Consider the following 114,221-nt stretch of genomic DNA (forward strand, 5'->3'; position numbering starts at 1 on the left):
AGAGATCGTTGTTGTGCCAGAAACACCACAACCCGCTTCACCCTGGTGAGCATCACCAGAAACTACTTCTTCCCGATTGGCTGTGCCGCCCCCAAACGCGACACGGCAACCCGTCAAAGCCTGATGACCATAGCGAGTCGGTCCCACCCCTTCCCATCCCGAACAGGACCGTGAAACGACTCCACGCCGATGATAGTGCGGATTACCCGTGTGAAAGTAGGTAATCGTCAGGCTCCCCAGCAGTGTCCGCAACCNCACCCCACAAAGGTGGGGTTGCGGCGTTTACGCGGTCGAAAAACAGCTTCACGAAAATTGCGCCGCGAATGAGCGCATGGCGGCACGCGGTCGGCAATCGATCTGCCGAGTTCGGTTAGCTAACGATCTCCGTCGAGTGCCGGCGATGCGACAGCAATGTGGAGAGGTCGCTGGCCTTATGAATCGGCAACAAAAAAGCGATGCCGCATTCGCCATTGCTGCCGGAGAACGGCCAGTGAGCTGGTCTGCGAAATTCTCGTCGTATCACGCGCGAACGTATCGGCACGCCGGTAGAGTCCGTCCGCCTGGCCAGACGGGAAATTCGGGGAAACCCATGATGCACCGTCGGCGAAGAAATTCGCGGGGTCGTTGGCGATTGGCGAGCGATGGCTATCGTCGAGTTCGGTGTAGGTTGTGGGCGGAACGCAGAGCGCTCGAGTGGTGCCGTTCAATGCGAAACGCGGCTACGGAGTCGTAAGCATGCACGGGCTGTCGATTGTCGATAAAACGATGTCTTGTTCAGCCTCGCCCTCAACGACGGACGGCATGACGGCGAAGAGGCGATGTCATCAAGCAACCAACGCCGGGGCTGGGATGGTTTCGAGTTCCGGTGCGACCACGATGAGCCGGTGCCCGCAAGGTTTGCGTTCGACTGCTGCAACCGCGAAGCGATAAGCTCACCCGCTACGACTGCTGGTCACAGCAGCCACATCGTTCGCCAAGTGACGTTCGCGGCGGTGGAAAATCGCTTCGGCAATGCGCCGCGCGTAGGCCATCAAAAATTGAATGGCTAAGCCATAACGGCTCGCATACACGGCCGACGATACACACCGAATTGCGGCGAAAACTGGCCTGCAGCCATTGCCGGCCGGTGCGCAGCTCGCAAACTAACGGCATGGCCGCGAGTTTCGCAAAAGCGAAGAAGCGCGATTACGCCGCGCGTGCCGAAGCCTGATGCAGCGACTGCTGCACGCAACATAGCCACCGCGTTTGAGCATTACACCAGGAAGCATCCCATAGCGCATAGAAATACCGCTCGCTAGGGTGCGCTCCAACGCGCCACGGAATCAGCAACCTTCGCGAGGCTGTGTCAGGAATTACAGAAGCGAATCAGATGACATGTCTCTATCGGTAGAGCCATGAGCTTCCCTCGATTCCACATTGTGCTCCGGATCCAACCATCCTCACGTCGATTGAGTCGCGACGAGCAAGGCCGAGCTAGTCAATGGACCTAGCGCAGCGCTCGCAATTGGCACTCGCCGGCATTCGGGATATCGCACGACGCGTCGGTGCTGCAAACCGAATGCGTTGCAAGGGGTAAAGCAAAATGCCTGCATGAGGCGGTGAGGTTCTCGTTCAGGAATACGCCGTTGCGCCGCACCGTCTCCAGTATGCGTCTCAAGGAACGGACGCGTTGAGTACCAGCAAGTTGACTCGTGCATAAGCGGGTCGAGACAAGCCCGCTAGGCCTAAGGCGATCAAACGTAGAATGTCTAAAGCTAAAACCCGGCGTCAGCGACACTGCCGCTGACACCGAACATACTCATGCCTGTTTCACGCGCCTCGTCGAACGAGCCGGATAATAAACAGGAGGATGACTGCACCGATCACCGCGGTGATGATCGATCCAATCCAACCGCTACCCAGAGAAATGTGCAGCACGCGGGCGAGCCAACCGCCGACGAACGCGCCGACAATCCCGACGATGATGTCGACGATAAGGCCGAAGCCACCGCCCTTGACGAGTACGCCAGCCAGCCAGCCAGCGATCGCGCCGATGACAAGCCACGCAATGATGCCGTGCTCCATAATTGAAACTCCTTGGTTGTGTTTGAACAATGAGCGGTGACAGAGCTTAGTCGAAGCGTCCGGCGCAGTCCATATTCAGGATACGGAATTAACATTGTCTCAATGTGTTGCAAGCTCAAGCATGCGACATGTGTAAGTCAGCATCGTCGCCAGGAATTTTCGTCAAACTACGCAGACAGATCGACAAGGTAATACGGACTCCGAATGTTGACGTCAGCTATCACTAAGAACAAACTCTTCGAACGTTCCGGATCTGCTGTGCATCGCATTAGCGCTAAGCCCTTCGCACGCAATCCCGGTCCACCGCACGGCGGCCGCTTCAGGCCGTTCACGTCAATGAGGAATGTATGAAAGCCAAAACTCTTGGAATGATTGCCGGCGCGTTTATCGCTCTCGCTCCATTCGCCTCGTTTGCCACGGCGCTTCCCGCGCCGTTTGAAGGGAGCACCACGTTGCAAGCGGAAGGAGTGGTGAGGTCGGTCGACCGTGCAAAGCATTCCGTGACCGTGCGAGACGCGCAAGGGGGCGAGGCGTCGTTCGAGGTTACGGAGAAAGGAAACTTAGAAAGGATCACGCAGGGCGAGAAAGTCCATATCCGTATGATGCGCAATGCGCTGATCAGCGTTACGCGCGACGCGGAGGGACAAGCGGCGCCTGCGGCCGCTACCGCACAGAAGGGTCAGACGAACCCGGAACAGAACGTCAATGCACAAGTGCAGGCAGTCGATCACGTTACGGGCGTCGTGGCTCTCAAAGGACCGAACGGCTCGGTGTTCCATATCCAGGGGCGCGTGCCGGCGCAAATGGCGAACCTAACGCCGGGCATGCAGGTCCTGGTGGCCTTCGCGCCACAAGTCAGTGTCGCAGTCGCGCCCGCCCAATGAGAGGCAGGTTCACCCTCGCGCATTGTTCGGGCGGGTGCGAACGCAAAGAAGGGTGCAGCTGTCGAGTGCTCGCGTTCGCTTTGCACTCGGATCGTTGAATCACTCGGGTTCGCCCGGCACGAGCTTCACTCGCGTGATTTCTGAGGGTGCGCCGAGCCGCTTGGGCGGTCCCCAGTAACCGGTGCCGCGGCTCGTGTACACCCACAGTCCGTTCAGGCGTGCGAGGCCCGCTGTGAATGGTTGCTGAAATCGTACAAAAAAATTCCAAGGGAAAAACTGACCGCCGTGCGTATGACCTGAGAGTTGCAGAGTGAAGCCGGCTTCGGCGGCGGCTTCCGCAGAGCGGGGTTGGTGGGCAAGAAGCACCTTGATCAGCACATCGCCGGGCGCACCAGCGATCGCGGCCATCGGGTCGCTGCGATGTAGAGGATCGTGGTGGCCGGCCGAATAGTCGGTCACGCCTGCAATGACCGCACGGGCGCCGTCGTGCTCGACGACCACATGCTCGTTCAGCAGCACATTGAGTCCAAGGCGTCGAAACTCGTCGATCCACGCGTCGGCGCCCGCGTAGTACTCGTGGTTGCCTGTGACGAGAAACGCGCCGTGACGGGCACTCAACCTCGAGAGAGGCTGCGTGTGATGAGTCAACTGCGGGACGCTGCCGTCTACCACGTCTCCCGTCACCGCTATAAGGTCAGGCTTCAGGCGATTCACCGCATCGACTATCGCGTCGACATAGCGTCGTTTAATGGTTGGGCCCACGTGGATGTCGCTGATCTGAACGATCGTGAAGCCATTGAGCGCAGTAGGCAGGTCGTCGATTGGCACCTCGATTGTCACGACCCGCGCTCGACGGCGAGCGTTGAAAAGACCGATGAGTGTCGACAGTACCGCGAGCAATGGCACAGCCGCCGCAGTGCCGGTCCGCCAATGGGCGAGGGTGATCAGACCTGGCCAGATAGCGTCGACGGTCATCATTGAAGCGAGCGCCAGGTCACGCGCAAACGTCAGCACGAGCAGCGACGAAAAGAAGCCCATCGTAAGCAAGCCGATCCACGCGAGCCGGTCGCCCAGCGGCTGGCGTTTGATGGTGCGCGCAAGCATGCCGAGCGGAATGAGCACGACGGAGAGGACTAGCCAACATCCCAACAACCAGCGGACGGCGATGCTAACTGGCATGTCCGGTATCAAACGGAAGCCAACATAGACGTGCAGCAGGATGCCAATAGCGATCAGGCGTACAAGAAACGATGAGCGGCGCATAGAAGAATGAAGGCGGGTAAAAGCCGGCTTGACTTCAGCGCAGGGCCGGCGGAGCGGTCGCTGCGACGATGCAGCTGGCGAGCCGGGTCATTCTACCGGCATGCACTGCAGCGTGCCGCGCGCGAAAAATTCGCTCCTGCGGCGCGGGGGTTGTCCTCTTGTTGCAATGCAGCAGCCGCCACACGAGAGCGCATCGCTCTCAACCTGGGCAGATCGCTGATCTGGAAATAGCGCCCGGGCCATCCGGATTACCCTAATTAAATGGGCTTTGAATTATGCGCGCGCCTGGCCTATGCTTGAAGTGAGTTGTCTGCACAAGAGTCGCTGATTCTCTTAGAGCGACGGCAGTAGCTCGAGTGTCGTTAGCGCCGGCAAACGGCGAGGCGGGAGGCGATCATGAAACTGCTCGGATCAGGCCATCGTTTACACCACGGGGACTCTGCGCACCGCGCGCATCATGTCGGGTATGAGGGCAGTCACGTGATGCTGCCGCTCGTTGGCGTATCGCTGATGGCGCTGGGCTTGTATCTCGGCGTGCGCAATATCGACTTCTCCGAACTGGGTAAGAGTGCGCTGTTTGGCGTCGTCATGCTTTGCGTCGCGCTTGGCATTGCGGGACTGTTCGGTGTCGTCGGCGCATGGCTGCGCTCAAATGGCGAAGACACTCAGGAAAGCTTCTGCTTTGTTGGCGCGGTGATTGGCGTGGTGGTTTTCTACATCGCGATCTTCAGTTAAATGCGCCCGACAGCATCGCGGCCGCTGCGCCGAAATTAAAGCGAAAGCCGCCCAGAATGAGTTCCGACGTCTCGTGCCGCCACGGACGATCGGGAATTTCGATTTGATCGTCGCGCCGGCGACGCAGACCCGGTGCACTTTCGGGGCCGTTTAAGTCTCACTCGAGCCGTCGCCACGGCTGAGCATGCGGGTTCCGACTATGGGAACGCCGCCGTGCAGCGTCGACTTCGAAAACGCAGTTCGATAATCGCCCTGTGGTTTTCCCAAACAGAATGACGGCCGATTGAAACCGCAAACAGCCTCCTTGCGCTGCGGCGATAATACCTATCGTATCTCCCATACCCGCCAGCGCCCGCATCTTGCAATGCACCCCCGCAATGTTATGACCGATCTCTTCGACGATCTGCCAACACCCGACCTCGATTGGTATCCCGACTGGCTCGCGCCCGACCTGGCCGAGCAGTTCCTCGCGCGCCTGATTGACGAGGTCCAATGGCGACAGGACATCATGGGCACGCCCGGCGGTCGCGTCGCGCTGCCGAGGCTCACCGCCTGGCAGGGCGATAGCGATGCGGTGTACGTCTATTCCGGTATCCGCAATTTGCCGCAACCGTGGACGCCAGCCGTCGCCGAACTCAAGGCCGCCGTCGAGGCGGTCTGCCAGGCGCGGTTCAACAGCGTCCTGCTGAACCGCTATCGCAGCGGCGCAGACAGCATGGGATGGCATGCCGACCGCGAGCCGGAACTCGGGCCCGAACCGGTGATCGCATCCGTGAGTCTGGGCGTTGCGCGCACCTTTGACCTGAGGCACAGCAAGACGGGCACCACGCAGTCCTTCTCGTTGAAAGGCGGCAGCTTGCTGGTCATGAAAGGCAAGACGCAGACGGAATGGCGGCATCGAGTGCCAAAAGAGCCTCGCGTCACCGGCGCGCGCATCAACCTGACTTTCCGGTGGGTCACGCCGCGCAAGCGGAGCGCGTAGCCGTCGAGCCTATAGCGTCCATTTCTGGAAATCGCCGCTGCGCCGTTGAACCGACGCAGGGGGGCGCAGACCATCCACACTCGTAGTAAGTGCATAAAGGCTCGCGCCCAGGCGCGTGGATGACCACCCCCCGTCGCTGGACAAGCCGGACTCGCCCGGCCTCGAACAGAGCAGCGCCTGCTCGTCCTATACCAAAATTGATATTGCCGACGCGAATCATATGATTGGACTGTTAACGCCTTGCACACTACGCTACATCACGATCCACGCATCGCGATGGCCGCAAGGACCGGCGAATTCGATGGGTCGCCTACACAACAACGATCAGGAGACAGTCATGGCGAATACACGACGCGCCGCATGTCGTGCGTTGGGTGCGCTCGCGATGTGCGCGGGTTTCGGTGCGCTGACGCTAACAACGCCCGGCGCGCACGCGCAGGACAAGCAGATCACGCTGGGTTTCGCCCAGGTTGGCGCGGAAAGCGCCTGGCGAACCGCCAATACCGAGTCGGTGAAATCCGCTGCAGCGGATGCCAAGATCAAACTCAAGTTCTCCGACGCGCAGCAAAAGCAGGAAAACCAGATCAAGGCGATTCGCTCGTATATCGCGCAAAAAGTCGATGTAATTGCGTTTTCACCGGTCGTCGAGTCTGGCTGGGAACCGGTGCTGCGCGAGGCCAAGGCCGCGAAGATTCCGGTGATCCTGACCGACCGCAATATCGACGTCAAAGACACCTCGCTTTACGTGACCATGATCGGCTCGGACTTTCTCGAGGAGGGCCGGCGCGGCGGCAAATGGCTCGCCGACCACTACAAGGATTCGAAAGGGCCCGTCAACATCGCCGAATTGCAGGGCACGGTCGGCTCGGCGCCAGCAAATGACCGGCACGCCGGCCTGATCGAAGTTATCAAGAGCGATCCCAAGTTCAAGATTATTGCGTCGCAAAGTGGCGACTTCACATTGGCTGGCGGCAAGCAGGTCATGGAAGCGTTCATCAAGAGCTACGGTAATAAGATCAACGTGGTTTATGCGCATAACGACGACATGGCCCTCGGTGCCATCCAGGCCATGGAAGAAGCGGGCATGCATCCGGGCAAGGACGTCGTTGTCGTTTCATTCGATGCGACCAAGGGCGGGTTCCAGGCCATGGCCGCAGGCAAGATGAACGTGGATGTCGAGTGTAGCCCGCTGCTCGGACCGCAACTGATGTCGGCGGTCAAGGACGTAGTGGCCGGCAAGCCGTTGCCAAAGCGCATTCTGACGGAAGAGACCGTTTTCCCGATGAGCGTTGCTGCGCAGACATTGCCAACGCGCAAGTACTAGGAAGCGATACTTAGGCATCCCTACTAAAACGCCTTTGAGCGGAATGTACGAACGCCGCACAAAACGCACGACGAACCAGTAAGCAACGTTTCTCCAGCGGTGCCTGACCGTCCGGCTGCTTGGGCAGCGGACGGTCTCTTTTCACATCGCGTCCATGCAGGAACCCGCGGCATAACGCTATGCCGGCACTAACGCACTACGACATCAACGCACCGCTGCTCGAGCGAGGTCTATGACGTATTCCGCTTCCGAACCCGATCCGCTGCTCGCGAGTAAGACCACCCCGGCTTCCGTCGACGTTTCGAACGACGGCAACACGAGCGAGCCTATCCTCGCCACAACTGGCGTCAGCAAGACATTTCCCGGCGTGAAGGCGCTGCAGGGCGTCGACTTCCGACTTTTCCCCGGCGAAGTCCATACGCTGATGGGACAGAACGGCGCCGGCAAATCGACCTTGATCAATGTGCTCACTGGCGTACTCGCGCCTGATTCCGGCACAATCCGTCTGGGCGGCGAGGCCGTGGCGTTCGCGTCGCCGCAGGAAGCGGAGGCGGCAGGCGTGCGCACGCTTTACCAGGAAGTGAACCTGTGTCCGAATCTGTCGGTCGCAGAGAACATATTCGCGGGGCGGCAGCCGCGCCGTTTCGGCGCGATCGACTGGCCTGACATCAAGCGTCGCGCGCAAGCCGCGCTCGCGCGCCTCGACATTTCACTCGACGTCACCCGCTCGCTCGACGCCTACCCGATCGCTGTCCAGCAGATGGTGGCGATTGCGAGGGCGCTTTCCGTCGATGCGCGCGTGCTGATCCTCGACGAGCCCACCTCGAGCCTTGACGACAGCGAGGTCGCGCAACTCTTCAAAATACTTCGCCATCTTAAGCAATCTGGAATTGCGATTCTGTTCGTCACGCACTTCATCGAGCAGACGTATGCGATTTCTGACCGTATCACGGTCATGCGCAACGGCGAGCGGGAGGGCGAATACCTCGCGCGTGACCTGTCGGCGGATCTGCTGGTTTCGAAGATGGTCGGTCACGAGCGCATGAGCGAGCGTCTGCGCGAAGCCGCCCACGAAGCATCCGATGCTAGCGAGCAGATCCAACGAGAGCATGCAGCGGCACCGGCGTTTATCGAACTGCGCGGCGTCGGCAAGCGCGGCACGCTGCAGCCCATCGATCTGGACGTGCAGCGTGGTCAAATTCTTGGACTCGCAGGCTTGCTGGGCTCGGGGCGCACTGAAACCGCGCGTTTGCTGTTCGGTGCCGATCGAGCCGACAGCGGCACGATGCTCGTCGACGGCAAGCCGGTGCGGCTGCGCTCGCCGCACGATGCGGTGCGCCACGGCATTGCCTATTGCGCTGAAGATCGCAAGAAAGAGGGCATCGTCGCGGACCTTTCCATCCGCGAGAACATTCTGCTGGCGTTGCAGGCGCGGCGTGGCTGGTGGCGCAAGATCAGCCGCCAGCGTGCGCGTGAACTGGCCGATCTGTGGATCGAGCGGCTCGGCATCAAGGCGTCGGATGCGGAGCAGCCAATCGGTCTGTTGTCCGGCGGCAATCAGCAGAAGGCGCTGCTCGCGCGCTGGCTCGCCACCGATCCACAACTGCTGATTCTGGACGAGCCCACACGGGGCATCGACGTCGCCGCGAAATTCGACATCATGGACCGCCTGCTCGCGCTGTGCGAGAACGGGCTAAGTATTCTGTTCATCTCCTCGGAGATCAGCGAAGTGCTGCGCGTCAGTCATCGCGTCGCCGTGCTGCGCGACCGCCGCAAGATCGCGGAAGTGAAGGGCACGGCGTCGAACGAAGACAACATCTATCGACTCATCGCGGGGAGCGGCGAATGAAACTTTCGAACTGGCTCGCGCGTGACGGCGTCGAGCGCCCGCTGATCTGGCCGTGCGTGACATTGGCCTTGTTGTGCGCGCTGAATCTGTGGGTCAACCCGCACTTCCTGTCGCTGCGCATGCTCGACGGCCATCTGTTCGGCGCGCCGATCGACGTGCTGAACCGCGCGGCGCCGCTCGTACTCGTGGCGACGGGCATGACGCTCGTGATCGCGACGCGCGGCATCGACATTTCGGTGGGCGCCGTGGTCGCGATTGCCGGCGCGGCGGCCGCCACGATCCTGGCAACGCAACCGGCGCCGACCGGCGGCCTGATCGCTCAGGCGTTGCTGGCAGCGTTGATCGTCGGGGTGCTGAGCGGCATGTGGAACGGCTTGCTCGTGTCCTTTATCGGCATGCAGCCTATCATCGCCACTTTGATTCTGATGGTTGCGGGCCGCGGCATCGCGCAACTGCTGACGGCGGGCCAAATCATCCCGATAGGTGCACCTGGCTATCTGTTCGTCGGCGGTGGTTACTGGCTCGGTGTGCCGTGTTCGGTGTGGATTGCCACGCTCGCCGTGCTCGCCACTGCGGCGCTCGTGGAAGGAACGGCGCTGGGCCTCTTTATCCGCGCCATCGGTGTGAATCCCGTTGCGACCCGCCTCGTCGGGTTGCGCTCGAAAGCGCTGGTTTTTGCGGTGTATGCGTTCTCGGGATTGACTGCCGCGATGGCGGGCATCCTGATCAGTTCGAACGTGCGCAGCGCTGACGGCAATAACGCAGGCCTCCTGCTGGAACTCGACGCGATTCTCGCAGTGACGCTTGGCGGAACCTCACTGCTCGGCGGCCGCTTCAGTCTCGCAGGAACGGTACTCGGCGCGCTCATCATCCAGACGCTCACTTACACGACGTATTCGATCGGCGTGCCGCCGGAAGCCACGCTGGTCGTCAAAGCGGCGGTCGTGCTGGCGGTTAGCGTGATCCAGTCGCCCTCTGCGCGAGGGCTCGCCATGTCGTTCGGAATGCAGATGATCAAGCAACGCGGGGTGACGCGATGAGACGTCTTTTTGCAGCGTGGGCGCACATAGTCGATCCGCGCACCTTACCCATCGCGGTCACGATCCTGCTGTTCTGCGCGCTGTTTGGCTTCGGCTCGGTGATGTACACCGGTTTCTTCTCGTGGCAGGTGCTGCTCGATCTGCTCGTCGACAATGCGTTTTTGCTGATCGTGGCGATCGGCATGACGTTCGTGATCGTGTCAGGCGGGATCGATCTGTCGGTGGGTTCCGTTGTCGCGCTGACCACCATCGTCGAAGCGGTATTGTCCGAGCGCCTGCATTTATCGGTGTGGATCATTTTGCCGATCGTCCTGCTGATGGGCACCGTTTTTGGAGCCGTGCAGGGTGCGTTGATTCACTTCTTCCGCCTGCAGGCGTTTATCGTGACGCTGGCCGGCATGTTCTTCGCGCGCGGCTTGTGCTTCCTGATCACGACGCAGTCCATCACGATCAGCGATCCCACCTTTCATGCAATATCCGCATTCCGGCTGGACATCGGCATCGGCTCCGTCACTGCGAATGTGTTGATTGCGTTCGTCGCACTCGTCGGTGCCATTTACGTGGCGCACTTCACGCGCTTTGGCCGCAACGTGTACGCGGTGGGCGGCAATGCCCGCTCCGCATTGCTGATGGGCTTGCCGGTCGCGCATACGCGCATCGGCGTGTATGCCTTGAGCGGGTTCTGCTCGGCGCTCGGGGGCGCGGTGTTCACCTTCTACGTGCTGTCGGGCTATGGCTTGCAAGGTCAGGGCATGGAGCTCGACGCCATTGCAGCCACCGTGATCGGCGGAACGCTGCTGACCGGGGGAGTCGGCTATGTGATCGGCTCGCTTTTCGGCGTTGGGATTCTCGGCACGATTCAGACGTTGATCACGTTCGACGGTACGCTCAGTTCGTGGTGGACCCGCATCGTGATAGGCGCGCTGTTGTGCGCTTTCTGCCTGCTGCAGCGGCTGATAGAACGACATGCGAAGTCGGTGCGGCGTCCTGGCGGCACGGCCGCGGTCGTGACCTCGAGCCGCGAACGTACGCATGGCGGCCCTTCAACGGCGTCGGACTCGCATGTGATCGGGCGCGCGCCGGAACAGGCCTGAGCGACGTTCGGCGCGGCGTCCTAACACCGTTGCCGGTCGCCTTGCTCGCGCTGCCATGCGAGCGCTCGGTGCGCCACGGTGAAGCAGAGTCAGTTGACCGGAAGACGCCAGATCAAAGTCGGCATCAAGCACGGCTCGCTTACCCTTCTTGCAGACGCCGCCGCGCCGTCGCCGTCAGCCGTTCGAACGGCAGCGTGCTCGCGGCGAGCGCTGCCATCTGCGGATAATGTTCCCGCGTGATATCGGTCAGCACCTGGCCGGGCGGTGCTTCGACTGCGACGCGCGCGCCCATTTCCTGCATGACGGTGAGCGCATCGAACCAGCGCACGGTATAGCGCATGTTGGTCGCGAGGTCTTCGCGTATTGCATCAGCCGAGTATAAGGGGCGTCCGCCGCGATTGCCGATATACACGCTCTTCGGCGCGCGAAACGCAAACGGGCGTGCGTAGGCGCACAGTTCGTCGCTCGCATGCGCGAGCATTTCGCAATGCGAGGGAACGCTGACCGCGAGGCGGGTGGCCTTGCGTGCACCGGCTGCGAGCGCACGGTTCATGAAGCTGTCCAGCGCAGCGTTCGCCCCCGCCACCACGATCTGGCGAGGTGCGTTTACGTTGCCTATGTATACCGGCGCCTCACCTTCGCTAGTGTGCCGCGCGGCGAGCGTGGCAAGCTCGTGCTCCGTCAATCCGGAGATCGCGGCGAGTCCGTAGCCGGATGGATACGCAGCTTCCATCAATTCGGCACGGCGGCGAACCATCTTCAGCGCGTCGGCGAAACAGAGCGCGCCGCAGCTGACCGCCGCCGCAAACGCGCCCACCGACAAACCGGCGCACATGTCCGGGCTCAAGCCTTCCTCCGCGAGAGCGCGAGCGAGAGCCACGCCCGCGACGGTCAGGCCGCATTGCACTGCAACGGTCGAGCGCATTGCATCGGCTGTGTCGAGGGTAAGCAGGTCGACACCGAGCACGTCGGACGCTTCGTCGAGCACGGCGCGCACCGCGGGATGCGAGGGTAGCCGATGCAGGAAACCGTCGCTTTGTGCGCCTTGGCCCGGAAAGATCAGAGCAAGCATCACATCACCGTCGCGCGAGCAGAAGACCACGGATCAGTGACGAGCTGGGGACCGCTCGCGTGACGTGCCAGCACGCGGGCCTTGCTTGCGGCCCACTCGGCGAGCGCGACGCCGCCCGCTGGCGTTTCGAGTTGCGCGTCGATGCGAATGCCGGTTTCGAGCCCCACGGTTTGCAGGTGGTTCATCAAGTCCGCGGCGCATTCGCGCGACAATCGTTCCGAGGTCCGAATCAATAGATCGAGGTCGCTCGACGGCGTCACGGCGTCTGTACGTGTGGCCAGCTCGAAACCCGCGCTGCCGCTCGGCCCCCACACCAGTGCGTTCAACGCGCTGAGCGGGTTCCCGCGCAACGCGGCAAGCGCAACGAAAGCGGGCAACGCGGCGCGTTCGCGAGTCGGCTCACTGAACAGCAATGCTTCCGGCGCAACGACGTCGACAATCTCCGTCGCTGCAGTCCAGGTGCCGTAGCGCTGCGAACGCCCAGCGCCACGCACGCCTATTGCAACAACGCCGTGTGCGCTGAGCGCTCGCCGGACCACCGCATACGGCGCGCGTTCGAACGCGCCGCGGACCCATGCCGGCTCGCCGTCGAACGCAACGAGGCTACGCAAACGTACCAGGTCGTGCGCACGCCAGCGCTCGTCGCATGACACGGCGAGTTCGCTTGGGAAGGGCGGCGCGGCGCAGACCTGCATTACACGGCATCCCATTGCTCGGCAAGACGCCGCCGTACTTCGATGGAGGCCGCACGGTGCTTCTGCGCAGCCGCTGATTCGAGCCGGCGCGCGAGCTTGCGGCTGCCCTCGCGCGCGCTTCTGATCTGCTCGCGCAGCACCTGTTGCACGCGTGCGATCTGCGCGGCGTCCGGCGCATCCGCGTCGATACCTTCGATCAGTTGGTCCAGCAGCCCGAGCTTCGCGAACGAGGCCATTGAGTAAGACATCGGGACGATCGTTTCGCCAAGGGCATCGAGCGCCTCGACGCTGCGGCGCGTGACGCGCGCCGCGGCTTCCTTGCCCATGGCGTGAACCATGGTGCCGGGCGCGTCGAGCGCGACGATGCGATTGGCCTGGTAGCCGTGTGCGAGAAAGGCGCCCGACATGGCGGGTCCGACGATCAGCGCAATCACCGGGTGCCCAGCATCGCGAGCCGATGCATACGCGTCCACGGCCGCGGCGCACGCGAGATGAATGCCGAGCATCTCCTCACGATAACCATAGGCCTGGCTCCTGACATCGACAATCGCGACGATCGGGCGACGCATGTTGCCTGCGGCATCGTCGGCAATCGCTTCGCGCACGACTCGCGCGAGCAGCCAGCCCTGTTCGAGGCCGACCACATTGTCGGTCGCGCGCGGGAAGCGGTTGCCCGGATCCGGCACGACGGTGATGAAGCGTGCAGTCTCGTCGCCGAGCGGCGCGTCGGCGCTCAGCACGGGCGCCGCGCTGCGGGATTGACCGGCGAGCGCCTGGAACCAGCGCGCGCCGCGGCTCAGTGAGTTGTCGCTCATGCTTGCTCCTTGCGCGGCTGCGATTGTGCCGGTTGCTCTGAAAAGACCTCACGCATGCTGGCGGGCGTGACGCTCGCAGGGTCGATTTGCGCAAGACGCTGCAAGAATGTGTCGACCTGTTCGCTGCGATGCGCCGCCGGCACGCCTTGCCCGAACGCGGACAGCACGGCAGCGCGCACGGCTTGCGCGTCGTCGTCCACGAGCTGATCCGCGAGCGAGCTCGCGACGCGTTGCTCGCCGCCAATCAGTTGCCACACGCGGCGCCGGTCGCTGGCGTCCAGTTCGTCGATGCCCGCTTCCTGCTCGATCACTTCCGGCCCGTTCATGCCGAGCCGCCCCTGCTTCGTCACGACCAGATACGAGCACAACGCGGCCGCGAGCGACATGCCGCCGAAGCAGCCCACCATGCCCGCGATCACGCCGACCACCGGCACATGGCGGCGCAGTGCGACGATTGCTGCCTGGATCTCGGCGATTACAGCGAGGCCCAGGTTGGCTTCCTGAAGCCGGACGCCGCCCGTTTCGAACAGCACGACCGGTCGCACGATCTTGCCGCGCTCGCAATCGCGCAACGCGAGTTCCAGCGCGGCGGCGATCTTGCTGCCCGATACTTCGCCGATGCTGCCGCCCTGGAAGGCCGACTCGATCGCGGCGACCACGGCAGGCTCGCCGTCGATGGTGCCGCGCGCGATCACACAGCCGTCGTCGGCCTGGCACACGACGCCTTGCAGCGGCAGCCACGGCGACTCGATTCTGTCGAACGGCCCGAGCAGTTCGCGGAAGCTGCCCGCGTCCAGCAGCGAGCGGGCGCGTTCGCGCGCCGGCAGCTCAATGAAGCTCTCGCGCAGCAACGGCGCGGCGTGTTGCGTGGCGAGCGCGCTCATGCGTCGTCTCCCTGTTCGGCGGCCTCGACGGCCTCGGCAAGCCGCAACGCGACGACGCCGGGCGTGGCGCCGAAGTCGTTGATCTCGATTTGCGCGGCGCCGTCGTAGCGCGTAAAGAAGCGGTCAAGCACGCTTTTCCAGATGTGGCTGTAGCCGTCCACGCTCGTGCGTACGACCACATGCGCTTTCATGGCGCTTGGGTTGGCGCCAGGGTTGTCGGCGGGCGAGAGCAGCACTTCGAGATCGCCCGAACCGACCACGCCGACGTGCGCGCGTGTAGTGACGGCGCGTTGCGCCGGATAGTCGAAGGTCAGATGTTCCATGTCGTTGAGCTCCCGCCGGCGCCGAAATGCGCCAGCCTGTCGAGGAAAAGGGTGGCGGCGAGCAGATCGGCTGCGCCTCCGGGCGATGCATTGAGCGACAGCAGTTCGCGCTCCAGCGCGGCAAGCGCGGCCTTGCCCTCGCGTGTCGAACTGCCGCCCGCTTGCAGTACTCGCCGCGCGCCGGATTGACCGGCATGCAAGCCGGCCAGACCTGCGCGGTGCAGCAGGCAGGTGTCGTCGAGCGAGGCCATGATCGCGAGCAGGGCGTCGATGCGAGCGGCGTCTTCGCCAATGCCGCGCTCGCGCGCCGCGAGCAGCGCGGGCAGGCCGGTCGCGATCACATGCGGGAAACCTTCCTGCGCTTCGCGGCGCGCGCCGCCTACCTGATAGCGCTGCCGGGCGCGTTCGCCATGACTGCCGGTGGGCGCGGCGAAACGGTCCGGAAAGCAGGCGATTTGTGCCGCGCGCCGGCAAATTCCCGACGCGTCGAGCCTCAGGCCGCGATCAGCCAGGGACGCCCCCGCGACCAGCAGTCCGACAATCCAGATCGCGCCGCGATGCGCGTTGCTGCCGTTCGTGGCGCGCAGCATGTGCTGCTCGCCGGCGCGCCCGATCTGCGCGAGTTCGGTACGTAATAGCGCCGATGGTTCGCCGCGGCGGCGTGCCGTACGGGCGAGGGCGGCGAAGGTCGGTTCGAGCGCATGCGCCGAACGTCGCATGAGCGCAAGGTCGAGGTCGCGGTGCGCGCCGCTGCCACGCCGGTCGACGAGGGCGGGCTTGGGCGTGAGCTCCGCCTCGTCGATTAACGCGGTCACGGCGAAGTGGGCCAGTTGCGCGTCGGTGGGCAAGCGGTGGGCGAGCTCCCCGCCAGGTGCGCAAGTGAACGCGGCGCGCTCGCGCAATGCAGCAGCGGCGCTCATCACCAGCTCCGGAAGCGCGCGGGCGGCGCATACAGGCCACCGGACCACGTGACCAGATCGTCGATACTGCGCGCCGCGAGCAGCGAACGCTTCGCTTCGCCACGGCGGATGCCGAGATCTTCCGGATACGCGACGATGCCGCGTCGGCGCAGCTCCGCCGTCTTTTCCGGCTTCGCACGCAAGCCGATGGGCGTGACGCCGGCGACGGCGGCAATCGCCGCGCGCCGTTCGTCCACGCCCTCGGCCTTGTGCAGATGCGCGATGCCTTCTTCGGTGACCACGTGGCTCACGTCGTCGCCGTAGATCATGACGGGCGCGATAGGCATGCTGCTTTTCGCGCCGACGGCGACGGCGTCCAGTTCATCGACGAACGTCGGTTCGCCGCCTTTCTTGTATGTCTCGGCCAGTTGCACGACGAGCTTCTGGCCGCGCGACACGGGCCCCTGGTTTTTCAGCAGCTTGAGCCACGCTTCGCTGGAATGGCGGCGTCCGCGCGGATCGTGACCCATGTTCGGCGCACCGCCGAAGCCGGCGAGCCGGCCGCGCGTCACCGTGGACGAGTTGGCGTCCGCATCGATCTGCAATGTCGAGCCGATGAACAGGTCCACGCCATATTGCCCCGCGAGCTGGCAGAGCACGCGGTTCGAGCGCAGCGTGCCGTCGTTGCCGGTAAAGAACACGTCGGGACGCGCCTCGATATACGCCTCCATGCCGACCTCGCTGCCGAAGCAATGGATGCTGTCCACCCAGCCCGATTCAATGGCGGGAATCATCGTGGGATGCGGATTGAGCGTCCAGTTGCGGCAGATCTTGCCCTTCAGGCCGAGCGACTCCCCGTAGGTGGGCAGCAGCAATTCGATGGCCGCAGTGTCGAAGCCGATACCGTGATTCAGCGACGTGACGCCGTACGGCTCGTAGATGCCGCGTATCACCATCATCGCGGTCAGTACCTGAAGGTCGCCGATATGGCGCGGGTCACGCGTGAACAGCGGCTCCACGGCAAACGGCCGGTCGGCCTGCACCACCACGTCGACCCACGAGCCGGGAATGTCCACACGGGGCAGTTCATCGACAATTTCGTTGACCTGCACGATCACGATGCCGTGACGGAACGCGGCCGCCTCGGCGATGGTAGGCGTGTCCTCGGTATTGGGACCGGTGTAGAGATTGCCGTGACGGTCGGCCTTTTCCGCGCACAGCAGTGCGACGTGGGGCGTGAGGTCCACGAACATGCGCGCATACAGTTCGACGTACGTATAAATCGCGCCGATCTCGAGTTGCCCGTCTTCGAGCAGTTGCGCAACGCGCAGGCTCTGCGGTCCGGCAAACGCAAAATCAACCTTATGCGCGATGCCGCGCTCGAAGAGCGTCAGATGTTCAGGACGACTGATGCTCGAAATCAGCAGATGTACATCATGCAGCTTCTGCGGATCGACCTTGGCAAGCGAGCGCGACAGGAAGTCGGCCTGCTTCTGGTTGTCGCCTTCCAGCGCGACACGGTCGCCGGGCTGGATCAGCGTTTGCAGTGCATCGACAATGCGCGCGGCGGGCAGCACGCCGTCCTGAAGCCACGGTGCGATGGCTGCGAGGCGGCGCCTTTTTTCGTCGCGGCGCGTGGTCCACGAACGGGCGGCGGAGGAGGCTTCGGCGGGTGCGTTCATCGGCTCAATCAACTCCCGGTGAGGGTGCGCGGCGGGCGTCCGCGCGGCTTGGGTCGGTTTGCAAGCGCGGCTTCCGCCTGCGCGCGCTCGGTCAGGAAACGATGCAGCAGTTCACCTGTGCCGAGCAGGTGCCCGGCGACGAGCGCCTGGGCGGCCGGCACGTCGCCGCGTCTGACGGCGTCGAGCAATTCGGTGTGTTCGTGATCGGACTCGCCCTTGTACGAGGGCAGGCCGAACTTCAGGCGCAGGTAACGCTCGCCGCGCCGATGCAGCACGCGAATCAGGTCCTCGAGCTGCGGACGCGCGGCGGGTGCGTACAGGCTCATGTGAAACGCAGCGTTGCGCGCGACGTACAGCGAGGGGTCGGGCTCGCGCTCGGCCGCCTTGCACAGCGCGGTGCATTCGCGCAACGTGGCGGGCGTGTGCCGGGGAATGGCGAGGCCGATGGCAAGACTTTCGAGCGCCGAGCGGATCTCGTAGATTTCGCGCGCTTCATCCGCCGATAAAGGCGCGACCGTAGCGCCCTTGTGCACCGCGACCTTGGCCCAGCCTTCGGTTTCGAGCAGGCGCAAAGCCTCGCGCACCGGAATTGCGCTGACCGAAAAGTGCCGCGCGATGGCATCCTGGCGCAGCGGCGCACCGGGCGCCAGCGTGCCGTCGATAATGGCCTCGCGCAACGCCTCGGCGATGACGCGCGACGTGCTTTCGCGCGGCGCCGCTGCGGGCAGCAGCGAGGCGCGGGCGGGCGCGTCGAGGGGAAGGCGGGTCGTCGTGTCGTCCATGGTTTGAATATTATATATGAAACGACGGGATTTATACGCGGGCAAACCCGGACTGTGCGGGCGGCTCAGAGACCACCTTAGTTGAACGACGCGTGCACGAGGACGAACGGACGACCGAGGATCTGCCGCGCGGCAACCGCTCGCGCGTTACAACCGCCCCTCGCGCCTCACTCGGGTTGCCGCCGCGCGCGCCCGCCGCGCGTTATCAGCGAAACCAGCGGCCAGCCGAGATTGACCCCGAGGCTCGCGACAACGATCAGCGCCATGCCGGCCAACTGCGGCACGGACAGCGCGCGGCCGTACACCAGTGCATCGACGGCAATGGCGGTGAGCGGATAGATGAACAGCAGCACCGCGATGACGGGCGTGGTCAGCTTCGGCAGCGCGCCGTAGATCAGCACGTACGAAAGCCCTGTGTGCAGCACGCCCATGCCGACAATCCAGAACCACTGCATCGGCTGGATATGCGCAGCGTCAAAGGGCGCCACGAACGGCGCGATCAACGGCAGGCAGATCACGCCTACCGCACATTGCAGCAGCGTGAGCAGGTGCGGGCGCAGATCGCCGAGTCCCTTGGCGATCAACGTAACGCCGGCATAGAGCACTGAGCCCGCGAGCGCTTCGCCTACTCCGATCAGGTAGCTCGTGTGCCCCTGCAGGTTCGCCGTGCCCGCCACGCCCGAAGCCAGCACCAGCCCCACGAACGCGCTCGCGATCCAACCGAGGCGGTCCGCACCGAGACGTTCGTTGAAGAGCGCCGCGCCGATCAGCACGACCCAGAACGGCTGTACATGGAACACGACGGTCGCGACCGCGATGCTCGTGCGATGGATCGAGTCGAAAAAGCCGACCCACTGCGCGACCATCAGCACGCCGGAGAAGACCGCAAGCGCCAATGTGCGTCGCGTGAAATGCGCGCGCGTGAAAAATCCTTTCCACGCGCAATACGCGGCGAGCGACAGAAAGCCGAACAGGCAGCGGAAAAACACCAGCGTCAACGCGCCGAGCCGCGCTTCCTCGACGAACACGCCGAGCGTGCCCATCAACAGCCCGCCGCCGGCCAGTGCGATCGCGCCCCGTTGACGTTGGTTGAGGAACATGCGGCGTCTCCATAAGATCGAGAGCGAAGTATTGCGCCGCTTGCCGGGTGCGCACAAACGAATTAAATTGAGAAATTCCATAAGCGCAATTGATAAATCATGCACCCGGAATTCGACGTCGATTTGCTGCGCACGTTTGTAGCCGTCGTGGACACGGGCAGCTTCACGAAGGCCTCGGCCACCGTGCACCGCTCGCAAGCGGCAGTCAGCATGCAGATCAAGCGGCTCGAAACCATGCTCGGCACCACGCTGTTTGCGCGCAACACGCGCAATCTCGCGCTGACGCGGCCAGGCACCACGCTGCTCGAATACGCGAGGCGCGTGCTTGCGTTGCATGAGGAAGCGTGGTCGGCGATCGTGCGGCCCGAGGTGACGGGCCGCGTGGTGCTCGGCGCGCCGGACGACTATGTGTCGTCGCTGTTGTCGCCGGTGTTGCGGCGCTTTTCGAATCTGTATCCGCGCGTCGAAATCGAAATTGTTTGTGCGCAGAGCACTTCGCTTGCGCCGATGCTCGCGGACAACAAGATCGACCTCGCGTTCGTCACGCGCGACCGCAGGATGCGCGGCGAATTCGTGCGCAGCGAGCCGATGGTGTGGGTGGGCGCTGCCGTCGATACGCCGGTGCTCGCAGCCTCGCCGTTGCCGGTCGGTCTTTACGAGCCCGGCTGCGTGGCGCGTCAACATACGCTCGCCGCGCTCGACGGCGCGCGGATTCGCTACCGCGCGGCCTTCAGCAGTGCGAGCCTGATGGGACTCGTCGCCACCGTGGATGCCGGCTTGTCGGTGGTTGCGCTCACGCGTTGCAGCGTGCCGTCGCGGCTTGCAATCCTCGGCGAAGCGCAAGGATTGCCGCACATCGAGCCGCTCGAAATCGTGGTGGCACGCAGCGCGAAGTCAGACCGGCCCACTTGCGATTATCTCGCTGCGCAGATGGTGCAGGACCTCTCGTTGCCGGCGCAGTCGCGCGGGCCGACCGCGGCGGCGTCGTGACAGCGCGCCGCGCGGCTCGTGCAAGCGGTGGCGGCAAAAGCGATACCGGCGAAAGCGGTACCGGCGAATGCAGTACCGGCGAATGCAGTGCCGACGAATGCAGTGCCGACGAATGCGGTGACTGCGAATGCGCAATCAGAACGCGATGTTGGTCCGTACGCCAACCACGAAGGTATTGCGCAGCGGCTTGGCCGGATCGTTCGGATTCTGGCCGGCGCCCGCGTTGAACGTGTATTGCGCATCCGCTTGCAGCATCCACCAGGGGGCAATCTGATACTGGTAGGTTGCTTCCAGCGCGGTTTCGCTGCTGCGAACGCCGTACGGGCCGCCGCTCAATGCCAGGTTATCCTGATCGAGTCCTCGCGCGTGGCTGCCGACCTTGATGTAGGTGAGCGCAAGGCCGGCGCTGTCGTTGTCGCGGCCGGCGAACGGCGCCTTCAGCACGACGCCCAGGTTGGCGGCGAAGCTCACCAGATTGCGGTCGCCCGGCGCGCCCATGACGCGCGCGAATACACCGAGACTGCGCGCCTCGCCGGGATTCGGGCGCCAGACGGTCTGGTCGGCGACCGCGTAAAAGCTGTAGTCGCCGCGATGGTTCGCGCCCACGCCGGTGGACGCCGGGCTCGCGAGCGACACGCCGTTGCTGTCGTAGCGCTGGTCCGCAAAGCGGCCATTGTTGTACCAGACGCCGATCTTGTAGGTACCGGGCAGGCCGCCGCGAGCGGGGGATGCCGCAGCGCCCGGCCCCGTCGTCGCAGTGGCCGTGTCCGCGTCGTCAGGTTGATTGATTGCATACTGCAATTCGCCGATGAACAGCGTGCCGTTATGCAGATTGAAGTTGGTGCCGCTGCGGTTGTTCGGATTGTTGCCGAGCGGATCGCCGTCGAACACGCCGGCCAGCGCCGTTAGGGATGGCGTGATCTGTCCGCGCACGCGCACGCCGAGCGCCGAGAGCGGGTAGGCCGGGCCGCCCGACGGCATGTCGTACGAAGGCAGCGCGGGCCAGCCGAACATGGTGTTGATGAAAAGCGCGGAGTACGTGCTGGTGATGAACTCCTGATCGATGCTCTGTTGACCGATCTTCACGTCCACACGTTTGTTCAGCAGCGACTGTTGATACCACAGCTCCCAAAGGCGCGTCGTGTCGTCCCCCTCGATGCCGCTGGCGGTGTTCAACGTGCCCAGTTTGTCGCTGCTCAGATTGCGGCCGTGGATCTGCAAGGCGCTCACGTTGAACTGGCCGCCTGCGAGGCCAAACGCCTTCTCGGTATCCAGTTGCACGGTTGCGGTAGTCAGGCCGTCGTACGCCACGCCGCGTGCGAGGCCGCCGCGCAGGTTGCCGAGCAACTCGCTCGTTTCCGTCAGCGTAAAAGTCACGCCGTATTTGCCGAGCCATGGCCGCAAGCCGCCCATGTCACCGAACAGTTGGTCGCGGCCCCAGAGTCCCGCTTCGTTCGCCGGCGCGGGGGTTGTATCGGCTGGCTGTGGCTGGGTCGCGTCGCCTGGCTTATCTGCGCTCGTCTGCGCGAATGCCGCGCCGCAGGCCCCGACCCACGCGAGCGCTGCGCATAACGCCGTGCGGCGTAGCAACGGCAGGCGCGCTCGTCGGGCCGTGCTGCCGCTCGACGGGTACGAACTGCGACGGGCAGGCGAGGTGGCAACGCTTCGCATGGATCGGGCGAGATTCATAGAGTGCCTTGAATGTTGTTATCGAGTGCCCGGTCTCGCGTCGTCGACTGTTTGACGTGCTTAATGTGCTTGACGTGTACAACGCGCGCGACGTGTGCGCCCGGGCAAAGGTTCGCGGAAATACGGAATGGGCGTGATCGTACCCACCCGACCAGGGAGCGTCAACGAGACCGGCTGACGCGCGTGAATCTCGCAACAGGTTCACAAAACCATGAATTGGCGCGAACGCGCGGCGACGCCGCTTGTCGAAACCGCACGAGTTTTTTCGGCCACTTACAAGGAGTTACATCATGAACAGGCGCGTCCTCTTGATTTCGTTGCTGGCAAGTGCTGGCGTTTTTGCAAGCGGCGCCGCGAACGCACAATTGAACCTCAAACAGTTCGGAATTGGCGGCACGGAAAGTTCGGCGGACGCGAGCGGCGCAACGTCGTCTGGCGGTCTGTCGCAGCTATTGCAAACCTACGTAGGGGCGAATCAGCAGGTGCTGAGCGGACAGTCCACGCTTGCCTCCGCGATGGGCTTGAGCGGCGCGGCCGGCCAGGCGCAGCAAGCGGCCGGTCTGCTGAGCGGCGGCACGCCGTCCGTGAATCAGTTGACGCAGCTAGGCAGCACGCAGCAGTCACTGTCGCAAACGCTTACCCAGTCTTTCGCGAGCCGCGCGGGCAGCGCGAGCGGTGGGGCGCCCATCAACAAGCAGGCGTTCACGGAGGGCCTCGCGTCGCTCGGCAAGGGCGTGAGCCAGTATTCCAGCATGCAGTCGGGGCTCGGCAGCATTGGGCAGATGAATCCGTCGTCGCTGTTGCAGGCCGGCATGAACCCGCAGACCATGCAGAGCGCGTCGTATATCGCGCAGTCGGCGCCGGGGCAATTGCAATCGCTGATCTCCACGCTCAGTTCCGCGGTACAGTTTGCGTCGAGCCACGGTATCAGCGTGCCGCAGATCGCAACGTCGGCACTCGCAGGCGGGCAGTAGTACAAGGAAAGCCATATCAATGGGTCGATGCCGATGTCACACACACTGAATCTGGACAGTTACTTCAAGCGCATTGGCTACACCGGGCCGCGCGCGGCGACGCTCGAGGTACTGCAGGCGATTCACCGCCTGCATCCGCGGGCCATTCCGTTCGAGAACCTGAACCCGCTCGCGCGCCGCGCGGTGAAGCTCGACCTCGAATCCGTCGAAAGAAAACTCGTCGACGATCATCGGGGCGGCTACTGCTTCGAACAGAACACGCTGTTCGCGAATGTGCTGCGCGAACTCGGTTTTCGTGTGACGCCGTTGCTTGGCCGCGTGCTGTGGGGGCGCGAGCCGGGCGCGGTTCCGCCGCGCACGCACATGGTGCTGCAAATCGATCTGGATAACGAAGCATGGATTGCCGACGTGGGCTTCGGCAGCGTCACGCTCACTGCGCCGCTGCGCCTGTCTCCGGGTCTCGCGCAGCGCACTGAACTCGGCACCTTCCGGCTCGCGGACGCCTCGCACAACGCGCTGTACCTCGAAGTGCAGGCACGCGACCAAAGCTGGTCGCGGGTGTATCGCTTCGACCTGCATCCTGTCGAGTGGATCGATTACGAAACCTCGAACTGGTACACGTCGACTTCGCCGGAAGCGATTTTCGCGAGCAATCTGATCGTATGCCGCGTGTTGGAAGAAGCGCGGCTCACGCTGCTCAACGATCAACTGAACGAGCGCGCGGCAGACGGCAGCGTGCTCGCCGAGCAGCGCCTTGCGAACGCGGAGGAACTGGCGGTTTGTCTGCGCGACCGCTTCGGCCTGAACACCGGCGATATCGACATTGCCGGCCTCTTCGAGCGCGTGCGCAGCCAGGCGCAATCGGCCTGAGTGGCAACGGCTATGGTCGTGCGCCTCGTCGTGCAAACGGTGCTGTGGCTCGCGGGCATGGGCGCGCTGCTGTTCGGCGCGGCCGGCACGCTCGCGTGGCCGGCCGCGTGGTGGTATCTGATCGAACTGGGCGCATTGAGCCTGTGGATCGGCCTGTGGCTCGCGCACCATGACCCCGCCTTGCTTGCAGAGCGTCTCGCGCCCTTCGTGCAGAAGTAGCAGAGTCGCTGGGACCGGCTTTTCATGGCGGCCCTTGCGTGTGTGTGGTGCGGCTGGCTGATCGCGATGGGGCTCGACGCAATGCGCTTTCGCTGGTCTGCGCCGCTGCCGGTGGTGTTGGTGTCGCTCGGCTCGCTGTGCGTGCTGGTGTGCATCGTAATGTGCCGTTTCGTGTTCGCGGCAAACAGCTATGCGGCGCCGGTCGTGAAGATCCAGGCCGGCCGCGGCCACAAGGTTGTCGACAGCGGCCCGTACGCGCACGTGCGCCATCCCATGTATTCGGCGGCGCTGTTGTTCTTCGTGGGCACTCCGTTGCTGCTCGGCTCATGGTGGGGCCTGGCGTTCGTTCCTGTCATGGTGATCGGGCTGGCTTGGCGCGCGGTGCGCGAAGAGCAGGTGCTTGCCATGCATCTCAGCGGCTACGCCGCGTACATGGCACGGGTGCGTTTCCGCTTCATTCCTTTCATCTGGTAGACGTGCAGGACGCCGCGCTATCGCGGCCCCGGCGCGAACCTGTCTAGACATAACCACTGCCGCGAAGCGTCGGCCGACTTGCTCCTCATTACTCACAATTGTCGGCACCAACCCTGCGAGCCCATTACCACAGGGACTTGTAAGGGCTTACCCGATGATTCGGGCAATTTTTTGCGAATCCCCTTGCAGCACCTTTTTGACTCATGCAGACTTGTCTATACAAATTATGCGGCGGTTAAACATTCGGCTCGACGGTTTCCTCAATCAAGGAGTTTCGACGTGAAAGTGAAACGCACCACGGCAGCAAAAGCATTGATCGGCGCCGTGCTCGGCGCCGCGGCGATTTTCGCGGCACCGGCACAGGCCAAAGACTGGAAGTCGGTGACGATCGCGCTGGAAGGCGGCTACGCCCCGTGGAACCTGACGTTGCCCGGCGGCAAACTGGGCGGCTTCGAACCTGAACTCGTCGCCAATCTTTGCGAGCGCATCAAGCTGCAATGCAATCTGGTCGCGCAAGACTGGGACGGCATGATTCCCGGCCTGCAGGCGGGCAAGTTCGACGTGCTGATGGACGCCATCTCGATCACGCCGGAGCGCGAGAAGATCATTGCGTTCTCGAAGCCCTATGCAGCCACGCCGGCCACCTTCGCCGTCGCGGACGCCAAAGTGCTGCCGAAGGCCGCGCCGGGCGCCGGCGTCGTCAAACTCTCGGGCGACCCTAAAGCCGATCAGCCAACCGTCGACGCACTGCGCAAGCAGTTGAAAGGCAAGACGATCGGCATTCAGTCCGGCACCGTCTATACGAAGTTCATCAACGACGGCTTCAAGGACATCGCGACTATTCGCGTCTACAAGACCTCGCCCGAGCGCGATCTGGATCTGGCGAACGGCCGCATAGACGCGTCGTTCGACGACGTGACTTACTACGCCGCGAGCATCGACAAGAAGGAAACTTCGTCCATCGTGATGGCCGGCCCGAAGATCGGCGGCCCGATCTGGGGCCCGGGCGAAGGTCTCGCGTTTCGCAAGCAGGACGCCGACCTGAAGGCCAAGTTCGACACCGCGATCAGCGCGGCGCTTGCCGACGGCACGGTCAAGAAGCTGTCCGCCAAGTGGTTCAAGACAGACGTCACCCCCTGATTCACGCGACTTCGCCCTAACGCGGCACGTGCGGGCGCCAAGCGCGCGCGTGCGGCCGTTTCATCGGCCGTCATGAACGGGAGGTAGGCAATGGCTCTGATACAGATGCTCGGCTTCGGGCCGGAAGGCTGGGGTGGCGTACTGCTGCTCGCGGCGTTGATGACCGTCGCGCTCACGCTGGCCGCGCTCGCGGTGGGCGCCGTATTCGGCGCGCTCATCGCGGCAGCCAAGCTGTCGCGCTTGCGCGCGCTGCGCGTGATCGGCGATATCTATACGACGGTGTTTCGCGGCGTGCCCGAACTGCTCGTCATCTATCTGTTCTACTTCGGCGGCTCGACGCTCGTCACCACGGTCGGCCAATGGTTCGGCGCCGAGGGCTTCGTCGGCGTGCCGCCGTTCGTGATCGGCGCGCTCGCTGTCGGCATGATTTCGGGCGCTTACCAGGCCGAAGTGTATCGCTCGGCGGTGCTCGCCGTGTCGCGCGGCGAACTCGAAGCGGCCCGTTCCATCGGCATGCCGACGCTGACCATGGCGCGCCGCATTCTTATTCCGCAAGTGCTGCGCTTCGCGTTGCCGGGCATCGGCAACGTCTGGCAGTTGAGCCTGAAGGATTCCGCGCTGATCTCGGTCACGGGGCTGGCCGAATTGCTGCGCACGAGCCAGGTGGCTGCGGGCTCCACGCATCAATACTTCACGTTCTTCGTGGTCGGCGGCGCGCTGTATCTGCTGATGACGAGCATCTCGAACCGGGTCTTCAACCACGCCGAGGCGCGCGTGGGCCGGTCCTTCAAGCGCAACTTCGCGCGCAACTGACGGCAACGGCATCATGAACTTCGACTTCGACTTCCTGCTCGACACGCTCAGGCAGTTGCTCGCCGCCGTGCCGACCACGCTGGGCCTTTTTTTCTGCTCGCTGATTCTCGGCGGACTGCTCTCGCTCGTCATCGTCACGATGCGCGTGTCGCCGCACTGGCTGCCGAACCGCTTTGCGCGCGCCTATATTCTGGTGTTCCGCGGCTCGCCGCTGCTGATCCAGATGTTCCTCGTCTATTACGGCATGGGCCAGTTCGGCGTGATTCGCCAGAGCTTTCTGTGGCCGGTGCTGCGCGAGCCGTATCTGTGCGCGGTTTTATCGCTTGCGCTGTGCACGGCCGGCTATACCGCGGAAATCATTCGCGGCGGCCTGATGGCCGTTCCCGCTGGCCAGATCGAGGCGGGTTATTCGATCGGCCTCTCGGGGTTCGCGCTGCTGCGCCGCGTGATCGGCCCGATTGCGTTGCGTCAGTGTTTGCCCGCGTATTCGACCGAAGCAGTGCTGCTGGTCAAATCGACCGCGCTCGCGAGTCTCGTCACCGTGTGGGAGGTGACGGGCGTCGCACAGCAGATCATTCAGCAAACGTATCGCACGACGGAAGTGTTCATCTGCGCCGCGCTGATCTATCTGTTCCTGAACTTCGTGATCGTGCGCGCGCTCGGTTTGCTCGAAACGCGTCTGTCGCGGCATCTGCGCGCGGCGCCGCCGCCCGTCGCCCCGAGGCGCCCGGTGTCCGCGACCACCGAAGCTCGCCGCGCCGCGCCCTGAGCGCCGGCCATTCCGGATGAACCTGGAGAATTCCATGAACGCTACGGCACCCGTTGCACTGTCGGTCAAGAACATTCACAAATCGTTCGGCGATCATCACGTGCTCAAAGGCATTTCGCTCGACGCTCATCAAGGCGACGTGATCTCGATTCTTGGAGCGAGCGGCTCGGGCAAGAGCACCTTCCTGCGCTGCCTGAACCTGCTGGAGACGCCTGATGACGGCTGCGTCGCGCTCGCCGGCGAAGAACTGAAAATGAAACGCCGCAGCGACGGCAAGCTGCAACCGAGCGACCGCCGCCAGGTCGACCGGGTTCGCTCGCAACTCGGCATGGTGTTCCAGAACTTCAATCTCTGGTCGCATATGACGGTGCTCGAAAACCTGATCGAAGGGCCGATGCGCGTGCAAAAGCGCAGCCGCGCCGAGTCGGTGGAAGAGGCCGAGGCGTTGCTCGCGAAAGTCGGTCTTGCGGACAAGCGCGGCCACTATCCGGCGCATCTGTCGGGCGGCCAGCAACAGCGCGTGGCGATTGCGCGCGCGCTCGCCATGCATCCGAAGGTCATGCTGTTCGACGAACCGACCTCTGCGCTCGACCCCGAACTGGTGGGCGAAGTGCTGCGCGTGATGCGCTCGCTCGCCGAAGAAGGCCGCACGATGCTGGTCGTCACGCATGAAATGGGTTTCGCGCGCCACGTGTCGAATCGCGTGATGTTTCTGCATCAAGGGCAGGTCGAGGCAGACGGCACGCCCGACGAAGTGTTCGTGGAATGCAAGTCCGAGCGCTTCCGGCAATTCGTGTCGAGCCACCACGACCGCACGACGAACTGAGCGGCGCGTCATCGGCAGATCGCCGCGTGACGCGCGGCATCCAATCCCTCGCTTGACACGTCACTTAACACCTCACTCAACACGTCACTTACCGCGCAGAGCACCATCATGGCCGTGATCCGTTCCGATCGTCCGCTCGACTGGGCACAGGTGGCGGCGGTTGCCGCCGGCGAACCGCTCGAGCTTTCCGCCGACGCCCGCGCGCGCATTGCGGCGGCGCGCGTGCTTGTCGAGCAGATTGTCGAGCGCGGCATTCGCGCGTACGGCGTGAATACCGGCGTGGGCGCGTTGTGCGACGTGATCGTGTCGCCAACCGAGCAGCGCACGCTGTCGCGCAACATTCTGATGAGCCACGCCGTCGGCGTCGGCGCGCCGCTGGGCGTTGCCGAGACGCGCGCGATCATGGCTGCCGCGGTCAACAATTTCGCCCACGGGCATTCGGGTATCCGCCTTGAAGTAGCGGATCAACTCGTGGCCTTGCTCAATGCCGATTGCCTGCCCGAAGTTCCCGCGTTCGGATCGGTCGGTTATCTGAGCCATATGGCGCATATCGCGCTGGTGTGCATCGGCGAAGGGTATGTGCGCTATCGCGGCGAGCGCCTTAAGGGCCGCGACGCGTTGCCTCTGCTCGGCCGCGAGCCGCTCGTGCTGGAAGCGAAGGAAGGCCTGAGCCTCATTAACGGCACGCCGTGCGTGACTGGGCTTGCGGCGCTCGCGCTCGCGCGTGGCATGCGGCTGCTGGACTGGACCGATCTGGTGGCGGCCATGAGCTTCGAGAATCTGCGTGGCCAGCTCGCCGCATTCGCCGAAGACTCGCTTGCCTTGCGGGTTTCGCCGGGGCTGAACCTGGTGGGCGAGCGCATGCGCACCGCGCTCGCCGACAGCGGCATTCTCGCGGCGGTGGTCGGCCAGCGCACGCAAGACCCGCTCAGCATGCGCACCATTCCCCACGTGCACGGCGCCGCGCGCGACGTGCTTGCCGCGACCGCCGAGGTGGTGAACCGAGAACTGGCGTCGATTACCGACAACCCGATCGTCGCCGGCACGCCCGACGACCCCCGCGTGTATTCGCAGGCGCATGCGGTGGGTGCATCCATTGCGCTTGCGATGGACAGCCTCGCCACCGCCATCGCGCAGGTCGCGGCGATGGCCGAGCGGCGGCTCGACCGCCTCGTCAATCCGCTCGTGAGCGGCTTGCCCGCGTTTCTTGCCGAGCCGGGCGGCACGTGCTCCGGCTTCATGATCGCGCAGTACACGGCGGCCTCGCTGGTCGCCCAGAACCGGCGCCTCGCGCTACCCGCGAGTCTGGATGGCGGCATCACGTCGGGCTTGCAGGAAGACCACCTGTGCCACGCCACGCCCGCCGCACTCAAGGCGCTGGAGATCGTCGACAACGCGGGGCGCATTGTCGCCATCGAACTGCTGGCCGCAGCGCAAGCCTACGATCTGCAAGCGGGCGACGCGCCGCGCGCGCCGCACACGCAAGCGTTGTGGCAACGCGTGCGCCAGATCGTGCCCACCTATCGCGACGACCGTCCGCTCGCCGACGACATGAGCGTCGCGTTCCGCATGATTGCCGGCGAGGCGCCGCCGCCACTGCCGGGTCCGGTTAAGATGAAACCGGGCAACGCGACGCCAGCCGGGAGCACGCAGTTCGTTGCGGGCGCATCGATCGTAGGCGTGCCTGCTGCGCACACTTTTCCGGCCGGCGCGAACAGCTCCGGCAACATGCTGGGCGCGGCGCACGTGGCCTGATTCTGACCGGCTGGAGCGCAGGCTACCCGCCGGCGCACTGGCGCTTTCCCCGGCGTACGAGCGGCACCACGGCTACGACCTGACCACCCCACCACCCACGAGGTTGGAGTGAACACCATTACTGATACTCAGGAGCACAGGCACAACCCGGCGCAGCCCGCGGCGCCGGGCGCAGACGTTGCGCAGCGTGCCGCGTGCAGGGAGACACCGGCGAAAGCCATGCCCGCTTATGAGCAGATCAAGCGTTATGTGATCCGTCGCATCAGCGAGGGTGACTGGAAGCCGGGCGGGCTGATTCCTTCCGAGATGGAACTGGTCAAGGAGTTCGGCGTCGCACGCATGACCGTGTCGCGCGCGCTGCGGGAGTTGACAGCCGAACGGGTGCTCACGCGTGTGCAGGGCTCGGGCACCTTCGTCGCGCCGCAGCGCTATGAATCCACGGTGCTGGAAATCCGCAATATCGCCGACGAAATCGCCGCACGCGGTCATCGTCATTCGGCGCGCGTGCTGACGCTCGAACCGAGCGACGATCCGCAGGCGCTCGAAACGCTCGGTCTCGCCAGCGGTCCGGCGTTTCATTCGTGCATCGTCCATAGCGAGGAGGGCGAGCCGATCCAGTACGAGGACCGCTACGTCAATCCCAAGGTCTTTCCCGAGTATCTGCAACAGGACTTCACTGTCGAGACACCGAATCACTACATGGTGCGTCTTGCGCCGATCCAGCGCGCGGAGTTTCGCATCTATGCGCAAAAGCCCGATGCGCATGTGCGGCGATATCTGTCGATGGAAATTGGCGAGCCTTGCCTGCTGCTATGGCGCCGCACGTGGGTAGGCGACGATGTCGCTACCTCTGTGCAGTTGTGGCATCCGGCGTCGCGCTTTCATCTGGCGGGGAATGTGTAGCCGGGCAGCCGGGCGTTGTCTCGCCGCTAGCGCGGCATTGCGTCAGCCTTGCCGTTGCGACAGATCCGGGGAGAAGCGGCAGCCGAGCCGGTAGCGCGAACCCGGATGCACGAAGCGCGCGAACGTCACGGCAATGCCGCTCGTCCACGTTCGCCGTACCAGCGTGAGGCACGGTTCTTCAGCGCGGATCTCGAGCAGTTCCGCCTCTGCGCGCGTGGGCAGTCCCGCGTCGACGACATGCTCGACGTCGTGCGCCGGCACCGTTTCATACAGGTATTCCGACGGCCTGATCGTGGAAAAATCCTGCCGCAGAAAATCCGGCGCGGTGGCCGGGTTCACGTAGCGGTCTTCCAGTTGCACCGGCAGGCCGTTTTCCCGATGCACGCAAATCACATGAAAGACCGAAGCACCAGGCGCAAGCCCTAACGCATTCGACACTACGACAGACGCGGTCTCGCGTTGCAAAAGCGCGGTACGGTAGCTGTATTCGTGGCCGCGCGAACGGATTTCGTCGCCGATATGCGCGATCATCAGCAGCGTGGATTGCGGCCTTGCCTGCGCAACGAAGGTGCCCACGCCCGATACGCGCGTGACGAGCCCTTCGTGCACCAGCTCGCGCAACGCGCGATTGACGGTCATGCGCGAGACGCCCAAGGTCGCGACCAGATCGAGCTCGGAAGGCAGGCGCTCGCCGGCCCGCCGCGCGCCGGATTCGATAATGCCGCGAATATGATGCTTGACCTGCTCGTAGCGGGCAGCCGGCGCATGGGCCGCGACGCCTGCGCTCCTGGCGGCGTCGGCTGGCGGCAAGCCTTCGGCGTGGTGACTCTTGCTGCGAAGCATGGCGGACATCGGCAGCCCCTTTCACGGTTTGCGCATTGCCGCGAGGGCAATGCGCGCGATCATGGCGTGTTAGCGTCGTCGGGGCCGCGCGCCCAGAATGCGTTGCGGTCGAAATAGTTTTGCAGGAATTGCCGCAAGCGCGGCTGTCCGGCATCGTGAAAGACCTCGCGCGGTTTGCCCTGCACGGCAATGCGTCCTTCGTCGATGAACACGACTTTATCCGCGACCTGCGCGGCGAAGCCCATTTCGTGCGTGACGACGGCCATCGTCATGCCGTCGCGAGCGAGCTGCTTCATTACTTGCAGCACTTCGCCGACCAGTTCCGGATCAAGCGCGGACGTGGGCTCGTCGAACAACATGATGTGCGGCTCCATGGCGAGCGCTCGCGCGATCGCCACGCGCTGCTGCTGCCCGCCGGAGAGCTTCGCCGGATAAGCATCGCCCTTGTGCGAGAGGCCCACGGTTTCCAGCATTCTGTTCGCACGGCCGCGCGCTTCGTCGTGCGACAGACGCCGCACGCGCAGCAGCGCTTCCATTACGTTGCCGAGCGCCGTCATATGCGGCCACAGGTTGAATTGCTGAAACACCATGCCGACGTTGCGCCGCACACGGTTGATGTCCGCCTGCGACGCACGCACGCGGCGGCCGCTGCGCTCGGTATAGCCGAGCAGTTCGCCTTCTATGCGCACGTCGCCGTGATCGTACGTTTCGAGCGCAGCAAGGCAGCGCAGCAGCGTGCTTTTTCCCGAGCCCGATGGACCGATGATGCACACCACTTCCGAGCGCGCAATCTGCAAATCGACGCCGCGCAGCACTTCCACGTCACCGAAGCGCTTGCGCAGATCGTGCACTTCGATCAAAGGCGCAAAGCGCTGCGCGTCGGCAACGGTGGACGCGGAAGAGGGCATGTCGGCAATGGCATTCATGATGGGGTTCAGCTCCTTTATGCCATGAAACGGGCGATTCGGGCCTCGGCCCACATGCCCGCGCGCGAAGTCAGTTCGACCAGCGCGAGATAGCACACACAGAGCATGAGCAGCGTCTCGACGAAGGCAAAGGTCGCCGAGCCGATGCCGGTGAGCACGAAAGTCAGCTCCGGCACGGTGACGATGGAAAGCACCGCGGTTTCCTTGCTCAGCACGATGATGAGGTTGGTGAGCGCCGGCACGATCAGCACCAGCATTTGCGGCATCTGGATGCGCAGCACTGCTTGTGTGCGCGTCAAGCCCAGACACGAGGCCGCTTCGAGATGGCCCGGCGGCACCGACTGAAAGCCGGAGCGAAAGGCTTCGGCGAAATACGCGCTGCCATAAAGGCCGAGGCCGAGTACACCCGCTGTCATGGGCTCGAGCGTGAGGCCGAACGACGGGCCGCCGTAGTAAAGCAGAAACAGTTGCACGAGAAACGGCGTGCCGCGAAAAAGCTCGATATGCAGCCGCAACAGCGCGCGTACCCAGCGTCCGCAAAAGAGCTGCTGCACCGCAATGACGAAGCCGATCAGCATGCCGATGGCGACGCCCGCGGCCCAGGTGCCGAGCGTCGTCGCAAGGCCCGCTGCAATCGGCTGAAGATTGTGCGTGATGACGGTGGGATCGAACTGTTGCATCGCGTGGCTCCGGGTCGGTCAGGCGTGCTTCAGGCGATGTTCGGCGGCATGCGCGACGAGTGCGAGCGCGCCGCAGATCACGAAGTAAATGAGCCCGGCGGCGACATATGCTTCAAGCGGTCTATACGTGCTGGCCGCAATGTTCTGCGCGGTGCGGGTCAATTCAGCGACACCCACCACCGAAATCAGAGAAGAAGCCTTGATGAGCAGCACCATTTCGTTGACGAGCGATGGCAACGTCAGACGGAACGCCTGCGGCACGAGAATGCGCCGCAGCGTGTCGAACGGCGACAGGCCGAGCATGCGCGCGGCCTCGATGTGACCGGGCGGAATGCTGAGAAAACCGCCGCGCAGAATTTCGGCGATATAGGAGGCGGAGCACAGCGACACGGCGCTGATCGCGGCGACGAGCGGTGGCACGTTGATGCCCACGAACGGCAACAGGTAGTACACGAGCAGCAGTTGCACCAGCATCGGCACGCCGCGAAAGAAGAACACGTAGGCACCGCCGAACCGGCGTGCCGCGCGATTGCGCGACAGCCTCGCCGCACATACGCCCACGGCCACGAAAAAGCCAATGAAGAGGCCCGTCAGCGAAACGCCGATGGTGGCGAGCGCAGCATGCAGCAGCAGTGGCATGCCCTGAACGAAGACGGTCGTGCTGAACATGAGCGTCGCCCTCGCGAATGTGCTGTCAATATGCGCCTAGCGTGCGTGCCGCGCGCGTCAATAGTTCGGCGTAGGCATGGTGGTGGGCGCATCCATCGCGACGCCGAACCACTTCTTTTGCAACGCGGCGAGGCGTCCGTCGTTGTGCATTTTCACGAGCGCCGCATTGAAGGCGTCGGCAAGCGGCTTGCTGTCCGCGTCCTTGCGCAGGCAGTACGCAAAGTACACTTTCGCGCCGAACGGCGGTTGCACCACGGCGAATGTTTCCGGGCGCTGCTTGGCCACGTACGCAATGTTGGTCATGGAGTTCGCGACAGCCGCAATGCGGCCCGCGGCGAGGTCGGCATAGGCCTGATTGTTGTCGACGTATTCGCGGATTTCAGGCGGCTTCGGCAAGGTGGCCACGTATGCCTTCAACTGATCGAGCTGCGCCGAGCCCTTGCCCGCGCCAACGGTCTTGCCTGCAATGTCCGACGATTGTTTGAGCGCCGTATCGTTCGCGCGTTTGAGCAGCGCGTCCGTGGCATCCGCAACGGGCAGCGTGTATGTATAGCGCTCCATGCGCGCTTTCGTGACCGTGAGCGGGCCGCCCACCATGTCGAACTTGCCCGCTTCGAGGCCGGGCAGTACGCTCGGCCAGGGCAGGTCGATGAAGCGCACTTTCACGCCCAGTTCCTTGCCGACTTCGGCGAACAGCTCCTTGTTGAAACCCGCTTGCTGACCGTTTTCGAGGAAGTCGAAAGGCGCGAACTGCATCTCCGTGCCGACCACCAGTTCGCCGGTCTTCTTCACTTTGGCGAGCTGGTCTTCCGCATGAGCGCCGACACTCGCCGCGCACAACGCCAGCATGAGGAAACGCCACTTCCAGCCTGCAAGGATGCTCATGAGATTCTCCAGTTGGCAAAGCGAGGTCGCACAGGTGATGCGCAAGCGGCACGAAGCATCGGCCCGGCGCGAGTCATGCGAGGCAGTATATACCGCAGTTTTGCTGCGAAATAAATAAACGCGCGAGTAGAGAAAAGCCCTTACATGGAGCGTCGCGAGTTCACTTGCGAGTGCGCTTTTGGCGGTATATACCACTGCAATGATCTCGCGCTTGCGCTCACCGCTCGCCGCATTCACCGGAGCAACACGATGCCTGTGACCCGTATTCCGCTCATCGACTTCGCCGGCGTTCGCGCAGGCGACCCGCGTGCGTTGCATGACGTAGCGCGGCAGATCCGCGAGGCTTGCACGACCATTGGCTTCTTCTACATCGTCAATCACGGGGTGCCGCAAGCTGTCATCGACGCGGCCGCGCAAGCCGCGCGCACCTTCTTTGCGTTCCCGGTCGAGACCAAGCGGCGCGCCGCGGTGAATCACCGGCATCGGGGTTTCAATGCGCTTGGCGATGCGACCATGTACCAGGCAAAGCGCCCCGATTACAAGGAATTTTTCAGCATCGGGCTCGAATTGCCGGAAGACGATCCGGACGTGCTGGCGGGGCATGCGCTGCGTGGACCGAACAACTGGCCGGATTTCATGCCGCAGTTGCGTCCCGCGTTGTACGGCTACTATGAAGCGGTGGGGGCGTGCGGTGCTGACCTGTTGCGCGCGGTGGCTGTGAGCCTCGGCGTTGACGAGCATTTTTTCGCCTCGCGTTATACGAAGCGGATGCAGCGCACGCAAATGGTCTACTATCCGCCGCAACCGCCTCAGTCCGACGAAGACCAGTTCGGCGTCGCGCCGCATACCGATTACGGCTGTATCACGTTGCTGTGGCAGGATCAGGTGGGCGGCCTGCAAGTGCGCGAAATCGCTAACGATACCTGGATCGACGCGCCGCCCGTGGAGGGCAGCTTCGTCGTGAACGTCGGCGATCTGCTCGCGCGCTGGACCAATGACCGTTTCCGCTCGACGCTGCATCGCGTGATCAATGCGTCCGGGCGGGAACGTTATTCGATCGCGACCTTCTACGATCCGACCTACGGCGCGACGGTCGACCCCCGCGATCTCGGCGCCAGTGCCGAAGATCTGAAGTATCAGCCAGTGGCGGCAGGCGACTATATTCTCGGCCGCATCAACGATTCGATGGGCTATCGAAAGAAGCACGCCGCCCCAACCACGTAAGCACAGCAAGGAATATTGCATGACCCAAGACCCCATCGCGCACCACGACGCGAACGCACAGCCGTGCACCGCGCCGCTTTCCGCCACGCTCGACGCGCTGCGCGCGGAGCTCGGCGCCGATGCGGTGCGCGTCGGCGAACAGATTGGCGAACGCGCGATGACCGACTGGACGCGCCACGCTCCCACACGCCCGGCAGCCTTGCTGCTGCCGCGCAGCACGGAGGAAGTCGCGCGCGCACTGGCAATCTGCCACGCGGCCTATCAGCCGGTGGTGCCGCAAGGCGGCATGACCGGGCTCGCAGGCGGCGCGATTGCGCGCGCGAACGACATTGCGTTGTCGCTCGAACGGCTGACCGGCGTCGAGGAACTCGATGCGGCTTCGGCCACGCTTACCGTGCGCGCAGGCACCACTTTGCAAACCGCGCAGGAAGCCGCAGCGCAAGCGGGCTTCGAACTCGCGCTCGATCTGGGCGCGCGCGGCTCATGTCAGATCGGCGGCAATCTCGCGACCAATGCGGGCGGCAATCGCGTGATCCAGTCGGGCACCGCGCGCGACCAGGTGCTGGGGCTCGAAGTCGTGCTCGCCAACGGCGACGTGCTCAGCTCGCTTGGCAAGATGGTGAAGAACAACACCGGCTACGACCTGAAGCACTGGTTCATCGGTTCCGAAGGCACGCTTGGCATCATCACGCGTGCGGTGTTGCGGCTTCATCCGCAACGCGCCGCGCGCCATACGGCACTCGTCGCGCTCAATGGCTACGACGCCGCCGTGAATCTGCTGCGCCGCCTGTCGACGCGCTTTGGCAACGACATCGGCGCATTCGAAATCATGTGGCCGGACTTCTACGATTTCGGCGTCAAGCTGACGGGCACGCGTTCGCCGTTCAGCGGTGCGCAGCCGCTTTACGCGCTGATCGAACATGCGAGCTTCGATGCTGGCGACCACGGCGAACGCTTTGCCGCCGCGCTGACCGAGGCGCTAGACGAAGGCGCGATACGTGACGCGGTGATCGCGCAGTCGATGGCGGACGCACGTGCGTTATGGGCGATTCGCGAATGCACGGCCGAATTTCCGGTGCGGCTCGACGCGATCAACTTCGACGTGAGTCTGCCGATCAGCGTGATCGGCGACTTTGTCGAGCGTTGCCGCGCAGCGTTGAAGGAACGCTGGCCCGGCAATGAGTCGTATTTTTTCGGCCATATCGGCGACTCGAATCTGCATGTCACGGTGGACGGTCACTCGATTCCAGGTGTCGATCATCATGCCGTGTACGCGTTCGTGTATGAAATGCTCGGGCCGCTGCACGGCTCGGTGTCGGCCGAACATGGTATTGGTCTGCTCAAGCGCGAGTTCCTGCCAATCTCACGCTCGCCCACGGAACTGGCCGCGATGGCTGCAATCAAGCATGCGCTCGATCCGCACGGCATTCTGAATCCCGGCAAGCTGTTCTAAACGGCGCATGCATGCTGCTGCGCATTCACGCTAATGCGCGGACAGCTCAGTGCGCGTTCAGATAGCTCGCGATAGTCGGATACACGTCGAGCGCAGCGTTCTTGCCGAAAATGCAGTCGATGTGTCCATAGCCCGGAATCAGGTAGCGCTCGTAAGGTTGCTCGGGAAAGGCGTCGGCAAGCATCTCATAGGTTAGCGCGGTGCTCTTCGGCACATACGTTGCGTTGTACTCGCCGTGGATGAAGCCAATCGGAATACGCATGCCTGTCAGGCCCCTCATGCCGCGCGCTCCACGCAGATAGACATCGTTTCCTTCTGCGTCGACGACCTTGCCCGCGCGCACCATTGCCGCCAGATGCCTGAACACGCCGACGTCGTGCACGCCAAGCAATTCCTGCAAGTTGGAATGAAGCGTCTCGTTGACCTGCGCGTGTTCGTAGAGCAGCCCGTACATGAATGTTGCGCGATGGCAGATGGGATTGCCGCAGCCTTCGTCGTGATCGACGGGGTAAAGGCGCAGCGCTTCGTCGAACAGATTGTGCGGCCAGCGTTCGTCTTTGGTATAGGCGGTGAGATCGGTCACGCCGAGGTGCTGCATGATGTCGGGAATGTGCAGCCCTGCCTTGATGCGGCCAAGGGTGCCCGGCACCGGGTGCGCGGCGACCTGGGAGATCACCGCTGAGCGCACCCCTTGCAGACCCGCCATCAGCGACATGCTCAACGCGAGCCCGCCCATGCAGTGGCCAAGCGCCTGGATGGCGGCCGCGCCGGTCACCTCGCGAATTTTCGCGACGGCTGCGGGAATGTCCTCTAGCGCGACCTTGTCGACGTTGGTCGGCACGAGCACGCTCGGCATTTCGATGCTCACGCGCAGATCGACGAGCCATACGTCGTAACCCGCGGCGCACAGATATTCGACGAGATTGGTGCCGATCAGATCCGTCGAATAGATGCGACTCGATACGCCGGAGCCGTGAATCAGTAACACTGGGCGCGCGTTCTTGCGCGCCGGATCGACAAAGCGTGTGAGCCGCAGCCGCGTGCCGTCAGGCGTGTCGAAGAAGAACACTTGCGGCGCGGGCGCCCGCAATGCGCGCTTCAGACGCGGCGGCGCGTCGGGGTCGTGGTACTGCAAAGGCGCGGCCACGCCGCCGTATTCGCTGAACAGCACGCCCGCGAAGAACTTGCCGAACTTGAGGGTCCATTCGAGGCGGGTTTTCAGGTCCGGCGTGTTGGTCACTTCGAGCGTGCGCTGCTGTTTCAGGAAATTTTCCGGCGTGATGATCAGCGTGGCGTTGCCAAGCGGCGGCGCGTCGGTTTCCGGCGCTTCGAACACCTGCGCATAGAGCGTGTTGGTCTGCTCCCACAACTCGAGCGGAGACGTGCGCGTGATGATCTTCTGCCCGCTCAGATAGTAGGTTTTGCCTTCCACCGTATTGAGCGTCATGCGGTAGTTCATGTTGCGCTCGTCGACATCCTGCGGGTCGGCAACGAACAGGTTGAAGGTGCCCTCGGTGATCGTCATCGGCTGCGCGGACAGTGCGATGCAGGTCAGTGTGCCGGCGGTACGCGCCATATGGTTGGGATCCCGAAGCATTGCGTCGAGGTCATCGGACTCGACGGTCAGCGTGAACGCCATCGGGCTCGCTGCCTCCTCGCTCGCGCCGGCCGGCGTGTAGTGACCGACCATCGTTTCGGTGAAGCGCAGGCCGATTTTTTGCACGGGCGGCGCGGCGGCGGTGCCGCTGGAATCGTAGTCGATGCTCCAGCCTCGCGACGCCGCGAGCAGCGCGCAGTTGCGCTCCGCGAGCGCGGAGATGGTCCACAGCGGATTGACGCCGAGCGACATCGGCATGACCGCGCCGTCCATGACGTAGAGGCCGTCGTGCACATCTGCGCCGGACATGCCGCTGAACACGCGGCCCATATGATCGACCACACCCTGTTCGGCGTGCTCGCCCATTGCGCAGCCGCCGAGCGGATGCACGGTCACGGTGCGGTTGCCGAAGATGTCGTTCGAAATCGGATCGCGCAGGTACTTGCCGCCTAGCGGCGCCGTCGCATTCTTCAGCGTCTCTTCGACGGTTTCGTAAATGGCCTGTTTGCCGGCGTTTTCCCATGCAATGCGCGGCCGGCCCTTGTCATTGACACTGATCTGGCCGCTTTCGTCGTCGTGCGCCATCACGAGGTAGCTCTGCGTGTGATTGAGCGCGCCGCGATACGGACCGTGCAGGACGCCTTCGACAACGCGTGCATCGTAAGCCAGTTGCTGCTCGACCGGGCGCGGGCCCGCAACGTCTACGCCCGAAAGCGGCGCAGCGGCACCGAGCATGCCGACGAGCGCGGCGCCCACCGGCCCCGCGAGCGAGCCTTCTTCGATTACGAAGCCGTCTTTCACGTCCGCCGTATTGCGATGATCGATCAACCCCGTAATGGTCGGCCCTACGGGCGGAATCTCGCCTTCGCGATGCGCGCCCCAGCCGACGCCGTTGATCGTGTCGTCGGTGTTGTAGGCGAAGGCCAGCACGTCGCCATTGCCGGTGAAACGCTGGCCGAGCATGCCCGAGACGCTCAGGCCTTCATTGCGCGAGCGCAGCAGCAACGCAGTCGAGCCAATCGTTCCCGCCGACACGATCACGACGTCCGCGCTCACGAAAAGGTCAGGCGCGTCGTAGCTTTCACGCCCGAGGCGCACGAGTTGATAGCCCACTTGCCATTTCTGCGTATCGGTATTGCGGGTCACCGAATGGACGGCTGTGCCGGTGAATATCTGCGCGCCGTGCGCGACTGCGTCGGGCAGATAGTTCATATGCGTCGAATTTTTCGCGTCGTAGTTGCAACCCGAGTTGCAGTCGCCGCATCCGGTGCAGGCTTTCTGGGCGACGCCGGCCGCGTTCGTGCGGTCTTCGAAAGTCACGGTCACGGGCGGCGTGCTGAAGCGATCGGCCATGCCGAGTGCCTCTGCGGACTTGGCAAGCGCCAGCAGTTTCGGCAGTTCGCGGAAACGACCTGGAACCGGCGATGGCTGCAACATATCCCATGCGCGCTGATAACCCGTGTCGCGCCCAGCCTGATCGCCGCGCAACGCGGCGGGCCAGCGCGTGTCGTCCCACAGGCGTGGATCGATTTTCAACGCGACGTTCGCGTTGATCAGCGAAGTGCCGCCAAGGCCGCAGCCCACCACTGCGTTTACGTCGTCGTTCACATGCACTTCGAGCAGCGCGAGCGGCGAGCCGATTTGCGCGGCAGGCGTGTTGTACTGGATCTGCGCGGCGCCCTGGAACGGTGTACGCGGATATTCGCCCGCCATGAACTCGCGCCCGCGTTCGAGCAGGCACACGCTGCGGCCCGCGCGCGCCATGCGGCTTGCGGCGATGGCGCCGCCATAACCCGAACCGATCACCACCACTTCATAGTGCGATTTCATCGCCGTCACGGCGCTCGATAAGCGGTTCATAGGCGACCACCTCGTCAGGAATCGATGCAGGGAAGGGACCGGGCGTCGGAAGGAAGACGGCGCCCTGCCGCGGCTTTTGTATCGTAGCCGGTGCGTGAGCACAAAAAAAGGCGCTTCGTTGCGATGCGCCTCGCGGCGTGATCGCGTTGTTGGCGTGAATAGCCGAGCCCAAGCCTTGTCATGCGGTGTTACGCGGCCGCTTCATTCATTTCGCTATCGTTCGACTCGGCAGCGAGCAGGTTCAGCGCGAGCAGAATCGCACTGCGATTGTCGATGTCGATCTCGATGCCGAGTACGTCCGTGAGCCAGCGACCGATCTTCGTATTGGAAAAATCGTCGGCAGTGGCCGTCTTTTTCATGGTGACGCCGAGTTTGACGGCGCGATAGTGATAGGAGGGCACCCGATGCTGAGCCGCAACCGCCGACAGTCCGCCTTTGCCTTCCGAGCACCAGCCGAGGCTGCCGGCGAGCACGATCCGTTCGGGCTCGTCGAGACTTTCGATAAAAGCACGCGCCGCAAGCCGCACCCGTTGTTCGTCGAGCCCGTGTTGCAGCAGCACGCTTTGTACGGGGTCTTCCAATGCCTGGGCGTGCAGATCGATTTCCTGCGCCATGCCTTCGGTTTCCATCGACACGTTGCGTTGATGGCCGGCGCTGCGCAGGCAGTCGATCAGATAGCGGCGAAAATACGCGCACAGTGCATAGCCGTTCGAAGGCGCGCTGTCGGCGCACGCATGCGTTGCGGTATGACCCGGCGCAAGACGCAGTACCTTGCAATAAATGAACTGTGCGACCAGCTCTTCCTTGTCCTCGCCGAGCGCCTGCAATTCGAGCGGATGGTACGTGCGCAATGCCCGCTTGACGAGTTCGACCATCGACACCATTTCGTCCGCGGACAACTGTGTGCGGCGGCGCCACAGATCGGGCAGGATCGCGTCGTCGAGATTGCGGACGAACTCGTGGCTCGGAACTGCGCCCATGAAAGCCTCCATTAGGGTAAGGCGACGGTAACGCGACGTAACGCGAAAAGCGCGGCGAGCCCTGAGTGCAGGCGAAAAGCGGATAACGGGAAGATTGCGGCCGCGCCGTGTTGGTGAAAGCAGTATGGTCTTACGCAACGACTTCGCCTATATGGATTAAGTGTTAGCCGATGGGTAAACTGCCGGGTAAACCATCCGGCAGCACACCGGTCATTCGTCTGATGAGAAAAGCGGTTGCAGCGCGCCGCTGCATTGCCGCCATTGCGTTTCAGTAAGACCGAGCAAGCTCCTGCGCACCATGCCTCGCCGCGCTTCGCGCGAGCGCCGGGCTTTCGCGCCCCGTCACCGAATTTGCCCTGCCCGACAAGGAGACCGCGCGATGCGGGCTGTCCCGATCCAGCATGCAATCGACGAAGACCTGGTGCGCGTGCTCTACGCGCAAGATCCGATCGCTTTCTTCACGCACTGGTTTTCGATTGCGGTACTGGTGGCGCTTTATTGGCCGGCAATCCCGTCGCCGCCGCTCTTCATTGCCTGCTTCGGCTTTTATGCGGCGGCCAACTGTGCGGGCCTTGCGCTATGGATCTGCAACCGGCGCTACGCGCATCTGCTCTCGCCGCGCGGCTGGATCAACCTGCATGCGGTGCGCGGTGTGCTGCTCTACAGCGCGCCCGGCCTTGCCATCTGGTTCGCGTTCCAGAGTCCGCAGAGCGACTTGCCGCTGCTGCACACGGTGATGCTCGTCACGCTCGCAGCCGGCGTGTTCATGTCCAACGGCTTCGATCTGCTTAATTTCGCCACTGCGATTCCGTTTCTGCTGTTTCCGTCGATCGTGCTGCATTTCGGCATGCATACGTTCGACCGCACGATTCTTGCAATCGTGCTCGCGTTTTTCTTTTGCGCGATCAACGTCTATGCGCTCAGCTACCGCAAGCTGTTCCAGCAGGTGGTGCAGGCACGAGTGGACCAGCAGTACCTCGCGGAGTCGCTCGCGGTGCAAAAGCATGTCGCGGAAGAGGCGAGTCTCGCGAAAACGCGCTTTTTCGCGGCGGCGAGCCACGATTTGCGCCAGCCATTGCACGCAATCGGACTGCTCGCGGCGTCGCTCAACGACCCGGCGGCGACGCCCCCGCAGCATGCGAAGACCGCCGAGCACATTGTCCATAACGTCGAGGCGCTGAATCAGCTGTTCAACCAGGTGCTCGATCTCGCACGGCTGGAAAGCGGCGTGACGCAGGTGATCCGCCTGCATTTCCGGCTCTCGGAACTGTTCGAGCGGGTGGGTAGCCAGTATCGTCCGCAGGCGGCGGCGAAGGGGCTCGCGCTGCGCATTGCGCCGACCTCGATGGTGGTCTACGACGATCCGGTGCTGCTCGAACGCGTGCTGAGCAATCTGCTCTCGAATGCGGTGCGCTATACCGAAGAGGGCGCTATCTGGCTCGGCTTCCGGCGCGCGGGGCGAGCCGCGGGCGGCTATATCGAAGTGCGCGATTCGGGCATCGGCATTGCGCCGGAAGAGCACGAACGCATATTCGAAGAGTTCTATCAGGTCGCGAACCCGCAGCGCGATGCCCGCCAGGGGCACGGCCTCGGCCTGCCGACGGTGAAGCGCCTTGTCGGCATGCTCGGCGGCGAGTTGCAGTTGCGCTCTGCGCCGGGGCGGGGCTCGGTGTTTCGCTTTCCAGTGCACGCGGGCGATCCGGGCGGCGTCGTCGCGAATCTGAACGAGGCGGCCGCGGCCGGTCAGGCGGCCCAGGGACGGCGCGTGCTGTGCATCGACGACGAACCGTCGATTCTCGAAGGTCTGACAAGCCTGCTCGGCCGCTGGGGCTGCATCGTGCGCGGCGCGCGCGACGAAGCCGCCGCGTTGGCCGCGCTCGAAGACGGCTTTGTGCCCGACGCGGTGCTTTGCGATTACCAGTTGGCCAATCACCGGACCGGAGCGCAGGCGCTAACGGCCGTGCGCAACATGCTCGCGCGCGCCGGGCACGAGAACATCGTGACGCTGCTGATTACCGGCGATATGGCGTCGGCGGAACTGACGGCTCTTGCGTTGCAAGGCATTCCGGTGTTGCACAAGCCGGTCACGGCGGCGCGCTTGCGGCGCACACTCGACATCCTGTGGCAGCAGGCGGAACTGGACAAAGGGCGGGCGGCTTCCACGCCGTGAACGCCTACAACGTTTTCCCCGCTTCGAGCCAGCCGTTGACCACTGCGATGGCTGTCGAGCGGTTGTGCACGCCGAGCGCCCGAAAGATCACCGACAGATGCACCTTGACCGTGCCCTCGGCGACGCCCAGTTCGCGCGCGATCATCTTGTTGGTCCAGCCACGATGCACGAGCCGCATGATGTCCTGTTGACGGGGCGACAGATTTTCCAGCAGATGCTGCTGATGCGGCTGCAACGCCTGGCCTGGCGCCCCGGGTTCGGGGAGCGTCGCTGTGTCTTGTGCGGCCGAGCTCGCCGTGGCCTGCGGGGTGGGCGCCGCGTTCACGCGCTCGGCGCTTGCGTCGGGGGATCGGGCCTCGCGCGAGCCAAGCAGGCTCAGCGCTTCCATCGGCACGTAGGCGCCGCCCGACAGCACGAGTTCGATTGCCTTGAGCATGACGCTCGCGGGCTGCCGCTTCGGCACGAAGCCGAGCGCGCCCGCGGCCAGCACGGCGCGCATTTCTTCGGGCGATTCTTCCGCCGAGAGCACGACCACCGGCAACGCGGGATTGGCCTTCAAAAGCATTTCCAGCGACGACGCGCCGCTCATGCCCGGCATATGCAGATCGACGATCGCGAGATCGTGATCCGCGTCGGGCCGCGCGGCCGCGGCGAGGGTTTCCCACGTGTCGGCTTCGTCGAACAGGGCGTCGGGGTCGAGCCCGCGCAGCATGCCCTTGACGCCTTGCCGGATCAATTCGTGGTCGTCCGCCACAAGAAACTTCATGATGTCTCCACGAGTCGAGCTTGCGTGTTGTGGACTACCGCCGTTGCCAGGTCCCGTTTTACTTCTATTGTCGTGAATCGCATCATTGCCGGCTACCCCGTGATCGTAAGCCGATCGGTTGGCGCGGCGGGCCTTGCGGTTCGCCGCGCCGTCATTCTCTGCTTGTGGCATCGCCGGCGCCACGCTTTTTTGTTTGTACTGTGCTGGCTGGTCTCTCTCGCGCATCGGCCCCGGCTTGCTACGTAGACGAGCCGCGCGCGCCGTTTTTTAAGCGGCGCGGCAGCGGATGCAGAAGGTTATGCGAGGCGGATCGAGCCGCCCGGACGCGCGTGCGCCGGGCCGTTATTTCACCGCAAAAAGCGTCGCATTCATCAGAAGCTTGAAGGCGTAACCGAGCGACATGGCGGAACCCACGCCGAAGCACCACAGCGCAATGAACCAGAGCCAGCCCGGCAGCTTGCGCGCGGACTTAGTGATAGTGATGTTGGTCGCCATGACGCACCTTCCCGCGAAATACCCAGTAACCCATCGTCGTATAGGCGATGATGATCGGCAGAATCACCACCGCGCCAACCAGCGTGAAAGTCTGGCTCGAGCGCGGCGCGGCCGCTTCCCACAGCGTGACGCTCGACGGAATCGCATACGGCCACAGGCTCACCAGCAAGCCCGCATAACCGAGCAGCACGAGCAGCAGCGCGAGCGCGAATGGGGTGTTGTGATGCCGCTCGCGCACCGCGCGGCGCATGAAGAACGCGCACGCGGCAACCAGGAACGGCACCGGCAGCAGCCGGTAGAAGAGGCCGTCGTCGAACCAGCGCTGCGCGATGTTCGGGTCCTGCAGCGGCGTCCACAGGCTCACCGTCGCGATGAAGCCGAGCAGCACGACCGTCAGCGGCCAGACCACACGATGCAGGCGGCGCTGCAGATCGCCTTCGGTCTTTGCGACCAGCCAGCAGCAGCCCAGCAACGCATAGGTGACGACGAGCCCGAGTCCCGTCAGCAGGCTGAACGGCGTGAGCCAGCCGAAGGCGTCGCCTGCGTAGGCACCGTCCACCACCGGAATGCCCTGCAAAAACGCGCCCAGCGCGACGCCCTGGAAAAACGCGGCGCCCGCCGAGCCGCCGATAAAAGCGAGGTCCCACAGGTGTCTCGTGCGGTTCGCCTTCGCGCGAATCTCGAACGACACGCCACGAAAGATCAGGAACACCAGCATGAAGATGAGCGGCAGATAAAGTGCCGAGAGCACCGTCGAATACACCATCGGGAACACGGCGAAGAGCGCGGCGCCGCCGAGCACGAGCCACGTCTCGTTGCCGTCCCAGACGGGCGCGACGGTGTTCATCATCAGATCGCGTTCTTTCTCGTCGGGGAAAAATGGAAAGACGATGCCTATGCCGAGGTCGAAGCCGTCCAGCACGACATACATGAAAAGGCCCAGGGCGATGATCGCGGCCCACACTACGGTGACGTCCATTTGGTTACTCGCAAGCTGCGTGGGTTAGGCGGCGTCGATCATCTGATCGGCGGCGGAGAAAGGGCGGCGCGCGGTCTGATTCGGCGTGTGCTCCGGCACGCCGTGCGGCGTCTGACCAGGCAGGGTCGGACCGGTGCCCATCAGCTTGAGCATGTAGTAGATGCCGGTGCCGAACACGAGGCAGTAGACGACCACGAACGCCATGAGCGAAATGCCGACCTGCTGTGCGGTGAGCGGCGACACAGCCTGCGAGGTGCGCATCACGCCGTACACGACCCACGGCTGGCGGCCGGCTTCGGTGGTGACCCAGCCCGCTAGCAGCGAGAGGAAGCCGCTCGGCGCCATGGCCACGGCAAAGCGGTGGAACCACTTCGATTCGTACAGGCGGCCGCGGCGGCGCAACAGCCATGCGGCGACCGACATCGCGATCATCAGCATGCCGAGGCCCACCATGATGCGAAAGCTCCAGAACACCACCGTCGAATTCGGCCGGTCCTCAGGCGGGAATTCTTTCAGGCCGCGAATTTCGCCGTCCCAACTATGCGTGAGGATCAGGCTGCCGAGGTGGGGAATCGACACCGCGTAGCGCGTGGTTTGCGCCTGCATGTCGGGAATGCCGAACAGGTTCAGCGCAGTGCCGCCTTTCTCCGTTTCCCACAGACCTTCGATGGCCGCGATCTTGGCCGGCTGATATTCGCGCGTGTTCAGGCCATGCTGATCGCCGACGAACGCCTGGATCGGCGTGAGGATGAGCAGCAGCCAGAGTGCCATGGAGAACATCTTCTTGACGGCCGGATCGCGCCGTCCGCGCAGCAGATGCCACGCGCCCACCGCTGCGACGACGAGCCCCGCGACGATGAACGCCGCAAGCGCCATATGCGCAAGCCGGTAGGGGAACGACGGGTTGAAGATGATCTTGAACCAGTCGAGCGGCACGACCTGGCCGTTCACCACTTCGAAGCCTTGCGGCGTTTGCATCCAGCTATTCGACGCGAGAATCCAGAAGGTGGAGATCAGCGTGCCGATGGCCACCATCAGCGTGGCGCCGAAGTGAGCGCGCGGGCTCACGCGCTGCCAGCCGAATAGCATGATGCCCAGAAAGCCCGCTTCGAGAAAGAACGCGGTCATGACCTCGTACATCAGAAGCGGCCCGGTGACAGGCCCGGCGAAACTGGAGAATCCCGACCAGTTGGTGCCGAACTGGTAACTCATTACGACACCGGAGACCACGCCCATGCCGAACGCAACGGCGAAGATCTTCGACCAGAACAGGCACAGGTCTTTGTAGTACGCCTTGCCGGTCTTGAGCCAGCGCCATTCGAGCACCGCGATGAAACTCGCGAGGCCGATGCTCAGCGCCGGAAAAACAATGTGGAAGGAAACGGTGAACGCGAACTGGATGCGGGCGAGGTCGAATGCCGATATTGCGGAGTTCATGATGATGATGGCGTGATGCCGCTCGTTGCGGACTACGCGCGTCGACCGGTGTCGGTGCGCACTGCGTTTCGCAGATGGCCGAAGATTAGGGGAAGACGAGAATTGATGCTGCGGTGCGACGTGCGTCAACAAACCGCGTTGTTTTCTTTGGCGGCTACTTTGTTGCAACGCAAATAGCTGATCTATATCAGCTTTTTCTTATGGCTCGAGATGGCGCCTCATGAGCCGCAGGGCATGCGAGTGCGGCAATCGACCGCGTCGCAACATGGCCGCCGCGGGTCAGCCGAGGCGGGGAAGAGGCAGATAGCCGGGGGATCTCGGACGTCGCGTGGAGGGGCGTGCGCGGCGCTCCCGTTCAGGATGGTTGAGCAAGTCGTTAAGTTATACGACATCGCATATTGAAGGCGTTGATCGCCCCCGTTTCTGGGCTGCATCAGGCACTGAAAGCTGACCGCAAATACGGGTAAATGCCTAGTTGAAATCCGTTCCTGCTTCGTTGATAGTACGTTATCGTACAACTAGTCGCTGATCCGCAGACAATCTTGCCCAAGGCCCCGGCGCTAATCGTCGACCTCGCCGACCGGCCGGTGCAGTAAAGGAACCCGTATGAAGAAGATCGCCCTCAGTGGCGCCGGCGGCCAGCTCGGCTCGGTCGTGCGCGCCGCATTCATTGCGCGCGGCACGCCGCTGCGCTCGGCGGCCGGCTCGAAACCGCTCACGCCGCTCGTCGACGGCGAAGACGTCATGCATGGCGACCTGCGCGATCCGGCGGTGGTCGATCGGCTGCTCGACGGCGTGGACGTGCTGATCCACTTTGCCGGCACGAGCGTCGAGCGCCCGCTGCCCGAGATCATTGAAAACAATCTGCGCGGCCTCGTCGAAGTGTACGAAGGCGCGCGGCGCCACGGCGTCAAGCGCATCGTGTTCGCGAGTTCCAATCACGCTATCGGCATGTACCCGGTGACCGAGCGTCTGTCGCTCGACTGCGAGCTGCGTCCGGACGGCTTCTATGGCCTCAGCAAGGTGTGGGGCGAAGCGCTCGCTCGCATGTACTGGGACAAGCATGGCATCGAGAGCGTGTGCGTGCGCATCGGCAGCTGTCTGGAACGCCCGACCGAACCGCGCCATTTGAGCACCTGGTTCGGCCATGCCGATCTGATGCATTTCCTCGATCGCTGCATCGAGGCAGAAGAGCTGGGCTTTATCACCGTGTGGGGCGTGTCGGCCAATACGCGCAGCTGGTGGGACAACAGCGGCGCGGCGCGCCTCGGCTACACGCCCACGCAGAACGCCGAGGACTACGCCGAAGAAGTGCTGGCCCGCCCCAATCCCCTCGATGCACTCGGCCAGCGCTTCCAGGGCGGCGGCTTCGTCGGCATCGACTATTCGCGCGATTGAGAGCGCACTGCGCGGGCGCCGCTTGCGCGGCGCCGTGCGCCACAAGCAGGTTCAAGCATTACCAGGAGACGCAGCAATGAAGATCAAGGGTATCCGCTGGTGGATGGTCAGTCTGGTCGCGGCCGGGCTCATCATCAATTATCTGGCGCGCAACACGCTGTCGGTGGCCGCACCGACGCTGATGAAGGACCTGCACATCACCACCGAGCAATACGCTCACGTGGTGATCGCGTGGCAGCTCTGCTATGCATTCATGCAGCCGGTTGCGGGCTTCCTGCTCGATACGGTCGGCACCAAGATCGGCTTCGCCGCGTTCGCGCTGGCGTGGTCGCTCGCCTGCGCTGCGGCCGCGTGGTCGACGGGCTGGCGCAGCCTCGCATTTTTCCGCGGCCTGCTCGGCATCGCGGAGGCGGCGGGCATTCCGGCCGGCGTGAAGGCGACGAGCGAGTGGTTTCCGGCGAGAGAGCGGTCGGTGGCTATCGGCTGGTTCAACATTGGCTCGTCGATTGGCGCGTTGCTGGCGCCGCCGCTCGTGGTGTGGGCGCTGCTGCATGGCGAGTGGCAACTGGCATTCGTGATTGTCGGCGTGGCGGGAATCATCTGGAGCGTGGTGTGGATGCTGCTGTACAAGCATCCGCGCCATCAGAAAATGCTGGGTGATGCCGAGCGCGACTACATTCTGAGCGGTCAGGAGGCAAAGCATAGCGACAGCGGCGCGCCGAGGCGCAACTGGTTTGCGATGCTGAAGAGCCGCGACTTCTGGGCAATCGGCATTCCGCGCATTCTGTCGGAACCTGCATGGCAGACCTTCAACGCATGGATTCCGCTCTACATGATGACTGAGCGTCACATGAACCTGAAGGAAATCGCGCTCTATGCGTGGATGCCGTTTCTTGCCGCGGATGTCGGCTGCGTGTTGGGCGGCTATCTGAGCCCGCTGTTTCACAAGTACGCGAAGGTGTCGCTCTTCACGTCGCGCAAGATGGTGTTCGTGGTCGGCGCGCTGTGCATGATCGGACCGGCGTGCGTGGGTCTCGTCGCAAGCCCGTATGTCGCGGTGGCGCTGCTGTGCGTGGGCGGTTTTGCGCACCAGACGCTGTCGGGCGCGTTGTACGCGATCACTTCCGACATGTTCGGCAAGAACGAAGTTGCGACCGCAACGGGCATGGGCGGCATGGCTGGCTACCTGGGCGCGGCGGCGTTCACGGCGCTGTTCGGCGTGCTCGTCACGCAGGTCGGCTATAGCCCGCTTTTCGTGGTGCTCGCGGTGTTCGACATCATTGCGGCCGGCGTGGTCTGCCTGCTTGCAAGGAGCGCAGACAGGACGCCGGAGCCGCGCTGGTCGCAAGTCAACGGGACGGCGGCCGCTAAATAACGGAGCCCGCTGCTTCACGACATGTTGCGCCTGCATCACCCGCGCGACGCTGAACCGGAACGGCGCCTGCGGGCGCCGTTTCCTTTTACGGATTCCTTTTGACCTTCACGCGGCAAGCTTCGCCGCGTGTGCAGCGCCGCCGCTCGCGCCAGCACGTGCCGCACGTGCGGTCAGGCGCTGTGGGATAATCGCGTGCTTTGCCCGCGGCGCGGCTCAAAAGGTTGTTCGCACGGGCGTTCGAGGGGCCGTCACTCCCTTGGCCCGCTTCTTTCAAGCGATATTCATTCAACAACCACGATGCCCGCATACCGTTCCAAAACCTCCACCGCCGGCCGCAACATGGCAGGCGCGCGCTCGCTGTGGCGCGCGACCGGCATGAAAGACGAAGACTTTTCCAAGCCGATCATCGCGGTGGTCAACTCGTTCACCCAGTTCGTGCCTGGCCACGTGCACCTGAAAGACCTCGGCCAACTCGTCGCGCGCGAGATCGAAGCAGCCGGCGGCGTCGCCAAGGAGTTCAACACCATTGCCGTCGACGACGGCATTGCAATGGGCCACGACGGCATGCTGTACTCGCTGCCGAGCCGCGACATCATTGCCGATTCGGTGGAGTACATGGTCAACGCGCACTGCGCCGACGCGATGGTGTGCATCTCGAACTGCGACAAGATCACCCCCGGCATGCTGATGGCCGCGATGCGCCTGAACATCCCCGTGGTGTTCGTTTCCGGCGGCCCGATGGAAGCCGGCAAGACGCGCCTCGCAAATCCGAAAACCGGCACAATCGAGTTCAAGAAACTCGACCTGGTGGACGCCATGGTGATCGCCGCGGACAAGGCCTATTCCGACGCGGACGTCGCCGAAGTGGAGCGCTCCGCCTGCCCGACCTGTGGTTCGTGCTCGGGCATGTTCACGGCCAATTCGATGAACTGCCTGACCGAGGCGCTGGGTCTTTCGTTGCCGGGCAACGGCACGGTGGTCGCCACGCACGCGGACCGCGAGCAGCTCTTCAAGCGCGCCGGCCGCCGCATCGTCGAACTGGCGCGCGAGTATTACGAGCAGGAAAAGGCGAGCGTGCTGCCGCGCGCAGTCGGCTTCAAGGCTTTCGAAAATGCGATGACGCTCGACATCGCGATGGGCGGTTCGACCAACACGATTCTCCACTTGCTGGCAATTGCGCGCGAAGCCGGGATCGACTTCACGATGACCGACATCGACCGGTTGTCGCGTGTCGTGCCGCAACTGTGCAAGGTTGCGCCCAACACCAACAAGTACCACATCGAAGACGTGCACCGCGCGGGCGGCATCATGGCGATTCTCGGCGAGCTGGACCGCGCGGGCAAACTGCACACGGACGTGCCCACGGTCCATGCACCCACGTTGAAGGACGCGCTCGATCAGTGGGATATTGTCCGCACGCAGGACGAAGCTGTTCGCACCTTCTACATGGCGGGCCCGGCGGGCATTCCGACCCAGGTGGCGTTCAGCCAGAACACGCGCTGGCCGAGTCTCGACCTCGACCGCGCGGAAGGCTGCATTCGCTCATACGAGCACGCGTTCTCGAAGGAAGGCGGCCTGGCGGTGCTGACGGGCAATATCGCGCTCGACGGTTGCGTGGTGAAAACCGCCGGGGTCGACGAAAGCATCCTGGTGTTCGAAGGCACGGCGCACGTAACCGAATCGCAGGACGAAGCGGTCGAAAACATTCTCGCGGGCAAGGTGAAGGCGGGGGATGTGGTGATCGTGCGTTACGAAGGTCCGAAGGGCGGACCGGGCATGCAGGAAATGCTTTATCCGACGAGCTACATCAAATCACAAGGGCTCGGCAAAGCCTGTGCGCTGCTGACCGACGGCCGTTTTTCGGGGGGCACCTCGGGCCTCTCTATCGGCCACTGCTCGCCGGAAGCGGCGGCGGGCGGCGCGATCGGCCTCGTGCGCGACGGCGACAAGATCCGCATCGACATTCCGAACCGCACCATCAACGTACTGCTGTCGGATGCGGAACTGGCAAGCCGCCGCGAGGAGCAGAATGCGAAGGGCTGGAAGCCGGCGAAGCCGCGTCCGCGCCAGGTGTCCGCGGCGCTCAAGGCCTACGCCAAGCTGGTGATGTCCGCGGACAAGGGCGCGGTGCGCGATCTGTCGCTGCTGGACGATTGATTCCGCGTTGGATATCGTGCGGGGCCTTGCGCCCTGGTTCGTAGAAAAAACCGCTCCGTGGAGCGGTTTTTTTTCGCCATCATTGCGGCGCGGCTGCCACCGCGCGTTTGTGCTTACCGCTGCTACCGCTGGTCGGCTATGTTCGTGTTGTAAGTAGTCGAGCCGATCACCACGTTCTTCAACGTAATGCCGTTGACGTTGTATGCATAGATCGGCCCTGGCGTGGTCGAGCTGGCCGGCCCGGCGCAAACCGCGGTGCCCAGATTGCAGTTCGAGATGGTAACGCCGCTGATGGGCGGAATGGTCGGCGCCGGGGTGGGGCCGTTGTAATCGAACGCCACGGGGCCTTGCGCGACGATTGCCTGGAAGCACGAGCCGGTGACGCCGTTGACCGTGACGTTGCTCGCCTGCACATTCGAAATGTTGACGTTCTGCACGACGGCGGGGCGCGTGCGGATCGCGTCGTTGGCCGGCTGGTAGTCGCAATCGAAGGTGATCAGCCCGCCCTGAGCCGCAGACGGATTGGCCGCCGCCGCCGTCACGACGCCAAGCGGCACCGTGCCGTTGATCGGGCTGCCCGCGAGCAGCGCACTGCCATAGCCGCCGCCTTTGAGCGCGACGCCATTCGGCAGTGTCACCTTGTCGACGTAGAAGTTCTTCACGAAGCCGCCGCGATTCATGTTCGTCTTGATGCGGATCGCGATGTTCAGCGGATTGCTTGCCCAGTTCTGATTCAGCATCTGCAGGTTGCGCGCGTAGATGTTCTGCACGCCGCCGCCCATTTCGCTGCCGAGCGTGATGCCGCCGTGGCCGCTATTCATCGTGCAGTTCTGGATGACGTGATTTTGCGCGGGGCCGTATTGCGTATCGAGGTCCTTGCCGGATTTGATTGCGATGCAGTCGTCGCCGGTATTGAAGGTAACGCCGTCGCATAGCACGTTATCGCACGCGTCGGGGTCGAAGCCGTCGTTATTCGGACCGATGCTGTTGGTGGTCACGCCGCGAATCACCACGTTCTTGCAAGCGGTCGGATGGTGCTGCCAGAAAGGCGTGTTGTTCGTGCAGTAGTTTTCCATCAGCACGTTGGTGCAGCCGATGAACTCGACCATGCAGGGGCGCAGGTAGTGACCCAGGCCGAAGACCCGCTTCGCGACCGGAACGCCTGCCTCGGAAAGCGCGGGTAAATAGTTCTGGTCCTCTTGCCAGGGTGTCGTCGGGCTTGTCAGTTGCGTGTAGAGTGCGTCGGAAATGCCCGGGGCGGCGGTTCTGAGGTCCACATTGTTCGGATTCTTGAATACTTGCGAGGGCGTGGACGAACTCACGCAACCGTATGCGCCGTTCGATCCTTTGAAGGTCCACCAGCAGGTGGCCGTATTGCCCGAACCCGAGAAGGGTGTCATGGCCTGGCCGTTCAATACGGAGCTCGCGTCTTCGCCGGTCAGCGCGATGTTGTTCTGATTGCGCGCGTAGACGGGCGAGCCGAAGTTCAGGCAATCGTTTGCCTGCCAGCGGCTATAGAAGAGGTTGCCGTTCGCGCCGCAGTTGACCGGGCCGTCTTTTGCATAGTCTGCGGGGTTCGGGCTGAAATAGATCGTGCAATTGGCGCTCAGATGAAAGTTCACGTTGCTGAGCAGCACGATCGGCCCGGCGCAATACCAGTTGCCTGCGGGCACCACGACGCGGCCGCCGCCGGCCGCATTGCACGCCTGGATGGCAGCGAGAAAAGCCGGCCGCGAGTCGAATGACGACGCTGCGTTGGTCATGCCGGACCCCGGGCTCGCGGGCGAAGAAGCGCCCGTATACGGATTCGTCGCCGCAACCACGGCGCACGGTTGCGCGCCATATTGCGTGACGACAAAGTCGCGCGAGGGGAACATGGACTGCGTAATGCCGGCCAGCGAAGCAATGATCTGCGACGCGGCACCGTAGCTGCCCCAGATCGGATCTTCCGGTGTGAGGCCTGAACTGCCCGAGCCTCCGCACGCAGACAGGCCGCCAAGCAGCGTGGCGCCCGCGGAAGTCCCGGCAAGCACCATGAAGGCCCGGCGTCCCGGTGAATGAGGCGTGGCATGAGGCGTGGCATGAAGCGGCTGCGTCGATGCAGCCCGCTTGCTCGCCCGCTCATTTGTCCGCCTATTTGCACCCTCACTGCTGTTCTTATATTGAGTCGCCACGGATGTCTCCTTGCCCTTCAGGGCATTGAAAATAATCGTCGATGCGCGAAGCCGCATCATTTATTGCAACCACCTTTATCCAGTTAGCCATCCTTAATAATTGAAAGAAGCGAAGGCAGTTTGTAGGTTTGCGTGATCCATCACGTGCCTTAACGTATGACGCGCCGCCTTACCCGTCCAGCCACATCGAACAGGCAAAGCGGCGCGGCTCGCGCGCGTGCGGCAAATCAGCTTTTCTGCTGACCGATCTCGTGATTGGCGAGCACTTCGAGCGCGCGCACCATCGCCGAGTGATCCCATGCCTTGCCGCCGTGCGCGACGCACGCATTGAAAAGCGCCTGGCAAGTGGCCGTATTCGGCAGCGACACTCCCAGCGCCTGCGCGGTGGAAAGCGCGAGATTCAGATCCTTCTGATGCAGCTCGATGCGAAAGCCCGGGTCGAACGTGCGCTTCGTCATCCGTTCGCCATGCACTTCGAGAATGCGCGAGGACGCAAAGCCGCCCATCAACGCTTCGCGCACGCGCGCCGGATCCACACCCGCCTTGGACGCGAGCAGCAGCGCCTCGCCGACCGCCTCGATGGTGGCCGCGACGATCACCTGATTGGCAACCTTGCACACCTGTCCCGCGCCCACTGCGCCGATCAGCGTGACGTTCTTGCCCATCATGTCGAAGAGCGGCTTCACGCTGTCGAAGGTAGCCTGCTCGCCACCCACCATGATCGTGAGCGACCCCGCCTTTGCGCCGACCTCGCCGCCCGACACGGGCGCGTCGAGATAATCGGCTCCGGTCTCACGCACGCGGGCCGCGAACTCGCGCGTCGCCATCGGCGAGATGGAGCTCATGTCGACCACGGTTTGCCCCGCGCGCAGCGCGCTTGCCAGTCCGTTCTCGCCGAACAGCACGCGCTCGACGTCCGGCGTGTCCGGCACCATGATAAAGATCACGTCCGCTTGGGCGGCGACGGCTGCGGGACTGTCGCAGGCTTGAGCGCCGGCCTGGGTGAGATCGTCCGGCACACCGCTGCGCGTGAATGCGGCGAGCGCGACGCCGTTTTTCAGGAGGTTCGCGGCCATGGGCTTGCCCATGATGCCGAGTCCGATAAAGCCTGCTTTTTGCATGGAATGCTCCGGAGAGGTCATGACGGTCTGGCTCGAGCCCGCTCTGCACGGCTCAGCCCGCATCCGCCGGTTTCTTGATGAAGTGTTGGTGAACGTCCTGCGCGGCGTTTCTCAGAAGCCCGAGGTCGGCGCACACGGCGATCACGCGGCAGCCCATCGCGAGATAGCGTTCGGCGTCGGCTTGCACCGGTGCAAGAATGCCGCTCGGCTTGCCCGCGGCCTGCGCGCGCTCGAACACGTGCGCAATGGCTTGCTGCACCTGCGGGTGCGCAGCGTTGCCGAGATGTCCGTAAGATGCCGCCAGGTCGGATGGACCGACGAACACGGCGTCCACGCCGTCGACGGCCAGAATCGCGTCGATCGAGTCCACGGCCGCGCGGCTCTCTATCTGCACGATGACACAGACATTCTGGTTGGCCATGTCAAAATAGCCGGGTACCGTCGCGTAGCGGTTGCCGCGGTGAGCCACCGAGACGCCGCGCACGCCCTGCGGCGGGTAGCGCGTAGCGGCGACCGCACGTGCCGCATCGTCGGCGTTATCGACGAACGGCACGAGGAAATTCGAGAAGCCGCTGTCCAGCAGCCGTTTGATGACCACGCTGTCGTTGGCCGGCGGACGCACGACCGGCGCGCTGCGGCTATCCTTGAGCGACATCAGTTGCGGAATCAGCGTGAGGACGTCGTTCGGCGCGTGTTCGGCGTCGAGCAGCAGCCAGTCGAATCCGATCACGCCGAGCAGTTCGGTGACGATCGGGCTCGCGAGCGACGCCCAGCAGCCGATCAGGGTGTCGCCGCCGCGCACCGCGTGGCGGAAACTGTTGGGAAGAGACTGATAAGGCGGGCAGGGCGCGGCTGACATGAACGTGCTCCTCGAACGGCAATGGATCGGGTCAAGTTCCGACGATCCTGACCGCTTGTTATAGGTCGTCGTATATCTAGTGCAGATTAGCACCCGCTTCAGCTGTTGTAACGGTCAGGTTAACCCGAATTTGCCCGGAATTTGCTTGGCATTTCCCATGCAGCGAGGCCGTCGCGGTTGCGCTGGCCCGTGCCTATGTTGTAGGATGACTTATATCTACCCGCTTTCAATACAAGGAAAGAGACATGTCCCACGCAAGCGAAGTGACCGGCCAGATTACCGGTGAGATGCTGATCGGCCGCAAGGCTGTGCGCGGCGCCGAACAGGCGCTCCACGCGTTCAATCCCGCCACCGGCACGGACATCGCCGAGCCGGTGTTCGGCAGCGGCTCCGCGAGCGACGTCGACCTGGCGTGCAAACTGGCGCAAACGGCGTTCGATCCGTACCGGCAACTGCCGCTCGACGTGCGCGCGGAGTTCCTCGAACGTATCGCGGATGGCATCACGGCCTTGGGCGACGCGCTGATCGAGCGCGCGCAGCAGGAGTCCGGCTTGCCGAAGGCGCGTCTGGAAGGCGAGCGCGGCCGCACGACCGGCCAGCTCAAGCTGTTCGCGCAAGTGGTGCGCTCGGGCCAGTGGCTCGCCGCGACGCTCGATTCGCCGCTGCCGGAGCGCAAGCCTCTGCCGCGATCCGATCTGCGCATGCAGAAGATTCCGCTGGGCCCGGTCGCGGTGTTCGGCGCGAGCAACTTCCCGCTGGCGTTCTCGGTGGCGGGCGGCGACACGGCTGCGGCGCTCGCGGCCGGTTGCCCGGTCGTCGTCAAGGCGCACCGCGCGCACCTCGGCACGTCCGAGATGGTCGGCCGCGTGATTCAACGCGTCGCACAGGAGATGGATTTGCCGGAAGGCGTGTTCTCGCTGATCGTCGGCGCGGGCAATTCGGTCGGCGAGGCGCTCGTCGCTCATCCGGCCATCAAGGCGGTCGGCTTCACCGGCTCGCGCGCGGGCGGCTTGTCGCTGATGCGCGTGGCGGCGGCGCGCCCCGAGCCGATTCCGGTCTACGCGGAAATGAGCAGCATCAACCCGGTGTTCCTGCTGTCTAACGCGCTCGCGCAGCGCACCGAGACCATCGCGCGCGGCTTTGTGGATTCGCTCGTGCTTGGCGCCGGCCAGTTCTGTACGAACCCGGGCCTCGCCATCGCCGTCGACGGCGACGCGCTGAAGGGCTTTGTCGCGGCAGCGTCCGAAGCGCTGGCGGCCAAGCCCGCGCAGACCATGCTGACCTCGGGCATCTACTCGGCTTATACGGAAGGCGAGGGCAAGCTCGGCGCGACGAGAGGCGTGGAAACGGTGGCGCGCGGCGCCGACGTGACCGGCCCGAACCAGGCGCGCGCGGCGCTGTTCGTCACCGACGCGCAGACCTTCCTCGCCACGCCGGCGCTGGAGGACGAGGTGTTCGGACCGGCCTCGACTATCGTGCGTTGCAAGGACGAAGCAGAACTGCTGCAAGTTGCCGAGCATTTCGCCGGTCAATTGACCGCGACGATCCAGATGGACGCCACTGACGTGGCCGCAGCCCAGAAACTCGTGCCGATTCTCGAGCGCAAGGCCGGGCGGCTGCTGGTCAACGGCTTTCCGACCGGCGTGGAAGTCTGCCACGCGATGGTTCACGGCGGCCCGTTCCCGGCAACCTCCGATAGCCGCGCAACCTCGGTGGGCACGACGGCGATGGAGCGCTTCCTGCGCCCGGTGTGCTATCAGGATTTCCCGGCGGAGCTGCTGCCGCAGGCGCTCGCCGACGCCAACCCGCTTGATCTGTGGCGTCGTCGCGATGGCGAGATCACGCGCAGCTAAGCGCTTCTGATTCGAGCGTCGAACGAAAAATGGCCGGGGGGTTAGAACTCCCCGGCCATTCTGTTTTGCCGCTTTGGGTGGACAGCGGCGTTCGTATCTGCATCGGCCGGCGCGCTTGCGCCGGGCAAACCGCTCGCCGCTCAGCTGTTGGCTTCGGATGTTTCGTTCGCGCGGCGCAGGCGTTCGCGGCTGTTCGACAGATGCATGCGCATGGCCGCGCGCGCGCCCTCGGCGTCGTGCCGGCTGATCGCTTCGAGAATGCTCTCGTGCTCCAGGTTGACGAGCGACAGATACGCGTCCGGTTCGGCGCGCGCGATACCGGCCGAATCCAGACGGTTGCGCGGAATCAGCGCGCTGCCCATTTGCGTGAGGATGTCGACGAAATAGCGGTTGCCGGTGGCGCGCGCCACCGAAATATGGAATTGCAAGTCGGCGTCGACACTGTCCAGCCCGTTGTGGCGGGTCGCTTCGATTGCGTCGAGCGCGGCGCGCATGCGCGCGAGGTCTTCGGCTTTGGCGCGCTGGGCCGCGAGGCCCGCACATTCGGTTTCGAGGCTGATGCGCAGTTCGAGAATGCACAGCACGTCGCGCAGCGTGGTGGCGGGCACCATGTCGATGCCGAGCTTTTCGCGCTGCGGCTCGAGCACGAAGCTGCCGATGCCGTGCCGCGTCTCGATGATCTTGCCCGCCTGCAGGCGCGAAATCGCCTCGCGAATGACCGTGCGGCTCACGCTCAGCGTGACCATGAGTTGCGATTCGGTGGGCAACTTGTCGCCCGGCTTCAGCGCATTGGTCGCGATCTGCTCGGTGACGTAGTTGACGACGAGCTCGGCAAGATTACGAGCGCGTCGTGGCGGTGCCGCGGATGCGAGTGGTGTAGCCATCGAAAACGCCCCTGAATCAGATAGTTGCAGATGCTTCCTGCGGTCCATTATACCGTCGTCTGACGACTGATTATAGAAAGGCCCGGATCATTTTCAGCGGCGGGCGCGCTGCGCCCACCGTCGTCCCGCAACACGCAGGCCGCCAGCGCGACGCGTCACCGTAGGCGCAGCTCCACCCGCTTGATGTCCTTCACGATCACGAGATAGCTGAACACCGTGAGCAGCGCATTCGCGCCGACGAACACCAGCGCGCCGTTGAACGAGCCGCTTTGCGCAACCAGATAGCCGATCACGATCGGTGTGACGATGCCGGCCACGTTGCCGAACATGTTGAAGATGCCGCCGGACAAACCGAGCGCTTCCCTCGGCGACGTATCCGCGACCACCGCCCAGCCGAGCGCGCCGATGCCCTTGCCGAAGAACGCGAGCGACATCAGCGCGACGACGATCCAGTCGGTGGAAACGTAATTGCAGCCGATGATCGAGACCGACAGCAGCATTCCGCCGACAATCGGCACCTTGCGCGCGACGGTCAGCGAATGGCCGCGGCGGATCAGCGAATCCGACAGAATGCCGCCAAGCACGCCGCCCGAGAACCCGCAGATCGCGGGCAGTGACGCGACGAGGCCCGCCTGCAGGATCGTCATGTGACGCGCCTGCACCAGGTAGATCGGAAACCACGTCAGGAAGAAGTACGTCAGCACGTTGATGCAGTACTGCGCGAGATAGACGCCGACCAGCATCCGGTTGCTCAGCAATTGACGCACGAGCGACCAGCCGCCGGTCTTCTCGACGCCGGCGGGGGCGGCGTTCTGCTGGCCGTTCACCACGCCGCCGCCCTGTTCGATGTACTCGAGTTCGGCAGCCGACACGCCCGGATGGTCGGCGGGATGCTTCATGACCTTGAGCCAGGTGAGCGCGAGCAGCAGGCCGGCGACGCCCATTACCACATACACCATGTGCCAGCCGAAGGCGTGCGTGAGCCACGCCATGAGCGGCGTGAACACGACCGCCGCAAAGTATTGCGCCGAGTTGAAGATTGCGGAGGCGGTGCCGCGTTCCTTGGTGGGAAACCAGCTCGCCACGACCTTGGCGTTGGCCGGAAAGGCCGGCGATTCCGCCGCACCCATCGCAAAACGCAGCACGAACAGACCGGTCACGGCGGCAGCGGCGCTGCCGAGCGATCCGATCGAACTTTGCAGGAGCGTGAAAAGCGACCAGAAGAAAATGCTTGCAGCGTACACGCGCCGCGCGCCGAAGCGGTCGAGCAGCCAGCCGGCCGGCAGTTGCGACAGCACGTAAGCCCAACTGAACGCGGAGAAGATATAGCCCATGCGGATCGCGTCGAAGCCGAATTCCGCGCGCATCGCCGAGCCCGTGACCGAAAGCGTCGCACGGTCCGCGTAGTTGAAGGTGGTGATTACAAAGATCAGCAGCAGGATCGCGTAGCGGACTTTGGTGCGCTTTGCGACGTTCGCGGAACTGGCCGTGCGGCTCATGTCCATGGTCATCTCCTTAATTCTTATGCAAGGGAGCGGGCTTTCGGCCAGGCGCGTCGCGGCCGCTAGCGCACCTGCGAAAAAACGCCCGGCGACGCTGTCGTCCCCGGGCGCTGCTTGCGTTGCCGTCTAAACGGTTTTCATGGGCGGCGGTTGTGCGCGCGGCCGCCGGAGCGCCGCGCTCCGCTACTGCGTGTTACTGCGGGCCGAGCGTCTTGATGAGCGCGTCGAGCTGCGCCGTTTCTTCTTCGGTCAGATCGGTGAGCGGGGCGCGGACCGGGCCGGCGCTGTGGCCGACCAGTTTGGCGCCCGCCTTGACGATGCTCACCGCGTAGCCGGCGCGGCGGTTGCGGATCTTCAGGTACGGCAGGAAGAATTCGTCGATCAGCTTGCCGACGGTTGCGTGGTCGTCCGCAGCGATTGCGCGGTAGAAGTCCATCGCGGTCTTCGGAATGAAGTTGAACACCGCCGACGAGTACACCGGCACGCCCAGCGCCTTGTAGGCGGCGGCATAGACTTCCGCGGTCGGCAGGCCGCCGAGGTACGAGAAGCGGTCGCCGAGGCGGCGGCGAATCGTCACCATGTTTTCGATCTCGCCCACGCCGTCCTTGAAGCCGATGAGGTTCGGGCAACGCTCGGCGAGCCCTTCCAGCATGTCGGCGTTAAGCTTCGAATTGGCGCGGTTGTAGATGATCACGCCCATGTTCGGCACGGCCTTGCAGACTTCCTCGGCGTGCGCCGCGATGCCTTCCTGGCAGGCTTCCGTCAGATAGTGCGGCATCAGCAGAATGCCGTTCGCGCCGTGGCGCTCGGCTTCTTTCGCGTATTCGATCGCTACGCGCGTGGGGCCGCCCGCGCCGGCCAGGATCGGCACCTTGCCCTTGCAGACTTCGGTCGCGGTGCGCACCACGTTCGAATAGTCGTTGTGGGTGAGCGAGAAAAACTCCCCCGTGCCGCCTGCAACGAACAGTGCCGAAGCGCCGTACGGAGCCAGCCATTCCAGGCGCTCGGCGTAAGTGTCGGCGCGGAAGTCGCCTTTTTCGTCGAAGTCGGTAACGGGGAAGGAGAGGAGGCCTTCCGAAACGATCTGCTTGAGTTCCTGCGGTGTCGTCATGATGTGTGTATCCAGGCGTCGGTATGGTTGGATCGATAGAAATGAAGATTTCTTATACGTCATCGTACAACAACATTTCGCCCAACTCAACGAGGATTTCGCGGCATAATGCTGGGCTTAGGGTAAATACGGAACATCTGGGCTCAGTCGCCTGTTGTAGGATGACGTATGAATGCTGGCGCAAACCGCGCGCACTATGCGCGTGGGTAGGCGTTAAACGCCATAAGGATCGATGCAATGGAACTTTCACCGCTCTACATTCGCGTTCACCCCAATGACAATGTCGCGATCGTCGTGAACGACGGCGGTCTGGGCGAGGGCGCGGTTTTTCCCGACGGTCTGGTGCTGCGCGAACGCGTGCCGCAAGGTCACAAGGTGGCGCTTGCCGACCTCGCCGAGGGCGACGAGGTCATCCGCTATAACGTGGTGATCGGCTATGCGCTGAAGGCGCTGCCCAAAGGAAGCTGGATCAACGAGCACGTGATCCGCATGCCGAGTCCGCCGGGGCTGGAGGATCTGCCCATTGCCACCATCAAGGCGCCGGACATGCCGCCGCTCGAGGGCTACACGTTCGAAGGCTATCGCAACGCGGACGGCTCGGTCGGCTCGCGCAACATTCTTGCGATCACCACGACCGTGCAATGCGTCGCCGACGTGGTTCAGCACGCGGTCGCGCGCATCAAGTCCGAACTCCTGCCGAAGTATCCGAATGTCGACGACGTGGTGAGCCTCGGCCACACGTATGGCTGCGGCGTGGCAATCGACGCACCCGACGCGATGGTGCCGATTCGCACCGTGCGCAACATCGCGCTGAATCCGAACTTCGGCGGCGAGGTGATGATGGTGAGCCTCGGTTGCGAAAAGCTGCAGCCGGAGCGTCTGATGCCGCCGGGCACGATTCCCATCGCAGCGGCGCAGAACCCGAGTGAGATCGCCGACATCGGCGATCTGGGCGCCGACGAGAACGGCGACGTGGTCGTGTTGCAGGACGAGGCGCACGTGGGGTTCCAGTCGATGATCGAGTCGATCATGAAGACAGCCGAAGGCCACCTGAAGCGGTTGAACAACCGGCGCCGCGAAACCTGTTCGGCAGCGGATCTCGTGGTCGGCGTGCAATGCGGCGGCAGCGACGCGTTTTCCGGTCTCACCGCAAATCCGGCTGTCGGCTTTGCGACCGATCTGCTGGTGCGCGCGGGCGCCACGGTCATGTTCTCCGAGGTCACCGAAGTGCGCGACGGCGTCGACCAGCTGACCGCGCGCGCGGCAAATGCAGACGTCGCGCAGGCGATCATCCGCGAAATGCAGTGGTACGACGATTATCTGAAGCGCGGCGGCGCGGACCGCAGTGCCAACACGACGCCGGGCAACAAGAAGGGCGGCTTGTCCAACATTGTCGAAAAGGCGATGGGCTCGATCATCAAGTCCGGCAACTCGGCGATTTCGGGCGTGCTGTCGCCGGGCGAGAAAGTGCGCCAGAAAGGCTTGATCTACGCGGCCACGCCGGCGAGCGATTTTATCTGCGGCACGCTGCAGCTTGCCGCCGGTATCAACCTGCACGTGTTCACGACCGGTCGCGGCACCCCGTACAGCCTCGCGGAAGTGCCTGTCATCAAGGTGGCGACTCGCTCCGATCTGGCACGCCGCTGGCATGACCTGATGGACATCAACGCCGGCACCATTGCGACCGGCAAGGCAAGCATCGAAGAAGTGGGCTGGGAACTGTTCCATTTCATGCTGGACGTCGCGAGCGGGCGCAAGAAGACCTGCGCGGAGAAGCTCAAGCTGCATAATGCGCTGGCGCTTTTCAATCCGGCGCCGGTGACCTGAGTGTCGCATCGGGCGAGCCGCCATTGCGCGGCTCGTTTCACGTGGCGACCTCTGCGCTTCAATGCCTCCCTGGCGTCATTCGTCTCATTGACAGCTGGTAATCCATCAACAGAAAGACATGACTGACTCGAATCTGGACCGTACCCCCGCGCAAAAACCTTTCCGGCGACTGCTGCTCACCGGCGCGGCCGGCAATCTCGGCACGCAGCTGCGCGGCGCGCTCGCCGCGTGGGCTGACGTCGTGCGCGTAACCGACATTGCGCCGCTTGGCGAAATAGCCGCGCATGAAGAAGCGTCGATCGTGGACCTCGCGGACGAAGCCGCGGTTCTCGCGCTGCTCCAGGACGTGGATGCGGTAATCCACCTCGGCGGCATTTCTGTGGAAGCGTCTTTCGCGGACCTGCTCGAAGCGAACATTCGCGGTCTGTACAACCTGTATTCGGCCGCGCAGAAGCAGGGCGTGAAGCGCATCGTGTATGCGAGCTCGAATCATGCGGTGGGCTTTCATCCGGTCACTGAAGTGCTCGACACCGACGCGCCCTTGCGCCCGGACAGCCTCTATGGGGTGACCAAGTGCTTCGGCGAATCGCTGTCGCGCTATTACTTCGACCGCTTCGGGCTGGAAACGGTGTGTCTGCGCATCGGCTCCTCGTTCGAGCAGCCGAAGAACCCGCGCATGCTGGTCACGTATCTGAGCTATCGGGACTTCATCGAACTCGTGCGCTGTTCGCTGTTCACCAATCGGGTCGGCCACGCGATCGTGTATGGCGTGTCGGATAACCGCACCAAGTGGGTCGATAACACCAAGGCGGCGTTTCTCGGTTTTCGTCCACAGGACAGTTCTGTCCAGTTCGAGCATCTGTTTCCGGTGAGCGCACCTACCGCCGATCTCGACGATCCGACTCAGCGCTTCCAGGGCGGCCCGTTCGTGCTGGCCGGACCGATGGAGCCAAAGCGTTGAGCGCGACGGCGAACCCGCGCGTCGAGCGCGTGGAGGCGGCGGGAGAGACGCCGGCGGGCGTCGGCGAAAGTCCTGTGTGGCGCGTGGCGGAGCAGGCGCTTTACTGGGTCGATATTCCGGCGCAAAAAATCGTGCGCTTGCGGCTCGCGAGCGGCGAGCGCTCCGAATGGCTGTTGCCGGAGAAGGTCGCCTGCATCGCGTTCGATCGACACGGCACCATGCTGGCCGGCTGCGAAAGCGGTCTCTTCGCGGTGACGCTGAACGAAGCCTGCGCCGGTTCAGCGGCTCAAGCGGCGCAGGCTGGCGAGCCCGTGAGAGTGGCGGGGCGCAAGCTCGCGGCGCCCGTGTTTCCGTTCGCCGACATGCGTTTCAACGACGGCCGCTGCGACCGGCAAGGCCGTTTCTGGGCCGGCACGATGGTCCAGGACATGGCCGCAGCCAACCCGGCCGGCGCGCTTTACAGGTTTGACGCGCGCGGCGTGCTGTCGGCGCCCGTGGTCGACGGACTCATTACGCAGAACGGCCTCGGCTGGTCGCCGGATGGCGCGACCATGTATCTGTCCGACTCGCATCCGCTGCGCAGGCAGATCTGGGCGTTCGACTATGACGTCGACACTGGCGAGCCGCGCAACCGTCGCGTGTTCGCCGACCTGAACCACTATGTGGGCCGGCCCGACGGCGCCGCAGTGGATGCCGACGGCTGCTACTGGATCTGCGCTAACGACGCCGGCGCGTTGCTTCGCTTCACGCCGCAAGGCAAGCTCGACAGACAAATTGCGGTGCCTGCGATCAAACCGGCCATGTGCGCATTCGGCGGTCCGAATCTGGAGACGCTGTTTGTTACGTCGATCCGGCCCGTTGCCGGCGCAAGCGAACATGACGGGCATCTTTTCGCGGTACGTCCCGGTGTGAACGGCTTGCCGGAGCCCGAGTTCGCGGGCGAGCTGTAGGCACCTTCCGTTGCTCCTGCACGAGCGCCGGCGCATGAAAGTGCGACCGGCGTTTTTTAATTTATCGTCACTCGTCGTACAACATTGTGGCGCGTATGCCACGTTTCGGCCGCGGTTGCCGGAAAGTCCGTGCCTGTCTTGCGCGCTGGACCATTTCTCCGGTGCGGCCCGTCCATCCTTTGCTTAAGGGGCCGAAGCCTTGAGCATGTCATTTCTGCCGGCCCTGGCTTTCCTCGGGTAAATACCGTCTGTACAACGCAGATTGCCTTTCATAGACTTCGTATGTCGTCGTATAACGTATGAGCGCAAACGGATTGCTTTCTTCGCTTTCGAGATTGCAGGGCATTGCGCTGGTAAGCGACCGCTTCTGGCGTACGTAGCAGTGCGCCGAAGGTGTGCCGACGCAGTAGAAGTAAAAGAAGTCGAGTTGACTGACAGGAGTGCTGATCTTTGTGCCGGGGATGTTGCACGGACAGCACGGCAAGCGTTCGCCAGCCGCAGGAGGCCGCGAGCGCCGCGCCAGGAGACGCAGCAAAACCATGTCACATCCGGTGCTGGCCGTCCGCGACCGGCCGTCCGCGACCGGCCGTCCGAAGCCGGCTGTTCTGAATCAGCTGTTCACAACCGGCAGTGGGTGACGCGCGTCCGGAACCGGTCGCCCGTTACGACAGCCGGTTGGTCACGGGCTACGGACAGTTCGGATCGGCCATCGGTAAGCGCCTGTTGCAGCGTCTTTCAGCCAGCGGCCCTCGCATCGATTGGATGTCTATTTTTAAGGAATGTCACGATGAGCAAGAAGTTTGCCTCTTCCCGTGTTTCGTTGATTGTCGCCGCTTCCGTGCTGGCCTTCGGCGCCATGTCGGCGCAAGCGCGCGTGTTCCGGGTGTCCGATGTGCATGGCGACACGTACCCGACCAATATGGCCGTCAAGTACATGGGCGAGCAGATCAACAAGGCAACCGGCGGCAAGGACTCGGTGAAGGTGTTCGGCAACAGCGCACTTGGTTCGGAGAACGATACGATCGATCAGGTTCGCATCGGCGCACTCGACATGGCACGCGCAAACGGCGCGGCATTCAACGAGATCGTGCCTGAATCGATGATCCCGTCGCTGCCGTTCCTGTTCCGCGACATCGACCATTTCCGCAAGGTCATGTACGGCCCGGAAGGTCAGAAGATTCTGGACGCCTTCAAGGCGAAGGGCATGATTGCGCTGACTTTCTACGAAAGCGGTGCGCGCTCCATCTATACCAAGAAGCCGATCCGCACACCGGCCGACATGAAAGGCCTCAAGGTGCGCGTGCAGCCGTCGGACCTGATGGTCGATGAAATCAAGGCAATGGGCGGCACCCCCACGCCGATGCCGTTCGCCGAAGTTTATACGGGCCTGAAGACCGGCCTGGTCGACGCAGCCGAAAACAATCTGCCGTCGTACGAAGAAACCAAGCACTTCGAGGTCGCACCGGTTTATTCGCAGACCCAGCATTCGATGACGCCGGAAGTGCTCGTCTTCTCCAAGAAGATCTGGGACACGCTCTCGCCGCAGGAGCAGGAGATCATCAAGAAGGCCGCGGCCGACTCCGTGCCTTACTACCAGAAACTGTGGACCGCGCGCGAGAACGACGCCAGCAAGACCGTGACGAAGGGCGGCGCGCAGATCGTCGCAGCGTCGCAGATCGATCGCGCGGCCTTCGTCAAGGTGATGCAGCCGGTGTGGGCGAAGTACGAAAAGACCCCGCAAATGAAGCAGCTCGTCGACGAAATCCAGGCAATCAAGTAAGGCTCGCAGGGCGTCTTGCGTGGCGGGAGGGTCTCGCGGGAGAGCCGCGGATTTTCCCTCTGCGCGCCGACGCTCGATGCGGGCGCTTTTCCAGCGCTCATGTCACATCAGTCACGGGTGACGGAAAGTAGCATGACTAACGAATAACAGCGCTCCGTCGTAGGCAAGAATGGGGTCAAGAGAAGCATGAAACGCCCAAACGATTTTCTCTTTCGCGCACTGGCTGTCATCGCCTCGGCCAGCCTCGCAGTGCTCAGCGTACTGGTGATTTACGGCGTCGTGATGCGCTACGTGTTTAACGACGCCCCGGATTTCGTCGAACCGATCGCGCTTTTGCTCGTGATCGTGATCGCGATGTTCGGCGCCGCGCTCAAGGTGCGCGAGGGCGGCCATATCGGGCTGGATTCGCTCGTAAAAAGCCTGCCTGTAAAGGGGCAGGTGGTCGCCCACACGTTCCAGCATCTGTGCCTGATCGCGTTGGCCGTGGCCATTTTCTTCGGTTCGCTGCAGATGGCCGAGACCACCCTGCATGACCGGATTCCGATTCTCGGCTTACCTGAGGCGCTTCGTTACGCAATCCCGGTCATCGCCAGCGTTTGCATCGCAATGTTCTCAATCGAGAATCTGCTGGCGCTTTTCGCAAAGAAACACAAATAGAACGATCATGGAACTTGCCCTCCTTTCTATCAGTTTCCTCGTTTTTCTGGTGCTCGGCGTTCCTGTTTCGTTCGCGCTGGGGCTCTCGTGCGTGCTGACGTACCTGTACGAAGGGCTGCCCGCTGCAACGGCGATGCAGTCGATGGTCTCGGGAATGAACGCGTTCTCGTTCCTCGCGGTGCCGTTCTTCATCTTCTCCGGCGAACTGATGCTTCACGGCGGCATTGCCGACCGCATCCTGCGTTTCGCGCAAGCCACGGTCGGTCATTTCCGCGGCGGGCTCGGCATGGCCAATGTGGTCGCGTGCACGTTGTTCGGTGGCGTCTCCGGCTCGCCCACTGCGGACACCTCGGCCATGGGCGGTGTCGTCATTCCGTTGATGAAGCGCGAAGGCTATAGCGCCGCTTACGCGGTCAACGTGACGACGCATTCGTCGCTCGCTGGCGCGCTGATGCCCACGTCGACGAACATGATCATCTACGCGTTCGCGGCGCAGGGCATTACCGGCACGCTGAACGGCGTGCCAATGAGCGGTGTGTCGATTGGCGATCTGCTGTTCTCGGGCCTGTTGCCGGTGTTGTGGGTGATGGGCTTCGTGCTGATTGCCGCCTACTGGCAAGCGGTGCGCTACGGCTATCCGCGCCGTCCTGACGGTTCGACCGGCTTGCAGCGCTTTCCGGGCTGGCTGGCCGTCGCGCGCACGTTCCTTGGCGCATTGCCGGGCCTGATGGTGATTGCGATCATTCTGGTGTGCGTCGCAAAGGGCATTGCTACGGCGACCGAAGCCGCCGCTATAGCGGTGGCTTATTCGCTGGTGCTGACGGTCGTCGTGTATCGCACGATGACGCTGAAGAAGCTGTCCTTCGCGCTGTCGAAAGCCGCTAAAACCACTGGTGTGGTGCTGCTGCTGATCGGCGTGTCGAACATGCTGCGCTTCCAGATGGCTTATCTGGAGATCCCGGACGCGATCGAGCACATGCTCGACGGCGCGACCAGCATCCCCTGGCTGATGCTGCTGTACATCAACCTGATCCAGATTTTCCTCGGCACCTTCGTCGACATGGCGGCGCATATTCTGATCACCACGCCGCTGTTCCTGCCGATGGCCATGCATAGCGGCGTGGGTCCGGTTCAGTTCGGCATCATGATCCTGCTGAACTGCGCATTGGGTCTCGTGCATCCGCCGATTGGTTCAGTGCAGTTCATCGGTTGTGCGATCGGCAATGTGTCGATTGGGGAAACTACCAAGGTGGCATGGCCGTATTACCTCGCTATCTTCAGCGCCATCAACATTGTGACGTACGTCCCAATGTTTTCCACGTGGTTGCCGAGCCTGATTAACGGGCACCCGGTCTTCTGACCTCGATCCCCGCGATTCACCGGCGGCGCAGTTCAAACAAAGCCGGTAGTCAACACAATTTCTTAAGAGGAGTTTCAATGAAAAAGGCACTAGCAACCTCGGCTCTCGGTCTCGTCGCCCTGAGCGCGCACGCTCAGAGCAACGTCACGCTGTACGGTATCGTCGATACGGGTATCGGCTACCAAAGCAGCTCGGCCGCGCTGGGTTCGAATTCGGGTGGCCGCTCGGTGGTCAAGATGAACAACGGCATCTGGGCGGGCAGCCGCTTCGGCCTGAAAGGCGGCGAAGATCTCGGCGGCGGTACGAAGGCCATTTTCCAGTTGGAGCAGGGCTTTAACAGCGCAACCGGCGCTCAGGGCGTGAGCGGTCTCGCGTTCAATCGCCAGGCATGGGTCGGCGTGACGAACTCCACGTACGGTACGTTGACGGCTGGGCGCCAGTACACGTCGTACTACACGCTGCTCTCGCCGTACAGCCCAACCACGTGGCTGACCGGTGCCTACGGCGCGCATCCGGGCGATATCGACTCGCTGGACACGCTGTATCGCGTCAATAACTCGCTGGTGTACACGTCGCCGAACATGCACGGCCTGACGGTGAGCGGCTCGTATGCGTTGGGCGGTGTGGCCGGCCGGCTCAACGCCGGCTCGACCTGGAGCGCGGCAGTGCAGTACCTGAACGGTCCGTTCGGTATTGCGGCAGGCTTCCAGCGCATCAACAACTCGACGCTGGGCGGCGGCGCCTGGGGTGCGGATTCGACCGCATCGAACAACGGCGCGGAACCGGCCGTTTCCGGTATCAACAACGGCTATCGTACGGCGCAAGCGCAGCAGCGCGTCGCGGTCACCGGCGGCTATGCGTTCAGCTCGCAACTCGATGTGTCGTTCTCGTACTCGAACGTGCAATACATTCCGGGCGTAGGTTCGGCGTTCCGTCACGAAGCGATCTTCAACACGGCGGGCGCAGTGGTGCACTTCAAGCCGATCAGCGCGCTGGATCTGGCCGCTGGCTATAGCTACACGCGTGCAACGGAGTCGAACGGCATTTCGAGCGCGGCTCGTTATCATCAGTTCAATCTGTCGCAGTACTACAGCCTCTCCAAGCGCACCGGCCTGTACGCGCTGGAAGCGTATCAGCGTGCGAGCGGCCAGACGATCGGCAACAACGGCATCAGCATCATCAATGCAACGGCCGATATCGGCGACGGTCAGAACAGCGCACCGTCCTCGTCGCGTAGCCAGTTTGCTGCAGGCGTGGGCATCATCCACCGCTTCTAATCGGTCGGCGTAGTGGCGGCATGTTGTTCTGCCGCCACAGTGACGCGTTTTAATGATGCGTTTCTGAGCTACATCCGACGCTGCGCGCGCCTTGCGCGCAGCGTTTAATTCAGTTTTCGATTCAGTGCGCGAGTTACGTCCCGACCCACATCGCGACTCACTCCTCGCTGTCGGACCACAAGCGTCCTCCCGTTGCCCAATTCTCGCGCTTTACGTCGGTGAGGATGATGTCCACCGAATTGGGCTCGACACCGAGCGACTCACAGGTCGCTTTCGTGATCGCTTCGACGAATTTGCGTTTCTGCTCTACCGAGCGGCCTTCAAACAGTTCGATATGAAACGTGGGCATGGCTTGCTCCGTTGAAAAGGTCGAGCGGCGCGCGCCGCGGCGGACTGGTTGACCGTCAGTTCCGATAGCCGGGGCCGAGCCGATCCAGCTTGCGCAGCAGCGCGGGCCATTCAAGTGTTCCTTCAATTGCGCCGCCATCGTAGAGCTGCTCTGCCGTGCGCGTGGCGACTGCGTCGTCGGGTACGACGAGCGGTGCGCCGCACGCCTGCGCCTGCAACTGGATCTCGCACGCCTTCAACAATGTCGCCATCAGCACGTAGGCTTCGGCGACCGTGCGGCCAACCGTCAGCGTGCCGTGATTGCGCAGCAGCATGGCCGGGCTGTGCCCGAGGTGCTCGACGAGGCGGGCACTCTCGGCCGGGGTGAAGGCGAGACCTTCATAGTCGTGGTAGGCGAGCTGGCGATAAAAGCGCAGCGCATGCTGCGATACGGGCAGCAAGCCCGCAGGTTGCGCGGACACGGCCACGCCCGCCGAACTGTGCAGATGCATCACGCAAAAAGCATCCGGGCGCGCTGCATGTACTGCGGCGTGAATCGCGAAGCCCGTCACGTTCACCGCATGCTCGCTCGCGCCGACGAGGTTGCCGTCGATGTCGATCTTCACGAGATTCGACGCGCTCACTTCGTCGAACGCGAGGCCAAACGGGTTGATCAGAAAGTGGCCCGGCTCATTGGGCACGCTCGCGGAGATATGCGTGTAGATGAGATCGTCCCAGCCATTGAGGGCGGCGAGGCGGTATGCGGCGGCGAGGTCGATGCGCGTCTGCTGCTCCGCTGCAGGGCACGGCCCGGACTGCGCGACTCGGCCCTTGGGTTGATGAATGAACGACATGGTGTCCTTTTCCTGGTGCTGGATAAGCGGAGCCTCAGCAGCCGATACGCTGCCTGAGCCATTGCACGGCCCACGTCGCGGCGACGAACGGGGCGCTCAGTGCGGGCACGCCGACGCAGGTAGTCCCTGCTTGCAGGATGGCTGCGAGCGTCACGCCGCCAAACATCCACGCGACGCCGCATTCGGTCAGCGCCAGCGCGGTCAGCGCACCGTTGAATCCTAGCAGGCCCGCGTTGAACGAGTGTGCCGAGGCGCCCAGCAACAACTGCTCGACGCTCGCGAGTGCGGCGCCGGTCAGCGCATACAGTGCATGGCGGCGGGACGCTGCCGCGATGCCCAGCAGCACCAGCGCGCCGGCCCATGCACTCGAGGCGAAGCCGGTTTGCGCAAGGCCCGCGAGCAGACCGCTGCTTGGTTCGACCGCGTCGAGCGTGTGCGCCGCTGTGGTTGTTGCCGACGGCGGCGCGTTTGCTGAAATCGGCAGCCATAGCCACGTGACCATCAGGCTGGGGCTCGAAAATGAGCCCAAGCCGTGCGAGCGCAGCCATCGAGACCACGGTTCGACAAGCCAGGCTGTCGCGGTTGCGGCAAGAATCGCGATGGCGGCGGCGGTTGTGTCGTCGGCGATCAAGCTGAACGCGGCGAGTCCTGCCAGTGCGCCGTTAAACCCTTGCAGGCCCGCGCGCAGTTCGTCGTCGGGATAACCGGCGAGCACTGCGCTTACATTGGCAGACACAGCGCCAAGCAGCGCCGCGCACGCAAGACGCGGACTCCACACCAGCCAGCCGGCCAAAACACAAGCGCCCGTGAACGCGTTTGCCTGCAGCACGATCTGCCCCAGGCTGCGCAGCAATGTGCGCAAGGCGGCGGAGTGTGCTTCAGTCGCGGCGGCGTGCATGACTATGAATTGGCGGGTGTTCGAGGGCGGTCAGCGTTATAAGCGCAATCGTGGCGCCGCTGCCGACCGAGGCGAAAACGCGAGCATAGGCCAGTGCCGCGCTCGCGTGCATGCGCGCACGTTGATAGTCGCTATTTGCGACGGCTGCCCGTGTTGATCCGCATATCGCGCGGCCTCGCGATGCAGCGGCGCGCAGCCGAGGTTCGCGCTACGATGCGGATGCGGCGCGTGCCGCGTGTCGCGTGTTTCATCATCAGGAGGAGACCCAATGCGCGAAGTACGGTGGGCATCGCAGGAAGGCGACGGCGTCGAGCATCTGGTATTCGACACGCGCGAAGACGGTTTTTACGTCGAAAGCGTTGTGGTCGGGCAGCGCTACGGCAAGCCATACGGGCTGCATTACGAAGTGCGCTGCGACGTGCAATGGCGTACGCGCTATGCGTGGCTGAAGATTGTCGGCGCCGGTGAGCTGGAATTGCACGGCGACGGCGAGGGCCATTGGCGCGATGGACATGGCCTGCTGTTGAGCGCGATTGAAGGATGCATCGACATCGATATTGCGGCCACGCCGTTCACCAATACGCTGCCGATTCGCCGGTTGCAACTCCAGCAAGGAGAGCGCAGGCCTTTGCAGGTAGCCTATATATCGACGCCCGATCTACAGGTCACGCGCGTTGAGCAGGCGTATTCGTGTGTGGTGCCGAACCGCGAATATCGCTATGAAGGCATTTTTCGCAATTTCACCGCGAATATGAAAGTGGACGAAGACGGTCTCGTGATCGACTATCCGACCTTATTCACCCGCCTGCCGCGCGAGCGTTGAGCATTGTTGAACATCGAACGGGGATGCGTCTGCGCCGCGCAATTGGTGGAGGTGCCGGAGCGCAAAGCGTTCGATGTGCGCTGCGATGACATCGGGCACGCTCAGCACGGCCCAATGACCTGCGTCTAATTCAATGCGCTCATAAGCCCCGAGCCAGCTTTGCTGACCGAGCGACAACTCGGGGCCGACATAACGGTCTCGCAGCGGCACGATGAATTGCACCGGCGCATGCGCGTGCCGTGCGCGTGGACGCAGCAGTTTGCCGATGATATTCGCGCGATAAAGCTCGAGACCGTTGATCGCGTTGCGCAGTTGTTCGGGGTCACGTGGTGCTCCGACTCGCTCGCTCATGCGCAGCCACAGCGGCCACAGGCGTGCCCCGCCAACGCGCCATACGAGTTCCGGCAGCAAGGGCAGATGGAAGAACACAATGTACCAGGACCTGAGTATTTGCCGCCAGGCAACCCGAGTGGGTTGATTCGGTATCCCTTGTTCGTCGCCAACGGCAGCAGAGCCGGTCGTGCGCAACGACGCATGATCGAGGCATGGACCGGAAATGGACGTGTACGACGCAATCCGGCCTTTGAATCGCGGCTCGGTGACTGCTTCCCAGCATTGAATCGAGCCCCAGTCGTGACCGACCAGATGAAAGGGCTGGCCGCCGCAGGTTGCGTCCACAACGGCTGCAAGGTCGGTCGCCAACTGTTGCAGCCGGTAGCCGCTGCGCGTAGCGGGGGCTTCGGAAACACCTGCGCCGCGCACGTCATACGCGATTACGCGAAAACGCCCGACGAGTTGCGCGCGTATGGGTTCCCATACTGCGGCCGAGTCGGGATAGCCGTGTACCAGCACGACGGGCGGCGCGTCACGCGGTCCGCTGACGTAGACCGCAAGCCGTACGTCGCCCGCATCGACCCATAAGGTCTCGCGTATCACACAGCCGCCTGCGCACCGCGGCGGCCGGCCCGACGCATAGCGGGCGTGGCCGCGTTCGCCGCGTCGACCGCCGCCACGAGCCCGTCTATGCGTGCCAGTTGCGCGCGATTGTCGTGGTCCCACGGGTGAAAGCCAGGCCGGAAAAAACTCAGCCACTCGCCGGCGATGCGCGGAAACACGCCATGATGCGGCCCATAAAGATACTTGACCACCCGCCACATGCCGCGCAGATGACCGCCGCGCTTGCGGTCGGCGATCATCAGACGTACGTGGTAGTCGAATACGATCAGCCAGAACGTGACGGTGGTAGCAAGCATGACGCCGGTACGCAACAGGTAGCGCCCGAGGCCGGGTTTGAGCACCGCATTCCACACGTCGTAGGAGACCGACTTGTGCTCGGTTTCTTCTAGCGCATGCCATGTCCACATTTGCGCATAACCTTCGACGGACCCGTCGATGCGCGTGGCGTCCTCGAGGAGCAAGCCCGCAAGCATCGCCGTGTAGTGTTCGAGGCACACGGTCACGGCCAACTGGTACGAATGCGGCAGCACCTTGCGGCCGAAATTGAGAATCGCCCACAGCCGTTTGTCGAGCTTGTGCGCGGGAAGGCCCGCCTGCTGCAACAGATCGTTGTACTCCACGTGCTCGCGCGTATGCATGGCCTCCTGGCCGATAAAGCCGAGCACCTGCTTTTTCAGCACCGGGTCGTCGATCTGGTCGCGATAGTTGCGCACGCTGTCCATGAAAAAGCGCTCGCCCGCAGGAAACAGCAGCGAAAGCGCGTTGAAAAAATGGGTGACATGCGAGCCTTGCGCGTGCCAGTCGCAGGCGCGATCTGGCGGAAGATTGAAGCGTAGATCGCGGCGAACGGGCATCATGGCCTTTCTCCTTTCGAGTCTTCTGAATTCCTGAAACCGTTGCGACTCCGTGCGATTCGTGGAGCGGCGCGTTGCATCAGGCACGCTTGCCGGGCAGATCCGCCGCACGCCGTGCGCGTTTCTCCGCGATGCGCTTCATGCGCCGGGTTTGCAGCACGACGAGTGCCTGATAGGCGACGGGCAGGGTGCGCGCGAGCCAGTCGGCGGCCCGTGCATCGCGGCCGATCAACACACGCCGTCTGTTTTTGCGCACGCCATCGAGAATTACGCGGGCAGCTTCGTCGGCGGTGGTGATGAAGAACTTCTCGAAGTCGTCTTTACCCTGTTGTTCGTTTTCGAGCATGAAGCCCACCATGTTGGGCGCAATGCGGCTCGACTGTGCGATGCTGGTTCGAATGCCGCCCGGATGCAGGCAGGTTGCGGACACGCCGCATTTCATCAGGTCGAGCTCCTGGCGCAACGCTTCAGTGAAGCCGCGCACCGCGAACTTGGTCGCGTTGTAGCCGCTCATGCCTGGCTGCGCGAAAAGACCGAACACGCTCGACGTATTGACGATATGACCTTCGCCCGACGCCTTCAGATAGGGCAGAAACGCCTTAGTGCCATGGACGACACCCCAGAAGTTGATACCGACGATCCATTCGAGATCCGCGTAGTCCATTCCTTCAATCGTGCTCGAGAGCGCGACCCCGGCATTGTTGAAGACGAGATTCACGCGCCTATGCTCGCGGGCCGTTTCGGCCGCCCACGCGAACATTGCGTTGCGCTCCGATACGTCGAAGACGGCCGTGGTGATGAGAAGCGGGGCGCCTACGGTATGCGGCGCCGCGGCCTGGGCGAGCCGGGCGGTCTCCTCGAGGCTCGTCGCGTTGCGGTCGGCGAGCGCGAGATGACAACCTTCGCGCGCGAGCCGTATCGCGAGCGAGCGCCCCATGCCTGAACCTGCGCCGGTGATCGCGGCTACCTTATCGGTGAAATGCTTCATTGGTTTTATCTCCTGTCCTCTCTGAACTGCCTTGTCGTTATGCGTGTTTCAGTTCGCCTCCGCTGAGGCGGACGCAGAGACCGCTGCGTTGCCGTGCACGCGCGCACTGTGCGGTGTCGCGGCATGCGTGGTCGCTGCCTGAGGCGTTGCCGAATAAGCGAAGTAGTCGTTCATGCTGAACGTGCTGGTTGCCTGGCGGAACCGGTAGGCAAAGCCCGGCCACAGCGTGGTGTTCTTGCCGGTTCGCGGATCGAGATACCAGCTCTTGCAGCCGCCCGTGGACCAGATTGCGCGACCGAGCTTTTGCTGGATCTCCTGGTTGTAGGCGTGCTCCACCTGGGGACGAACTTCTATTGCCTCTGCCTTTTCGCGTTGCATCGTCTTCAGCGCGCGCAGAATGTATTCGACCTGTGACTCGATCATGAACACCATCGAGTTGTGACCGAGGCCGGTATTCGGACCGACGATCATGAAAAAGTTCGGATAGCCAGGCAATGTGGTGCCGAGGTACGCATGCGCGCCGTCACGCCAGGTATCGACAATATCCACGCCGCCCCGCCCGAGCACCACGCCTCGCGGGAACGGATCAGCGACCTGGAACCCGGTGCCGAAGATCAGGCAGTCGGCCGGATGACGCACGCCGTCGCTTGTGATTACTGCATCGTCCTCGATGCGCGCGATCGAGCTCGTGGTCACCTCTACATTCGTGCGCGTGAGGGCGGGAAAATAATCGTTTGAGATCAGAACGCGCTTGCAGCCCATCGTGTAGTCCGGCGTGAGCGTTGCGCGCAGTTGCGGGTCGCGCACCTGGCGGCGTAAATGCCGCTCAGCGGCTTTCTGCGCAGTTTTCATCAGCGAGGGATGAATCGCGAACCCCAGCGCGCGCGATTCGAGCATGCAGTACAGCGCCGAGCGCATGATTTTCTGCGTGATCGGCAGGTGCCGGAATAGCCACCGTTCGAAGGGACGCACCGCGCGGTCGGCCTTGGGCATGATCCACGGCGGCGTGCGCTGGAACAGGGTCAGGTGCGCCACGCGCGGCGCGATTTGCGGCACGAACTGGATCGCGCTCGCGCCCGTGCCAATCACGGCCACGCGTTTTCCGTCGAGCGCATAGGCGTGGTCCCAGTGCTGCGAATGGAATGCCCGGCCTTTGAATGTGTCGATGCCGGGAATGTCGGGCAGCGCCGCGCGCGAGAGGCCGCCCATCGCCGAGATGAGCACGCGCGCCGACCACTGTTGTCCATTGGCAAAACCCAGATGCCAGCGGTGGCGCACCTCGTCGTAGACGGCGCTCGTAAGTTCATGACCGAAACGCAGATGGCTTTGAACGCCGAAGCGCCGCGTGCAGTCCTCGAGGTAGGCGCGAATCTCCGGTTGGCGCGCGAACATGCGCGTCCAGCGTGGATTCGGCGCAAATGAAAACGAATAAACGTGCGATTGCACGTCGCATGCGCAGCCGGGGTAGTGGTTGTCGCGCCAGGTGCCGCCAACCGAATCGGCTTTCTCCGCAACGACGAAATCGGTCAAGCCGGCTTGCCGCAAGCGAATTGCCATGCCGAGGCCCGCAAAGCCGGTGCCGATAATGGCGATGTCGGTCTCGAGAGGAGCAGACGCGTGGCTGGCGGCGTCGTGGGGCATGCGTGCATTCATCCGGCCGTCTCCTTTTGACGCTCTTAACTGTTACATTGAGTGATGTAACGATAGAAGCTCAGGACGGACGGCGCAAGCGGGGTTCTAGACGCGCGCCTCTAGAGCAGGGCGGCGTTGGAGCGCTTGCTTGAAAAATTGCGTCGCGAGGCGCGGGAGCCGGCGCGTGAACTCACTGCTTTGACGGTTTTTTCCGGCCGGTGGCGCGTGGCGTGGAAGGAGGCGTCGGGGATTCGCCGAGTTTTTTGGCCATGATCGCCGCGACGCGATCGCCCAGATAATCGCCGGACGCTTCTTCCAGCGCGCGGTTCATTTCGCTTTCGACCAGCACCATTGCCAGTGGCCGGACGCGCCAGATCGCGTCGACGAGGGCGGGCACGTCGGCGGGCGGCGGCAATGCGTCCGGGTCGTAGCGGTCCAGCTGACGAACTACCAGATCCACAAGCGCCTTCGCGACCGCGTTGAAATGAGGCCGCGCGGTGCCGACGGCGTCGAGCAGATCGGCAAGCGGAATGCCTTCCTTCGCGAGCGTCGCGCCCGCCGCGAGAGCCGTGGGGCTGCCCGAAACGAACGACAGGCCCTCGCGCTCGAGCAGACCGAGCTCGACGGTCTTGGCGAGCGCGGCCGGCGAGGCCTTGTCGCCGAACATTTGCAGCAGCTCGATCAGCGAATATTTTCTGGGATGCTCGCGCGACCAGCGTCCGCCGATCGCCGTTTCCAGGCCGAGAATCGAGCGAAGATCGTGGCCCTCGTCTACCGCCTTGATCAGATCCTGAATGTTCGCGAGCGTGTAGCCGCGGGCGAGCAGGTGATTGATCAGCTTCAGACGCGACACATGGGTGTCGTCGTACACGCCCACGCGGCCGCGCTTTTCAGGCGGCGCGAGCAGACCGCGATCCTGATACGCGCGCACGTTGCGCACGGTCGTGTCGCTCACGCGCGCGAGCTCGTCGACGGTGTATTCGTTGCGCGGTGCGGCGCCGGTGGCCGTGCCGGTGAGTGCGTCGGTCGGCGTGCTCCGAGTGTCGGGCGCGGGCGGGGTGCGGGGCGGCGTGTTGGGCATGTCGGCGATTTTACCGTGCTGCCTTCATGGCCGACCATCGCAGCACACCATCACGGCGTCGGTCATGCGCGATGCTTTGAGTCCTGCGACGGCGGTGTGGAACAACCGCTGCCCAAGGTTCTTTGCATGAGCGTTGTGTCGAGCCAGCGGCCGTGTTTGAAACCGACTGCCTTCAAGGTGCCGGTCAGTTCGAAACCTGACTGCTTGTGTAACGACAGCGATCCGCCGCTGCCGCCGTCCGCGATGACGGCGACCATCTGGCGCCAGGGGCCGGCTTCGCATCGCTCGATCAGCGCCTGCAGCAGCACGCGGCCGAGACCCCGTCCGCGATAGGCGTCGCTCACGTAGATCGAGTCTTCAATGGTGTGGCGATACGCGGCGCGCGGGCGGTAAGGCGTCGCGTAGCAATAGCCCGCGATCTCGCCGTCGATCTCCGCGACCATATACGGCAGTCCATGACTGCGCACCGACGCGAGCCGGGCGCGCAAATCGTCGACAGAAGGCGGGACTTCCTCGAACGACGCGACGCCGGTCAGCACGTGATGCGCGTAGATGGCCTGGATGGCGGGCAGGTCGGCTTCGGTGGCATCGCGAATCAGCGCGGGAGCGGGCGCGGCGGCTTGCGACGCGGTTGACGATGCAGTTGGCGACGCGGCTTGCGACGCGGTTGGCGATCCAGTCGGCGAGGCGGCCTGCGCGGCGTCAGCCGGAAAAGCGCCGCTCGCATGCAGGTCCATGTCCGGCTTGGCGGAGGCAGGGCGGGTTGTACTCATCACGTAGTCCAGGAGCGGTCTTGGCCGCGGTATCGGTTTTCCGACGATACCTTCGACTATGCCTGCAGCGCGCGCAAATTTGAAGCCGGTCAATAAGTCCTTGCGAGGGCCCCGCTGCGCGGATCAACTGGCGGGTCGCGCGGGCGCCGTTTTCGAGAAGCGCCGCGCCCCCGCCACGCAAGCCACCACCGCGACGGTGACCGCGATCATCGAAAGCGGCACCTGTTCGTGCAGCAGCAGTCCCGCGAGCAGCAGGCCGAAAAACGGCTGCAGCAATTGCAACTGGCCGACGCCCGCGATCCCCCCGAGCGCGAGCCCGCGATACCAGAACACGAAGCCGATCAGCATACTGAACAGCGACACGTAAGCGAGACCCCACAGCGCCGCGTGGCTGATGCCCTCGAACGAGGCAGGCCGGGTCCACCACGCGAGCGGAAGCATGACGGGCAGCGACAACACCAGCGCCCACGAAATGACCTGCCAGCCGCCGAGATGTCGCGACAGCCGCGCCCCTTCGGCGTAGCCGAGCCCGCACGCGACGATCGCCGCGAGCATCAGCGCGTCGCCCACCGGAGACGCGTCGATGCCGTGCCGCATCGCGAACGCCACCACCGCACCACTGCCGAGCGCCGAGAACAACCAGAACGCCGCCTGCGGGCGCTCCCCGCCGCGAAGTACGCCGAAGATCGCCGTGGCCAGCGGCAGCAGCCCGACGAAGACGATGGCGTGCGCCGAACTCACGTGGCGCAGCGCGAGCGCGGTCAGCAGCGGGAAGCCCACCACCACGCCGAGAGCGACCACCACGAGCGGAACGACGTCGCGCCGCGCGGGCCGCGCCTCGCGGAACACGAGGAGCAGCGCAAGGCCCAGCGTGCCCGCAATGGTTGCGCGCGCAACCGTGAGGAACACGGGATCGAGCCCCTGCACGGCAATGCGGGTGGCCGGCAGGGAGCCGCTGAAAATCAACACGCCTATGAGACCGCTCAGCCAGCCGTTTGTCGTCTTGTCCATCAGGAAGTTGGGAACATGTTTGAAAAGAAGCCTTTAGCATCCGCTTCCGTTGCGGAAAGGTTAAGCTACGCATCAGTACAATTCATGCAAACTGTACCGACGAAGGAGCAGTACAGATGGGCGAGAGTGGTCAGAACCGGCCGATCGATCAAGCGCAGGGCACGCGGGTCGGCATCGTCATGGACAATCTGCGCGAACGCATTACCAGCCGCTCGCTGATGCCCGGCGCGCGAGTGCCGTCCATCCGCGTGATGACGGACGCGCTTGGCGTGTCGAAGTCGACGGTCGTCGAGGCCTACGACCGGCTCGTTGCGGAAGGCGTGATTGTCGCGCGGCGCGGCTCGGGCTTTTTCGTGTCGGGTCATGCACCGCCGCTCGCGCTTGCCGATCTGGGGCCGCGTCTCGATCGCGAGGTCGATCCGCTGTGGCTTACGCGCCAGTCGTTGCAGTCGAGCCTCAAGGTGCTCAAGCCCGGTTGTGGCTGGATGCCGGCGTCGTGGCTGCCCGAGGAGGGCGTGCGCCGCGCGCTGCGGGCAGTAGCGCGCGATCCGCAGGCGCCGCTTGCCGATTACGCGAACCCATACGGCTTGCCCGCGCTGCGTCAGCAGCTTGCCTGGCGGCTTGCGCAGCACGGCGTGGAGGCGCCGCCCGAGCAGATCATGCTGACCGACGGCGGCACCCACGCTCTCGATCTTGTGTGCCGCTTCCTGCTCGAACCAGGCGACACCGTATTGATCGACGACCCGTGCTATTTCAACTTCCAGGCGCTGCTGCGGGCGCATCGGGCGCGCATTGTCGGGGTGCCTTATACGCCGTCCGGTCCAGATCTCGCGGCCTTCGAGCGGGCGCTGACCGAGCACCGTCCGCGGCTTTACGTGACCAACTCCGCGATTCATAACCCGACCGGCGCGACGCTCGCTCCGGCCGTCGCCCATCGGCTGCTGAAGCTCGCGGGCGAGCACGATCTGCTGGTCGTCGAGGACGATATCTTTGCCGACTTCGAAGACGAAGCCGCACCGCGTCTTGCGGCTTTCGACGGGCTCGCGCGAGTGGTGTCCATCGGCAGCTTCTCGAAAACGCTGTCGGCGGCGGCGCGTTGCGGCTATATCGCTGCACGCGCCGAGTGGATCGAGCCGTTGACCGACCTGAAACTCGCGACATCGTTCGGCAACGGGCAACTGAGCGCGAGTGTCGTGCATCGGCTGCTGGTGGACGGCACGTACCGGCGCCATCTGGAGTCGATGCGCGCGAAGCTTGCGGATGCGATGGGCGAAACCGTGCGGCGCCTTGGCTACGCCGGGCTTGAAGTCTGGACCCGGCCCCGCGCGGGCATGTTCGTGTGGACGCGTCTGCCTGATTCGCTGGATGCCGCCGACATCGCGCGCCACGCATTGGACGCAAACGTCGTGTTGGCGCCCGGCAATGTGTTTAGCGTGTCGCAGTCGGCGGCGAGTTACCTGCGCTTTAACGTGTCGCAATGCAATCGGCCCAAAGTGTACGAAACCTTGCAGCGGGCCATGGACAGCGCCGCCATGCGCAGCGCGCGCGTGTGACGGCGGTCGGCTTGCTCACGGTGCAGGTTCGCGACGATGCACTTGTCCGCACCTGCGCGTGCCTGCAAGCCCCTGCAACAAGTACCTGTGAGCCTACGAGTGGCTGTGAGCGCCTACGAGTGGCTGTGAGCGGCTGCGAGTGGCTGTGAGCGGCTGCGAGTGGCTGCGAGTGGCTGCGAGTGGCTCTGAGCGGCGCCGAGTGGCGGCGACCGCCTGCGAGTGGCTGCCAGCGCCTGCAAATGCCCACGAGTACCTGCATCTTGCCTGCCGGCGCTTGACGCGTACGCTATGCGTCGCTGCGCCCGTCCACCCGTCCGATTACCCCAGTCACTTGCACAGCAAAAGCAGCCGCTCCTGGTTCGAGCACGTGCTGCGTGCCTTTTGTGCTACCTGCGCCGCCGCGTTCACGCTCGCGCTTCGGTTCGCAAGGCACGCGCGCAAATGCTTCTCGACCGGCGGATAGTACTTCCAGCCGCGCACGAGCGTAGGCAGTTCCAGCTTCACCTGCTTCCACTTCGGATGCCCACGTTCCTGCAGATTGTCGAAATTCGCGCAGAGCGAGTCGGCGAAATGGTTCAGATTGCCCACGGTATCGCGCAGACCGTAATCGTAGGTGACGAGGAAGGCCTTGACGGTCAGCGTAGGAACATCTTCTTTCAGCCAGTTCGGATAACTGGTCGCGCGAATCGTGGCCGGGAAATAGGTCTGCTTTGCGCGGGCCGTTTCGGGTGCGGCGGAATCTGCTCTGAGCAGACGGATCTGTTGCAACAGATCCGGGTTCATGTCGTTGAACAGTTTCGCCGGCTGACCGACGACGATAATCGCGACTTCCACTTTCTTCACGATCAACGCTGCGAGCGCGTCCTCGTTGCTCAGATGCTGGACGTTCTGTTCGGGAATCGGCTGGCCGAACATCAACCGGTAGAGCGTGGTCGCCGACTGCGCGGTGCCGCTGCCGAGCAGGCCGACGCTGATGGTCTTGTCCTTGATGTCGCCTAGCGTCTTCAGCGGCGAGTCCGCACGGACCACGACGTTTATCTCCTCGTCATACAGCGGCATGATGAGTCGCAGCGGACGAATCGCCGTACCCGCATCGGGATTGCCGGAATTGGCCATGTCGATGTACGCCTGATAGACGTCCGACTGCACGAGGGCGAGCTTGACGCCGGGCTCATATCTCATGCGCTGCACGTTCTCGGCGGAGCCTTTGGATGCGACCACGGACAGATCTATGCCAGCCGGTTGCGCCACCCATTTCGACAGGTCCTGGCCGATCTGGATGTAGGTGCCCCGTTCCGGGCCGGTCACTATCTTGTAGTGCGCGGGTTCGGCATTGACCATCGAAGAAACGAGGAGCAGGGCCGCTCCTAGCCATCCCATCAAAAGTTTTTTCAGCATGGTTCGCACCTGTTTGGTCAGGTTGGCACAAGCCGGTTCATTTCGATCAACTTCGGAATCCAGATCATTGTCTCGCGACTTGCCTCGAGCTCTTCGCACTGGTCGCTGTTTGCGTGTCGAGGGGCGCCCAGCCGGTCTCGCGAATCACGCGCTCCAGAATCGTTTTGCCGGGATCACTGCCCGTGTCCAGCGCGAGCGCCTCATTCGCATGCTCGCGCGCGCAGGCCCACGATTGCTGATCGGCGCACAGTTGCGCAGCGAGCAACGCGGCGTCGCGGCGCGCGGCCAACGGCTTGAGCCTCGCAGCGAGCGTCTGCGCCTCGTTGTTGTCGGACTGCAGCAATTGCACGGCCGACAGAGCGGCTTGCGCCGCGCTCAGATCGTTGACGGCGAATGCCGTGCGCGCCGCCTGCAGGGCCTGCGCAGCGTCGTGAAATTGCGGCGCGGCAGGTTTCGCTGCGGTGACCGCTACCGCTATTGGCACCGTTGCGGGCGCTGCCTGTGGGGCGTTGAGCATGCTGCCGGCGCCAGTCGACTTGCCAGCAATCACCGCGAGATGCGACTCGGTCGCCTGCTCGGGCGCGTAGCGTGCGATGGCGCCCGTTGCCGTTCTCGCGTTCTGCGCGGCTTCGGCGGCTTGCCCGCCGCTGCCGTAATGCAGATCGCGGCTCTCGCTCAACAGCGCATAGCCGACATAGGCCAGGCCCGCGGCGACAACCGCTGCGCTCGCGAGCAGCACGTGCCGAACGCGCAGACCGGCGCGAGGCGCGTGGTCGTCTGCGTCCGCGTCTGTGTCTATGTCGGCGAGCGGCAGCAGCGCGGTGTCGGGCGCGAGCAGTGGCGCAGGCGGCGTGTGAAGCGCGGCCGCGGGTGCCAGATGCAATCCCGCATGCAGGGCGCCGCCAGGGAAGTCGGGTTCGCTGAATGTCGGCGCTGTGAAGCGGTCGTGCAGCGTCGACATGTTGAACGTGCTTGCGCGGCTCTCGTGCAATGCGCTGCGTGAGGGTGCCTCGTCGCCGAGCGGGTCGAAGGCGCCGCAATACGGGCAGTGTTGGAGTTGCCGGTAGAGCGCGCCGCCACATCGTTTGCACGGTGTCGGAAACTGATGAACGGTTGAGGGTTGAGTGGACATGCTGTGGCTCCACCTGTGGAAAACAATGCCGTTACGGCATGCTCCCGATCGTGTTTGAGGCGGCGTTGGCGTCCCGCGGAAACCACGATCTACATGCGCCAGAGAGTCCGGGCAGGCAAGCGAGGCTTGCATTGCCGTCGTTTTCAATATGTGGCGTTTCGAGACGCGCGTCAATGGACGATCGACCCTATGTTATGTGCGCTACCGCACATTACCAGGTAGGACGAATGATCGCGCCTGTCAGGAAGACGAATGCACGCCGTTATTTTTATGTTGTGGCGTGCCGTTTGGGGATGAATGTCGGGCGCATGCAATCGATGTCTGCGTAGGCGCCCGCGCAACGACTTGCAACCCGATCAGTGCTTGCGCAGCGGATGATCCTTGAGGAACCACGCAAGCGCGAACGCGAGCAGAACGACGCAAGCCGCGGACAGATACACCGTATGCAGCGCGCCCGCGAAAGCCTGCAGATAGTCGGCGCGCAGTGCGTCGGGCAACGCGCGGATCGCCGCAGGCCCGAGCGCGTGCGGCAATTCGGTGTCCGCTGGAATCAGCTTGTCGAGCCGCGCGGCGAGGCCGTTCGAGAACACGGCGCCGAACGCAGCCACGCCGACGGAGCCGCCGATCGAACGGAACAGCGTGGCGCCCGAAGTGGCGACACCCACATGCCTGAAATCCACGGTGTTTTGCACGGCGAGTATCAGCACTTGCATCACCATGCCGAGGCCGCAACCGAGAACACCCATGTAGACATACATCACATGAGTTGGCGTATCGAGCTGCAAGCGCGCAAGCAGCAACATCGCGACGGTCACGAGCAAAGTGCCCGCAATCGGGAACATGCGATAACGGCCAAGTTTGCCGATGGCGCGGCCAGTCACCATCGACATGACGAACAGGCCGCCCATCATCGGCAGCATCTGCATGCCGGCTTGCGTGGGCGTCGCGCCTTTTACCACCTGAAGATAAAGCGGCAGGAACGTCACGGCACCGAACATCGACACGCCGACGATAAAGCCGATCAGACTGCTGAGCACAAACGTGCGCTGCCTGAAGAGTTCGAGCGGCATGAGCGGTTCGACCGCGCTGCGCTCTTCGTGGATAAAGCCCCAGATTGCGACGAGCCCCATGCACAGCGTGAGCCATAGTTGCGGCGAGGTCCACGGCAGAATCGTGCCGCCCTCGCTCGTGAACAGAATGATGCAGGTGAGCGCGCCTGCGAGAAACGCGGCGCCCATATAGTCGATAGTGTGCTTTACATGGCGCAAGTGCGGTTTGAACACCACGCCGATCACGGCGAGCGCGACGATGCCGAGCGGCAGATTGATATAGAAGATCCAGCGCCACGTGAGGTGCTCGACGAGAAAGCCGCCGAGCAACGGACCGATGACCGTGGCAAGACCGAATACGCCGCCGAACACACCCTGATAGCGGCCACGTTCGGCAGGCGGAATGACATCTGCGATAGCGGCCATTGTCACGACCAGCAGGCCGCCGCCGCCGAGTCCTTGCAACGCGCGCAATACGATCAACTGCGTCATGTCCTGCGCGATGCCGCACAACGCGGAACCCGCAAGAAAAAGTCCGATTGCAGCCTGCAGCACGATCTTGCGGCCGAACAGATCGCCGAGCTTGCCATAGAGCGGCACGACGATAGTCGAGCTAAGCAGATAGGCGGTTACGACCCAGGACAGGTTGTTGAGCCCGCCCAGTTCGCCGACGATGGTCGGCAACGCCGTGGACACGATGGTCTGGTCCAGCGCGGCAAGCAGCATGACGAGCAGCAGCGCGGGAAAGAGCAGGCGGATCGGCGGGTGGCCAGCGGCGAGCGCGTCCGGCTGATGGGCCGGATGCTCGCCTTGCTCCGCTGCCTGACTCGCGGCGGCGTGCGGGTCGGCATGCGGTTCGGCGTTCAGCAGGCGCTGCGGTTGGGGGACAGTTGACTGTTGCATGGCTGCGGTGTCTTGAAATTAATTAATGCAGAAATTAATATATGTGACATCTGGTCGTGCGTCAAACGAGAGCAATGGCAAAGAGTCCGTCGGCGGGTAAGAAGGAAAGCGGTGTGGAGGCGTCGGCCAGCAAGGCGGCAGCGCCTCGCATAGACAGGAGCGCGAAGCGCCGCGCGAGCGCAGCGGCTGAACCTGTCGCGGCAGCCGCGCGAGGCGGCCGGCCGCAAGACGTCGCCGTGCGACGACCGGGCCGCCCTTCGGGTGCGACGCGCGGCGCGGAGCAGCGCAGCCGCCTGCTCGACGCGGCGCTCCAACTGTTCGCCCGTCAGGGCATAGTCGATACGACGCTCGGCGAGATCGCCCGCGAGGCGGGCTTCACGCCGGCCATGATGCATTACTACTTCAAGACGCGCGACCAGTTGCTGGATGTGCTGATCGACGAGCGCATCGGCCCATTGCGCGCGAGTCTTGGCGTACCGTTCCAGGAGCATGCGGACGATCCCGTCGCGGCTATCACGCAGCTCGCGCAACGCATGGTGCGGGCGGCGGTGGCCCACCCGTGGTTTCCTTCGCTATGGGTGCGTGAAGTGATCAGCGACAGCGGGCTGTTGCGTCAGCGCATGCACGAACGTTTCGGCAACGCCAATCAGAAGATGTCGCTTGCCGCTATCGAGCGTTGGCAGAACGAAGGCCGTTTGAACGCGGCGCTCGAACCGTCGCTGATGTTCATCACGCTGCTCGGCCTGACGGTCTTGCCTCTTGCCACCTCCAAGCTATGGCGCGCCGATCCCAGGCATCGCCAACCGGGCGAAGAAGCGGTCGCCCGTCACGCAGTTGCGCTGCTTACGCAGGGCATTGGTCCGAAGAAAGCTTCATCCGACTAAACAAGGTGACTGGCGGTCAAACGGCGCGTGCGTCTTGATCGGGCCAATGCGCGGCACATAACCTGCTACCCATGTGGTGAAGAGGAGCGTCGCGCATCGGGGCTGCGCGGCGTTGCAGAAGAAATCGATGCAGGAAGACGCAAGAACGCCGCTGCGGCGCACTGTGCAAGGCATCGCACGTGGCCGTGGCGAAGCGGGTGTCGGCACCGGTTGCCGCGAACAGGCCACCGCGAGCCGTTTTTTCATTGGCGTGCAATTTTGGCGCGTTATGGTGCGCGCGTGGCAGGGGCCTTCATTACAATCGTGCGCTTTCCTGCAACTCGGCACATGAAATCGAGTCGGAACCATGAACAGCAACATCGCGGCCGCGCAAACCGGCGGCAAACAACATCAACAGCACAAGCAGCAGGGTGACACCTTGGCCAAGCCTGACGGCCTAACCGGATTTTTAGAGCAACAACAGAAGATGAACGGAGCATTGAGACTCGATCAGGCCACGATCGTGCTCGTAGAAGACGACCCGGACAGCCGGGAATCGCTGACCTTGTTGCTCGAAGCGGAAGGCGCAAACGTCGTTGCCGTGGCGGATGCGGAAGAGGGTGTCGAAGCAGCAGTTCGCCTGCTGCCCGATGCGGTCGTATGCGACCTCGAACTGCCCGCCATGGACGGCTTCTACCTGATCCAGCGTCTGCGCGATCATGAGATTCGCGGCGATCACCCACCTTCGGTGGCCGTGGCGCTGACAGGCCATACCGACGACGCCTACCGTCTGCGAAGTATCGGAGAGGGTTTCCAGCATTTCATGACCAAGCCGGCCTTGCCGGAAGATCTCGTGACCTTGCTGCACGACGCCATTGGCGCGCGCGCGGCGCGGTGAGTGCGCGGCGCAGGGGCGATTAGCGCGGATTCGCGGGTTGCGTGGCAGCCCGCGATGAAGTGCACGAACGGGCGGGCTGCGTTGTGCTTTGTCCGCGGCACAGCGAACGCAGCGCTGGCAGCGCGCATAGTGTCGCTGTTGGCAGTGTGTTCACAGCGACGGCAGCGCGTCGAGCTTGCCCCGTGACTCGATTAATGCTTCCCCGAGTCGCGCTGAGCCGCGACAAGCCCGGCTTGACACCCTGCCGCGCTGCGCGCTGCGGCTTCAGGCACACAAAGCTTGCCGCCGCGATGGCAGCCGGCCATGCTTATTTCGCGGTGCCAGGCGCGGTTGCGCCCACCTTTGACGCGGCCGGCGCGGCCAGTTCCGCGGCCTGACAGGCGGAACACACTCCCTTCAATTCGATTTCGTCGCTGGCGACCCGGTAGCCGGCGTCCTCTATTTGGGCGATGAGCGCCTGGCGCAGTTTCGGCTGATGCAGCTCGGTGACGTTGCCGCACTGCTGGCAGACCACGAGAATGCCGTGCTGGCATTGCGTGAGGTCGTGGCAGACCGTGAAGGCGTTGATCGACTCTATGCGATGCACGAGCCCCGCCGAAAGCAGAAAGTCCAGCGCGCGATACACCGTGGGCGGCGCCGAGCCTGGGTGGATCTGGCGCATTTCGTCGAGCAGCGAATAGGCTTTGGTGGCGCGCCCCGAATTCAGCAGCAGCTCCAGCACTTTGCGGCGGATCGGCGTGAGCTTTTCGCCGCGTTCGCGACAGTATTCTTCCGCGAGAGCCAGCGCGGCTTCGGGCGACTCGCCGTGCGTGTGCCGCGGCGCGTGTGCGTGGTCATGCGGGTGTGCATGCGCCTCGGCCGCAGCGGCGGTCTGATCCGTTCTGGGGGGAGTGGTGGCGTGCGCGGCGGGCTTGGCGTTCTTCATGAAGCGATTATAAAGGCCAATGCAGGATTGCTGCCCGAGGCGCGCGGCGCTGCCGCGCAGCGGCAAAGACGAAGAGGCACAGTCACGAACGGCGCAGTGTCAACCGCACAGCGCCTCACGGCCCCGGGCATTGTGTCGCCATACAACTTGTTCCATCAGGCACAATCGCCCAAACGCGCGGCCCCGCATCAGGTCAACGGAAAGTCCACGTATTTCTTGAATCCCGAACGCGTGGCGATGCGCGAATACCAGCGCTCGAGACTCGGCAGCGGCGGACGCTCGAGGCCCGCAAGGCCGAACCAGCGTTTCGCATACGCGCCAATGACGATATCGGCCAGCGTGAACTTGTCGCTCTCCAGAAAGAAGCGGCCCTGCAGGTGCGTGTCGAGCAGGCGCCATAGCGGGGTGACGTTGCGGACGTCGTCGGCCAGCTTCGTCGCGTCGCGCTGTTCCGGCGGGGTGCGCACGAGCGTCCAGAACACCGGCCGCTCCGCTGGCTGCAGCGTGGAGAGCGACCAGTCCAGCCAACGGTCGATGCTCGCGCGCAGTCTCGGCTCGGCCGGGTACAGCGGGCTTGCCGCGCCATATTGGAGCGCCAGATAGCGCAAGATCGAGTTCGATTCCCACAGCACGAAGTCGTCGTCCACCAGCGTGGGAATCTTGCCGGTCGGGTTCATCGAAAGATAGGCGGGTTCGTTATTGCGCCCGAACTGCAGGCCCGCGTCGATACGCTCATACGGCAGCACCAGTTCATCGCAGCACCACAACACCTTTTGCACGTTCACTGAGTTCGTGCGTCCCCAGATCGTAATCATCCGGTCAATCCCTTTTTGTCGACAATTGGCAAGCCGCGCCTTGCGCGGCGTTCAACCAGTAACGATACACGATCCCTGCGTTTGCATGCCTCGCTCGCCATGCGTTGCGTACAATGAGCGCACCGAATCACGACGAGGCACCGCATGGCCCGCATTGTCCCCGACGACTGGAAGAGCCTCGCCGCCACCGGCGCGGCGGCGCGCGAACGCGAGACCCTGGCGCTGCTCGAAAAGGCGTTGCCCGAGAACTACACCGTCTATCACGGTGTGCACTGGACGCGGCTGAACCAGAACTTCTCGGTATTCGGCGAGGCCGACTTCGTGATCGTCAGTCCGGCCGGTCGCGTGATGATCGTCGAACAGAAAACGGGTTTTCTGCGCGAAACGCCTAAAGGGCTGGTCAAGGTCTATCTGCAAACCGAACGCAACGTGGCGATTGCGCTCGCGCACACCATCGAAGGGTTGCATCGGCGCTTCACCGCGGCATTCGGCGCGGGCACCTATTTCATCGAAGAACTTCTGTACTGCCCCGACCACATCGTCAAGGACGCCGCGATTGCCGGGGTGAACCCCGCGCGCATTGTCGACGCGACCCGGCGCGACCGGCTGGCCGCCGTGATTCGCGAAGCGTTGCCGGCCGACGAGCCGCGCCTGCCGTGCGCGTCGAAAATTCACCACTTTCTCGCCGACGAACTCGCGCTCACGCCCGACGCGAGCGCGCTCGTCGGCCAGGCCGGCACGCTCGTCACACGGCTGGCGGGCGGCCTTGCAACGTGGGCGCGGCGGCTCGAATTTTCGCCGTTCCGTCTGCGCGTGATCGGCACGGCCGGTTCCGGTAAGACGCAACTCGCCGTGCAGGTGATGAAAGACGCGGCCGCGCGCGGCGAGCGACCGCTGTATGTGTGCTTTAACCGGCCGCTCGCCGATCACATCGCGCGCGTCGCGCCGCCGCAGGCGAAGGTCGCGAACTATCACCAGCTGTGCGACTGGATCGCGCGCGACGCGGGCCGCGAGCCCGATTTCGAATCGGGCCAGGTGTTCGACCAGCTCGAGGCGATGTTCGCCGAAACGCCCATCGACGAGCGCTGGCAATTCGACGTGCTGATCGTCGACGAAGGGCAGGATTTTCAGGAGCCGTGGGTCGCCGCGCTCGAACGCCTGCTGCGCCCAGGCGGCGCATGGTGGTGGCTCGAGGATCCGCTGCAGAACCTGTATATGCGCGAGCCGGTCTCGCTGCCGGGCTGGACCACGCTCAAGGAAACCACCAACTACCGCAGCCCGCGCGACATTCTCGACTACGTGCGGGAGGTGGTCGGCGCTTCGGTGCCGAGCGCGGCGGCGCTTGCCTCGGGCAGTCCGTTCGACGGCTCGGACATTTCCCTGTCCGTCTACGACGAAGCGAACGCCGCTGAGGCCGCGACGGAAGCAACCAAACGCGCCATTACGCAGGCGCTGTCGCTGGGATTTCGCAAGCAGGACATCGCGGTGCTGTCGTTTCGCGGACGCGAGGGCTCGGTGATGACCGCGCAGGATCATCTCGGCCCGCACCGCCTGCGCAGTTTCACCGGCAAATATGATTTGTTTGGGAATCCGGAATATCGCGAAGGGGACGTACTGTTCGAGTCCATCTACCGGTTCAAGGGGCAGGCGGCGCCGTGCGTGATTCTCACCGAGGTCGATTTCGCCGCGTTCGACGAGCGTATCGCGCGCAAGCTGTTCGTCGGCGCGACGCGCGCAACGATGAAGCTGATCATCGTCGCCTCGCAGCGGGCCGCACGTCATCTGCATCTGCGTGATGCGAAGGACCGCAAGGAAACCGCAGAGGCGCGCGAAGCGTGACACGTGAGGCGTGCGGGTGTCAGCAGCTCATGCTCAAGCATTCAAACGCACGCGCTCGAAACCACGCGCTCAAAGCCACGCGCTCAAACCCAAGCCCGGGCGCCGACCAGCATGCCGGTGCGGGTGTGCGCATCCCACCAGATCACGCGCAGAAGCGGCGCCTGCTGCGCGATCAGCAACGCCTGCACCGGATCGCTTTCGACGAAATGCGTGACGCCGCCCGCCAGCGCCGCCGACGCCTTGTGCGCGGCAGCGCCCGCCGGACTTTCGTCGTGCGTGCCGGGCACGCGCATGACCAGTTGCATATGGCCGAAACCATGCCGTTCGAGCCAGGCCTCGGTACGCACGCGGTCCATTTCCGGCCGGCCCGTAATGATTGTGCGCACACGCTGCAGGTCGATGCCGGGCAGCACCTCGAAGGGCAGCAGCGCGTCGCGTTCGACGAGCGCCGCGGCAAGATCTTCGTCGTAGCGCGCGAGCGGCACGTCCGGCAGCAGAATGCCGTCGAGGTCGATCGCGTAGGTCGCGTAGTGGTGGTCGTGCGCCATTGCCGTGGCTTCGCCGGCTTCCACGCGCGCCCAGTCGTCGCGATAACGCTGCGTGTACGCCTGGCGCTCCCACGGAAAGAGCGCGAAATAACCGCGTGCGTCGATCGCGTAGTCCGGCTGCGTGCGGCTGAGATCGTCGACCGCGCCGGTCAGCGTCTTCACCACGAGGCCATGCTGCTGAAGAAATGCGATGCAATCGACCAGCGTGAAGCCGCGTCCAGCAATGTCTTCGCACAGCAGGACTTTGGAGCCGGTGGGCGGCATGGGCAGCGTCGAGTCCCACGCAACCGTGCGCGAGCCGCGGTCGTAGCGCAAGAACGCAACCGGCGCGCCAGCCGAGTGCGAGACCATCAGCGCGAGCGGCGCGCCGCCGCGCAGAATGCCGATTGCCATCGCAAAACCTTCGGCGAGCAAGGTGGGCTGCAGCGATTCGATCCAGTGATCGAGCTGCTCATACGTGAGGGGCAAAACCGGCTTGTTCATAACGCTCGATGAGTCGCATAACGCATGCTGGAGGGTTGCCGTTCCGCGGCAAGACGGGCTGGCGGCAGACCTTCGTTTATTCTGCAAAGAATTTTGACGATATTATGCATGCCGTCCGGCAATCGCGCGTCGGGGTGACGCGTGCGACGGCAAGCCGGGGCGCTGCGCCCACTAGGGCAGCGGCGCCGCAAAAAAACAGACCACGGATAAAAAGCAAATGACCAATGTGACGGCAACAGTGCAACGCAGATCAGGCGCGCCTGCGGGCGGGCGCTGGGCTACCGGGCTCATCTTCGCGCTGGCCGCGTGGAGCGTAGCGGCGCAGACGGACCCGACCGCGCTCTCGCTCGACGTGACGGGCAAGATCGGCAAGACCAACGACGCTGCGCACCGCGCCTATCACTTCGACGAGGCGCAGTTGCTGGCGCTGCCGGCTCATTCCATCACCACCGCGACGACCTGGACGCCGCGCTCCACCTTCACAGGACCGCTGCTCGCGGATATTCTGAGGACGGTCGGCGCGCGTGGCACGCAGGTCGAGATTCATACGCTCGACGACTATACGTACACCATCCCCGTAACGGACTGCGACCGCTATGGCGTGGTAGTGGCATACAACATGAACGGCCGGCGTCTGAAAATCACCGATTTCGGCCCGCTGTTTCTCATTTACCCGCGCGATGCGTTTCCTGATGAACTCGTGGGCGCCTCGGGCGATTCGAAATTCGTATGGCAGATCAAGGCACTCATCGTCAAATAACGCGCCGTCCGTGGCGCCGGTTTTTTTATGTGCTGATCTGGCTCACCGCGCTCGCGGCGCCCGCCGGCGCCATCGGCTATCTGCTCTACTCGAACCTGCTGAATCCGGATACGACCGAGTCGCTGACAGGCTCGTACGACGGCTTCTATTGGGACGCGGCGCAACTGCAAATCGCGTATGCGCGTTTCGAGAACCAATTGCTGCTGTATCAGGCCGGCGTGGACGACGACTACCAGCGCATTACGCTGCGCTACCAGTTGCTGCAATCGAAGTTGCACGTCATGGAGGGCTCTACGCTCCGCCTCACCACGCAGGTCGCGCTGGTGCAACGGCAACTGTATGAAATCCACGTGCTCGACCGGATGCTGAGGGGCCTCGCTCCCGATGTCGCGGCCCTGCCGAAGGACCCCGGCGGGGTCAACCGGGTCGTCGCGCAATTGCGCCTGCACTGGAACGAAGTCAACGATCTGGCGCTGAGCCGCCGTTTCGCCGACGTCGCCGACCGCGAGGCTCTGAACCGCGATTTCATCGACAAGCGCCGCCTGCTGTTTGCCGGCGGCATGGTCCTGCTGCTGCTGTCCGCGGCGGCAACGCTTCTGCTCGTGGTCAACGGCCGGCGCCGCACGCGTCTCATGCATCAGCAGCACGCGGCGCTCGAGGCCGAACACCAGGCGAGCCGCGCGGCGCGCGAGGCGAGTCTCGCGAAGGACGCATTTCTCGGCATGATCAGTCACGAGCTGCGCACGCCTTTGCATGCGATTGTTTCGTCGATCGAACTGCTCGGCTTTAACTATCACTCCGAAGCCGACCGCAAGGTGATCCAGCGGCTCGAAACTGCGGCCCGGCATCTCGAAGCGCAGATGAAGGACCTGACCGATTACGCACGGCTCGGCGCCGGCAAGCTGGAGCTGCGTCACGAGCACTTCGAGCCGCGCGAGCTGCTCGCGTCGATTGTCGACGAACATGCGATGTCCGCCGCGGCGCGCGGCCTGAAGCTCGAAAGCGAGGCGAGCGGTGCGACGGGACTAGTCGATTCCGATCCGCACCGTATTCGGCAGATCGTCAACAACCTGGTCACCAATGCCATTCGCTATACGGAGACCGGCACGATCCGCGTGAAGCTGATGCAGCGCCCCGCGCTGTTGAGCTTCGTGGTCAGCGACACGGGGCCGGGCGTGCCGCAGGCGCAGATTCCGCTGATTTTCCAGGAGTTCACGCAACTCGACGGCTCGCGCACGCGCCGCTTCGAAGGCGCCGGCATGGGGCTCACTATCGTGCAGGGACTGGTGCGGCTGTTTGGCGGCACGGTCGAAGTGGCCAGCGTGGTGGGCGAGGGCACCACCTTCACTGTGACGATTCCGGTCTTGCCGGTCGCTCCCGCGCCTTCGCGCGGCGCACAGGCGCAGGCGGAGCCGGGCGGCGCCCGGCCGAGCGTGCTGATCGTCGACGATAACCGGCTGATTCGCGAGTCGCTCAGCGAAATGGTCGCGCACATGGACTACGACGCGCACGCCGTCGCCAACGCCGACGCTGCGCTCGGATGGCTCGACACGGGCCGCTGCGACGTCGTGCTGCTGGATCTGCACATGCCGGGGCGCGACGGCTATTCGTTTCTCGCGGACCTGGCGGCGCGCGGCGGGCCGGTGTCGGCCGTGCCGGTGATCGTGGTCAGCGCGTATCCACCGGAGGCCGAGGCACAACAGGTAACAGAGGGGGAGAGCAACAGCGGGTCGGGCACGCGGCTGTTTTTCGAAGCGTTATTAAAGCCAGTACATTACGGCGATCTGCGCAATGCCTTGCAGCGTGCGCTGGCTTCCCGGCATACCGTCTAAGGTGACGGCGCGCGATATTTAGCGGATACCCCTCAGGGCCGATTCAGCCGCTTGGACAGGTCGGCCACCAGAATCGCCATCCGTGCGGGCTTTTCATAGCAGGCGACGTCGTAATTGCGGATCACCTGGCTGATTTCGGACTCGCTCGCCTTGCCCGTGAGCAATTCGCCGGTCAGCACGAAAATTGGCGCATCCGGATTCTCCGAGGCCCGCACAGCGCGAATCGCGGCCGCCGAGGTTTGCGAGCCGAACAGCCAGTCGATCACGATGCCGTCGAACACCTGGCTTTGCAGTTGCTCCGCAAAGGCCGCGAGCCCGTAGATGGCGACTGCGGCAAAGCCGCTGCGTTCGAGATAGTCGCGCAGATTGTCGGCGCTCGCCTGATCGTCGTCCACCACGGCGATGGTGGGCTTGTCCGTCTCCCCGCGACGCGGGTAGATCTCGATCTTATGAACTTCGTAGGCGCTGTGGTAAAGCGCGCCGTCGTGCCGCGCGACGCGCCACTGGCCGAGCTTCGAGTAGGCGACGAATTCCGGACGGCTGCCCGCTTCCAGCGCCGCGCCGACCCATGCGGTGCATGGCAATTCGATCGCGCCGATGCAGAAGACCGCTTCCTGCGCAATTGCGCCGACCATGCCGGGATCGAGCGACTGTGCCCCGAAAAGCTGTGCAGCGGGTTCGCCGTATACTTCAGCAACTTTCTTGATCTGCGACAAAGTCCACGGACTGTTGCCGCGCAGCTTGCGGTGTCCCTGCGAAAAGCTCAGGTCGAGGATGCGGCAAAGTTCCGTGGTTTGCTGTCGTTTGCCGATTCCGTGCCGGCTCATCAACTCGCGCACGCGCTCGGCGACTGCGATGGAGTCAGGTGAGTGTGTGTCGTTGGTCATACTGCGTGAGAATCCGCCGTTCTTAAAGGGCTGTGGAGGGGCGATACGGCAGGCGTAACGCGGCGATGCATCATGCACGCAGCGCAACGCAGCTACGCGGGGGACAGCAAATGTACCGCAAAAAACATCGCGGTCGGCGTTTTGAACAGAGGTTTTGCGTCTGTCCGTGCAGCCGGAAATCCTGCGGATACGGCGGTCCGCTTCGGATTCCCGAATGCGCTCAGGCACGCGCTTTTCGATGCGTTCTGAATAGACGCATTTTACCGGCGAAAACGGGTCATATCCATCCGGGCTCCTGCCGATGCGGTCAGTTCGCCGGCATGCCCGCCAGCTTCGCGGCCGAATTCCTCAGACCTTTGAAGATGCGTTCCGCGACCTTGCCGGGAAACCGGTCAGGCAATTGTGCGGAGACCTGATCGATTACCTGCGGGGTCTGTTGGAGCAGGCGTTCTATCAGCGGTTCGGCGCTTGCGCCGTACGAGCACTTCAGCGCCATGGTGTTGAAGTGGCGCCGCTGCACGTCGCGAAAAGCGTCGTGCTTGCTGCGCGACCACATGCCCATCGCAAGGCGCGCCTTGAACCAGGACCACTGGTTTGGCCCGTTGCCTTCCACTGGCCAGATGGACATGACGTCGTAGAGCGGCGTGAGCCGGTACTGGCCCCTCGCGAGCAGGCGGATGCTGAAGTTTTTCGCGTGGCCGTCCGGCGCGGCAAGCATCCAGAACAGGATCTGGCTGGCAAGCAGCGTTTCGATGTCTTGCGAGGCCGCGACCGATTGCTGCAGAACGCGCGCGAGGTCGAGCACGCCGGGGCCGCCTTCGTTCTCGTACTTGCGATGCGAGGGCACGCCGTACACCTGGCAAAAATCCTCTTGCGGCAGGCGCAGCAGCCATTGTCCGCTCGAATGCAGTTGCCGGTCGAAGCGCTCAACGCTCAACACGCGCTGTCTGCCGAAGGTCATGACTTCCGTGTTCGCGACGGGCAGGCCGTAGGCGCTGAGGATGCGCAGGCATAGCCATTCGTTTTCAACCGAGGTGCTGAGGTCGGCCAGCTTGTTGCCGACGAGCCCGAGCGGCAGCTTGAAGATATGCGTGGTGGGCGTGGCGCCGTGAGGCCGCTTCCATTGCCCGTCGTGCCACAGCAGCGCGGTCTTTTCCTGGGCGCCTGCAAGGGAAATGCGGAAATCGTCGTCGCTTTGCTCTGCGGGGCCGAGCGCAGGCGCGCTTACGGTGCGCGTCAGCATGGCCTCGATTTCAGCCTCGGAAAGCGGCGTACCGTCGATGCGGTCGACGCCGACCGGCGCTTCGTCTTCTGCCAGCAACTGCACGGCGCCCACGCAATCGCGGCCGATGGCCTGCAGCAGGTCGAAGGCCTCGAGCGTCCCGGTCCGGTAGCGCTGCGCAATGCGCTTTCTGATGACTTCGCTGTCGGGCAGCAGATTGTCGAAATAATTGAGCACGCGCGGCCCTTTGTGCGCCATGTTGCCAGGCGTGAAAGGCAGCGAGAGCGACAAGGGCCGCCCGGCGGGCGAGCCGATCCACGCCGCGTCGTAGGAAAATTCCATTGGACCGCGGGCCGGAAGCCGCCACGTGCCGACACGCTCGCCGTTCGCCCACACGGAAAGTGCGCGTGAATGAGTGAGCCGCGCCATGCTTACCACTCGGCCTGAGGTGCCGCGTCCGCTTGCGGCTGATTCTTGTCGCGCATCTGTAGTTGCAGCCCGTAGGCGCCGCATAGCGACAGCAACTGTGCGACGGTCAGCGCGGCGGCGTCCGTCTCCCACGCGGAAATGCGGCTCTGGCTCACGCCGACACGTGCGGCGGCTTCGGTCTGCGTCAGACCTGCATGCCGCCGGCTGGCGGCGAGCAACTGGGCGATCTGATCGGCGGTGGCGATGACATGCAGCATGGCGAATATCCGTCAAACGAATATCTGAATTTTATTCGTGGCGCGGATATTTGGCAAATATTCGCGTGGCGAATAGAGCGCAGCCGTATCTGCCACACGGATATTGGCGGATTATTCGTCTCGCAGATAAACGAACTATGCCCGCGGCGAGCGCCAGAACGCCCGAACGCCCGAAGCCCGAACGCCCGAAGCCTCGAACGCCGAAGCCCGAAGCCCGAAGCCCGAAGCCCGAAGCCCGAAGGCCGAAGGCCGAAGCCCGAACGCCCGAAGCCCGAACGCCTCGAACGCCCGGCGTCCGAGCTCCCAATGCTGACCCGAACGGGCTTCCCAGCACTTGCTGCAAGCGTTGCATTGCGGATTACCAGCCCGCCTGCGAAGATTATGCCCGCACTTAAAAACTTTCCCGCTCGATGACGACAACCTATCCGCTCCACGCCGGTTTCACCTCCGCAGACCAGGCGTTTCCCCAAGGTGCCGACGTGGTGATCGCCGGGGCCGGCATCATGGGTTGCGCGGCTGCCTACTATCTGGCGCGGCGCGGATTGTCCGTGGTAGTGCTCGACAAGTCGCGCATTGCGGGGCAGCAGTCGTCGCGTGCGTGGGGGTTCGTGCGCCAGCAGGGCCGCGAGTCGGCGGAAGTCCCGTTGATGATGGCCGGCATTGCATTGTGGACCAGCCTCGAACGCGAACTGGATTTCGACCTGGAGTGGCGCCAAGGGGGCTGCCTTTACGTCGCGACCAACGAGGCGGACTGGGCCTCGTTCCAGCAATGGATGGACGTTGCACGGCAGCACGGGCTCGATACGCGCACGCTGGAGCGCAAGCAGATCGACACGGTGGTGACCGGCATGCGAGGCCCGTCGCTCGGCGGGCTCTACACGCCGAGCGACGGTCAGGCCGAGCCGCGCCGAGCGGCAGCCGCTTTCGCGGCGCGGGCCGCGCAAGCCGGCGCGTTTTTCTTCGAAGGCTGCGGTGTGGTCGGCGTGGAGCGCGCGGCCGGCGCAATCATTGGCGTGGTAACTGAACGCGGCACAGTGCGCACGTCGCGTTTCATTTGCGCCGCGGGTGCGAGCAGTTGGCGGCTGCTGAAAACAGTAGGCCTCGACTTGCCCCAGCAGGCGGTGCGCGGGACCTGCATGCGTACGAATCCACTGCCACCCGTGAGCGCATCGACATTCTGGGGACATGGCCTCGGCATCCGGCAGCGCGCCAACGGCGCGATCAATCTCGCCGACGACATGCAGGTCGACGTCGACATGACGCTCGGCCACTTTCGCGCGTTGAAATGGTTTTTGCCGGAACTGTGGAGTCAGCGCGAGAAATTCAATTTCCATCTGAACGGTGCATGTCTGCGCGATCTGCGCGACCGTCTACCGGGCGTCGTGCCGCCAAACGAGCGCGTGCTGCATCCGCGCGACCCGCAGCCCCAGCCGAACCCCGGCCACGCGCCGCGCGCGCTCGCGAAATTGCGCGCGCTTTTTCCCGCGCTGAAGGACGCGCAGGTGGTGGAGTCGTGGGCCGGGCTGATCGACGTGTTGCCGGACGGCATTCCCGTCATCGACGCGCCGCCGCAAGTGCCCGGTCTCACCATCGCCACCGGTTTCTGCGGGCATGGTTTTGCGATGGGACCGATTGTCGGCAAGCTGCTGGCGGAGCTCAACGACGGAGGGCAGCCGTCGCTCGATCTGTCTGCGTTCCGTTTGCAGCGCTTTTTCGACGGCACGATGCAGCGGCCTCGCAGCATGCTGTGAGCGCGTCGCTTTTCTCTCTTTCGCGTCAGCATGAACGAACCCACCATGCGCCATACCGGCGTGCCTTACTACACGCAATGGGGTAGCCCCGAGTGGGTTGGTCCAATCGTGGAGGGGCACCGCGATCCTTGCGACGACCCCGGCTGGCAACGAAGCGGCTTCCCGGACCCGCAACGCTACCGTTTCTGGGCCAAACGCCTATGCGGTTTGACGTGCCTCGAGTCCGCGCTCGACTACTGGGGTATCGAACACGGCCCGCGGGCCGCGCTGCTCGACGACGCGTTGCGGCGCGGCGTGTATCGCATGCGCGAGGACGGCGGTGTCGACGGCCTGATCTACCGCCCGTTTGCTGCGTGGGTACAGGAGGCGTTCGGCGTGCATGTCGACGTGCTGCCGCAGGTATCGCTCGAGAATGTTGCCGCGCGCCTGGATTCGCGCACGCTCGCCATTGTGTCTGTCAGCCCCGAGATCCGTTATCCCGACGAGCCGAATCAGCGCCGTGGCGGACATCTCGTTTTGCTGCACGGGCGCGATTCCGGCGGGGTCTGGTTTCACAATCCCTCGGGAATCGGGGCGCAGCAGGCGAATGTCTATCTGCCGTTTGCGACGATGACGCGCTTTTACGCGGGCCGCGGCATGACGCTCCGTTACGGTGAGGGCTGAGCCGCCGCCGCGCAGACAGAGGCGGCGGGCGATGCCAGGATGCGGTGACAGCAACGGCTTGCAGAAAGTGCTCGCGGAGAGTGCTAGCAGAGAGTGCTCCCCGATGATCGGGCCCGTTTTCTGCTCACCCGCCTGTATCGACATCCGCGATACAGGACTCAACATGAATAGAACTCACGCCCTGCTCGCCGCGAGCTTTGTCGCGCTCAGCGCTGTGACCGCGGTCGAGGCCCACGCCGCGACCCGCGACGAACAGGCCAAAGCCTGCCGCGGCGACGCAATGCATTTTTGCGCCTCCGACATTCCCAACAAGGCGAAAATCACCGCCTGCATGAAACAGCACATCGACGAACTGAGTCCGCCTTGCCGCGCGATGTTCAAGGGCGGCAAGAAGTCGGCGGACAGCGGCGCAAAACCGGACGCGTCGCAGTAAGTCCGCATTTGCGTGCGCGTCATGCGCGATGCGCGGGAAAACCGGCTGCGCTGGCCGAGGCTTTTCCCTCCGTGGAGGCGTTTCTTTGATGGCGTCGGGCTATGCGGTGATGATGCCGTTGGCCCATGCGGGATGTGATGCCGTTGGCTCATGCGATGAGGTCGTGTCGCTGCGCCATGCGGGTGAGGTGATGCCGTCGTGCCATGCGGTGAATTGATGCCGTCGGCCTAGGCGGTGAATTGATGCCATCGGCCGATGCGGCGAGGTCGTGCCGTCGGGCAACGCGGTGAACTCGCACCGCTGGCCGTACCGTTTGATCATGACATCGGTTCATGCCGCCAGGTCATGCCTTTTGACAAGGCGCCAGGCAGACGGTCACGCGTCGTAGAATCGACTGTTCCGATTGCGACCACACCCACACTCACCAACACGCACCTCCATCAGCCCATGACCCGTCCGACCACGCAGATGTTCGACGCCGCCGCGACCGCGCGGTTGACACCTTACGCGGCGCTCGTCGACGCATTGAAGCGCACGAGCATCGACTATGCGCAGCGGCGCATCGCCAGCCCCGAACGGCTCGGCGTGCCGCTCAACGGCGGCGGCATTCTGCTGTCTATGCCGGCGAGCGCGCCCGATCTCGCGATCCACAAGCTTGTCAACGTCTGCCCGGGCAACGGGTCACGCGGCTTGCCGACCATCCACGGCCAGGTGATGGCGTTCGACGCCGACACCGGCGAGACGCTCTTCATTGTCGACGGCCCGACGGTGACGGGGCGCCGCACCGCGGCGATGTCGATGCTCGGTGTCCGCACTTTCGCGGCCGCCGCGCCGCGCGAATTCCTGCTGATCGGCACCGGCACGCAGGCGCTGAATCATCTGGAGGCGATCGGCGACCTGTATCCGCAAGCGCGCGTATGGGTGAAGGGCAGTGCGCCGGCACGCGCGGAGGCCTTTTGCGCCGCGCATCGCGGCAAGGCGTTCGAGCTGCGCCCCCTTCCCCAGCCGGATGCAGCGTTGCCCGATTCCATCGACACGGTGATTGCGCTGACCACCAGCCGTCAGGCCGTCTATGACGAAGCGGCGCGCGCGGGGCGCCTCGTGATCGGCGTCGGCGCATTCACGCCCGAGATGGTGGAGATCGGCGCGCAGACCCTCGCGGGCAGCGCGCTTTTCGTCGACGATATGGCCGGCGCGAAACACGAAGCCGGCGATTTCATTCAGGCAGGCGTGGATTGGTCCGGCGTGCGTGGCATTGCCTCGGTGCTGGACAACGCTGCGGAGGCGCCGTCGCAAACGCCGGTGGTTTTCAAAAGCGTCGGCTGTGCGGCGTGGGATCTGGCGGCGTGCCGGGTTGCGCGGCAAGCGCTTTCTGGCGGGTAAGCGGGGGCACCGCCGGGCGCGGCCGCGCACGGTTGAACGCGGCCACGCGAACGCAGGCCCCATCGCTCTGACTAACGCGTCGGCCGCGCGGCGTCTCGGGCCGGCGGGTTGCACCCACACCGCCCTCCATCATCCGACCAAAAAAAGCCCTTCAAGACAGGGCCTTGGCGGAACGGTTTGGCATATTGCGCCAAGCTGCGGCACATCTTGCCGTGCAAACAATCTCAAAACGTTGCACCATAGGCGTTTGCCAGAAAACCTGCCGATGCGTGCGGCCCGTGCCGCGCCTGCGCTTTTCTGCATTTGCCCAAGGCCAGTCGTGGCCGCTGTCCTTCGGCGCCTGACCACACCTCTTTCTCACGACGCTGCGACCGCGCTATGACGACTCAACATGCTTCTGCGACTCCCGAGCTTGCGCTCGACATGATCATTTTCGGCGGCACCGGCGACCTGTCGTTTCGCAAGCTACTGCCCGCGCTCTACATGGCGCATCTGCACTGCAACTTGCCGCCAGAAACACGCATTCTGACCATCGGCCGCAAGCCCTGGTCGCGCGAGGAATACATCGCCGAGTTCATGGAGCAGAAGGCCAAGCCCTTCATCGAAAAGAAGGCGTTCGACGCCGCCGCGTGGGACAAATTTCTCGCGCTGTTCGAATACGTGCGCATGGACGTCGATTCCGCCGACGACTATCAACGCCTGAGGCAAGCGTCGCGCGAGGGCGTGCGCCGCGTGTTCTATCTGGCCACGTCGCCGGATCTGTTCATGAACATTTGCGAGAATCTCTCGGCGGCGGGGCTCGTGGACGAGCTCTCGCGCGTCGTGCTGGAAAAGCCGCTCGGCCACGATCTCGCGTCCGCTCAGGAGATCAACACGGCGGTCGGCAAGCATTTCAGCGAAGCGCAGATCTACCGGATCGACCACTACCTCGGTAAGGAAACGGTGCAGAACCTGATGGTGCTGCGCTTCGGCAATCCGATTTTCGGACCGCTGTGGCAGGCGCCGTACATCAAGCGCGTGCAGATTACGGTGGCGGAGACCGTCGGCGTGGGCAGCCGTGCTGGCTTCTACGACAAGACCGGTGCGTTGCGCGACATGGTGCAGAATCACCTGCTGCAACTGCTGTGCATTGTCGCGATGGAGCCGCCCGTCTCTCTGGATCCCGACGCCGTTCGCGACGAGAAGCTGAAGGTGCTGCGCTCGTTGCGGCCCATGACGCCCGAGGACATCGCGCGCGACACGGTGCGCGGCCAGTACACGGCCGGCGCGGTGAACGGCGAAGCGGTGAAGGGCTATCTCGAGGAAGACAACGTGCCGGCCGGCAGCCGCGCGGAAACCTTCGTCGCCTTGCGTGCGCATATCAACAACTGGCGCTGGGCCAACGTGCCGTTTTTCCTGCGCACGGGCAAGCGCATGCAGAAGAAGGTGTCGGAGATCGTCATCGAATTTTCGGATCTGCCTTTCTCGATCATTCCGAGCGGCGGGCGCAATTACGGCAACCGTCTCGTGATCCAGTTGCAGCCGGAAGAGTCCATCCAGCTCCAGATGCTGGCGAAGGAACCGGGCAGCGGCATGCATATGCTGCCGGTGAACCTGAACCTCGACTTGCAGCAGGCATTCACCGAGCGTCGCGCGGAGGCCTACGAGCGCTTGCTGATCGACGTGGTTCGCGGGCGTCTCACGCACTTCATGCGCCGCGACGAACTGGAAGCCGCGTGGGCATGGGCCGAGCCGATTCTCGAAGGATGGGCGAAGTCGGGCGAACGGCCGCGCAGCTATACAGCGGGCACTTTTGGGCCGGCGGCGTCGACGGCGCTGATGGCGCGCGAGAACGCGGTGTGGGCGGAGGAGTCGCAGTAAGCGGAAGTTGCCCCGGAACATTCTCGCTGCAGTAAGTGAAACGGCCCGCTTGAAGCGGGCCGTTCTACTTGCGATTGGGATTGCGTGGCGCTCCGCGTCGCGCTACGGCAGCGAGATGGTCAGCGTGGCCGACTGCGGCCCCAGCTTGACCACTTGCGAATACGGCGCCAACGTGCGCAAGGTCTGATCGCGCAGATAAGTGTTCAAGCCGAGATAGGCGAGCAGTCCGACCAGTGCGAACACTGCGCCGATCGACCACAACGGCACCTCACGCTTCAGACGGTGCGCGACCTGATCCGGCAGTTGCCAGTGCGGCGCGAACGGCGCTCGCTTGCCCTTCATATGCGCGATTTCGTCGCCGAGGCGCGCGGTCAGATACGCAAGCTTCTCCGGCCCTTCCAGCAGATACTTGCCCTGAAAGCCGAGCAGCAGGCACATGTGGAACACCTCGAGCGACTGTAAGCGGGCCGCGCCTTGTGCGCGGCCTTCCTCGAGATACTGGAAGAATTTTTCCCCCGCCAACTGCTCGCCGAACAGCACGAGTTGCAATGGCCGCCGCTCCCAATCGGTGCGAATCCTGAAGGTGGACGACAGCACTGACTCATCTATCGCCGCGCAGAACGCAAACTTCGACGCATACACGTCTTCCGCAGACGCGTTGAGCTTCTTCGCACCGCGCTCGAAGTCGCCGAGAAACTGCTGGATGCGCTGACTGAACTCGTGCGCATCGCCGGGCTCGCGGCCGTTCTTCAACAGAAACAGCATGAAGAAGCCGTCGTACAGCAAATCCAGCAGCGAGCGGACCTGATAGCTCGGTTCGCTTGCCGGCAACGGCGTCGCAGCAGGCGTGCTGCCGCCGAATAGTGAAGGCGCGTAGCTCATGATGTGACCGCGATCAGCTCAAGTTGAAGATCGTTGATGCCCGAGGGCGCATAGATCATGGCCGACTGCGCTTGCAGCATGCGCTCGTACAGCCCGCCGCGCGGCTCGAACGAGAAGTAGCAGGCGCCCGGCCGCACCGGAATGGCGGGCGGCACTTGCGGCGTGTACACGAGCCGCACGCCCGGCATGGCCGAGAGCACGAGCTTGTCGACGTCGTCGGGTGCGCCGACCTTGAAGCGCGCCGGTACTGCTTCGACCAGTTCGGCGGTGGGCATGTCGGCGGACACGGCAATGTAGAACATTGTCTTGTCGTCGATCTTGCCCGAATCGAGCCGCCCCGCATGAAACGACGGACGCACTTCTTCGAGCGCGATCGCAAAGTAGCGCGTGGAGATGACCGTTTCGAGCAGATCGCGCAGGATCATGTCGAGGCGCGCAAAGCCGGGGCCAGGATCGTCGTGCCGGTAAGCCGGCAGGTCGGAGAGCGCATAGCCCTTGGAGAACGTCATCAACTGGCCCGCGAGGCGCAGCAGTTCCTGAAAGAGCCGCTCGGGATGCAGCGCCGAATGCTGATACAGATGTGCAAGCGCTGCAAATGCCGCGCTCGCCGTGTGCAGCAGCCAGAACGACGCAATGTCGCCCGAACGGAACTCGATGATGTTCTTGGTCGGCTCGCGGTGAAAGCCGTAGAGCGCGCTGACCTTTGCCTGCAGCGCGTCGATCAGTTGGCGCAGCCGCTGATGCAGGACCGGCGAGGCGTCGATGGCGAGGCAGGGCGGCACGAAACTGTCGTCGATCTCGAAGCCCGAGGTGGCAGTGCGGCGCACGCGCACGAGCGGCACCGACAGCAACTGGTCGCGCGGCTCGCTGTGCGCGATCAGCTTGACGCTTGTCTTGAGGAAGGTGATGTCGGCTTCGGCTGCGTCGGTGAAATGGTCGGCAACCGGCGCCTGCTCGCTCACGTAACGCGCAATGAAACCCGCGTTGCTGTCCTGCGAATAGTTCGCGCCGGTCTCGCGCAGCGGATGCAGCGCGAGATAGAACGTGAATTCGTTGATGCCGTCGGGCAACGTGTCGAGCGCGATGGGCGGCGGCAGGTCGTCCGCTTGCGGCGCGGAGTAGAGCGCGCCGTCGGGGAACACCAGTGACAGTTCGCTCACGCGCAGCACATTGCTGCCGAGCGCGTCGCGGTCGAAACGCGCGGAACGCACGCCCCAGTTATACGGCTGGATCGCCTGGATCGACTCGAAGAGGCGCGCCTCATGATAGGCGTCCTGACGCTGAAAATGCTGCGGCCTGAGAAACAGGCCTTCCCCCCAGAGCACTTTTGCGGAATAACTCATCTCAAACCTGTTATATGGGTTCAGCGTGCTGCGCGCCCCGAATAAGCCCATTCGGGCGCCGCATTGTTAATTGTCTGGAAAATGTTAAATCGCACTGTACGGCATGTTTTAACCGCAGCTAACCGAAGAAAGCATATTGAGCTGCTGGGCGGGCAATCCCTGTTCCGGCGGGATCACGGTACCGTTGGTGACGGTCATTGCACAGTTATGCAGGCCGACCATTATGCCGGATTTCTCCGACTTTGCCGGGTCGAAGGCGAATTTCCAACGCTGCATGGCCGGATCGCGGAATAGCGCGACGATGCCGAATGCCTGCGCTTCACGCGACACTTTTTCGGTTACGACGTAACGCTGGCCTGGGATTAGGGTGACTTCACGCACTCCAAGCAGATCGCCGCCGAGTGTGGTCTTTTCCTTTGCCACGTCCGTAAATGCGTCGAATGGCGCCTGCTGGAATGAAGTCGGGTCTTTCAATATGTAAAGTCGCACCACCAGTGCCAATGGCCGCTTGTCATTCGCGGCATTCAGATTGGGTGCCGCGTATAAGGTAACAGGCACGTTGCGCGGCGGTTTCTGCGCGTCCGGCAGCTCCGGCTTGCCAAGGCCGCTTGCCTGCAAAGCCGCGTTGGCAGCGGCTCCCAGCACGGAGACGCCGGCGGCGCAACCACCCAGAAGCGCACACGCGGCAGCGTGGGTAATCAATAGCGATGCATGGCGAACAAGGCGCGAATTCATATCCATCGACCGGCTGGCCGCCGTCCCCCGTCTAAAACATTCATAACGAAATGATCTCGGCGAAATGTCAGCCACTCATGACGCTTTCTGCCGTTCACTGCCGCTTTATGCGACGCGCATGTAAAGCCGATCCGGCGCGGCGCTGTGTCCGCTGAGTGGAAATTTTTTCCGCCGTACCGCGTGCCGCTATTGCGCCAGGAAACAATTTCTGCATGCCTGGTTTTAAAGATCCGGGCGTATTTTTTTCGTGCAATGCTTCTTCACATGAAAGTTGAATTATCGAAATTTGGCCTGTACTATACCCGCGCACTTGAAGCAAAGCAAAACTCCGGTTTCTTCCTCGAATTAAAAAATCGCACGTCGGTGAAAAACGATGAATGACCGTCTGTTAGTAAAACTATCTGGGGTAGTGTTGGCTTGCGGCGTGATGGCCGGTTGCGCGACACAGGGCAACAACGCGGCAAGCACACCGGAGGCTTTTAATAAGCAACTCGCGGATGCAGATACTGTCGCGAAAGGCGGCGATCAGGACCGCGCTATCGCGCTTTATCAGCAGCTTTCAAAGTCCGATCCGACGCGCGAAGAGCCGTGGTCGCGTATCGCGCAAATCCAGTTCGCGCAGGGTCATTACGGTCAGGCTATCGTCGCCGCGCAAGAAGCACTGCAGCGCGACCAGTCCGATCGTCAGGCAAAGAGCGTGCTCGCGGTTGCCGGGCTGCGCGTGGCCACGCAATCGCTCGGCGAACTGCGTCAGGACGCGTCGCTCGCGGGCGATGCCAAGTCGGACGCACAGGCGCTTGCCAGGCAGTTGCGCGATACGCTCGGCGAGGCCACGCTGTTCCCGCCCGACCCGAACGACAAGCCGGCGCCGAAGAAAAAGCGCGTGATTCGCCGCGTCACGAAGAGCAAGCCAGTCGATACGCCGGAAGCAGGCACCAGCGCTGCGGCCACCACGCCGGCTGCACCAGCGGCTCCGGCACCGGCAGCACCCGCGGCACCGGCAGCACCCGCCAAGGCCGCGCAAAGCGGCGGTGCGTCAGATCCGTTCAGCGCGCTGCGCTGATCCCCACGCTACACCATCAGCATTCGGGAGCCGACGATGGCGAAGAAAGAAAGCATACAAAAACGCTTGCAGAAAGTGCGGCCGCCCCGCGTGCAGCTCACCTATGAGGTCGAGCGCGGCGATGCGATCGAAGTAAAGGAACTGCCGTTCGTGGTCGGCGTGGTGGCCGATCTCGCGGGGCAGTCCGAAGTCGAGCAGCCCAAGCTGCGCGATCGCAAGTTCGTCAACATCGATCGCGACAATTTCGATGACGTGATGAAGGCGATCGAGCCGCGCGCGGCCTTTCAGGTGGAAAACCGTCTGAGCGAAACCGGCGGCAAATTCGCGGTCGATCTGCGGTTCAAGTCGATGGCCGATTTCAATCCGGACGAGGTGGTCTCGCAAATCGAACCGCTGCGCCGTCTGCTGGAAGCGCGCTCGAAGCTCGCGGATTTGCGCAACAAGCTTGCCGGCAATGACAAGCTCGAAGACCTGCTCTCCGAAGTGCTCAACAACACGCAGCAGTTGCAGGCACTGGCAAAAGACCAGGGCAATGCGGCGGACCGGGACGGCGGCGCGCCGGATCACGACAAGCAAGGCGAATAAGTACGGGGTGTGAGATGAATCAGCAAACGGCGGCAGCCCAACTCGCCACCGCGCAAAGCGGTACGGAATCCACGCTGCTAGACGAGATCGTCGAAAAAAGCCGCGTCGCGAAGTCCGATTCCGAACATGCGCGCGCGAAAGACCTGATTGGCGAACTCGTGCGCGAAGTGCTCGACGGTACGGTGGTGGTCTCGGACAACCTGTCGGCCACTATCGACGCGCGCGTAGCCGAGCTCGACCGGCTCATTTCCGCGCAGTTGAGCGCGGTCATGCATGCGCCGGAGTTCCAGCGCATGGAAAGCACGTGGCGCGGCCTCGACTATCTGTGCAAGGAGAGCAACACCGGCGCGACGGTCAAGATCAAGGCGCTGCACGCGCCCAAGCGTGACCTCGTGCGCGACTTCAAAACCGCAATCGAATTCGACCAGAGCGCGCTCTTCAAGAAGATCTATGAAGAAGAGTTCGGCACGTTCGGCGGCTCGCCGTTCGGGGCCATCATCGGCGACTTCGAAGTCACGCGCCAACCGGAAGACGTGTATTTCATCGAGCAGATGTCGCACGTCGCGGCAGCCGCGCATGCACCCTTTATTGCATCGGCGTCGCCTGAATTGCTGGGCCTTGAAACGTTTGCCGATCTCGGCAAGCCGCGCGATCTCGGCAAGGTATTCGACACCGTCGAATACGCAAAGTGGAAGTCGTTCCGCGACTCGGAAGACTCGCGCTATGTCGGCCTCACGCTGCCGCGTTTTCTCGGCCGCTTGCCGTTCAATCCGAAAGACGGTGCCACGGCAGAGGGCTTCAATTTTGTCGAAGACGTGGACGGCACGGATCACAGCAAATACCTCTGGTGTAACGCGGCATGGGCGTTCGCCGCGCGTCTGACCGCCGCATTCGACGACTTCGGCTGGTGCGCCGCAATTCGTGGCGTGGAAGGCGGTGGCCTCGTCGAAGATCTGCCGACCCACACGTTCAAGACGGACGACGGCGAAATCGCGCTGAAATGCCCGACCGAAATCGCCATCACGGATCGCCGCGAGAAAGAGCTGAGCGACCTCGGCTTCATTCCGCTCGTGCATTGCAAGAACTCCGACTACGCTGCGTTCTTCGCGGCGCAATCGGTGCAAAAACCGAAGAAATACAGCACCGACAGCGCGAATGCGAACGCTGTTCTGTCCGCTCAGCTGCAGTACATCTTCTCGGTGTCGCGAGTCGCGCACTACCTGAAGGCGATGATGCGCGACAAGATCGGCAGCTTTGCATCGGCGCAGAACGTCGAAGTATTCCTGAACCGCTGGATCTCGCAGTACGTGCTGCTCGACGACAATGCGACGCAGGAGCAGAAGGCCCAGTTCCCGCTGCGCGAAGCCTCCATTCAGGTCTCGGAAATTCCGGGCAAGCCCGGCGCTTATCGCTCCGTTGCGTTCCTGCGCCCGCATTTCCAGCTCGACGAACTGTCCATCTCGTTGCGGCTCGTCGCCGACCTGCCGAAGCCGGCCAATTCATAAACGAAGTTCAGAAAGCCCGGGCCGGCCGTCCGGGCTAGCTGCTAAAACCACCTCTTTGGGGAGTCGATGAGTTATGAAGGACATCTATTTAAAATTCGGCAATCCGGCGATCAAAGGCGAGTCCGCCGATAAAGATCACGCTGGCTGGATCGAAATCGATTCGTGGAGCCACTCGATCACACAGCCGCGTTCGGCAACGGCTTCTACCGCGGGCGGTCACACCTCCGAGCGTTGCGAGCATGCCGACATGGTGTTCACAAAAGACATCGACGTGGTGAGCCCGCTGATTTATCAGCACGCATCGGGCGGCACGACGTTCGACGAAGTCACGATCGACTTCATGCGTTCGGACGGTGAAGGCAACCGTATCAAGTATCTTGAAGTGAAGCTGAAGTACGTGATCATTTCCAGCGTGACGCCGAGCGTGATCGGTGAAGGCTTGCCGAGCGAGCAGTTCTCGCTGAAGTACGCCGCTGTGCAGTGGAAGTACACGCAGCAGAAGATCGGCGGCAACCAGGGCGGCAACGCGCAAGGCGCGTGGAGCCTGACGAAGAACGACAAGACGTACGCGGTGTAATGCACCGGCGCACGCCGTCGCGCGCGTCGTCAGGAAAAGACGGCCGCGAGCCGCGTGCGCGTTGCAGGAACTGCTTCTTCGGACGCTGATGAAACGCTTCGAACCCAGCTTTCTCGACAAGCTGTTCGACGACGAACCGCATTTGCCGGCTTCACCGGCGATGCGGCAATTGTCGTTGGATGAACTGAAAAGCACTGTCGCGCGGGACGTCGAGGCGATCCTGAACACGCGAATCGCGCTCACCGAGCATGAACTCGCCGCTTTGCCCGAATGTCAGCGCTCGGTGCTCACTTATGGTTTGAACGACTTCGCGGGTCTGAGCCTCGCGAGTCACTATGACCGCACATTCATTTGCAAATCGATTCAACAGGCGATTGCACGGCATGAGCCGCGCCTGCAGCAGGTATCGGTGACACTCGAATTGAACGAACAATCGACCAATGCGCTTTACTTCGCAATTCAGGCGCTGCTGGTCGTTCATCCGGCAGAAGAACCGGTCAGTTTCGACGCGATGTTGCAGCCTTCGACATTGCAATACTCGGTGACGCGTGCACGCGCGAAACTGTAGGCGCTGTTTATTATTTTGACGCTTCGCCTGGATATTGTCCGAGCGTCGCCGCGACGCGCAACGGCGGTAATTGATCGGGCGCAAAGAGTTCGGGTTCGGGGATAGATGATGGAAGAATTGCTGCCGTATTACGAGCGCGAACTGTCGTTTCTGCGGCGCTATTCGCGCGATTTCGCGGAGCGCTACCCGAAAATCGCCGCGCGCCTTGCCATATCCGGCGAGCACTGCGAGGACCCGCATGTCGAGCGGATGATCGAGTCGTTTGCCCTGCTCGGCGCGCGCATCAACAAGAAGCTCGACGACGATTACCCCGAGTTCACCGAAGCACTGCTGGAAGTGTTGTATCCGCACTATCTGCGGCCGTTTCCATCGTGTTCGATTGCGCAATTGGGAACCTCGGCGGCGGTGAGCCATTTGACGGAACCGGTTGTCATCGAGCGCGGCACCGAACTCAAATCGCGTCCTATTCGCGGTGTGCAGTGCCGCTTTCGTACCGCGTACGACGTGACGCTCGCGCCGCTCCGCATTTCCGAGGCAAAGTACACGTCGGTGGCCATGGCGCCGAGCGCAACCGTATTGCCCGGCAATGCCACCGCAATAGTGTCCATTACTTTCGAATCAACCGCTGCGCAGCTCGATCTGTCCGCGTTGAAAGTGAGTACCTTGCGCGCGCATCTGCACGGCGAGCAGTCGTTCATTGCGGCGCTTGCCGACTGCCTGTTCGTTAATGCAATGGCCACGTATGTGGAAGCCGACCGGCGCGGCGTGTGGACGCCGTTACGCACGTCGCCGCTCGCACAAGCGGGTTTTGACGAGCAGGACGCGCTGATCGACTACCCGGCCAAATCGCACCCTGCTTACCGGCTGCTCACCGAGTATTTTGCATTTCCGGAAAAATTCAATTTTGCCGACTTTGATCTGGCGGCCATGACGCGTGCCGCGGGCCGCTGCCAACGCTTGACGCTGCATGTGGTGCTGAAGGAAGTGCGCAGCGATTCGCATGTCGCGCGGCTTCTCGATGCGTTGTCTGCGCATCACTTGCGTCTTTTTTGCACGCCGGTGGTCAATCTGTTCGAACAGCACGCCGAACCTATTCGCGTGAACCATCAGGCTGTTTCTTATCCCGTGGTGGCCGAAGCGCGTCGCGCATTCGCATACGAGGTTTATTCGATCGATTCGGTGAAGCTGGTCAGGCAGCAGGCGCATCAGGAATCAGTGACCGAATTCCGGCCGTTCTACTCGCTGCACCATGGCGAAGCGGCGCGCGCGGGGCACTACTGGTTCGCGCGGCGCAACGACTGGGTCGCGCAAAAGAGCCCCGGTTACGAGACAGAGATCTCCATTGTCGATATCGACTTCGAACCGGCCGCGCCGCAGACCGATACGTTGAGCCTCGATCTGACCTGTACCAATCGCGATTTGCCCGCTGGCCTCGCGATTGGACTCGAGGGCGGCGACCTGTTCGTCGAAGGTGGATCGCTGACCGGCAGCATCGCAATGCTGCGCCGACCCACGCCGAGCGTGCGCTTTGAGCGCGGACGCGCCGCACACTGGCGGCTCATTTCTCATCTTGCGCTGAACCACGTATCGCTTGCGAGCAGCGGTCTCTCCGCATTAAAAGAAATGCTGGTGCTCTACGATTTGCGGCGCACGGCGGTCTCGGCGCGCCATATCGACGGACTCGTCGGAATCGAGCAGCGCGCGGCCGTGCAGTGGCTGCCGGGCAAGCCGTTCGCCACATTTGTGCGCGGCATGGAAATTCG

General features: G+C 63.5%; 101 protein-coding genes, 1 rRNA gene and 1 pseudogene (1 of these 103 running past the window's edge). 52 read left to right on the forward strand and 51 right to left on the reverse strand.

What is annotated here, in order from left to right; genetic code table 11:
* The first annotated feature begins 119 nt into the window (after positions 1-119).
* Positions 120-233: ribosomal RNA gene (gene rrf, locus F757_RS0118985) — 5S ribosomal RNA — on the forward strand.
* Between the two features lie 537 nt (positions 234-770).
* The gene (locus tag F757_RS34720; protein WP_027212773.1) at positions 771-1,049 is read left to right on the forward strand and encodes a hypothetical protein; all 279 of its coding nucleotides are present in this window, start codon (positions 771-773) and stop codon (positions 1,047-1,049) included.
* 760 nt (positions 1,050-1,809) lie between these two features.
* On the opposite strand, the gene F757_RS0119000 is transcribed toward F757_RS34720, so the two are convergent.
* The gene (locus tag F757_RS0119000; protein WP_027212774.1) at positions 1,810-2,064 is read right to left on the reverse strand and encodes a GlsB/YeaQ/YmgE family stress response membrane protein; all 255 of its coding nucleotides are present in this window, start codon (positions 2,062-2,064) and stop codon (positions 1,810-1,812) included.
* Positions 2,065-2,411: 347 nt separating this feature from the next.
* On the opposite strand from F757_RS0119000, the gene F757_RS0119005 reads away from it, so the two are divergent.
* Positions 2,412-2,948: a hypothetical protein gene (locus tag F757_RS0119005; protein WP_027212775.1), complete on the forward strand. Its 537-nt coding sequence runs from the start codon at positions 2,412-2,414 to the stop codon at positions 2,946-2,948.
* Positions 2,949-3,047: 99 nt separating this feature from the next.
* Here F757_RS0119005 and F757_RS0119010 read toward each other — a convergent pair whose 3' ends face one another.
* A complete protein-coding gene (locus F757_RS0119010) occupies positions 3,048-4,211 on the reverse strand; it encodes a metallophosphoesterase (RefSeq protein ID WP_027212776.1) in 1,164 nt (387 codons plus the stop codon).
* Positions 4,212-4,607: 396 nt separating this feature from the next.
* Here F757_RS0119010 and F757_RS0119015 point away from each other — a divergent pair, with 396 nt between their 5' ends.
* The 6 genes from F757_RS0119015 (at position 4,608) to yjfF (ending at position 11,235) form a co-directional block, all read left to right on the forward strand.
* Entirely contained in the window at positions 4,608-4,946 is a 339-nt protein-coding gene (locus F757_RS0119015; RefSeq protein WP_027212777.1) for a hypothetical protein, read from the forward strand.
* Positions 4,947-5,328: 382 nt separating this feature from the next.
* Positions 5,329-5,928 carry an alpha-ketoglutarate-dependent dioxygenase AlkB family protein gene (locus F757_RS0119020; protein WP_027212778.1) on the forward strand — a complete coding sequence of 200 codons (600 nt, stop codon included), beginning with the start codon at positions 5,329-5,331 and terminating at the stop codon, positions 5,926-5,928.
* Positions 5,929-6,313: 385 nt separating this feature from the next.
* On the forward strand, positions 6,314-7,252 hold the full coding sequence (locus F757_RS0119025; protein ID WP_198021421.1) for an ABC transporter substrate-binding protein: 939 nt from the start codon (positions 6,314-6,316) through the stop codon (positions 7,250-7,252).
* A 232-nt stretch (positions 7,253-7,484) separates the two neighbouring features.
* Positions 7,485-9,101, forward strand: a complete 1,617-nt coding sequence (locus F757_RS0119030; RefSeq protein ID WP_027212780.1) for a sugar ABC transporter ATP-binding protein — start codon at positions 7,485-7,487, stop codon at positions 9,099-9,101.
* Positions 9,098-10,141 (forward strand): ABC transporter permease, encoded by a 1,044-nt coding sequence (locus F757_RS0119035; RefSeq protein WP_027212781.1) that lies wholly within the window; start codon positions 9,098-9,100, stop codon positions 10,139-10,141. The genes F757_RS0119030 and F757_RS0119035 overlap by 4 nt, the downstream gene beginning before the upstream one ends.
* Positions 10,138-11,235 (forward strand): galactofuranose ABC transporter, permease protein YjfF, encoded by a 1,098-nt coding sequence (yjfF, locus tag F757_RS0119040; protein ID WP_027212782.1) that lies wholly within the window; start codon positions 10,138-10,140, stop codon positions 11,233-11,235. Before F757_RS0119035 ends, yjfF begins: the two co-directional genes overlap by 4 nt.
* 139 nt (positions 11,236-11,374) lie before the next feature.
* Here the strand turns inward: yjfF and mdcH are convergent, their stop codons facing one another.
* From mdcH to F757_RS0119085, 9 genes are all read right to left on the reverse strand, one after another.
* Positions 11,375-12,307 carry a malonate decarboxylase subunit epsilon gene (gene mdcH / locus F757_RS0119045; RefSeq protein WP_027212783.1) on the reverse strand — a complete coding sequence of 311 codons (933 nt, stop codon included), beginning with the start codon at positions 12,305-12,307 and terminating at the stop codon, positions 11,375-11,377.
* Positions 12,307-13,002, reverse strand: a complete 696-nt coding sequence (locus F757_RS0119050; RefSeq protein WP_027212784.1) for a malonate decarboxylase holo-ACP synthase — start codon at positions 13,000-13,002, stop codon at positions 12,307-12,309. Before F757_RS0119050 ends, mdcH begins: the two co-directional genes overlap by 1 nt.
* Positions 13,002-13,817, reverse strand: coding sequence for a biotin-independent malonate decarboxylase subunit gamma (gene mdcE, locus F757_RS0119055; protein ID WP_027212785.1), 816 nt, complete (start codon positions 13,815-13,817; stop codon positions 13,002-13,004). Before mdcE ends, F757_RS0119050 begins: the two co-directional genes overlap by 1 nt.
* A complete protein-coding gene (locus tag F757_RS0119060) occupies positions 13,814-14,701 on the reverse strand; it encodes a biotin-independent malonate decarboxylase subunit beta (RefSeq protein ID WP_027212786.1) in 888 nt (295 codons plus the stop codon). Before F757_RS0119060 ends, mdcE begins: the two co-directional genes overlap by 4 nt.
* Entirely contained in the window at positions 14,698-15,024 is a 327-nt protein-coding gene (locus F757_RS0119065) for a malonate decarboxylase subunit delta (protein ID WP_027212787.1), read from the reverse strand. Before F757_RS0119065 ends, F757_RS0119060 begins: the two co-directional genes overlap by 4 nt.
* Positions 15,012-15,944 carry a triphosphoribosyl-dephospho-CoA synthase gene (locus F757_RS0119070; RefSeq protein WP_027212788.1) on the reverse strand — a complete coding sequence of 311 codons (933 nt, stop codon included), beginning with the start codon at positions 15,942-15,944 and terminating at the stop codon, positions 15,012-15,014. Before F757_RS0119070 ends, F757_RS0119065 begins: the two co-directional genes overlap by 13 nt.
* Positions 15,944-17,605, reverse strand: a complete 1,662-nt coding sequence (gene mdcA / locus F757_RS0119075; protein ID WP_027212789.1) for a malonate decarboxylase subunit alpha — start codon at positions 17,603-17,605, stop codon at positions 15,944-15,946. Before mdcA ends, F757_RS0119070 begins: the two co-directional genes overlap by 1 nt.
* Positions 17,606-17,613: 8 nt before the next feature.
* On the reverse strand, positions 17,614-18,387 hold the full coding sequence (locus F757_RS0119080; protein ID WP_027212790.1) for a GntR family transcriptional regulator: 774 nt from the start codon (positions 18,385-18,387) through the stop codon (positions 17,614-17,616).
* A gap of 167 nt (positions 18,388-18,554) precedes the next feature.
* Positions 18,555-19,487, reverse strand: a complete 933-nt coding sequence (locus F757_RS0119085) for a DMT family transporter (protein ID WP_027212791.1) — start codon at positions 19,485-19,487, stop codon at positions 18,555-18,557.
* Positions 19,488-19,586: 99 nt separating this feature from the next.
* Between F757_RS0119085 and F757_RS0119090 the strand changes: the two genes are divergently transcribed.
* On the forward strand, positions 19,587-20,477 hold the full coding sequence (locus tag F757_RS0119090; RefSeq protein ID WP_013343098.1) for a LysR family transcriptional regulator: 891 nt from the start codon (positions 19,587-19,589) through the stop codon (positions 20,475-20,477).
* A 135-nt stretch (positions 20,478-20,612) separates the two neighbouring features.
* Here F757_RS0119090 and F757_RS0119095 read toward each other — a convergent pair whose 3' ends face one another.
* Positions 20,613-22,166: a carbohydrate porin gene (locus tag F757_RS0119095; RefSeq protein WP_027212792.1), complete on the reverse strand. Its 1,554-nt coding sequence runs from the start codon at positions 22,164-22,166 to the stop codon at positions 20,613-20,615.
* A 290-nt stretch (positions 22,167-22,456) separates the two neighbouring features.
* Between F757_RS0119095 and F757_RS0119100 the strand changes: the two genes are divergently transcribed.
* The 9 genes and pseudogenes from F757_RS0119100 (at position 22,457) to hutC (F757_RS0119140) (ending at position 30,909) form a co-directional block, all read left to right on the forward strand.
* Positions 22,457-23,140, forward strand: coding sequence for a hypothetical protein (locus F757_RS0119100; RefSeq protein WP_027212793.1), 684 nt, complete (start codon positions 22,457-22,459; stop codon positions 23,138-23,140).
* Positions 23,141-23,173: 33 nt separating this feature from the next.
* The gene (locus F757_RS0119105; protein WP_027212794.1) at positions 23,174-24,010 is read left to right on the forward strand and encodes an arylamine N-acetyltransferase family protein; all 837 of its coding nucleotides are present in this window, start codon (positions 23,174-23,176) and stop codon (positions 24,008-24,010) included.
* Positions 24,011-24,022: 12 nt separating this feature from the next.
* Positions 24,023-24,703: pseudogene (locus tag F757_RS33865) on the forward strand (methyltransferase family protein).
* 279 nt (positions 24,704-24,982) lie between these two features.
* A complete protein-coding gene (locus F757_RS0119115) occupies positions 24,983-25,843 on the forward strand; it encodes a transporter substrate-binding domain-containing protein (RefSeq protein ID WP_027212795.1) in 861 nt (286 codons plus the stop codon).
* A 90-nt stretch (positions 25,844-25,933) separates the two neighbouring features.
* Complete coding sequence (locus tag F757_RS0119120; RefSeq protein ID WP_027212796.1) at positions 25,934-26,656, forward strand: ABC transporter permease; 723 nt, start codon at positions 25,934-25,936, stop codon at positions 26,654-26,656.
* Positions 26,657-26,669: 13 nt separating this feature from the next.
* Positions 26,670-27,425 (forward strand): ABC transporter permease, encoded by a 756-nt coding sequence (locus F757_RS0119125; protein WP_027212797.1) that lies wholly within the window; start codon positions 26,670-26,672, stop codon positions 27,423-27,425.
* A 34-nt stretch (positions 27,426-27,459) separates the two neighbouring features.
* Positions 27,460-28,251 carry an ABC transporter ATP-binding protein gene (locus F757_RS0119130; protein WP_027212798.1) on the forward strand — a complete coding sequence of 264 codons (792 nt, stop codon included), beginning with the start codon at positions 27,460-27,462 and terminating at the stop codon, positions 28,249-28,251.
* Between the two features lie 108 nt (positions 28,252-28,359).
* Complete coding sequence (locus F757_RS0119135; protein WP_027212799.1) at positions 28,360-30,006, forward strand: HAL/PAL/TAL family ammonia-lyase; 1,647 nt, start codon at positions 28,360-28,362, stop codon at positions 30,004-30,006.
* A 219-nt stretch (positions 30,007-30,225) separates the two neighbouring features.
* Positions 30,226-30,909, forward strand: a complete 684-nt coding sequence (hutC, locus tag F757_RS0119140) for a histidine utilization repressor (protein WP_027212800.1) — start codon at positions 30,226-30,228, stop codon at positions 30,907-30,909.
* A 42-nt stretch (positions 30,910-30,951) separates the two neighbouring features.
* Here the strand turns inward: hutC (F757_RS0119140) and hutC (F757_RS0119145) are convergent, their stop codons facing one another.
* The 5 genes from hutC (F757_RS0119145) to F757_RS0119165 are packed head-to-tail and all read right to left on the reverse strand — an operon-like array spanning position 30,952 to position 34,912.
* Entirely contained in the window at positions 30,952-31,761 is an 810-nt protein-coding gene (gene hutC / locus F757_RS0119145) for a histidine utilization repressor (RefSeq protein ID WP_027212801.1), read from the reverse strand.
* A 50-nt stretch (positions 31,762-31,811) separates the two neighbouring features.
* Complete coding sequence (locus tag F757_RS0119150) at positions 31,812-32,678, reverse strand: amino acid ABC transporter ATP-binding protein (protein ID WP_027212802.1); 867 nt, start codon at positions 32,676-32,678, stop codon at positions 31,812-31,814.
* Positions 32,679-32,695: 17 nt separating this feature from the next.
* Positions 32,696-33,358 carry an amino acid ABC transporter permease gene (locus F757_RS0119155; protein WP_027212803.1) on the reverse strand — a complete coding sequence of 221 codons (663 nt, stop codon included), beginning with the start codon at positions 33,356-33,358 and terminating at the stop codon, positions 32,696-32,698.
* A gap of 18 nt (positions 33,359-33,376) precedes the next feature.
* Positions 33,377-34,027 (reverse strand): amino acid ABC transporter permease, encoded by a 651-nt coding sequence (locus tag F757_RS0119160; protein ID WP_027212804.1) that lies wholly within the window; start codon positions 34,025-34,027, stop codon positions 33,377-33,379.
* Positions 34,028-34,084: 57 nt separating this feature from the next.
* Entirely contained in the window at positions 34,085-34,912 is an 828-nt protein-coding gene (locus F757_RS0119165; protein WP_027212805.1) for a transporter substrate-binding domain-containing protein, read from the reverse strand.
* Between the two features lie 249 nt (positions 34,913-35,161).
* Here F757_RS0119165 and F757_RS0119170 point away from each other — a divergent pair, with 249 nt between their 5' ends.
* Both F757_RS0119170 and F757_RS0119175 read left to right on the forward strand, forming a co-directional pair.
* Positions 35,162-36,136, forward strand: a complete 975-nt coding sequence (locus F757_RS0119170; protein WP_027212806.1) for an isopenicillin N synthase family dioxygenase — start codon at positions 35,162-35,164, stop codon at positions 36,134-36,136.
* Positions 36,137-36,155: 19 nt separating this feature from the next.
* Entirely contained in the window at positions 36,156-37,589 is a 1,434-nt protein-coding gene (locus tag F757_RS0119175) for an FAD-binding oxidoreductase (protein ID WP_027212807.1), read from the forward strand.
* Positions 37,590-37,635: 46 nt separating this feature from the next.
* On the opposite strand, the gene F757_RS0119180 is transcribed toward F757_RS0119175, so the two are convergent.
* Positions 37,636-41,046 carry an alpha/beta fold hydrolase gene (locus tag F757_RS0119180; protein WP_027212808.1) on the reverse strand — a complete coding sequence of 1,137 codons (3,411 nt, stop codon included), beginning with the start codon at positions 41,044-41,046 and terminating at the stop codon, positions 37,636-37,638.
* Between the two features lie 188 nt (positions 41,047-41,234).
* A complete protein-coding gene (locus F757_RS0119185; protein ID WP_027212809.1) occupies positions 41,235-42,026 on the reverse strand; it encodes a hypothetical protein in 792 nt (263 codons plus the stop codon).
* Between the two features lie 379 nt (positions 42,027-42,405).
* Between F757_RS0119185 and F757_RS33870 the strand changes: the two genes are divergently transcribed.
* Complete coding sequence (locus F757_RS33870) at positions 42,406-44,196, forward strand: ATP-binding response regulator (RefSeq protein ID WP_035467191.1); 1,791 nt, start codon at positions 42,406-42,408, stop codon at positions 44,194-44,196.
* 4 nt (positions 44,197-44,200) lie between these two features.
* Here F757_RS33870 and F757_RS0119195 read toward each other — a convergent pair whose 3' ends face one another.
* The 4 genes from F757_RS0119195 to F757_RS0119210 all read right to left on the reverse strand — a co-directional run bounded on the left by F757_RS0119195 (position 44,201) and on the right by F757_RS0119210 (position 47,873).
* On the reverse strand, positions 44,201-44,962 hold the full coding sequence (locus tag F757_RS0119195) for a response regulator transcription factor (protein ID WP_027212810.1): 762 nt from the start codon (positions 44,960-44,962) through the stop codon (positions 44,201-44,203).
* Positions 44,963-45,304: 342 nt separating this feature from the next.
* On the reverse strand, positions 45,305-45,457 hold the full coding sequence (locus F757_RS36245) for a hypothetical protein (protein ID WP_013343120.1): 153 nt from the start codon (positions 45,455-45,457) through the stop codon (positions 45,305-45,307).
* On the reverse strand, positions 45,432-46,436 hold the full coding sequence (cydB, locus tag F757_RS0119205) for a cytochrome d ubiquinol oxidase subunit II (protein WP_027212811.1): 1,005 nt from the start codon (positions 46,434-46,436) through the stop codon (positions 45,432-45,434). The genes F757_RS36245 and cydB overlap by 26 nt, the downstream gene beginning before the upstream one ends.
* 24 nt (positions 46,437-46,460) lie before the next feature.
* Positions 46,461-47,873 carry a cytochrome ubiquinol oxidase subunit I gene (locus F757_RS0119210; RefSeq protein ID WP_027212812.1) on the reverse strand — a complete coding sequence of 471 codons (1,413 nt, stop codon included), beginning with the start codon at positions 47,871-47,873 and terminating at the stop codon, positions 46,461-46,463.
* Between the two features lie 606 nt (positions 47,874-48,479).
* Here F757_RS0119210 and F757_RS0119220 point away from each other — a divergent pair.
* The 3 genes from F757_RS0119220 to ilvD all read left to right on the forward strand — a co-directional run bounded on the left by F757_RS0119220 (position 48,480) and on the right by ilvD (position 52,803).
* The gene (locus F757_RS0119220; RefSeq protein WP_027212814.1) at positions 48,480-49,271 is read left to right on the forward strand and encodes an NAD-dependent epimerase/dehydratase family protein; all 792 of its coding nucleotides are present in this window, start codon (positions 48,480-48,482) and stop codon (positions 49,269-49,271) included.
* A gap of 76 nt (positions 49,272-49,347) precedes the next feature.
* Positions 49,348-50,646, forward strand: coding sequence for an MFS transporter (locus F757_RS0119225; RefSeq protein WP_027212815.1), 1,299 nt, complete (start codon positions 49,348-49,350; stop codon positions 50,644-50,646).
* 297 nt (positions 50,647-50,943) lie between these two features.
* Positions 50,944-52,803 (forward strand): dihydroxy-acid dehydratase, encoded by a 1,860-nt coding sequence (ilvD, locus tag F757_RS0119230; protein ID WP_027212816.1) that lies wholly within the window; start codon positions 50,944-50,946, stop codon positions 52,801-52,803.
* A 122-nt stretch (positions 52,804-52,925) separates the two neighbouring features.
* On the opposite strand, the gene F757_RS0119235 is transcribed toward ilvD, so the two are convergent.
* From F757_RS0119235 to garL, 3 genes are all read right to left on the reverse strand, one after another.
* Positions 52,926-54,839 (reverse strand): glycoside hydrolase family 28 protein, encoded by a 1,914-nt coding sequence (locus F757_RS0119235; RefSeq protein WP_035467194.1) that lies wholly within the window; start codon positions 54,837-54,839, stop codon positions 52,926-52,928.
* A gap of 365 nt (positions 54,840-55,204) precedes the next feature.
* Positions 55,205-56,119: a 2-hydroxy-3-oxopropionate reductase gene (locus tag F757_RS0119240; RefSeq protein WP_232221430.1), complete on the reverse strand. Its 915-nt coding sequence runs from the start codon at positions 56,117-56,119 to the stop codon at positions 55,205-55,207.
* Positions 56,120-56,150: 31 nt separating this feature from the next.
* The gene (gene garL, locus F757_RS0119245) at positions 56,151-56,957 is read right to left on the reverse strand and encodes a 2-dehydro-3-deoxyglucarate aldolase (protein ID WP_027212819.1); all 807 of its coding nucleotides are present in this window, start codon (positions 56,955-56,957) and stop codon (positions 56,151-56,153) included.
* 245 nt (positions 56,958-57,202) lie between these two features.
* Between garL and F757_RS0119250 the strand changes: the two genes are divergently transcribed.
* A complete protein-coding gene (locus tag F757_RS0119250; RefSeq protein WP_027212820.1) occupies positions 57,203-58,810 on the forward strand; it encodes an aldehyde dehydrogenase (NADP(+)) in 1,608 nt (535 codons plus the stop codon).
* A 140-nt stretch (positions 58,811-58,950) separates the two neighbouring features.
* Here F757_RS0119250 and F757_RS0119255 read toward each other — a convergent pair whose 3' ends face one another.
* The 3 genes from F757_RS0119255 to kdgD form a co-directional block, all read right to left on the reverse strand.
* Positions 58,951-59,694 carry a FadR/GntR family transcriptional regulator gene (locus F757_RS0119255; RefSeq protein WP_027212821.1) on the reverse strand — a complete coding sequence of 248 codons (744 nt, stop codon included), beginning with the start codon at positions 59,692-59,694 and terminating at the stop codon, positions 58,951-58,953.
* A 155-nt stretch (positions 59,695-59,849) separates the two neighbouring features.
* The gene (locus F757_RS0119260) at positions 59,850-61,199 is read right to left on the reverse strand and encodes an MFS transporter (protein WP_027212822.1); all 1,350 of its coding nucleotides are present in this window, start codon (positions 61,197-61,199) and stop codon (positions 59,850-59,852) included.
* A gap of 190 nt (positions 61,200-61,389) precedes the next feature.
* Positions 61,390-62,307 (reverse strand): 5-dehydro-4-deoxyglucarate dehydratase, encoded by a 918-nt coding sequence (kdgD, locus tag F757_RS0119265; protein ID WP_027212823.1) that lies wholly within the window; start codon positions 62,305-62,307, stop codon positions 61,390-61,392.
* A gap of 237 nt (positions 62,308-62,544) precedes the next feature.
* On the opposite strand from kdgD, the gene garD reads away from it, so the two are divergent.
* The 7 genes from garD (at position 62,545) to F757_RS0119300 (ending at position 71,119) form a co-directional block, all read left to right on the forward strand.
* Positions 62,545-64,134: a galactarate dehydratase gene (garD, locus tag F757_RS0119270; RefSeq protein ID WP_027212824.1), complete on the forward strand. Its 1,590-nt coding sequence runs from the start codon at positions 62,545-62,547 to the stop codon at positions 64,132-64,134.
* A 118-nt stretch (positions 64,135-64,252) separates the two neighbouring features.
* Positions 64,253-65,095, forward strand: coding sequence for an NAD-dependent epimerase/dehydratase family protein (locus F757_RS0119275; protein ID WP_027212825.1), 843 nt, complete (start codon positions 64,253-64,255; stop codon positions 65,093-65,095).
* Positions 65,092-66,045: an SMP-30/gluconolactonase/LRE family protein gene (locus tag F757_RS0119280; protein WP_027212826.1), complete on the forward strand. Its 954-nt coding sequence runs from the start codon at positions 65,092-65,094 to the stop codon at positions 66,043-66,045. Before F757_RS0119275 ends, F757_RS0119280 begins: the two co-directional genes overlap by 4 nt.
* A gap of 787 nt (positions 66,046-66,832) precedes the next feature.
* The gene (locus F757_RS0119285; RefSeq protein ID WP_027212827.1) at positions 66,833-67,825 is read left to right on the forward strand and encodes a TRAP transporter substrate-binding protein; all 993 of its coding nucleotides are present in this window, start codon (positions 66,833-66,835) and stop codon (positions 67,823-67,825) included.
* Positions 67,826-68,011: 186 nt separating this feature from the next.
* Complete coding sequence (locus F757_RS0119290) at positions 68,012-68,482, forward strand: TRAP transporter small permease (RefSeq protein ID WP_027212828.1); 471 nt, start codon at positions 68,012-68,014, stop codon at positions 68,480-68,482.
* Between the two features lie 7 nt (positions 68,483-68,489).
* The gene (locus F757_RS0119295; RefSeq protein ID WP_027212829.1) at positions 68,490-69,842 is read left to right on the forward strand and encodes a TRAP transporter large permease; all 1,353 of its coding nucleotides are present in this window, start codon (positions 68,490-68,492) and stop codon (positions 69,840-69,842) included.
* Between the two features lie 77 nt (positions 69,843-69,919).
* Complete coding sequence (locus tag F757_RS0119300) at positions 69,920-71,119, forward strand: porin (protein ID WP_013343137.1); 1,200 nt, start codon at positions 69,920-69,922, stop codon at positions 71,117-71,119.
* A gap of 157 nt (positions 71,120-71,276) precedes the next feature.
* Here F757_RS0119300 and F757_RS0119305 read toward each other — a convergent pair whose 3' ends face one another.
* From F757_RS0119305 to F757_RS0119315, 3 genes are read right to left on the reverse strand one after another with little or no spacing between them, the layout of a single operon-like run.
* A complete protein-coding gene (locus tag F757_RS0119305; protein WP_027212830.1) occupies positions 71,277-71,468 on the reverse strand; it encodes a 4-oxalocrotonate tautomerase in 192 nt (63 codons plus the stop codon).
* 55 nt (positions 71,469-71,523) lie between these two features.
* Positions 71,524-72,300, reverse strand: coding sequence for a class II aldolase/adducin family protein (locus F757_RS0119310; protein ID WP_027212831.1), 777 nt, complete (start codon positions 72,298-72,300; stop codon positions 71,524-71,526).
* 34 nt (positions 72,301-72,334) lie between these two features.
* The gene (locus F757_RS0119315) at positions 72,335-73,198 is read right to left on the reverse strand and encodes an urea transporter (RefSeq protein ID WP_027212832.1); all 864 of its coding nucleotides are present in this window, start codon (positions 73,196-73,198) and stop codon (positions 72,335-72,337) included.
* A gap of 268 nt (positions 73,199-73,466) precedes the next feature.
* Here F757_RS0119315 and F757_RS0119330 point away from each other — a divergent pair, with 268 nt between their 5' ends.
* Positions 73,467-74,021 carry a putative glycolipid-binding domain-containing protein gene (locus tag F757_RS0119330; RefSeq protein WP_027212833.1) on the forward strand — a complete coding sequence of 185 codons (555 nt, stop codon included), beginning with the start codon at positions 73,467-73,469 and terminating at the stop codon, positions 74,019-74,021.
* Here F757_RS0119330 and F757_RS0119335 read toward each other — a convergent pair.
* The 7 genes from F757_RS0119335 to F757_RS0119365 all read right to left on the reverse strand — a co-directional run bounded on the left by F757_RS0119335 (position 73,992) and on the right by F757_RS0119365 (position 81,317).
* On the reverse strand, positions 73,992-74,957 hold the full coding sequence (locus F757_RS0119335) for an alpha/beta fold hydrolase (protein WP_027212834.1): 966 nt from the start codon (positions 74,955-74,957) through the stop codon (positions 73,992-73,994). The two genes, F757_RS0119330 and F757_RS0119335, sit on opposite strands and share 30 nt — an antisense overlap.
* A complete protein-coding gene (locus tag F757_RS0119340) occupies positions 74,954-75,835 on the reverse strand; it encodes a metal-dependent hydrolase (RefSeq protein ID WP_027212835.1) in 882 nt (293 codons plus the stop codon). Before F757_RS0119340 ends, F757_RS0119335 begins: the two co-directional genes overlap by 4 nt.
* A gap of 76 nt (positions 75,836-75,911) precedes the next feature.
* The gene (locus tag F757_RS0119345) at positions 75,912-76,820 is read right to left on the reverse strand and encodes an SDR family NAD(P)-dependent oxidoreductase (protein WP_027212836.1); all 909 of its coding nucleotides are present in this window, start codon (positions 76,818-76,820) and stop codon (positions 75,912-75,914) included.
* A 48-nt stretch (positions 76,821-76,868) separates the two neighbouring features.
* A complete protein-coding gene (locus F757_RS0119350; protein ID WP_027212837.1) occupies positions 76,869-78,473 on the reverse strand; it encodes a flavin-containing monooxygenase in 1,605 nt (534 codons plus the stop codon).
* A gap of 169 nt (positions 78,474-78,642) precedes the next feature.
* The gene (locus F757_RS0119355) at positions 78,643-79,533 is read right to left on the reverse strand and encodes a MerR family transcriptional regulator (protein WP_027212838.1); all 891 of its coding nucleotides are present in this window, start codon (positions 79,531-79,533) and stop codon (positions 78,643-78,645) included.
* A 62-nt stretch (positions 79,534-79,595) separates the two neighbouring features.
* Positions 79,596-80,306 carry a GNAT family N-acetyltransferase gene (locus F757_RS33880; RefSeq protein WP_232221431.1) on the reverse strand — a complete coding sequence of 237 codons (711 nt, stop codon included), beginning with the start codon at positions 80,304-80,306 and terminating at the stop codon, positions 79,596-79,598.
* 123 nt (positions 80,307-80,429) lie between these two features.
* Positions 80,430-81,317, reverse strand: a complete 888-nt coding sequence (locus F757_RS0119365; RefSeq protein ID WP_027212839.1) for a DMT family transporter — start codon at positions 81,315-81,317, stop codon at positions 80,430-80,432.
* 116 nt (positions 81,318-81,433) lie between these two features.
* On the opposite strand from F757_RS0119365, the gene F757_RS0119370 reads away from it, so the two are divergent.
* Positions 81,434-82,870 carry an aminotransferase-like domain-containing protein gene (locus F757_RS0119370; RefSeq protein ID WP_027212840.1) on the forward strand — a complete coding sequence of 479 codons (1,437 nt, stop codon included), beginning with the start codon at positions 81,434-81,436 and terminating at the stop codon, positions 82,868-82,870.
* Between the two features lie 327 nt (positions 82,871-83,197).
* On the opposite strand, the gene F757_RS0119375 is transcribed toward F757_RS0119370, so the two are convergent.
* From F757_RS0119375 to F757_RS0119385, 3 genes are all read right to left on the reverse strand, one after another.
* The gene (locus F757_RS0119375; RefSeq protein ID WP_027212841.1) at positions 83,198-84,268 is read right to left on the reverse strand and encodes a TAXI family TRAP transporter solute-binding subunit; all 1,071 of its coding nucleotides are present in this window, start codon (positions 84,266-84,268) and stop codon (positions 83,198-83,200) included.
* Positions 84,269-84,332: 64 nt separating this feature from the next.
* Complete coding sequence (locus tag F757_RS0119380; protein WP_027212842.1) at positions 84,333-85,400, reverse strand: hypothetical protein; 1,068 nt, start codon at positions 85,398-85,400, stop codon at positions 84,333-84,335.
* Positions 85,401-85,756: 356 nt separating this feature from the next.
* Positions 85,757-87,352 carry an MDR family MFS transporter gene (locus tag F757_RS0119385; RefSeq protein ID WP_027212843.1) on the reverse strand — a complete coding sequence of 532 codons (1,596 nt, stop codon included), beginning with the start codon at positions 87,350-87,352 and terminating at the stop codon, positions 85,757-85,759.
* 74 nt (positions 87,353-87,426) lie between these two features.
* Between F757_RS0119385 and F757_RS0119390 the strand changes: the two genes are divergently transcribed.
* Both F757_RS0119390 and F757_RS0119400 read left to right on the forward strand, forming a co-directional pair.
* The gene (locus F757_RS0119390) at positions 87,427-88,236 is read left to right on the forward strand and encodes a TetR/AcrR family transcriptional regulator (RefSeq protein ID WP_027212844.1); all 810 of its coding nucleotides are present in this window, start codon (positions 87,427-87,429) and stop codon (positions 88,234-88,236) included.
* A gap of 346 nt (positions 88,237-88,582) precedes the next feature.
* Entirely contained in the window at positions 88,583-89,113 is a 531-nt protein-coding gene (locus F757_RS0119400) for a response regulator (RefSeq protein WP_027212846.1), read from the forward strand.
* Positions 89,114-89,420: 307 nt separating this feature from the next.
* On the opposite strand, the gene F757_RS0119405 is transcribed toward F757_RS0119400, so the two are convergent.
* Entirely contained in the window at positions 89,421-90,038 is a 618-nt protein-coding gene (locus tag F757_RS0119405; protein WP_027212847.1) for a Fur family transcriptional regulator, read from the reverse strand.
* A gap of 188 nt (positions 90,039-90,226) precedes the next feature.
* Positions 90,227-90,853 carry a glutathione S-transferase family protein gene (locus F757_RS0119410; RefSeq protein ID WP_027212848.1) on the reverse strand — a complete coding sequence of 209 codons (627 nt, stop codon included), beginning with the start codon at positions 90,851-90,853 and terminating at the stop codon, positions 90,227-90,229.
* Positions 90,854-90,997: 144 nt separating this feature from the next.
* Between F757_RS0119410 and F757_RS0119415 the strand changes: the two genes are divergently transcribed.
* On the forward strand, positions 90,998-92,692 hold the full coding sequence (locus F757_RS0119415) for an ATP-binding domain-containing protein (RefSeq protein ID WP_027212849.1): 1,695 nt from the start codon (positions 90,998-91,000) through the stop codon (positions 92,690-92,692).
* A gap of 83 nt (positions 92,693-92,775) precedes the next feature.
* Here the strand turns inward: F757_RS0119415 and F757_RS0119420 are convergent, their stop codons facing one another.
* Positions 92,776-93,723 (reverse strand): phosphoribosyltransferase, encoded by a 948-nt coding sequence (locus tag F757_RS0119420; protein ID WP_027212850.1) that lies wholly within the window; start codon positions 93,721-93,723, stop codon positions 92,776-92,778.
* A gap of 217 nt (positions 93,724-93,940) precedes the next feature.
* Between F757_RS0119420 and F757_RS0119425 the strand changes: the two genes are divergently transcribed.
* Positions 93,941-94,483 (forward strand): molybdopterin-dependent oxidoreductase, encoded by a 543-nt coding sequence (locus F757_RS0119425; protein WP_027212851.1) that lies wholly within the window; start codon positions 93,941-93,943, stop codon positions 94,481-94,483.
* Positions 94,453-96,315: an ATP-binding response regulator gene (locus F757_RS0119430; RefSeq protein ID WP_027212852.1), complete on the forward strand. Its 1,863-nt coding sequence runs from the start codon at positions 94,453-94,455 to the stop codon at positions 96,313-96,315. The genes F757_RS0119425 and F757_RS0119430 overlap by 31 nt, the downstream gene beginning before the upstream one ends.
* A 32-nt stretch (positions 96,316-96,347) precedes the next feature.
* Here the strand turns inward: F757_RS0119430 and F757_RS0119435 are convergent, their stop codons facing one another.
* The 3 genes from F757_RS0119435 to F757_RS0119450 form a co-directional block, all read right to left on the reverse strand.
* Entirely contained in the window at positions 96,348-97,202 is an 855-nt protein-coding gene (locus tag F757_RS0119435; RefSeq protein ID WP_027212853.1) for a helix-turn-helix domain-containing protein, read from the reverse strand.
* 307 nt (positions 97,203-97,509) lie between these two features.
* Positions 97,510-98,853, reverse strand: coding sequence for a type II toxin-antitoxin system HipA family toxin (locus F757_RS0119445; RefSeq protein ID WP_027212854.1), 1,344 nt, complete (start codon positions 98,851-98,853; stop codon positions 97,510-97,512).
* A gap of 2 nt (positions 98,854-98,855) precedes the next feature.
* On the reverse strand, positions 98,856-99,110 hold the full coding sequence (locus F757_RS0119450) for a helix-turn-helix domain-containing protein (RefSeq protein WP_027212855.1): 255 nt from the start codon (positions 99,108-99,110) through the stop codon (positions 98,856-98,858).
* Between the two features lie 410 nt (positions 99,111-99,520).
* Here F757_RS0119450 and F757_RS0119455 point away from each other — a divergent pair, with 410 nt between their 5' ends.
* From F757_RS0119455 to zwf, 5 genes are all read left to right on the forward strand, one after another.
* A complete protein-coding gene (locus F757_RS0119455) occupies positions 99,521-100,861 on the forward strand; it encodes an NAD(P)/FAD-dependent oxidoreductase (RefSeq protein WP_027212856.1) in 1,341 nt (446 codons plus the stop codon).
* Positions 100,862-100,891: 30 nt separating this feature from the next.
* A complete protein-coding gene (locus F757_RS0119460; RefSeq protein ID WP_027212857.1) occupies positions 100,892-101,524 on the forward strand; it encodes a C39 family peptidase in 633 nt (210 codons plus the stop codon).
* Between the two features lie 163 nt (positions 101,525-101,687).
* Complete coding sequence (locus F757_RS0119465) at positions 101,688-101,957, forward strand: hypothetical protein (protein ID WP_027212858.1); 270 nt, start codon at positions 101,688-101,690, stop codon at positions 101,955-101,957.
* Between the two features lie 447 nt (positions 101,958-102,404).
* The gene (lhpI, locus tag F757_RS0119475; protein WP_027212859.1) at positions 102,405-103,340 is read left to right on the forward strand and encodes a bifunctional Delta(1)-pyrroline-2-carboxylate/Delta(1)-piperideine-2-carboxylate reductase; all 936 of its coding nucleotides are present in this window, start codon (positions 102,405-102,407) and stop codon (positions 103,338-103,340) included.
* A 378-nt stretch (positions 103,341-103,718) separates the two neighbouring features.
* On the forward strand, positions 103,719-105,200 hold the full coding sequence (zwf, locus tag F757_RS0119480) for a glucose-6-phosphate dehydrogenase (RefSeq protein ID WP_027212860.1): 1,482 nt from the start codon (positions 103,719-103,721) through the stop codon (positions 105,198-105,200).
* A 102-nt stretch (positions 105,201-105,302) separates the two neighbouring features.
* On the opposite strand, the gene icmH is transcribed toward zwf, so the two are convergent.
* The 3 genes from icmH to tssJ form a co-directional block, all read right to left on the reverse strand.
* On the reverse strand, positions 105,303-106,082 hold the full coding sequence (gene icmH, locus F757_RS0119485; protein WP_027212861.1) for a type IVB secretion system protein IcmH/DotU: 780 nt from the start codon (positions 106,080-106,082) through the stop codon (positions 105,303-105,305).
* Positions 106,079-107,425 (reverse strand): type VI secretion system baseplate subunit TssK, encoded by a 1,347-nt coding sequence (gene tssK / locus F757_RS0119490; RefSeq protein ID WP_027212862.1) that lies wholly within the window; start codon positions 107,423-107,425, stop codon positions 106,079-106,081. Before tssK ends, icmH begins: the two co-directional genes overlap by 4 nt.
* A gap of 108 nt (positions 107,426-107,533) precedes the next feature.
* Positions 107,534-108,160, reverse strand: a complete 627-nt coding sequence (tssJ, locus tag F757_RS0119495) for a type VI secretion system lipoprotein TssJ (protein WP_027212863.1) — start codon at positions 108,158-108,160, stop codon at positions 107,534-107,536.
* A gap of 144 nt (positions 108,161-108,304) precedes the next feature.
* On the opposite strand from tssJ, the gene F757_RS35865 reads away from it, so the two are divergent.
* From F757_RS35865 to tssF, 7 genes are all read left to right on the forward strand, one after another.
* Positions 108,305-108,541, forward strand: coding sequence for a hypothetical protein (locus F757_RS35865; RefSeq protein WP_156923674.1), 237 nt, complete (start codon positions 108,305-108,307; stop codon positions 108,539-108,541).
* The gene (locus F757_RS0119505) at positions 108,534-109,223 is read left to right on the forward strand and encodes a tetratricopeptide repeat protein (RefSeq protein ID WP_027212864.1); all 690 of its coding nucleotides are present in this window, start codon (positions 108,534-108,536) and stop codon (positions 109,221-109,223) included. Before F757_RS35865 ends, F757_RS0119505 begins: the two co-directional genes overlap by 8 nt.
* Positions 109,224-109,259: 36 nt before the next feature.
* Entirely contained in the window at positions 109,260-109,808 is a 549-nt protein-coding gene (tssB, locus tag F757_RS0119510; RefSeq protein ID WP_027212865.1) for a type VI secretion system contractile sheath small subunit, read from the forward strand.
* A gap of 14 nt (positions 109,809-109,822) precedes the next feature.
* A complete protein-coding gene (gene tssC, locus F757_RS0119515; RefSeq protein WP_013343174.1) occupies positions 109,823-111,313 on the forward strand; it encodes a type VI secretion system contractile sheath large subunit in 1,491 nt (496 codons plus the stop codon).
* A gap of 73 nt (positions 111,314-111,386) precedes the next feature.
* A complete protein-coding gene (locus tag F757_RS0119520; protein ID WP_027212866.1) occupies positions 111,387-111,890 on the forward strand; it encodes an Hcp family type VI secretion system effector in 504 nt (167 codons plus the stop codon).
* A gap of 88 nt (positions 111,891-111,978) precedes the next feature.
* The gene (gene tssE, locus F757_RS0119525) at positions 111,979-112,458 is read left to right on the forward strand and encodes a type VI secretion system baseplate subunit TssE (RefSeq protein ID WP_013343176.1); all 480 of its coding nucleotides are present in this window, start codon (positions 111,979-111,981) and stop codon (positions 112,456-112,458) included.
* Between the two features lie 108 nt (positions 112,459-112,566).
* On the forward strand, positions 112,567-114,221 hold the 5' portion of the coding sequence (tssF, locus tag F757_RS0119530; protein ID WP_027212867.1) for a type VI secretion system baseplate subunit TssF. Its footprint extends 184 nt past the window's final position; 1,655 of the gene's 1,839 nt are visible here — the first part of the coding sequence; the start codon lies at positions 112,567-112,569; the stop codon falls past the right edge of the window.

Origin of the sequence: Burkholderia sp. WSM2232 (assembly GCF_000472545.1) — a bacterium.
Lineage (GTDB): Bacteria > Pseudomonadota > Gammaproteobacteria > Burkholderiales > Burkholderiaceae > Paraburkholderia.

Excerpts from the sequence above, each read along its gene's own strand:
- F757_RS0119130 (WP_027212798.1), top strand. The coding sequence starts at position 27,460 with ATGAACGCTACGGCACCCGTTGCACTGTCGGTCAAGAACATTCACAAA.
- F757_RS0119275 (WP_027212825.1), top strand. The coding sequence starts at position 64,253 with ATGACTGACTCGAATCTGGACCGTACCCCCGCGCAAAAACCTTTCCGG.
- F757_RS0119005 (WP_027212775.1), top strand. The coding sequence starts at position 2,412 with ATGAAAGCCAAAACTCTTGGAATGATTGCCGGCGCGTTTATCGCTCTC.
- F757_RS0119305 (WP_027212830.1), bottom strand. The coding sequence starts at position 71,468 with ATGCCCACGTTTCATATCGAACTGTTTGAAGGCCGCTCGGTAGAGCAG.
- F757_RS0119050 (WP_027212784.1), bottom strand. The coding sequence starts at position 13,002 with ATGCAGGTCTGCGCCGCGCCGCCCTTCCCAAGCGAACTCGCCGTGTCA.
- F757_RS0119090 (WP_013343098.1), top strand. The coding sequence starts at position 19,587 with ATGCACCCGGAATTCGACGTCGATTTGCTGCGCACGTTTGTAGCCGTC.
- F757_RS0119160 (WP_027212804.1), bottom strand. The coding sequence starts at position 34,027 with ATGTTCAGCACGACCGTCTTCGTTCAGGGCATGCCACTGCTGCTGCAT.
- F757_RS0119135 (WP_027212799.1), top strand. The coding sequence starts at position 28,360 with ATGGCCGTGATCCGTTCCGATCGTCCGCTCGACTGGGCACAGGTGGCG.
- F757_RS0119465 (WP_027212858.1), top strand. The coding sequence starts at position 101,688 with ATGAATAGAACTCACGCCCTGCTCGCCGCGAGCTTTGTCGCGCTCAGC.
- F757_RS0119120 (WP_027212796.1), top strand. The coding sequence starts at position 25,934 with ATGGCTCTGATACAGATGCTCGGCTTCGGGCCGGAAGGCTGGGGTGGC.
- F757_RS0119385 (WP_027212843.1), bottom strand. The coding sequence starts at position 87,352 with ATGCAACAGTCAACTGTCCCCCAACCGCAGCGCCTGCTGAACGCCGAA.
- F757_RS0119195 (WP_027212810.1), bottom strand. The coding sequence starts at position 44,962 with ATGAAGTTTCTTGTGGCGGACGACCACGAATTGATCCGGCAAGGCGTC.
- F757_RS0119065 (WP_027212787.1), bottom strand. The coding sequence starts at position 15,024 with ATGGAACATCTGACCTTCGACTATCCGGCGCAACGCGCCGTCACTACA.
- kdgD (WP_027212823.1), bottom strand. The coding sequence starts at position 62,307 with ATGACGACACCGCAGGAACTCAAGCAGATCGTTTCGGAAGGCCTCCTC.
- F757_RS0119380 (WP_027212842.1), bottom strand. The coding sequence starts at position 85,400 with ATGTCCACTCAACCCTCAACCGTTCATCAGTTTCCGACACCGTGCAAA.
- F757_RS0119460 (WP_027212857.1), top strand. The coding sequence starts at position 100,892 with ATGAACGAACCCACCATGCGCCATACCGGCGTGCCTTACTACACGCAA.
- tssC (WP_013343174.1), top strand. The coding sequence starts at position 109,823 with ATGAATCAGCAAACGGCGGCAGCCCAACTCGCCACCGCGCAAAGCGGT.
- F757_RS0119030 (WP_027212780.1), top strand. The coding sequence starts at position 7,485 with ATGACGTATTCCGCTTCCGAACCCGATCCGCTGCTCGCGAGTAAGACC.
- ilvD (WP_027212816.1), top strand. The coding sequence starts at position 50,944 with ATGCCCGCATACCGTTCCAAAACCTCCACCGCCGGCCGCAACATGGCA.
- F757_RS0119255 (WP_027212821.1), bottom strand. The coding sequence starts at position 59,694 with ATGGCTACACCACTCGCATCCGCGGCACCGCCACGACGCGCTCGTAAT.
- F757_RS0119000 (WP_027212774.1), bottom strand. The coding sequence starts at position 2,064 with ATGGAGCACGGCATCATTGCGTGGCTTGTCATCGGCGCGATCGCTGGC.
- F757_RS0119220 (WP_027212814.1), top strand. The coding sequence starts at position 48,480 with ATGAAGAAGATCGCCCTCAGTGGCGCCGGCGGCCAGCTCGGCTCGGTC.
- hutC (WP_027212801.1), bottom strand. The coding sequence starts at position 31,761 with ATGTCCGCCATGCTTCGCAGCAAGAGTCACCACGCCGAAGGCTTGCCG.
- lhpI (WP_027212859.1), top strand. The coding sequence starts at position 102,405 with ATGACCCGTCCGACCACGCAGATGTTCGACGCCGCCGCGACCGCGCGG.
- F757_RS0119435 (WP_027212853.1), bottom strand. The coding sequence starts at position 97,202 with ATGACCAACGACACACACTCACCTGACTCCATCGCAGTCGCCGAGCGC.
- F757_RS0119020 (WP_027212778.1), top strand. The coding sequence starts at position 5,329 with ATGACCGATCTCTTCGACGATCTGCCAACACCCGACCTCGATTGGTAT.
- F757_RS0119125 (WP_027212797.1), top strand. The coding sequence starts at position 26,670 with ATGAACTTCGACTTCGACTTCCTGCTCGACACGCTCAGGCAGTTGCTC.
- F757_RS0119035 (WP_027212781.1), top strand. The coding sequence starts at position 9,098 with ATGAAACTTTCGAACTGGCTCGCGCGTGACGGCGTCGAGCGCCCGCTG.
- F757_RS0119155 (WP_027212803.1), bottom strand. The coding sequence starts at position 33,358 with ATGCAACAGTTCGATCCCACCGTCATCACGCACAATCTTCAGCCGATT.
- F757_RS0119150 (WP_027212802.1), bottom strand. The coding sequence starts at position 32,678 with ATGAATGCCATTGCCGACATGCCCTCTTCCGCGTCCACCGTTGCCGAC.
- F757_RS0119285 (WP_027212827.1), top strand. The coding sequence starts at position 66,833 with ATGAGCAAGAAGTTTGCCTCTTCCCGTGTTTCGTTGATTGTCGCCGCT.
- F757_RS0119250 (WP_027212820.1), top strand. The coding sequence starts at position 57,203 with ATGTCCCACGCAAGCGAAGTGACCGGCCAGATTACCGGTGAGATGCTG.
- hutC (WP_027212800.1), top strand. The coding sequence starts at position 30,226 with ATGCCCGCTTATGAGCAGATCAAGCGTTATGTGATCCGTCGCATCAGC.
- icmH (WP_027212861.1), bottom strand. The coding sequence starts at position 106,082 with ATGAGCTACGCGCCTTCACTATTCGGCGGCAGCACGCCTGCTGCGACG.
- F757_RS0119010 (WP_027212776.1), bottom strand. The coding sequence starts at position 4,211 with ATGCGCCGCTCATCGTTTCTTGTACGCCTGATCGCTATTGGCATCCTG.
- F757_RS0119180 (WP_027212808.1), bottom strand. The coding sequence starts at position 41,046 with ATGAACCGCTTATCGAGCGCCGTGACGGCGATGAAATCGCACTATGAA.
- F757_RS0119170 (WP_027212806.1), top strand. The coding sequence starts at position 35,162 with ATGCCTGTGACCCGTATTCCGCTCATCGACTTCGCCGGCGTTCGCGCA.
- tssE (WP_013343176.1), top strand. The coding sequence starts at position 111,979 with ATGAAACGCTTCGAACCCAGCTTTCTCGACAAGCTGTTCGACGACGAA.
- yjfF (WP_027212782.1), top strand. The coding sequence starts at position 10,138 with ATGAGACGTCTTTTTGCAGCGTGGGCGCACATAGTCGATCCGCGCACC.
- F757_RS0119175 (WP_027212807.1), top strand. The coding sequence starts at position 36,156 with ATGACCCAAGACCCCATCGCGCACCACGACGCGAACGCACAGCCGTGC.
- F757_RS36245 (WP_013343120.1), bottom strand. The coding sequence starts at position 45,457 with ATGGCGACCAACATCACTATCACTAAGTCCGCGCGCAAGCTGCCGGGC.
- F757_RS33870 (WP_035467191.1), top strand. The coding sequence starts at position 42,406 with ATGCGGGCTGTCCCGATCCAGCATGCAATCGACGAAGACCTGGTGCGC.
- F757_RS0119450 (WP_027212855.1), bottom strand. The coding sequence starts at position 99,110 with ATGCTGCATGTCATCGCCACCGCCGATCAGATCGCCCAGTTGCTCGCC.
- F757_RS0119185 (WP_027212809.1), bottom strand. The coding sequence starts at position 42,026 with ATGGGCGCAGTTCCGAGCCACGAGTTCGTCCGCAATCTCGACGACGCG.
- F757_RS0119445 (WP_027212854.1), bottom strand. The coding sequence starts at position 98,853 with ATGGCGCGGCTCACTCATTCACGCGCACTTTCCGTGTGGGCGAACGGC.
- F757_RS0119015 (WP_027212777.1), top strand. The coding sequence starts at position 4,608 with ATGAAACTGCTCGGATCAGGCCATCGTTTACACCACGGGGACTCTGCG.
- cydB (WP_027212811.1), bottom strand. The coding sequence starts at position 46,436 with ATGGACGTCACCGTAGTGTGGGCCGCGATCATCGCCCTGGGCCTTTTC.
- F757_RS0119225 (WP_027212815.1), top strand. The coding sequence starts at position 49,348 with ATGAAGATCAAGGGTATCCGCTGGTGGATGGTCAGTCTGGTCGCGGCC.
- F757_RS0119420 (WP_027212850.1), bottom strand. The coding sequence starts at position 93,723 with ATGAACAAGCCGGTTTTGCCCCTCACGTATGAGCAGCTCGATCACTGG.
- F757_RS0119290 (WP_027212828.1), top strand. The coding sequence starts at position 68,012 with ATGAAACGCCCAAACGATTTTCTCTTTCGCGCACTGGCTGTCATCGCC.
- F757_RS0119235 (WP_035467194.1), bottom strand. The coding sequence starts at position 54,839 with ATGGTGCTTGCCGGGACTTCCGCGGGCGCCACGCTGCTTGGCGGCCTG.
- F757_RS0119400 (WP_027212846.1), top strand. The coding sequence starts at position 88,583 with ATGAACAGCAACATCGCGGCCGCGCAAACCGGCGGCAAACAACATCAA.
- F757_RS0119410 (WP_027212848.1), bottom strand. The coding sequence starts at position 90,853 with ATGATTACGATCTGGGGACGCACGAACTCAGTGAACGTGCAAAAGGTG.
- F757_RS0119295 (WP_027212829.1), top strand. The coding sequence starts at position 68,490 with ATGGAACTTGCCCTCCTTTCTATCAGTTTCCTCGTTTTTCTGGTGCTC.
- mdcA (WP_027212789.1), bottom strand. The coding sequence starts at position 17,605 with ATGAACGCACCCGCCGAAGCCTCCTCCGCCGCCCGTTCGTGGACCACG.
- F757_RS0119340 (WP_027212835.1), bottom strand. The coding sequence starts at position 75,835 with ATGATGCCCGTTCGCCGCGATCTACGCTTCAATCTTCCGCCAGATCGC.
- F757_RS0119080 (WP_027212790.1), bottom strand. The coding sequence starts at position 18,387 with ATGGACGACACGACGACCCGCCTTCCCCTCGACGCGCCCGCCCGCGCC.
- F757_RS0119240 (WP_232221430.1), bottom strand. The coding sequence starts at position 56,119 with ATGACCTCTCCGGAGCATTCCATGCAAAAAGCAGGCTTTATCGGACTC.
- garL (WP_027212819.1), bottom strand. The coding sequence starts at position 56,957 with ATGTCAGCCGCGCCCTGCCCGCCTTATCAGTCTCTTCCCAACAGTTTC.
- F757_RS0119165 (WP_027212805.1), bottom strand. The coding sequence starts at position 34,912 with ATGAGCATCCTTGCAGGCTGGAAGTGGCGTTTCCTCATGCTGGCGTTG.
- F757_RS0119405 (WP_027212847.1), bottom strand. The coding sequence starts at position 90,038 with ATGAAGAACGCCAAGCCCGCCGCGCACGCCACCACTCCCCCCAGAACG.
- mdcE (WP_027212785.1), bottom strand. The coding sequence starts at position 13,817 with ATGAGCGACAACTCACTGAGCCGCGGCGCGCGCTGGTTCCAGGCGCTC.
- F757_RS0119105 (WP_027212794.1), top strand. The coding sequence starts at position 23,174 with ATGTCACACACACTGAATCTGGACAGTTACTTCAAGCGCATTGGCTAC.
- tssK (WP_027212862.1), bottom strand. The coding sequence starts at position 107,425 with ATGAGTTATTCCGCAAAAGTGCTCTGGGGGGAAGGCCTGTTTCTCAGG.
- F757_RS0119455 (WP_027212856.1), top strand. The coding sequence starts at position 99,521 with ATGACGACAACCTATCCGCTCCACGCCGGTTTCACCTCCGCAGACCAG.
- F757_RS0119355 (WP_027212838.1), bottom strand. The coding sequence starts at position 79,533 with ATGCCCAACACGCCGCCCCGCACCCCGCCCGCGCCCGACACTCGGAGC.
- F757_RS0119095 (WP_027212792.1), bottom strand. The coding sequence starts at position 22,166 with ATGAATCTCGCCCGATCCATGCGAAGCGTTGCCACCTCGCCTGCCCGT.
- F757_RS0119415 (WP_027212849.1), top strand. The coding sequence starts at position 90,998 with ATGGCCCGCATTGTCCCCGACGACTGGAAGAGCCTCGCCGCCACCGGC.
- F757_RS33880 (WP_232221431.1), bottom strand. The coding sequence starts at position 80,306 with ATGAGTACAACCCGCCCTGCCTCCGCCAAGCCGGACATGGACCTGCAT.
- F757_RS0119505 (WP_027212864.1), top strand. The coding sequence starts at position 108,534 with ATGAATGACCGTCTGTTAGTAAAACTATCTGGGGTAGTGTTGGCTTGC.
- tssJ (WP_027212863.1), bottom strand. The coding sequence starts at position 108,160 with ATGAATTCGCGCCTTGTTCGCCATGCATCGCTATTGATTACCCACGCT.
- tssB (WP_027212865.1), top strand. The coding sequence starts at position 109,260 with ATGGCGAAGAAAGAAAGCATACAAAAACGCTTGCAGAAAGTGCGGCCG.
- F757_RS0119345 (WP_027212836.1), bottom strand. The coding sequence starts at position 76,820 with ATGAAGCATTTCACCGATAAGGTAGCCGCGATCACCGGCGCAGGTTCA.
- F757_RS0119260 (WP_027212822.1), bottom strand. The coding sequence starts at position 61,199 with ATGGACATGAGCCGCACGGCCAGTTCCGCGAACGTCGCAAAGCGCACC.
- F757_RS0119100 (WP_027212793.1), top strand. The coding sequence starts at position 22,457 with ATGAACAGGCGCGTCCTCTTGATTTCGTTGCTGGCAAGTGCTGGCGTT.
- F757_RS0119210 (WP_027212812.1), bottom strand. The coding sequence starts at position 47,873 with ATGAACTCCGCAATATCGGCATTCGACCTCGCCCGCATCCAGTTCGCG.
- F757_RS0119370 (WP_027212840.1), top strand. The coding sequence starts at position 81,434 with ATGGGCGAGAGTGGTCAGAACCGGCCGATCGATCAAGCGCAGGGCACG.
- F757_RS0119375 (WP_027212841.1), bottom strand. The coding sequence starts at position 84,268 with ATGCTGAAAAAACTTTTGATGGGATGGCTAGGAGCGGCCCTGCTCCTC.
- F757_RS0119085 (WP_027212791.1), bottom strand. The coding sequence starts at position 19,487 with ATGTTCCTCAACCAACGTCAACGGGGCGCGATCGCACTGGCCGGCGGC.
- F757_RS0119310 (WP_027212831.1), bottom strand. The coding sequence starts at position 72,300 with ATGTCGTTCATTCATCAACCCAAGGGCCGAGTCGCGCAGTCCGGGCCG.
- zwf (WP_027212860.1), top strand. The coding sequence starts at position 103,719 with ATGACGACTCAACATGCTTCTGCGACTCCCGAGCTTGCGCTCGACATG.
- F757_RS0119330 (WP_027212833.1), top strand. The coding sequence starts at position 73,467 with ATGCGCGAAGTACGGTGGGCATCGCAGGAAGGCGACGGCGTCGAGCAT.
- F757_RS0119425 (WP_027212851.1), top strand. The coding sequence starts at position 93,941 with ATGACCAATGTGACGGCAACAGTGCAACGCAGATCAGGCGCGCCTGCG.
- F757_RS0119025 (WP_198021421.1), top strand. The coding sequence starts at position 6,314 with ATGTGCGCGGGTTTCGGTGCGCTGACGCTAACAACGCCCGGCGCGCAC.
- F757_RS0119300 (WP_013343137.1), top strand. The coding sequence starts at position 69,920 with ATGAAAAAGGCACTAGCAACCTCGGCTCTCGGTCTCGTCGCCCTGAGC.
- F757_RS0119365 (WP_027212839.1), bottom strand. The coding sequence starts at position 81,317 with ATGGACAAGACGACAAACGGCTGGCTGAGCGGTCTCATAGGCGTGTTG.
- F757_RS0119350 (WP_027212837.1), bottom strand. The coding sequence starts at position 78,473 with ATGAATGCACGCATGCCCCACGACGCCGCCAGCCACGCGTCTGCTCCT.
- F757_RS0119390 (WP_027212844.1), top strand. The coding sequence starts at position 87,427 with ATGGCAAAGAGTCCGTCGGCGGGTAAGAAGGAAAGCGGTGTGGAGGCG.
- mdcH (WP_027212783.1), bottom strand. The coding sequence starts at position 12,307 with ATGCTTGCTCTGATCTTTCCGGGCCAAGGCGCACAAAGCGACGGTTTC.
- F757_RS0119315 (WP_027212832.1), bottom strand. The coding sequence starts at position 73,198 with ATGCACGCCGCCGCGACTGAAGCACACTCCGCCGCCTTGCGCACATTG.
- F757_RS0119520 (WP_027212866.1), top strand. The coding sequence starts at position 111,387 with ATGAAGGACATCTATTTAAAATTCGGCAATCCGGCGATCAAAGGCGAG.
- F757_RS0119070 (WP_027212788.1), bottom strand. The coding sequence starts at position 15,944 with ATGAGCGCCGCTGCTGCATTGCGCGAGCGCGCCGCGTTCACTTGCGCA.
- F757_RS0119060 (WP_027212786.1), bottom strand. The coding sequence starts at position 14,701 with ATGAGCGCGCTCGCCACGCAACACGCCGCGCCGTTGCTGCGCGAGAGC.
- F757_RS0119430 (WP_027212852.1), top strand. The coding sequence starts at position 94,453 with ATGGCAGATCAAGGCACTCATCGTCAAATAACGCGCCGTCCGTGGCGC.
- garD (WP_027212824.1), top strand. The coding sequence starts at position 62,545 with ATGGAACTTTCACCGCTCTACATTCGCGTTCACCCCAATGACAATGTC.